This is a genomic window from Rhodococcus sp. B50 (genome assembly GCF_013602415.1).
Lineage (GTDB): Bacteria > Actinomycetota > Actinomycetes > Mycobacteriales > Mycobacteriaceae > Rhodococcus.
On the sequence record NZ_WPAG02000003.1, the window covers coordinates 576,066 to 691,408 of the forward strand.

The window sequence follows — 115,343 nt, forward strand, 5'->3', positions numbered from 1 at the left end:
ACGGTGCGCCGTCACGCTCTATCCAGGCCAGCTCGACCCGCTGCCCGATTCGCTGCAGCGCGGTGGGGGTGTCGGTCAGTGGGGCCGCGATCCGCAGCCCCTGCTGCTCGTCGAGTTCGACGGCGGCCAGCGGCCACGGGGAGGTGTAGTCGACGACCGGCGGCCCCTGGTGCAGCCGCGTGAGCAGGTGCACGGTGCCGGTGCCGCGCACGGCCCGCACCTCGACCTCCGGCGACCAGCATGCCGGGCAGATCGGGCGCAGTGGGGTGTGCCACTGCTCGCACCGGGCGCACCGACCCGCGCGCAGCTCGCCCAGCAGCAGGCCGCGGTAGTACTCGATGTTGACCTGGTCCAGACGGATGCGCGAAAAGCGTGCGAACACGTCCTCGTCGGTGGTGGCTGTCGTCGATGGTTCGTCGACCATTGGTCCTCCCTGCGGCATGTCGGGCTACTTCTTCCTCGATCCTCTGCCCGGGACGGCTCCCTGGGAAGGGTTCCGGCGCCGAACCCGGTTCCCCAGCGGAAACAGGCTCGGCGATCCGGTGACCATCCGATCGGTGACGCCCTGCCGTCGGTTCGACGTGGAGGCGAGAAGCCCGTGGCCGGCCCCGGAAGGACCGGCCACGGGCTGTTTCAGCTGAGCCGCTCCAGGATCAGCGCCATGCCCTGACCGCCGCCGACACACATGGTCTCCAGCCTGAACTGCTTGTCGTGGGTGCGCAGCGAGTTGATCAGGGTGGTGATGCGCGCGCCGGTCATCCCGAAGGGATGGCCCAGCGCGATCGCGCCGCCGTTCACATTGAGGCAGTCCAGCGGAATCCCGAGCTCCTGGTACGAGGGGATCACCTGCGCCGCGAAGACCTCGTTGATTTCGAACAGGTCGATGTCGCCGATCGAGAGCCCGGCATTCGCCAGCGCGTCCCGCGTGGCCGCCACCGGCCCGAGGCCCATGATCTCTGGTGACAGCGCGGACACGCCGGTCGCGGCGACCCGGGCCAGCGAGGTGAGTCCCCGGCCTCGCGCGGCGGTGTCGGACATGACCACCAGGGCCGCGGCGCCGTCGTTGAGCGGGCAGGCATTGCCCGCGGTCACCGTGCCGTCGGGGCGGAAGACCGGGCGCAGCCCGGCCAGTGCCTCGGCCGTGGTGCCGGCGCGTGGGCTCTCGTCGGCGTCCATGACGGTGCCGTCGGGCAGCGTGATCGGGGTGATCTCCCTCGCCCAGGACCTCGCGCTCTCGGCCTGCGCGTACAGCTGCTGCGAGCGCGCGGCGAACTCGTCCTGCTCCTGCCGGGAGACACCGCGGACCTGGGCGACGTTCTCCGTCGTCTGCCCCATGGCGATGTAGACGTCCGGCGGCAGCTCGTCGGCGCGGGGATCCGTCAGACTGGGGCGTCGCCGGTGGCGCGCTTCGCGGTGCGGGTCTGCGCGTCCCGGAACCGCGGGTTGGTCCCACGGGTTGGCCGCCCGTCGCGCGGGTCGGCGCCCTCGGCGACCGGCGGGGTATCGGCGTGGCCGCGGGTGCCGCGGCTGATCGCCTCCACGCCGGCCGAGACGAAGACCTCGCCCTCGCCTGCCTTGATCGCGTGCAGCGCCATCCGCGTGGTCTGCACACTGGAGGCGCAGTAGCGGGTGACGGTGGTGCCGGGCACGGTGTCCATGCCGAGCAGCACCGAGACGACCCGGCCCATGTTGAACCCCTGCTCGCCGCCGGGCGCGCCGCAGCCGAGCAGCAGGTCCTTGACGTTGGCCGGATCGAGGTCGGGCACCTGGTCCAGTGCCGCGCGGATTGCATGTGCCGCGAGGTCGTCCGGGCGCAGATCCTATGTCTTGCCCTTGTAGGCGCGCCCGAACGGGGTGCGCGCCGCGGCGACGATCACCGCTTCCACCATGGAGGTCTCTTTCTTCGGTCGGAAATGAGAACGGCGCCGGCCCCGGTTCCGGGGCCGACGCCGCGAACATGGTCAGGCGCGGACGTTGTCCCCGCCCGGGTAGCCGCCGCCACCGAATCGCTCGTCCAGCGCCTCATAGTCGGTGGCGCCGTCGCGCTTGGGGATCTCGGTGACGAACTCCACCGTGCGTGGCTTCTTGTAGGAGGCGATCCGCTCCCGGCAGTGCTCGATCAGTTCCTCCGCAGTGACCTCGGCGCCGTCGACGAGCGCGACGACCGCCTTCACCGACTGGGTGAACTGGGGGTCCGGCACCCCGATCAGTGCGGCCTCGCGCACCGCGGGATGCTGCGTCAGGCAGGCCTCCACCTCGGCCGGATAGATGTTCTCGGCGGCCGACTTGATCATGCGGGTCATGGTGCCGACGAAGTGCAGGCTGCCGTCGGGCTCACGCCGGCCGATGTCGGTGGTGTGCCACCAGCCGTCGCGCATCCGGGCCTCGTTGATCTCCGGACGGTTCCAGTAGCCGGCGTGCACGACGTCGCCGGCCACCACGATCTCGCCCGGCTCGCCGACCGGCTGCTCGTTGCCCTCGGCGTCCACGATCCGGACCCGGACCCGGGGCGAGGGCCGACCGGAGTTGCCCTGCCCGCGCCCGCCGTGACCGTTCACCACCGCGAGGCCGCTTACCTCGGTCTGCCCGAAACCGCCCGGCAGCGAACCCCAGAGCGTGGTGTCCTCGGCCAGCAGGCCGTTCCAGAGCGGCGTGAAGGGCCCGCCGCGGAGCCGGGAGAGGTCGTGCTTGTCCGCGTCGTAGAGCTGGACCATCTGCATGATCGTCGGCGGCATGAGGAACGCGGAGGTGACGCCCTCGCGGGTGATGATCTCCAGCACCGACTCGGCTTCGACGCGGCGGACGAAGACATTGGTGCCGCCCTGCAGGTAGACCGCGAGCGCGTCCCACTGGAAGTTGCCGATGTGGAACAGCGGCCCGGAATTGAGGAAGACCGAGTCATGCGCCGACCTGGTCAGGTAGGAGGACTCGTGCGCCATGGTCAGCAGGTTGCGTTGCGTGAGCATCGAGCCGTTCGGCTTGCCGCCGATGGCCGCGGTGTAGATCACCAGCACCGGCAGGTCGATGTCGACCGGACCCCAGGGATCGTCGCTGCTCTGCGCGGCGAGCGCGTCCTCGTAGCTCTCCTCCCCGGTGGTGTCGTGCTGCCACCACACCGGATCGCGCTGGGTGAGCTTGCGGGCGGCGCGCACCGCGTCGCCGATCTCCTCGTCCTGCCAGACGACGACCTTGGGGTCGAAGTCGTCGACCACGAAGGCGAACTCCTCGCCGGACTGCCTCCAGTTGGCCGGACACACCATCGCACCGAGCTTGGCGCAGGCGCCCAGCAGCTCGAACACCCGGAAGGAGGTCTGACCGAGCCAGAGCACCCGGTCGCCCGCGCCGACGCCCGCGGCCTGCAGGGCGTGCGCGGCGCGGTTGACCCGGTCGTCGAACTCGGGCCAGGTCAGGCGGGTCTGCTCGTCCACGACAGCGGTGGTGCCGGGGTAGCTGCGTCGGTGTTCACGTGAGATGTCACCCAGTGTCGTGGGGGTCACGGTGTCTCCTTGTCTGCGTTCGTTTCTGACAATGTCGGGTGGTCATCTGTGGTCGAGCGCACGCAGCACGAAGCCGTGCACGCTTCGGACGAGTTCGTCGCGATCCTCGGGCAGTCCGCCGCCGCTGGTCAGCAGCCCGCGGATGAGCTGCCCGACGAGCATCGCCGCGGTCTCCGGGTCGGCGACTCGGAGATCACCGGTGGCGATGCCACGCCGGACGATCTCCGCCAGATGGCGATCGCCGACATTGAACAGCGCGGTCACCTCGTCCGGCAGGACATCCATCAGGTCCGGGTCGAGGAACAGGCGGGTGCGCTGCGCCCGGCGCTGGTTGTACAGGATGCCGATGTTGTAGTGCAGCCAGGCGCGCAGTTGCTCGGCGACCGGGGCGTCCGGGTCGATGCGTTCGCGCAGCTGCTGCTCGACGAGCTGCACCTCGTCCTCGAGCAGGGCGAGCAGAAGGTGGGCCTTGCTCGGGAACCGTCGGTAGAAGTTGCTCGCCGACGTTCGCGACTCGGCCAGCACCTGCCGCACCTTCAGTGAGCGGAATCGCGACCGCTCCAGGACCCACCAGGCGGCGCTGAGTATGTGCCTTGTCTCGGAGTCCCGATCCGGTACCGGGTGTTGGCATGCGCTGACGGATGGCTGCACTTCGCACCTCTACTCAGTAATTAGATTAATCATCTTACTACATGTGCTGTGGCGAGAGTAGAGGGCGGAGAACCGGTCGTCCCGGCCGGGGACGGCGGGACGACCGGGAGGTGCTCAGCGCGAGGTGCCGCGGTCGATGATCGGCAGCACGATGCGGCTCGGATGGTCGGGGCCGTGGTGAATGCGGTTGATCGCGGGGATCATCTGCTCCTCGGTCTCCCGGGCGATCACGCCGCCGGTGTTGGTGTTGCGGTCGTAGCGAGGGAAGTTGCTGCTGGAGATGTCGAGCCGGATCCGGTGGCCGGGCAGGAAGACGTTCGCCGTCGCTGCCAGGTCGATGGTGATCTCGTAGATCTTCTCCGGCTCGAGCAGTACCTCGTGCTCGAGGCTGTCGCGGTAGCGGGCGCGCAGGATCCCGTCGCACAGGTTGATGGCCTTGCCGTCCGGTAAGACGTCGACGAGCTTGGCGGTGAAGTCGGTGTCGACCGCGGAGGAGGAGACGAACAGCGTCACACTGATCGGACCGATGACCTCGACAGGCTGCTCGAGAACGGGCGTGGCGTAGCACAGCACGTCGTCCCGGCCCGCCACGGACCGCTGGTCGACCGGGCCGGAGACGCCCATGGCGGTCGGCAGGCAGGCGCCGCCGGTCGTCGGCACGGGGCGGCGCGGATCGTAGAGGTAGGTGTCGTGACCGGGGCTCGACTCGGCTTCGGCGCTCAGCGTGCCGTCACCGTCGGCGGTATTGGCGTGGCCGCCGCCGCCCAGGTGGAAGTCGGTCCACCGGGTGTCCGGCAGCGGCCAGGCCTGCTCGTCGCGCCACCGGTCGATGCCCATGACGAAGATCTGCACCGGCGCGATGCCATCCAGCGCGGTGGTGTCCCCGCGCACCCATCGGTCGAAGAACTTGATCTGCAGGTTGGTCAGCCGCACTGCCCTGGCCGTGGCCATCGGGCCGAACGACCGGTCAGGGTAGGTCCCGGCGGTGGAGGTGTGATCCCACGGGCCGATGACGAGACGCTGCTCGGCGCGGGCCTCTTCGGTGCCCGCGTTCCGTCGCGCGGCGGCGAAGTCGCGGAGGGCCGCTCCGATGGCGATGTCGTACCAGCCGCCGATGTGCAGCGCGGGGACGGTGACGTCGGGCAGCGCGGGCCTGAGGTCGAAGGCCTGCCAGAACTCGTCGTGCGCCGGGTGGGCCAGGAAGTCGTTCCACCACTTGCCGTAACCGGCGAGGATCGGCACGTCGCCGATCGGCAGCACCTCGTTCATCGGCTCGGGGTAGAGGACCGCCGCGCCGAGACCCATCAGCTGCTCGACGGTTCCGGTTCCCTGGGCGAGCGACCGCTTGGCGTCGCCGGCGTACATCATGGCGCTCCACCAGTGCACCAGGCCGAGGGAGAGCGCGCCACCGGTCGAGTACCACGGCGTCCTGTACTTGTCGAGCGTCGCGAAGCAGGGCGCGATCGCCTTCAGGGCGGGCGGGTTCGCCCCCGCCGCCTCCCACTGGACCATGCCCATGTAGGACGTTCCGGTCATCCCGACGGTGCCGTCCGACCACGGCTGCTCGGCGATCCAGGCGATGGTGTCCTCGCCGTCGGCGCGTTCGGCGGCGTGCGGGAAGAACTCCCCGTCCGACCGGCCGGTGCCACGGCAGTCCTGGATCACTACCGCGTATCCGGCCTCGAGCAGCGTCGTCAGGTTGGGAATGGTGTCGCCCATGGCGACCTCCATGTCCTTCCCGTAGGGAATGCGGATCAGCAGTGTCGGGGCACGGCCCTCGGTCGGGTGCCACACGTTCGCGGTCAGCGACACGGCGTCGCGCATCGGAATCTTGACGTCGATTTCATACAGGTGGGTCACGAGGTTCCTCGGTGAGCGACGGGACGGTCGAATCGCCGAATCATCGGCTTAATCATTGAACAATATGGCGCGCGAGATCGGGGCCACACGAGGCGGAACAGTGTTCCCTAGGTCACACCGCTGGTGCCGTCCTACCGTGTGGGGCAGATCACAAGTTCGTGCCACATCGACGAAGGAAGTCACGACGTGGAAGCAACCCAGGCCAGGTCCCTCGCAGGAAGCGAGGACGATCCGAGCCGGCGATTCCTGCAACCCGCCATCGAGACCATGGAGCGCGACCGGCTGCGTGCGCTGCAGGAGGAGCGGGTGCTCGCGCTCGTCCCCGAAGCGTTCGAGAAGTCGCCGTTCTACCGCGAACTGTGGACCGCGGCCGGCGTGAACCCGAGCCGGGTGCGCTCGCTCGAGGACTTCGCCGAGCAGATTCCGACCTTCACCAAGGACGACCTGCGGGCCTTCCGGGACCGTACCGGCGACCCGTTCGCCGGCCTGCTGCAGGTGCCCATGGACGGGCTGACGACCGTCATGTCCACATCGGGGACCACCGGCACGCCGGAGCTGCTCCCGGAGATTTGGGACGTGGCGCCGCCGCTGCCCGCATGTTCGGCCCGCGACCTGTGGGAGCTCGGGCTCCGCCCCGGCGACAAGGTGATCGTCCCCGCGGGCACCTTCCGCGGATTCTTCGACACGCTCTACCACGAACTGGGGCTGGTCCCGATCTACGTCGACAGCTGGATGGGCCACGGAGCCGAGGTGTTGGAGGCGATTCGCCGGTACCGGCCCGCCTACATGCAGCTGATGATGCCGACCGTGGTCGAGCTGGAGCGGTACGAGTCGAGCTACGACTTCCGCGAGGTGTTCTCCTCGTTCAAGGGCGCCGCCTTCGCGGGGCAACCGCTCGGCGCCGCGCTGGCCACCAAGGTCCGCGAGCAGTGGGGGCTGGAGCTGTTCACCTATGCCAGTGCCGGGGACACCGGGACCTCGTGGGAGTGCCGCGAGCACAACGGCTACCACCTCTGGGAGGACCTGGTCCTGCCGGAGTTCCTGCGGACCGACACCGACCGCGCAGTTCCCGAGGGCGAGGTGGGTGAACTCGTCGCCACCGACCTGGACAACGCCGCGGCGCCGCTGATCAGGTACCGCAGCGGCGACCTGGTCCGGTTCGACCGCGGACGTTGCGGCTGCGGCCGCAGCCACGTCCGGCAGTGGGTGATCGGCCGGCTCGGGGACGAAACGGTGGTAGGCGGCGTGCCGGTGGTCGTCGGTGAAGTGTGGCGGGCGGTCGAATCCCAGGAGGAGACGCACGACGGCCTGTTCCAGGTCATCCGGGACGCGCGCGTCACCGATCGGCTCCGGCTCCGGATCGGCTTCGTCGGCGAACCGGATCAGGACGACCTGCGCGCGCGACTGCGAGACGCGGTCAACGACCAGGTCGGCGTGGAGCCGGAGATCGAGTTGGTCCCGGTGGACAGTCTGCTCGCGCGCAGTTCGAGCGTCGCGAAATTCCCGAGAGTGGTGAAGCAATGAGCCGGAACTCCATAGCTGTCGCGATGGCCGGACGCCATCCCGAGCTGGCCGGCATCGGTCAGTTCCCCGGCGAGGGCGGACAGGTCGGATTCGAGATCGGCTGGCCGGAGGTCGAGCGGGACACCGTGTGGGTGGGCAGGTTGCTCGAACTCTGGGGTGTCGGCCGTGGACAGAACGCGCTGGTCACCGCGCGCAATGCGGAGGGTCCGTGGTTCGGGCCCGTCGCTGCCGCGCTCCGTGACGCGGGCGTGATCTACAGCGCCGCCGAGCCGTACGGCTGGGACGCCAAGCGCAGCAGGGCCCTGCTGGCCATGCTGCCGATCACCGCGGTGATCGGCATCGAGGGTGAGCACGCCGAAGGGTTGCTCGCCGACGAGCACGGCGCCGAACTGCTCCGTGCCGTCCCGGTGATCTGGGCGCGCACCGACGCTGTGGGGCCGCTGTGCGCCGCCGGGCTGAACCCGGCCGAACTCGTGCGGTTCGGCCCCGCCCTCGCCGTCGAATGCCCGCAGCGAGCCGGGCTGCACCTCGATCCCTCGGAGTGGCGGATCACCCCGAGTCTGCGGCTGTCGGTGGTCGGCGAGCGCAAGTACCAGGTCGAGGACCTGGATGTGGGCGTCACCGGCACGGTCGACGACACCCCCTGCGCCTGCGGCCTGCCCGGCGCCCGAGTCCACCTGGACTGACACCCGCGCGTGGCGGGCGCAGTGCGCGCCCGCCACGATGCGCGAACTCCGAGTTCGCGCCCTTCCGGCGCCGCGGCCGAGAACTCCTCCGCCGTCGACCGCGCCGACGTTCTCATGAGCCGTCGGGAATGCGGGAGCAGAGCTCGAGGTCGTCCCGATTCCGCCGGGAACCCCTGATGTGACGTCACAGATCGCGGCGGCCAAGCGCAACGACCCGGGGCTGTGGACCGTGCTGGACAACACCAACTTCTGCGGCGGCGTGCTCCGAGGCATCAAGACGGCGGACCGCGAGTCGGAGATCGTGGTGAACGACTGCTGTGTCGACCCCTCCATCAGCTCCTCCATCCCCGGCGGGTTCGAGGGCGTGCAGGTGGGCACCACGGCCAATCTGGATCCGGCCACAGAGGACATGAAGCTGTTCCAGGCGGCCATCGACAAATACGAGCCGGGCCTGCGCATCGAGGCGAACGCGGCGGGCGGCTGGCAGCCGGTGCTCGGACTCGCGCTCGCGCTGAACGCGGGCGAGGGTGAGGTCACCAAGGAGTCGGTGGCGGAGGGGCTGCGTTCGGCCCCCGCGCTCCCGTACCCCGCTGACCGACGGTGTGCAGTTCCAGTGCAACGGTCAGGCATTCCCACTCTCACCCAACGTCTGCGCCTCCGAGATCATCGTGGCCACGGCGGACAAGGGCGGAACGCTCGGCGGCTACCGGATCCTGGAGCCGGACACCGGCTTGTTCGTCCCGCCGTCCAACTGAGCCGAGCCGGTCCCGCCCGCGGGCGGGACCGGCTCTCTCGACTCTGCCGACGACCCGGGCGCCGAGCATGAGGAGCATCCAATTGCCCCGACACTCGGCCCGTTCGACACATTCAGGCTCGCGATCGCCTGAAACGGGAACCGTCACAGCACCTTCGCACCAGGCGGTCGGTGACGGACCGTGTCAGGGCTTACCGACCACGAGCCGGGACCGGTGCTCCGCCGCCCACTCGGCGAAGGTCTGCAGCTCGAAGCCCCAGCGTGCGGCGATGGCCGGATCGACCCGGTAGCCCTCGACCGTCAGCCATTCCTGGTTCTGCACGACGCCGGAATGGGTTCCGGCGGACACCGCGTCCGCCGGGGATAGATGCGACGCCCGCACGGTGCGTCCAGTCGTCTCGGACAGCACCGCGGCGACCTCCGCCATGGTGAGCGCTTCTCCGGCCAGCGGGATTTCGCTCCGGTCGAAGCGCGCGGGGTCGGCGAAGACGGCCGCGGCGACCCGACCGATGTCGGAGGCAGCGATCAGGTCCAGTCGGACGTCGGCATCCATCGCCGTGGTGATCTCGCCGTCGCCGAGCCGCGGGAACATCGCGGCGACCTTCGGCGGCGCGAAGTTGTCCATCATGAACGCGGGCTTGAGGATCACCCAGTGGGGGAGCGAGCTGGACCGGACCAGGTCGTTGGCCGCGGCCTTGCCGGTCCAGTACGGCGGCCACCACCGGTTCTCGTCCCAGCCGACGAATGTCTCGTGCTCGTCGGCGCGGGCGACCGAGGTGTGCACCAGGGTTCGCACCCCAGCCTCGACGGCGGCGTTGACCAGGTGCTCGGCGGCCCGCCGCTCCTGATCGGGATCCTTCGGGTGTGGCGGCATCTGCATGGAGAAGACCGCCTCGGCGCCGGCGACCGCGGCACGCAGCGAATCCCGGTCGTCGAACCGTCCTCGGTGCAGCCGGACGCCGCGCTGCGCGAGGGCGAGCGCCGCATCCGACTCGGGATCGCGGACGAGCGCGCGCACCGGCCTGCCCGCCGCGAGCAGCGCGTCGACGACCGCCCCGCCCTGCGCCCCGGTTGCTCCGGTGACGAGTACGGCTCCGGACTCTTCCATCATTCCTCCTGATCGATACGATGAGCGGCCGGGACGAGCCGGGAATTGATCAAAGACTGCGCTTCCCGGACGATTCCGGAGACGACCTCGTCCACCGTGGAGATGTCGTGCACCAGTCCCTGAGCCATCCCGACGGTCCACACTCCGTGGTCCAGGTCGCCGGTTTCGTAGACCTTCCGCCCCCGCATCCCGGCGACGAGTTCGCGGACGTCCTCGAAGGCCGCGCCGCTGCGCAGTAACCCGACCACTTCCCTGCTGATGGCGTTGCTCGCCACCCGGGAGGTGTTGCGGAGCTCGCGGAAGATCAGGTCGGTGTCCCGGATATCGGCATCCTGAATGCGCTTCTTCACGTTGTCGTGGATGCCTGCCTCGACGGTACACATGAACCGTGTGCCCATGTTGATCCCCTCGGCGCCGAGTGCCAGCGCGGCGACGAGACCGCGGCCGTCGGCGAAACCCCCCGAGGCGATGACCGGGATCTCCAGCTCGTCCACGGCCGCCGGAATCAGGACCAACCCCGGGGTGTCGTCCTCACCCGCGTGGCCCGCGCACTCGAAGCCGTCGATGCTGACCGCGTCGACGCCGAGGCGCTGCGCGGACAGGGCGTGCCGGACACTCGTGCACTTGTGCACGACGGTGATGCCCGCGGCCTTGAACGCCTCGACGTGCTCGCCCGGATTCGACCCCGCGGTCTCCACGACGGTGACCCCGGATTCGATGATGGCCCGGCGGTACTCGGCATACGGCGGCGGCGAGATCGACGGCAGGATGGTCAGGTTCACCCCGAACGGTTTCGAGGTCAGTGCCCGGCACCGCTCGATCTCCGCGCGCAGCGCATTCGGATCGGGCTGGGTGAGCGCGGACAGGAAACCCAGCGCGCCTGCGTTCGCGACGGCGGCGACCAGCGGCGCCGTCGCGACCCACTGCATGCCGCCCTGCACGATCGGATGCCGGATGTCGAACATGTCGGTGAGCTGGGTGCGGATCACGGCGCGACCTGCCGGTTCACGAACTCGTGATGCTCGGGGGAGGCCATGCTGTACCGCTCGGTCATCAGCGAGTGCCCGACCGGCCCGGCGAGACTCTGTTCGAGATACATGTTCAGCGCCCGCTTGGTGTCCTGCAACGCCCCCGCGGGCTGCGTGGCCAGCCGCTCCGCCACGGCCATGGCCGCGTCGACCACGTCGTCGCGCGGCACCACCCGGTTGACCAGACCCATCGCCTTCGCCTCGTCCGCGCCGACCCGCCCACCGAGGAGCAGCATCTCCTTGGCTCGCAGCAGCCCGACGTGCAGCGGCCAGGCGACACCGCCGTCCCCGCAGACGAGCCCGACCGCGATGTGCGGGTCGGCGATGAAGGCCGAGTCGGCCATGACCACGAAATCGCTGAACGCCAGAAAGCTCGCTCCCAGACCGACCGCGGGGCCGTTCACCGCCGCGACGATCGGGAGCGGGAAGTGAACGAGCTCGACCAGCAGCCGCCGCGCCTCGTCCACATTGCGCCAGCGCCCGGCGGGTTCCAGCGACAGCCGCATCATCTCGTAGTCGCCGCCGGCGCTGAACGCCTTGCCCGCCCCCGTCACCACGACGCAGCGGGCGTCGGGGTCGGCGGCCAGCTTCGGCCACAGCGAGAGGAAAGCGTGATGCATGCTCACGCTGGTGGCATTGCGGCTCTCCGGCCGGTTGAAGGTGACCAGTCGTACCGGCCCCCTCGCCTCGACCAGGATCTCCGGTTGGGTGTCGTCTGTCATGGTTCAGTTCCCGGTCTCTGCGGTCTGCGGATGGTCCCACCGGACGGGCAGATGCCGACGTCCCCAGAGGTGGTGCTGCGGTACGCGTTCGGAGGGCCCGTCCAGGCGAAGGTGCGGCAGGCGCGTCCGCAGCAGCTCGAGCGCCCGGTGCCCCTCCGTCCGCGCCAACTGTGCGCCGAGGCAGAAATGCGGCCCGAAGCCGAAGGCGAGGTGGCGCCGCAGCTCATTCCGCGGTCGATCCAGGTCGAACTCGTCGGGATCGTCCCACTTGCGCGGATCGCGATTGCCCGACCCGAACAGCAGCATCACCTTGGAACCGGCAGGTATCGGGCACTCGTCCACCGTGGTGTCCCGCGCTGTGGTGCGGAACAGGCCGAGCACCGGCGGATCCAGGCGCAGGCTTTCCTCGATCGCGATCTGCACCAGCTTGCCGTCCTCGACCACCCGCTGCCAGCGCGCCGGATCCTCCAGCAGCCGCAGGACGACATTGGTGAGCATCGAGGTGGTGGTGTCGTTCCCACCGGTGAGGGCCGTGGCCAGCACGTAGCCGATCTCGGCGGACGTGAGGCGCCGGTCGCCGTGGTGCGCGGCGAGCATGTAGCTGAGCAGATCGTCCGGCAGCGTGTCACCGAGATCGGATTCGTCCGGCTCGGTGATGCCCGCCGCGCGCAGCAGCTCCCGCCGGTGCTCCAGGTGCGGCGCGAAATAGGCGTTCAGCCGCCGGACCGCGGGCGCGACCCCCCGCGGGTCGGGAATGTCGAAGGCGCCCAAAAACTCGTCGGTCATCTCCTTGAGCAGCGGCGCGTCCTCGGGCGGAACGCCGATGAGATGGGCGATGACCCGGATCGGCAGCAGGACGGCGAACTCCGTGGCGAAGTCACCGCTGACCCGGCCCCCGGCGGTCATGGAGTCGATGAGTTCGTTGATCGTGGTGTCGATGAGTTCGGCATTGACCGCCCCCGCGCTGGGCGAGAGCCACTTGCGGAACAGCGTGCGGAATTCCCTGCTTTCCGCGCCGTCGACGTTGAAGCCGATCGGGGGGTTGAACTGAGGGCTGCTCCCGGTCCGCGCCGACCACGTCTCGGCTTCGGCGTCATTGAGCGCCGCGGTGATGTCGGCGAATCGGGTCAGGCTGTAGAAGGAGGGGTCGAAACCGGTCGTGTGGTGGACCGGGCAGGATTCCCGCGCGCGGCCGTAGGCGCCGAAGGGGTCGTGGGCGACCTCGGCGGAGAGTGGATTGAAGTCCTCGGTTGTCACGTTGCCGTGTTCCATGCTCGGCCTTTCTTCCGGTGCTCGCGGAGGGCCTCGGCTTCCAGGCGGAACCCGTCCTCCGGAGTCGTGCGCTCGATCGCGTCGCACAGTTGCTTGGTAGTGGCGGAAAGCGGGGGATCCATGGCCGCCATGCGGCGGGCGAGATCGGTTGCGCTGTCGAGAAGTTCGGTGTCCGGGACGATGTCGGTCACGAGGCCGAGGCCCAGCGCTGTCTCAGCGGGCAGCGGATCGCCCGCGAGGATCATCCGCCGGGCCCAGCCCCGCCCGACCGTGAGCGGGAGCCGCACGGTCATCCCACTTCCGCTCATCGCCCCGATCCGCAGGTGGGTGTCCCGGAAAACGGCTGCCGGGGTGGCGATCAATGCGTCGCAGGCGAGCGCGAGTTCCAGCCCGCCGGTGACCGCTGGGCCGTTGACGGCGCCGACGAGCGGCGTGGCGAGCCCGCCCAGCCGGCGGATGGCAGCACCGACCAGGTCGCGCGGTGCGTCCGGCCTGCTGAACTCGTCCAGGTCGAGCCCGGCGCAGAAGGCCTTCCCGGCGCCGGTGAGCACGATGGCCCCGACCGCGTCCGAATCGTCGCAGCGGTCCGCCTCGGCAATCAGCCGGTGGGCCATGTCGCTGGTCAGCGCGTTGCGATTGGCCGGACGGTTCAGCGTCCAGACCTCCACGCGGCCGGGGACGGCCTCGACTGTCAACTCGCTCATCGGTATCCGTCCCACAGCACCGAGTAACCGCCGTCGACGTTGATGGTCTGGCCGTTGACGTAGCCGCCGGCGTCTGAGGCGAGAAGCAGAGCGAGGCCGGCGAACTCGCGCACGTCGCCCACCCGGCCCGCGGGGCAGCGATCGAGGTAGCGGCGCAGGCGGTCCGGGTCGGACATCACCGATTCGGCCTGCCGGGTGTCGAACAGCGCCGGGGCGATCGCATTCGCGCGGATGCCGTACTGCCCGTACTCACAGGCCAGGTTCCTGGCCATCTGCACCAGCGCGGCCTTGGTGATGCCGTACGGCCCGTTGTCCGCGCTGCCGAGGGTCGACCCGATCACCGAGGAGGTCAAGACGATGCGTCCCCAGCCGCGCTCGACCATCCCGGGCAGCACCTCCCGACAGAACCAGTGCGCCGACAGCACACTGCTCTCCAGGAACTTGGTGAGGGTGCGATCCTCCAGCTCGGTCGTCTCGCCGATCCAGATGTTCATCCCGGCGTGCAGCATGAGCACATCGATTCGGCCCAACTCGCGCTTCGCCTGCTCGACCAGCGCCACCACCGCGTCCCGGTGCCCGATGTTGGCTGCGATGGGGTGGGCGCGATCGGCGCCGACCGCGGCGTTCACCGCCGCGGCCGCGGCACTGGTTTCGCCGGGATCGCGCCCGACGATCACCACCTCGGCGCCGTGCCGGGCGAGCTCCTCCGCGGCGGCCAACCCCATCCCGCGCGTCGAGCCGGTCACCAGCGCGACCCGTCCGGTCATGTCGAAGATGTCGCTGTGCCGGGCGGCTTCCGCCTTCGGTTGAGGCGACCCCGTTTGAGTTTCGGTCACGAGCGTTACCGTAATGGGGTAGTCTCGCAAATGCAACGATCGATTCCCGCCGCAGGGCGGGCGGCGGAAGGTTCACTGATGGCGGCTGACGAGCCACTGCTCCTGGTCTCGACACCCGCGCCCGGCGTGGCGCTGGTGACGTTGAACCGACCCGACCGGCTCAATGCACTCACCTGGCCACTGATCGACGAACTGCACAGTGCGCTAAGGGAACTGGACGAGCGCCGCGACCTACGCGCAGTCGTCCTCACCGGCGCCGGCCGCGCGTTCTGCGCGGGGTCCGACGTGGGGGGCGCGCGCGAGCGCAGTTCGGTCGACATCCCGACCCGGTACGAGGCGCAGCAGCGCACGAGCGGCTTGGCCGTCGCGATCCGCGAGCTCAGGCACCCGGTGATCGCCGCGGTCAACGGGCCGGCGGTGGGCGCCGGGTTCGGCCTCGCCCTCGCCGCCGACATCCGGGTCGCCGGCGCCTCGGCCGCCTTCCGCGACGGCGCGATCCGCATGGGGCTGAGCGCCTGCGAGAGCGGGATCAGTTGGCATCTGCCGCGGCTCATCGGTACCTCGAACGCGCTCGAGCTCATGCTCACCAATCGACTGGTTCCGGCCGAGGAGGCCGAGCGGCGCGGTCTGGTCTCGGCGATGTACCCGGACGATCAGCTCCTCGAGCGGGCCGTCGAGTTGGCCGCCGGCATCGCAGAGTTCTCGCCCTTCGGACTGACCACCACCAAGGAGGTCTTCTGGGCGAATCAGTCCGACAGCTTCCGCGAAGCGGTCGACCGCGAGAATCGCAGTCAGATCCTCGCGGTCAACACCGCGGACTCCCGGGAAGCCATGACGGCCTTCCTCGAGCACCGCAAGCCCGAATTCCACGGCCGATGATCAGCCGTTCTTCGAGAGGAATCGACAAGTGGGTCTTCTGACGGGCAAGGTCGCCCTCGTCACCGGCAGTGCGCAGGGCCTCGGCGCCGGCTGCGCGACTGCATTCACCCAGCACGGCGCCCGCGTGGCGTGCGTCGACCTGAACCGGGACGGGCTCGAGCGGGCCGCCGCCGAGCTGGTGGCCGGTGGAGCCGAGGCCATCGCACTGCCGTGCGATGTCGCGAACCGGGAGCAGGTGGACGCCGCCGTCGCCGCCACCGTGCAGAAGTTCGGTCGGCTCGACATCCTGGTCAACGCCGCAATGACGCAGCGGCTCGTCCGGTTCGACCGGTCCACCGAGGCGGATCTACTCGATGCCTACCGGTCGAGCGTGCTCGGCACCTACAACTTCATGATGGCGAGCTTCCCGCATCTGAAGGAGAACGGCGGCAAGGTGATCAATTTCGGCTCGGCATCCGGAACTGGCGGCGAGGCGGGAATGGCGACCTACGCGGCCGCGAAGGAGGCGGTGCGCGGACTCTCCAAGGCGGTAGCGGTCGAGTGGGGCCGCTTCGAGATCGCCGTCAATGTCATCTGTCCCATCGGGACCTCGCCGGCGCACGAGCAGTGGGCGGCGTCGATCGGCCCCGAGGCCGTCGCGGAGGTGCTGAAGCCGTTCCCGATCAAGCGGATGGGCGATCCGGTGCACGACATCGGCGGCGTCGCGGTCTTCCTGGCCAGCAGCCTCTCCGACTACATGACCGGCCGCACCCTTTTCGCCGACGGGGGCCGCGGCTCCTTCCGCTGATCCCCAGGCCTGCCGGCCGTTGCTTTCCGGCCCAGGTCAAATTACGGTAATGACTGTGACTGAAACTCCGAAAGGACCCACCACCGTGACCGCAACCCTCGCCGGGCTCCCGCAGACCGGATCGTTCAATCACGGAGCGATCGCCTCCGGCCGCCGCTTCGACCCGGCCGCGGTACTCGCTCAGGACACGACCATCCACGGCCTCGTCCCGGAGGCCGGCTACATCTGGGGCACCCTGCGCGACGAGGACGGCGGCCTGCACTCGGTCATGCGCCGCGTGCCCGCCGTCCGGGACAACGCCAAGGCGACCGGCGACATCCGCTCGCTCGGCGGCAAGCTCATCCTGCTGTCCGGCGCGGGCAGTGACCAGCAGCAGCTGCGCCGGGAACCGCGGCACGCGCCGGAGAGCAACGAGCTGTCCCGTCGGATGACCGACGCCGGCGCGGTGGAGTTCACGGCGCCCGCCAACGAGCACGGGCGCGAGGTGTCGCTGACGCTCTCCGCCGACAGCCTGGCCTACCGGGAGACCGACGTCATCGACGTCACCGGCACCCTGGCTGCGCCGCCACTGCAGTGGTTCCTGCCCGGACCGGACTCCTCGCTGCTCTACCTCACCCAGACCTGGCTGGTCGAGGGCGAGCTCACCGGCAAGCGGGTGCGTGGCTTCCTGTTCTGGGAGGAGGCGTGGATGCGCGAGGGCGCCAGGCTCTACGTCGACAAGGACCCGCTGCACGACGCCGAGTACACGACCTGGTACTCGTGGGCCAACCACTACGAGGACGGCAGCTCCGAGGTCGGGCACTTCCTCTACGGCAACGGTGACTTCCACGTCGGGATCATCGGGCACAGCGACGGCACGATCACCAGCGCACACACGATGGAGGCGGAGGTGAAGCGCGCCGCCGACGGCTACTGGCACGAGGGTATCGACTACACGATCAACGGTGAGGCGTGGCGGGTCGATCCCGATCCCAACGGCCGGATGGAGGGGTTGGGTCGGATTCCCAACCCGCAGCAGGAGGGCCGGATGCATCGGGTGGCGGATACCCGCACGCCCGACGTGTGGATGGCCTGGGGCGAGTCGGTCCCCGGCAACGGCGAACGCCGCACCTGGTGACTGCGGCCGGCCGGTGAACGACGAGATGACCGCCTACTTGGAGTACGCCGCGCTCCCGGCCCTCGCCGCCCAGCGCCGGCCGGACCGGACCGCGCTGCGCTTCGAGGGGCGGGCCTGGACATATCGGGAGCTGGACCGGGCCGTCGCCGGGGTCGCTGCCCGGCTCGCCCGCGCCGGTGTCGGCGCGGGCATCCGCACCCTGCTCCTCGTCGAGAACCGGCCGGAGTACGTCTTCGCGCAGTTCGCGCTGGCCCGGCTCGGTGCCGTTTTCGTGGTGCCGAATCCGTACTGGACCGAGCACGAGATGGCTCGGGTGGTCGCCGCCGCCGGTGCCGAAGCGGCGATCTACGCACCGCAGCACCGGGCATCGGCCGCCGCCCTGCCGATCGCGATCCCGGTCGAGGAGCTCGCCACGGCGGCGACGGAGGGCATGTCCGTGCCGTCGCCCTCCGCGGAGCCGGTACCCGCCACCGCCGAGCTGTGCGTTCCCTTCTCCTCGGGCACCACCGGGCTGCCCAAGGGTGTCGTGCACACAGTCGGAAGTCTGTCCGGCGGGATCGGCCAGCTGGTGGCGCACCTGGGACTGACCGACGCCGACCGCCTGCAGATCTCGCTGCCGCTGTGCCACATCTTCGGCACCTCGATGATGGGCGCCGCGCTCGCGGTCGGCGCCGAGGTGACACTCTTCGAGCGGTTCGACTTCGACCGCTGCCTGCGTCAGATCCGGGAGGACGCGGTCACCGTGTGGCCGCTGGCCGGCGCCGTCGCGCACCGCCTGGCGCACCTTCCCCAGCTGAGCCGCGCCGACTTCCCCGGGCTGCGGTACTTCATGTGGGGCGGCAGCGCGGTCCCCGCCGAGCTGGCCGCGACGATCACCGACCGCACGGGGGTCGGTTTCCTGTGCTCCTACGGCATGACCGAGGCCTTCGCCATCGCCTTCAACCCGGTCGGGCACCCGGAACAGTGGCGGCTGGATTCACCCGGCTTCCTCTCGGACGGCATCGAGATCCGGCTCGGCGCTCACGACGAGATCGAGGTGCGCGGGCCGTGTGTCGCCGCGCGCTACACCGCGGCGCCCCAGGACGACCCGTTCCTTCCCGGCGGTTGGTTCCGGACCGGCGACGTGGGCCGGATCGATGCGGACGGCCGGCTCTGGATCGTGGATCGGCTCAAGGACATGATCAAGGTCTCCGGTTTCCAGGTCGCGCCCGCCGAGATCGAGGCCGAGCTGCGGCGGCACCCGGCGGTGACCGACGCTGCGGTGATCGGGCGCCCCGATCCGCACCGCGGCGAGCGGGTGGTCGCGTTCGTCGTGACTGCTGAGCCGGTGTCGGCAGAGGAGTTGCTGGCCGCCGCCGCCGAACGGTTGGCCACCTACAAGTTGCCGCGCGAGATCGTCGTCGTGGACGAGCTGCCGCGTACCGCCGCGGGGAAGTTGCAGCGTGCGCGGCTGCGCACGCCGGAGCAGGGCTGACGTCCGGCGTGGCCTACAGTCGAGAAATGGCGACAGGGCAGGATTCCGGGTCGACCGGGACGGACCGCAGGCGGACGGGACGGCCCGTCGACAAGACGGTGGAAGCACGGGTGCTGCACGAGGCCAGGGCCGAGCTGGTGGCCGCCGGGGTGGATGCCTTCAGCCTGACCGCGACGCTGCGCCGCGCGAAGGTCGGCAACAGCGGCTTCTACCGACGCTGGTCCAGCGCGCAGGAGCTCATCGTCGACGCCGTTGCCTCGATCGCCACCTGGCCGGAGGTACCCGACCTGGGCGACCTGCGGAAGGAGTTGCGGTTGCTGGTCGAGGCATTCGATCGGCCGGGCGCGTGGAAGAGCCTGCAGGTCATGTTCACCTTCGCCGGTCAGGCGGCCCGCCACCCCGAACTGTACGAGCGGGTGCAGCGGACGGTCATCCTGCCCGGAAACGCGCGGGTCGTCGCGGTCTTCGATCGGGCCTGCTCGCGCGGCGAATTCCCGGCCGGTGCCGATCCGAAGGCGCTCGCCGCCGCCTTCATCGGTGCGCTGAGTGTGGTTGTGCAGTGGTCCGCGGAGGCCGATGACCACTTCGGTGCCGACCCGGACAGTGTGCTGGAAACGTTCATCGCGCTGGCCGCCGTGCAGGCTCACCGGGAGCCGGCGGAGCCCTCCTCGACCCGGGCGCGCAGGCGGTCGACCAGGGTCTCGACGCCGTAGCCGTTCTGCCGCCCGCGGGACGTGAGGGCCGTGTTCCGAGCGCTTATATAGGTAGATTTTTATTCTGATAAGCTATGGCTCGGGTCACGCTACCGGAACGTGTGCCGCAGGACATCCCGGGGGCGACGGAGGAAATTAGTGGCAATCAGTGAGCTGGAACATTCGCGCGCGACGATCGGCGAATTCCTGGAACCGGAGATCGAGACGGCGCCGCGGTCGGCCATCAGGGCAGACCAGGAGGCAGCCGTCCTGGAGTTGGTCCAGTTCGCGTGGGACAACTCGCCGCTGTACCGGGAGTTCTGGAGCACCGCCGGCGTCTCGCCCGACGACATCCGCAGCCTGAACGACTTCACCACCAAGATCCCGACCCTGACCAAGGCCGACATCAAGGCCTATCGGGAACGCACCGGCGACCCCTACGGCGGCCTGCTCTGCGTCGACCCCAAGGATCTCACCTCGGTGACCACGACCTCGGGCACCACCTCGGCCCCCGAGCTGCTCCCCGAGGTCTGGACCGACACCCCGCCGCTGCCCGCGGCCTCGGCCCGCGACCTCTACGCCCACGGGCTGCGGCCGGGGGACCGAGTCGTCGTCCCGGTCGGCACCTTCCGAAACTACTGGGACGACTTCTACCTCGCCCTCGGACTGACCCCGGTGTTCGTGGACAGCTGGCTGGGCCAGGGCGAGGCGCTGCTGCGAGCCATCCGGGAGCACCGGGTGGCCTACATGCAGGTGCACCTGCCCGCGATCATGGAGTTCGAGAAGCTCGAGTCGAAGTACGACCTGCGCGAGGCCTTCGCCTCTGTCAAGTTCTTCGCCTTCGCCGGCCAGCCCATGGGGGCGGCGCTCAAGCGCAAGGTCACCGAGGACTGGGGCGTCCGGGTCGTCACCTACACCAGCGCCGGTGACACCGGAACTGCTTGGGAGGAGCCGGAACTCGACGGGTTCCAGCTGTGGGAGGACATGATGCTCCCGGAGGTGCTCGACACCGTGACCGATGAACCCGTCGGCGACCTGGAGGTCGGCGAGCTGGTCGCCACCGACCTGGACAACCGGGTCGCGCCCTACATCCGTTTCCGCTCCGGCGACCTCGTCCGGGTCACCCGCGAGCCGGCGCCCACCGGGCGCACGCACGCCCGGATGTGGTTCTCCGGCCGGCGCGGCGACGAGACCGTGATCGGGGGCAAGGCGATCGTGGTCGGCGACGTCTGGCGGCTGGTGGAATCGCTGCCCGAGCTCTCCGACGGGACGTTCCAGATCATCCGCACCGACGCGCCGATGACCCGGCTGCGGCTCCGGGTCGGCTACGCCCCCGAGCGGACCGCCGACCTCGTCGAGCTGGAGCAGCGGCTGGTCGGGATCATCGAGGCGGAGCTCGGCGTCGGTGTCGATGTCGCGCTGCTCACCGTCGAGGACATCCTCCAGTTCAGTTCGAGCGTCGCCAAGTTCCCGAGGACGGTCAAGGAATGACTCGCAGGACCAGTATGGAGTCCGCCGCCCGGCTGCCCCGTTCCCCGATCTACGGCATCGGCGTGTGCCGCACCGGCGACAGCGTCGTCGACTACGCGATCGGCTGGGACGATCTGGAGCGCGACACGGACTGGGCGCAGCACCAGCTGCTCGCCGCCGGCGTCACCGACGGGGACCACGTGCTGATGACCGCGCCCAATCACGAGAACCCGTGGCTGAGCCCGGTGGTGCGGGCGCTGCGCCGGATCGGCGCGACCTACACCCCGGCCGAGACCTACCCCTGGGACTTCACCCGATTTCTCTCGGTGCTGGACCGCCTGCCGATCACCGTGGTGATCGGGCTGTGCGGGGACACCCTCGGCGCGGTGCAGGCGCAGCAGCCCGATCTGGCGGCGCAGTTCCGCGACGTCCGCCTGATCTGGGCTCGGCCGGAAGCGCACACCGAGCTGGTCGCGGCGGGCGTGAACTCCGCCCTGCTCGCCTTCCTCGGTCCGGCGCTCGGCCTCGCCCGGCCCGATGATCCCGACGTGCTGCGGGTGAACGGCGCCGAGTGGGCGCTCCGGGAGTCCGGCGGAGAACTGCTGGCCTCGGCCACCGGCGCGCCGGGCGCGGATCACCGATGTCCCGACCGGGTTGTCCGGCCGGGTCGGCACGGACGGAGACACGTTGCTCGTCGAGCCGTGACGGGCGGGCCCGCGCAATTCCCGATCGAGAGGTGACGGTGTGACACGTGGCGACCAGAATTCCGGTGACGGCACCCCGGGGTTGCTCAGGGACGGCCGTTCGGTACTGGTCCGCCGGCTGACCCCCGGCGACCTCGAGCTCGTCGTCGACTTCAGCCACCGGCTCTCCCGCCGCACCATCTCCATGCGGATGCTCGGGCCGGTGGTGCAGCTGAACCGCGCGGGGCTGGCGCGTTTCATGAACTTCGACCCGGCGACCCAGTTGGCGCTGGTCGCGGTGCACGAGGACCGCGCGGTGGGGGTTGCCGACTTCGCGCGGGTCGACGGGCACCCGGAACGCGCCGAGGTCACCTTCACCATCGCCGACGAGTACCAGTCGCTCGGGCTCGGCGGGCTGCTTCTGGAACACATCGCGGTCGCGGCCAGGGACTACGGCATCGAGGTGCTGGAGGCCGACGTGCTCGCCGAGAACCTGGCCATGGTCCGCACCCTCGAGAATTCGGGGTACGCCGTCGAATTCGGCCCTCCCGGCTCGGTCCTGCACGCGGACATCGCCATCGCGCCGCGGGCGCAGATGCTGGCGCGCTCGGACCGGCGCGAGCACCAGTCGGTGCGCTCCTCCATGCGGCGCATCTTCGCGTCCCGCACGGTCGCCGTCGTCGGCGCCGGGACGGGCCCGGACAACCTCGGCCGGGCCGTCGTGCGCAACCTGGTGGACCACGGCTTCCCCGGGCGGGTCTTCGCCGTGAACCCGAACACGCCCGCCGTGATGGGGCTGCCGACGTACCCCACGGTGGCGGCGATCGGCGAGCCCATCGACCTGGTGGTGGTGGCGGTCGCGGCGACGCTGGTCCCGGAGGTGCTGCGCGACTGCGCTGCGGCTTCGGCGGCGGCGGTGGTGGTGGTGTCTGTCGGCTTCGGCGAGCTGGACGAGCACGGCCGGGCGGCCGAGGCGGAACTGGTGCGCTACGCACGCGCCCAGGACATGCGGGTGATCGGGCCCGCCAGCATGGGGATCGTCGCCCAGCAGGACGGGCATCGGCTGGCCGCCACCTTCTCTCCCTCGCTACCCGAACTCGGGGTGGTGGCGATGGCCAGCCAGTCCGGGACGCTCGGGCTCGCGGTGCTCGATCATGCCCGCAGAGTCGGGCTCGGCTTCTCCGGCTTCGCCTCGCTCGGCAGGTCGGCCGACGTGTCGCCGAACGACCTGCTCCAGTGGTGGGAGGAGGACGCGAGCACCTCGGTGATCCTGCTCGACCTGCAGAAGTTCGGGAATCCGCGCAAGTTCGCCCGGCTGACCCGGCGGGTCAGCGCGCGCAAACCGATCGTCATCGTCACCAGCGCGATCCACACCGAACTGGGTGGCCAGGCCGACCCGGTGCCCGCCGACCGCAGGGCGATCACCGACGCGCTCTTCTCCCAGACCGGGATCGTGGCGACCCGGACGCTCGCCGAGATGTTCGACGTCGCACGCCTCTTCGCCCACCAGCCGGTGCCGCGCGGAGATCGGGTGGCGGTGCTCACCAATGCCGCGCAGCCCGGCGTGCTGACCGCCGCGGCCTGCCGGGCGGCTGGGCTGCGGATCGCCGCGGTCGGCGCGGAGACCCGCACCGCGCTGCGCGATCTGGCACCGGGCGGTGACTCGGGCGACGCATTCGACCTGACCCCGCGTGCCGACGCGGACCGATACGAGGCGGCGCTGCGCGCGCTCCTCGCCGACGATTCGGTCGACTCGGTCGTCGCACTGTTCACACCGCCGCTGGTGCAGAGCACGGAGGCCATCTCCGCCGCCCTGGTCCGGGCGGCAGCCACCGCTCCGAACAAGACGGTGGTCGCCAGCTTCGACGGCACCGAGGGCGTGCTCGCGGCAGCCGGGGTGGACGGCCCCGCGGTGCCCAGTTACACCTTTCCGGAGGCCGCGGCCGCCGCGCTCGGCCGCGCCGCGGCCTACGGTGCCTGGCGGCGCCAGCCAGCCGGTGTGGTCCGGCCGCCCAGCGGGGTCGCAGCGGAGCGGATGCGCGTCGTCGCCGAGCGGGCCGGATTCGGCGCGCCCGCGCCCGAGGTGGTCGCCGACCTGCTCGCGACGGCCGGGATCACGGTCTCGTCGGCGGAGGCCGCCGGCGGCCCCGAGGTGTCGGTGTCGGTCGTGGCGGATCCGGTCTTCGGGCCGTTGCTCGCCTTCGGCGTGCTCGGCGATCCGATCACGCTCTACGGCGACATCGCGTTTCACATCACGCCGGTCAGCGATCTCGACGCCGACCGGATGATCCGCTCGGTGCGCGCGTACCCCCTCGTGGCCGAGCGCGATGTGGATGCGCTGATCGAACTCGTCCTGCGGGTGGCCTGGCTGGTGGAGGAGCTCCCGGAGCTGGCCGAGCTGCGCTTGGCGCCGGTCGCCCTCGGAGTGCCGGGTGCCGGGGTCGTCGTGCGCGAGGCGGCGCTGGTGCTCGCCGAGCCCACCCGCGATCGGCGCCATCGCGAGCCGCGGGTCCAGAGCCCCTGACCGGTCGACGGGCGCCGCGACGTCAGCCGCCCACCGACAGCACAGCACAGCACAACAGCGGCGCTCGCGGCGCCGCGGATCGAATCGGGAGACGCATGATCATCGCCCCACAATCGGATTCCTCGATGGGCGCGCCGCGCGAGCGGTGTGCCGCATGATCCGGAGATTCGCGCGGACATCGGACCGGCGCTCCGATCGTCTGATCACCGGCGTGCTGTGTCTGTCCGGCATCGTCGTCGCCCTGCAGCACACTCTGGTGGTCCCGCTGCTGCAGGAGTTCCCCGGGATCCTCGGTGTGGACTCCGCGAGCGTCTCCTGGCTGGTGACGGTGACGCTGCTGACCGCCTCGGTCGCCACCCCGATCCTGTCCCGGCTCGCGGACATGTTCGGCAAGCGGCTGATGATGCTGGTGTCCCTCGGCACCATCGTGCTCGGCTCGGTCGTGGCCGCGGTCGGCGGGACCTTCCTGACGGTGCTGATCGGCCGCGGCCTGCAGGGGCTGGCCTCGGCGCTGGTACCGGTGGCCATCGCCATCATGCGCGACGAACTGCCTGCGAAGAAGGTCGCGGGGGCGACCGCACTCATGAGCGCGACGCTGGGCATCGGCTCGGCGTTGGGGCTGCCGCTGCCGGGTCTCTTCTACGGTCACCTGGGTTGGCAATCCATCTTCTGGATGTCGGCGGTGGCCGGCGCGGTGCTCTTCGCTGCGGTGCTGCTGGTGGTGCCGGAGTCGCCGGTCCGCACCGGGGGACGCTTCGACCTCGGGGGCGCGGTGCTGCTGTCAGCAGCGTTGGTCGCGCTGCTGCTTGTGATCTCCAAGGGCGGCACCTGGGGCTGGACCGACCCGCGCACGCTGATCGCGGCCGCCGTCGCCGTGCTGGCGTTCGCGGTCTGGTTCCCGCTGGAGCTGCGGATCGGCATGCCACTGGTCGACCTGCGCACCTCCGGGCGACGGCCGGTGCTGCTCACCAATGTCGCGGGATTGCTGCTCGGCATCTCCATGTACGCGAACATGCTGACCACCACCCAGCAGCTCACGTTGTCCGCTGACACCGGCCACGGCTTCGGACTGTCGGTCCTGGCGGCCGGGCTGTGGCTGGTGCCCGCCGGGTTGATGATGGTGGTGTTCGCGCCGATCTCGGCGCGTGCGATCGAACGGTTCGGGGCGAATCGCACCCTGGTGGCCGGCGCGGGAATCCTGCTCGCCTCCTACGTGGTCCGGGTGTTCGCGGCCGGGTCCGTTCTGCAGATCGCGCTCGGCGCCGTGTTCGTGATGATCGGCACCGCCGTCACCTACGCCACCATGCCGATGCTGATCCTCGATGCGGTTCCGATCACCGAGACCGCCTCCGCCAACGGTCTGAACGCACTGGCCCGCTCGATCGGCACCGCCATCTCCAGCGCCCTCACCGCTGCGCTGCTCACCACCGTCACCGTCGATGTCGCCGGCCTGGCGGTGCCCGCGCCCGCGGCGTTCCAACTCGTCTACGCGCTGGCGGGTCTCGCGGCACTCGCGACGGTGGTGGTGGCGCTGTTCATCCCGCATCCCGCCCGGCCGGTCGCGGCGACCGACGACCGCTCCGCGCACCCGGTGACAACGGGCGCGCGGTAGTCGCGCGGTTCCGGCGCCGCCCTCGTAAGTGGAGCCCTACGGACGAGCACTGGTCCGCAGGACTCAACCAGTCACCTTCACCGTGGATTCCTCGTCGAGACCCGCACCCGCACCCGCAGCCACAGCCGTGCGCCCTATGGCTCTGTCGATCGAGCGTCGCGACAGAGCGAGGACCACGAGTCCGGCCAGCGACGCGACCATCACCAGATACGCCGGTGCGAAGCTGTTGCCGGAGACGCTCACCACGAAATGTGTGGCGGACGGCGTCAACCCTGCACCGAAGATCACACCGATGTTGAACGCCAGGGCCGCACCCGAGTACCGGATGTGGGGCGGGAACAGGGCTGTGGCCATACCGAGCATGGGCGGATTCTGGGTCCCCGTCGCCAGCTGCCACAACGCCATCATGGGGGCGAGAGCAAGAAGGCTGGTGGTCGTATTGATCAGCATGAAGAGCGGGATCGCAATGGCGAGCGAGCAGACCAGACCGATTGCGAGCACAGGAACCGGCCCGATCCGATCCATGAGCCGGCCGGCCAGGAGCATGCCCAACCCGTTGAAGACGAGCACTGACCCGAGCAGGAGATAGGTGTGCGCCGGCGGCATCTCCAATGTGCCGATCAGGTACACCGTCATGTAGGTGGTGCCCACGCTTCCGACGATGTTCACCACCATCGCGAACAGAGCGACACGGGCGATGTTCTTCGGATACGCGCGTACCGCAGCAAGCGCAGGAGTCTTCACGATTTCGAACTTCTCCACCATTCGCCGGAATTCCGGGGAGTCCTCGAGCCCCATCCGAACCCACAGCGTGACGAGGGTGAGCGGAAGACAGAGCAGGAACGGAATCCGCCAGCCCCAATCACTCATCTCGGATGACGTCACCGACAGGGCGATGATCCCCGCGACAATGCCGGCCAGTCCGACCCCCGCCGTCGACCCGAGAGGAGTCAGTGCGCTGTAGAAGCCCTTCTTGCCCTGGGGAGCAGACTCGGTGACATAGGTTGCCGATCCGATGATCTCACCACCGGCAGAGAATCCTTGGACGAGTCGTGCTGCGACCAGCAGAATCGGAGCGAACAGACCGATCGCAGCGTAGGTGGGCAGGACACCGATCGCCACGGACGCGGTACCCATGATCACGACGGTGGCGACCAAGGCGGTCTTGCGGCCGTGGCGATCGCCCAGCCACCCGAAGAAGATGCCGCCGAGAGGACGCACCAGGTATCCGGAGGCGAATACCAGAAGTCCCGAGAGGATCGAAGTTGCTCGATTGTCGCTGGGGAAGAACTGCGGAGAGATCACCACGGCCAGGTGGCCGTAACTGATGAATTCGAAGTACTCGATCAGGGTTCCGAGAAAACCCGCTAGACCAGCTCTCCTACTCGCGGAGGAACTCAATTCGGCGTTGTGGTTCGACATCGACACCCCTGTTCTTGTGGGTCGTATGGCTGTTCAGGATCGTCGGACCTGCCTGGCAACACGGTGGCCCGCCGATCCGAGAAGGTTGCGTCACGTAGCGGATGGCGTCGCGGAACACTGCCGCAACGGTCTGCAGGACTCCGTTCGCTCAGGTCAATCGCGCCGACAATTCGGCCTTTCGAATCTTTCCTGTGGCGGTTCTCGGAAAATCGTCGACCATGAACCACCTGGTAGGGCGCATTCTGCGAGGAAGTTTCGATTCCGCGAATGCTGCCAGCTCGGATTCGGTGAGAGGGGAACCGACGGATACACGGACCGCCGCGACCGCACATTCGCCGAGTCGCTCGTCCGGTATGCCGAAGACGGCGACTTCCTGCACTCCCTCGCATCCGGCCAGCACCGACTCGATTTCCGCCGGGTACAGATTTTCTCCTCCGCGGACCACGACGTCGCGCAGGCGGGAATGGAACTTGACCACGCCATTGCTCATCGAGCACAGGTCGCCGGTGCGCATCCATCCGTTCTCGTCGTATGCGGGTTCGATCGTGCCGTTGTCGCGCAGGTATCCCGCCATGATCAGTGGACCGCGAACACACAATTCGCCCACGTCACCTTCCGCGACGACCCGATCGCCGTCCACCACGCAGTAGTCGCGTCCCGGCAATGGCCGGCCGAGGGTCCGCGTCCGCTCGTACAAGGGGTCGTCACGGGCGCTGATCGTCATCACGGGCGCTTCGCTCTGACCGTAGGCGACCACGAATCGGATCCCCAGCCTGTCCTCGATCGAGTCGATCATCGCCGGTTCGACACTCGAGGCCCCACCGATCATCGTCTCCACCGACTCGAAGTCCTCGGCGGTGACGCCGTCCAGGGCCAAGATATCGAGAACCATCGTGGGTACGAGGCCGACCATGGACGGCCGAACAAGCCTAATGGTCCGCACGATCGTGGCGGGGTCGAGCTTGTCCACCGCGACGTACGCCCCGCCGATGCACAACGAACATATGACCGCACCGACCGACCCACCGATGTGGTCGAGGGGGAGCGGATTGAACATGGTGGTGCCGTCGTCGGCTCCCGCCGCCGCCATGTAGTGCTGCGCTGCCCCCAGGACCGCCCTGTGGGTGAGCACGGCGATCTTCGGCCGGCCAGTGGTCCCGGACGTGAACTGCAACAGGAACGGGTCGTCGGCGGCGGCTCCTTCCGGATCTCCGGTCATCGATCCGCCCTCGGCCTCGAGTTCCGCGACGTCAACGACTTTCACCGAAGCAGGGACCTTGTCGGCGAACGAGGTGCCTCCTACGGACACAATGAGGTCGAGGTCGGCGTGATCGCAGCGCGCCGCCACACCGTCCGGCGTGTCCCGGACCGGGAGCGGCACGATGGAGCACCCGGCTCGGGCCGCTCCATACATGGCCAAAATCCATTGCACGCGATCGCGGCCGGCGATACCGACCCTGCGATTTCTGGGTTCTCGGTGGCGGATCGCACGGCCCACCGCAGTCGATCGCACGAACAGTTCGTCCCAGCTGACGGCGCGGACCGTGTCGCCTTCGAGCCACCGGATCGCGTCCCATGCCGGCCATCTGCTCGCGGTTTCCCGAAACAGCTGGTCGATGGTGCCGGTGGCGACGGAGGACGAATCGCCGCTTCCCCCGATGGGTAGGTAGGACCAGCCCGACTGGGCATTCTCACTACGGGACGGAAGTCCGTCGAACGGCGCCACATTTCCTCCATTTGTCGCTGCGTAGATCATCTCGATGCGACCGGGCGTTCAGAAGAGCGTGAAGTGCACCGGCCGACGCGCCCTTGGGTCGCGATGCCGTCCTGACTCTGCCCGGGTTACGCCACTTTCCCACCCGCGCAAGGCCTTCCGCTACTCGCGTGGATCGAGCGGCGTCTCGTTAAGTAGTTAAACTGTTGCACTGTTCCGTGTCTTGCATAACCATACAAGCGTGTCGTGCGCCACACAATTGGTCGGTGGTGACCGGATCGGACGGAGGGTTCATGGACACCTCTCTCGCTCGAAACCGCTCCCCGAGAGAGGATTCGCGCATCACAAGACGGAGCGGTCATCGAGCTGGTCCATTGCACCTGAAATCGCGCCCCGCTGTATCGGCCGGGCGGTGAGCGAAATATCAACCTGTCGTCGCACTCTCGACAGTCGAGGGATCCGGACCATCCGGTGGACTTCGAAGAGTCACAGTGACACAACAACTCGGGGCGACGCCATCACCGACCACCCTCAGCGCATCACGAAGCCCTGATCCTGCGATGAAGCCTGCCACATATCGCTCGTTGAGCGTGCAGACCACCTCAGGACTCGATTCGGATACCCGGCGAAATGGGCAGTTGCCGAGCTGGATTCGACTGTTTCCGTTGTGGTGCGCCATGTAGCCGAGATGACTGAGCGTTTCGGAAAGGAACACCAGTGGATCCTCGCGGGTGCACGAGAATTGCGAGGCATGCTGATGGCCGCGAGCGAAGGCGATCTCGCCCGATCGCCGAATCAACCGGTCGTCGTCCGAATCGGCGGTGGCCTCTGCGAGGATGTCGGCCAGAAACTCGTACCTGCGAGGAGGTACGTTGACCTGCAACTCGACATCGTTTGCGGCGTAGTGCTTTGTGGGCCGCCCCGCCCCTGGGCCTCCTCGGCCCGGGGGGCGCGCAAACGACACCGACAGGAGGCCGGCGGCCGCAAGGCGATCGAGATGTGACGCCGCCGTGGATCGATTGATCTTGACCTGAGTCGATACTTCGTCCCGTGTCACGGGGCGCGCAACCGACACCAGGTGTTCGTAGACCGCTCGAACCTGTGGATTGGCAACTACGGCGATGGGATCGATTGAGTGCGGTTGGCCCTCTGGGCTGCTTTCGAACGGCCGGTCTTCATCGGCGATCACGGCGCAGTCTCCACAACTGGAGTCGAATCACTGGGAACGCCTGCATCGATCGAGGGAAAAGTGATCAGGACATCTGCTCGCGGATCGAACCGGGCAACCCGATCTGCATGGTGTGGTGTCATGAAAGCGTCTCCAAGGCCTGCGGATCGACGAAGGCACGGATACCGTCGAGCGATCTCGAAGACATCGATGACATGACTTGTCGTTTCGATACCGGCTGCCACGGTGGTGACTGTCAGGTGTGCTGCCACCTGGTCCCCATTGACGATCGCCAGAGTCGGAGGTGCGATGGTTGCTCCGATTCCACGCTCGACCAGAGCGTCCATGACCGAGCCGAAATGCTCACACCCATGGCGTACCGGGCTGCCCGCCGGCTCCTCGATGAAGGGGATCTCGGTGACGTTTCGGAGCCAGCTCTCCCGATCTGCGTTGTTGAAGTGCAGCCGATGCCGTTCGAGGGCTGCAAGTGCAAGCTCCTTGCTCACCGGCGCCGCATCACCTCGCGGTCGACACGGAGGCGGAGTCTGTGTGCTTCTCTGCGAGCGCATTCCAGACTTGACTCAGAAGCACGTGCGGCTCGACCGGGGGAAGATCCTGCTCCGGTTCGCCGAGCACGGTGGGATGGAAGCCGCGGCGGTCGGCGAAGATGTTCAGCATGAAGCAGCCCTCGGGTCCCGCCTCCTCCGGTCCGTAGACCGAACCCTTCTCCTGGAGGCGGATGTCGCCGGGCCCGTACCACTTCTTACCGACACGTAGGGAACCACGCAGAATGATCGACATGTAGTGGGTCTTGTGGTAGTGGACCGGCGATCGGAAGTTGGGTCCCACCTCCATGGGAAACACCGCCGGATCGGTCTCGCCGTCACCGAGAAAGAACGCGGCGAAGCGGGTGCCATCGTCCATGACGGCGAAATCGGGATCGTCGAGAATGGTCTCGTAACGCCCGCGGGCCGTTCGTTCCATGGTTGGCTCCTTTGTCTTGAGTTCAGGCGCTTTCTGGCGCCAGGAACAGTGCCTGCTGGGGGAGTCGTGACTCTAACGCGGGGTGTGATATAGATCATTTCGGAACTTGACTGTATTGAAGGTCACCGAATCTGTAAAGACACAAACGGTATTTTTACAGATGCGCGTTGTGGCGCAGTGGACTCCGTGAAGAACCCACCGGAGCAAGGCGGTGTCGACGACCTCCGGGTACGTGGAACCGAAGATTCTCACGCACTCAGGGCTGAAGGCTGCTGTCATGCAACAATTCACCGGCGCCGCATGGCGGCGATGCCGGGTGCACCTCATGCGGAACCTGCGCCGCGCCGATGTCGTGGAGATCCTCTCGATCCCGGCGGCGTTCCTGCGCCAGGCGACGGTGGTGATCGAACAGCACGACGAGTGGCAGGTCACCCGGCGCTACGTCTCCGACGTCTCCATGGTCGAACTCAGGGCGGTCATTGCGGCGAAGGAACACGCCGCCGCCGAGCCCGCCCACGCGCGGGCGGGGTACTCGAAATTAGCTAGCATTCAGCACGACTCGTTGATCACGACGCGGTGGCGCCACTTGATCCGAAGTCCACCACCTCGCGGGGTGCTGTCTTCACCGCACTGGCCGGGTCGCAGTCGCGACCCGGCCGGGTTGTCGCGAACGCATAACAGGTAGATAATTAATCTGTATTAGCGACAAGCGCAACCTGAATATCCCGGAGACCTCGTGCCCAGCGTAGCGGTATCGGGGCGAGCGGACCTCACCGACGCGCAGGGGGCGCGTCTGGCTCCGCTGCTGCCTTGCGTGACGAAGATCGGCCGTCCATCGAAGTGGCCGAAACGCAGCTCATCGACGGGATCCGCTGGCGCATTCGCGTCGGCGCCCCGTGGCGGGACCCTGGCACACCGTCTACGGGCTGTTCCGCCGCTGGCAAGGTGACGGCACCTGGGTACACGTGCTGACCCGGTTGCAGACCATCGCCGACGCCGCCGACCAGATCGTCTGGGACGTCAGCGTCGACTCGACGATCATGCGGGCGCATCAGCACGCCGCCGGCGCCCGCCACCACGGCAGCGAGCAGGTCGAACCGCCCGGTGGTGTTGCGACCGAACCGGCCGACCACGCGTTGGGTCGCTTCCGTGGTGGGTGGACGACGAAGCTGCATCTGGCGTGCGAGCAGCATCGACGGCCGCCCGCGCTGCTGCTGACAGCCGGTCGGCACGGGGACAGTCCGCAGTTCACCGCCGTGTTGGACGCGATCCGAGTACCCCGGTTCGGTGCCGGCCGGGCGCGCACGCGACCGGATCGGGTGCTGGCGGACAAGGCCTACAGCTCCCGAGCGAACCGGGCCTACCTGCGCCATCGTGGGATCAAGGCCACCATTGGCGATCCCGTCCGATCAGCTCGCCCACCGCCGCAACCGCGGCTTCGATGGTGGGCGACCACCGGTCTTCGACCGCACCGTCTACCGGCAGCGGCATGCCGTCGAATGCGGCATCAACCAACTCGAGCAGTTCCGGGCGGTGGCCACCCGCTTCGACAAGCTCGCAGTGCGGTATCTGGCCACCGTCCAGATCGCCGCAATCAGTCAGTGGCTATGAGACAGCGACCTTTTGAAACACGCCCTAGTGTTCTGAGTCAGGAATTCTGTTCAAATATGACGCGAGGCGTTCGAGGATCTCGTCCGCGGTCTTGGTCCACACATAGGGTTTCGGGTCGGTGTTCCACTGTGCGATCCAGGACCGAATGTCCTTCTCCAAAGCCTGAATCGACTTGTGTACCCCGCGGCGGATCTGCTTGTTGGTCAACTCGGCGAACCACCGCTCGACGAGATTGAGCCAGGACGAGCCGGTCGGGGTGAAGTGCAGGTGGAACCGTGGATGCGCCAGCAGCCACGCCTTGATTGCCAGCGTCTTGTGGGTGGCGTAGTTGTCGAGCACCAGATGCAGATCCAGACCCGGTGGGGTCTGCTTGTCCAAGGTCATGAGGAACTTCTTGAACTCGTCGGCACGGTGGCGGCGATGCAGTGACCCGATCACCTTTCCCGATGCGACGTCGAGGGCGGCGAACAAGGTGGTGGTGCCGGCACGCACGTAGTCGGAGGTCATCCGCTGCGGCACGCCGGGCATCATCGGCAGCACCGGCTGCGACCGGTCCAGCGCCTGGATCTGCGACTTCTCGTCGACACAGAACACCAGCGCCCGCTCCGGCGGATCGAGATACAGGCCCACCACGTCGTGGACCTTGTCGACGAAGAACGGATCGGTCGAGAGCTTGAAGCCCTCGGTGCGGTGGGGCTGCAACCCGAAGGCCCGCCAGATCCGCGAGACCGTCGACTGCGACAGGCCCATCTCCTGCGCCATCGTCCGCGTCGACCAGTGCGTCGCGTTCTTCGGTGTCGTCTCGAGCGTCCGGGTCACCACCTCGGCGACCTGGGCATCGGTCACCGATCGCGGCCCACCCGATCGGGGCATGTCCCCGAGGCCTGCAATGCGGTGCTCGAGGAAGCGAGATCTCCAGCGTCCCACCGCATGTTGCGTCGAACCGAGGCGAGCGGCCACCTCCTTGTTCGAGATGCCGTCCGCACAGGCGAGGATGATCCGGCATCGCAACGCCCACGCCTGAGGTGTCGACGAGCGCCGCACCCAGCCCTCCACCGCGGAACGTTCGTCGTCGGACAGGACCAGCTCGGCCTTCGGCCGCCCAGTACGCGCTATCCACTGATCCTACTATTATGTATGGAACTCCTGACTCGTAACACTAGGCTAGTTGACATGGCGAGCTGCCCACAGTTTGGTTTCCGAATCCGGTGATGAATCGATGGCCTTCCTGGAAGGCTCCGACCATGCCTCGTCCCTATCCTCCCGAGTTTGGTGCCCGAGCCGTCGCGTTGGTTCGATCCGGCAAACAGGTCAACCAGACCGCCTACGAACTGGGTATCAGCGCCGGATGTCTGCACACATGGCTCAAGCAGGACCGTATCGATCGCGGAGAGATACCGGGCAACTCCACTGCCGAACCTGCAGAGCTGCGCGCTGCCCGCAGGCGAATCCGAGAGCTCGGAACGGAACTGTCGATCATCCTGCAGGCATCAAATTTTCGGCTCTACTGCTCTGAATGTGGATGCCCGGGTATGTGGTATGGACAGGTGGTAAGTGGTGGGCGCACGGGCCGCTCGTAAGGTCGAAAGCTCCTACACTCATCCACCTGCTGGAGCTGACCCGTGCGCGCCACCACACTACTCACCCGACTGCTGTGCCTGCCGAACACCACCGTCCGCGACGTCGAGATCGTCGATGACCGGGTACGGGTCGCGGTGCGTCCGAAACGCCACCGGATGCGGTGCCCACACTGCGACTATTCGACCCGCCACCGCTACGACACCCGCGACGTCGATTCGTCGTGGCGGCACCTGGACCTGGGCGGACGCATCTGTGTGCTCACCCTGCGGCGCCGGCGACTGCACTGCCCGGAGCGCGGGGTGTTGGCGGAGGCCGTCGACTTCGCCCGCCCCGGATCGGGGTTCACCCGCGACTTCGAGGACCTGGCGGTGTGGCTGGCCACCAAGTGTGACAAGTCCACCGTGTCGGTGTTCTGCCGAATCACCTGGCGCACCGTCGGCGCCATGTGCACCCGGGTCGCCGCCGAGAAGCTCGACCCGGACCGGCTGGCGGATCTGGTCGACATCGGCGTCGACGAGATCTCCTGGCGCCGACACCACAAGTACCTGACCCTGGTTTCCGACCACGACACCGGAACGATCGTGTGGGGCACCGAAGGCAAGTCCGCCGCCGCCCTCGACGAGTTCTTCACCGGCGCGCTGCCCGCCGACGCGGCCGAGAAGGTCGAGGCGGCGAAAGATGGACCTCGGTCCGGCCTATCGGAAGTCGGTGCGCGCCCACGCCCCGCAGGCGACGATCTGTTTCGATCCGTTCCATGTCGTCAAATTGGCCACCGCCGCGCTCGACGACGTGCGCCGCCGTCAGTGGCAACTCGCGCGCACCCTGTCGGACAAGCAGATCGCGAAAACCTACAAGGGAGCCCGGTGGGCGTTGTTGAAGAATCCCGACAACCTCACCGCCACACAGCAATCCACCCTCGATTCACTCAAACGCCACGGTGGTGCTCTGATGCGTGCCTACGAGTTGAAGGAGGCCCTGCGGGCGGTGTTTGCCGGTGACCTCGACGCCGAGCAGGTACTCACCATGCTCGGACGATGGTGTTCGTGGGCGCAGCGGTGCCGCATCCCGCAGTTCGTCAAGGTCGGCAGGACGATCCGGGAACACCAGGGCGGCATCCTCGCTGCAGTGACCCGGGGACTGGCCAATGGACGCCATGAGGGACTGAACAACAAGGTCCGGTTGATCATTCGCCGGGCCTACGGATTCCACACCGCGGAGAATGCGCTCGCGATGGTCATGCTCACCTGCGGACCGGTCACGCTGACTCTCCCATACCACACCGACCGTCACCCACATTCATGACAAGAGAGCCAAATTTTCTTGGAGAGGACAAGCCTCACCCACAAGGGTCCACCCGGTGATCGACCGCCTGGCCGCCGCCGAGGTCCCATCGACGTATGTTGCAGAGTGCTCGGAGTATCCTGGGGGCTTTCGGCGACAAGATCCGCGCTGCCGGGCTCATGCCGTCCTTCGGAACTGTCGGCGATGGGCTGGACAACGTGATGATGGAATTGTTCGGGTCGTCAATGCAGACCGAGTTGCTCAACCGGAAGAAGTGGAAGACCCGCCTCGAGCTCGCGAACGCGATCTTCGACTACATCGAGATCTTCTACATCCGGCAACGCCGGCATTCCTCGCTGGACTACCGCGCCCGATCGAACACGAATTACTATCCGAGTAGAATCCCATTCGCGCGAGACTTATCGCCCGACATGGAAACCGAGACGTTGGTCAGGTCAAGGACTGATCGACCACCGCGGTCGTGACGTAGTCACTTGCGACTGTTCTGACGGCGTAAACCAGCGGGAGACTGCCGGCCATCGAGAGTACGACGGCGGTGAAGTCCACGAAGGTATCGATGGTCGGGACGCGGTACGCAGGGATCAGGCGCCGCCCTGAGGTGAACAGCAGAACGATTACCGGGATGTTGATGAGGAGGAGCACGACCCCACACGACGAGTTGTTACTCCCGGCCGTCGAACTCGCCGAGGTCATCTCCGACGAATCCGACATCGAGGCCCCCTCGCACCTCGCTCGTCGCGCCGGAACGCCTGGATGTCGGCCGACGCCTGAATCCCCGCGTCAGCCCGCTGTTCGGCCGCCGTCGATGACGTAGCACTGGCCGATGATGTGTGTGGCTTCGTCGGATGCCAGGAACAGTGCCAAGTTCGCGACCTCGTCCGCGGTACCCAGTCGCCCCTCTGGTGACCGGCTTTCGAGCCTCGCGACGACCTCGTCCGGGGCGCTGTCCAGGATCGGCGTGCGGATCGTGCCGGGTGCGATCGCGTTGACCCGAATACCGCGCGCCGCATACTCATAGCCGGCCTGACGTGTCATCATCACCATTCCGCCTTTGGAGATGATGTAGCCGCTCGACCCCGGAGTCGCGCGGAAGCCCCCGGTGGAGGCGGTGTTCACCACCGATCCACCGCCGCTGGCCAGCATCAGGCGTAGGCCGGCCTGGAGCACGAGGAACGCACCGCGAAGATTCACGCTGTGGACCTTGTCGAAGACCTCGATCGGGTACTCGTGCAGCGGTGTGTCGGATGCCCCGCCGATACCTGCGTTGTTCACCAGGATGTCGAGGCCGCCGAATCTGGACTGTGCCTCCGCCTCCAGTGCGGCGACGTCGCTGTCGCTGCTGACGTCGCATCGGAACGGGAAGATGAGCTCCGATTCGCGTGCTATGGCCTCGACTCCCTCAGTGACGTCCGAGGCCAGGACAGTCGCGCCCTCGGCGGCGAACCGCAGCGCGATTGCTCGTCCGATCCCCGAACCGGCACCGGTAACGATTGCGGTCTTGCCCATGAGACGGTTTGCCATTTTTCAACTCCTGGTCATTGCGAACGACCCTGTGTCGGCCGTTCGCGAAACTTCGTGACACCGACTGTCATATCGTGCAATCATACATATGCTTGCAGAGCGCACAATCCGTCTGGGGTGTCCGGCGTCCCCGGCCGACGACTCGAACCACGAACGCATGGAGAAGGTGATGCGAATGAGCAGCGCAACCGATCAGAGAACCGGCGCGGCCGGCGCCGACGCAGTCGACGAGCACTTCCTCGAACCGGACGTCGAACTCTTGTCACGCGCCGAGATCGAGGCCGAGCAGGAGCGGCGGGTGCTGGACCTCGTCGAATATGCCTGGGCCAACTCCGGCTTCTACCGAGACTTTTGGGGCGCCACAGGCGTCACGCCCGCGGACATTACGTCGATCGCGGACTTCTGCGAGAAGATCCCGCTGATGACCAAAGACGACATCCGGGCGTACCGCGATCGAACGGGCGATTCCTTCGGCGGCCTGTTGTGTGTACCCTCAGGCGAACTGACCTCTGTGGTCACGAGTTCGGGCACATCCGGGGAACCGGAGTTGATGGCCGAGGTGTGGGACGAGATTCCACCAATCCCCGCCGTGTGCCTCCGCGACATGTGGCAGTGGGGTCTGCGTCCCGGTGATCGGGTGATCGCGGCCGCGGGGACGTTCAAGAACTACTGGGACACACTGTATTCCGCCATGGGTGTCGTACCGGTCTACGTCGATTCGTGGATCGGCAACGGCGAACGCCTGCTGCAGACGATTCACAAGTACAAGGTGTCCTACGTCCAGTTAGTGATGCCGCTGGTCCGCGAGTTGGAGTCGCTGGAATCCACCTACGACATGCGCGAGATGCTGTCCAGTCTGAAGTTCGCGGCGTTCGCCGGACAGCCGATGGGTGACGCTCTCCGCCGCAAGGTCACCGAGGACTGGGGTGTGCGCATCGCGATGTACACCAGCGCCGGTGACTGCGGGCTGGCGTGGGAGGGAACCGATCTCGATGGAATGTATCTGTGGGAGGACACAATTCTGCCCGAAGTCATCGATCCGGTGTCCCTGCGCGCGGTCGACGACAACGAGATCGGTGAACTCGTCTGCACCGATTTCGACAACCGGGTGGCACCGTACATCCGCTTCAGGTCCGGCGACCTGGTACGTCGCACCAGGGCGACGTCCGCGCTCGGGCGCAATCACTCGCGCATGTGGGTGATCGGGAGGATGGGAGACCAGCTCGTCGTCGCAGGAAAACCTGTGGTGGTCGCCGAGATATGGCGGATGTTGGAGGTGTTTCCCGAGACGAGCGACGCCCTGTTCCAGATCGTCAAACATTCGACGACGATGGACAGACTCCGCATCCGCGTCGGTTACGCACCGGAGGTGACCGGTGACCCGATCGAGCTCGAAACCAGGATCGTGGAACGGCTGGAGTCGTCGCTCGGCGTCGGTGTGGACCTGTACTTGATGACGACCGACGAGATATTCACGTACTGCTCCAGCGTCGCGAAGTTCCCCAGGGTGGCAAAGAAATGACACGTACATCGATGATCCATGCGACACACTCCAATGAGCGGTCTCCGATCCACGGCATCGTCGTGACCGAGATCGACGGTTTCGAAGTCGAGTACGAGGTCACTTGGGACGACTACGAACGCGATTGCGAATGGGCGCGAACCGTGATCGCCCGCGCCGGCATCGGCTCCGGTGACTTCGTCCTCAGCGTCACCCCGAACCACGAATTGCCATGGACAGGGCCGTTCATCCGCGCCTTCCGGGAGGTCGGCGCGACCTACGTTCCGGTTGAGCAACACGGCTGGGATGCACCGCGATTCACTTCGATGCTGAAGCGGCTACCCATCACGGTGGTCTTCGGCCTACCGTCGGAGACGCTGGATGCGATTTCCACTGATGCCGATACCGTTTCGCTGCTCGCAACGAAGCCCCGACTCATCTGGGCCCGTCCCGGCGCCTATCGGAACCTGCGACGACAAGGAGTGGACTGCCACCCGATGTCACCGATCGGTCCGGCACTGGGCATCGGGCTACCAGGCTCGGGCGACGCCATGCATGTCGATGGCTCGCAGTGGGAGATCGCAACGCGGCCGGGCGGGCTGGTGGTCTCGGGAACGGCGCAACGGTCCGCTCGGCTCGCCGACATCGCGACCGGTCTCGCTGGGGTGGTCGACCGCTCCGGGTCGGACATCCTCGTCACGCTGTGAGTATCGGCGCCGACGTCGGCGGTAGTGTCATCGTATGACCGAGCGCTCCACAGGTACACCGACCAGCAGCGTCACGGCGGGTCTGCGCGAACGCCGTACCGAGGCGGTTCGCGATGCGCTGACCGACACCGCGTTGAAACTGTTCGATGCGTCGTCGTTCGACACCGTGTCGGTCGGGGACATCGCAGCCGCGGCAGGTATGTCGGAACGTACCTTCTTCCGGTACTTCCAGTCCAAGGACGACGTCGTCCTGCAGTACGAACGAGCCCTCGACGCTCGGCTCGTCGACGCGTTGGCCAACCGGCCCGCTGCCGAGCCGCCGCGGGTTGCCCTGATGAACGCGTACATCGAGACCGCCGACACGCCGCTCCGACACCGGGACAAGGTGCGTCGGCGCGGACGCCTGCTGTCGGCGTCACCCGGCCTACGGAGCCGCGCGTGGGGCGAGCGGCAGTCGCGGGTCGATGCGATCTGCAGCGTTCTGCATCAGCGTTCCGGCGACGAGATGGGGTCCGACGAGGAATGGGCCTTGCGCATTCTCGCCGTCGCGATGTCCGCGGTGGCCACCGAGGCATGGACCACATGGGTCGAGGGCTCCGGCGCCGGCAACCCGGCCGACACGCTTCGGCATGCATTCGCCATCGCCGGGGCTCGCTGGGGCGGCCCGACGGAGGACGATTCGTAGTCCGTAGTCCACTCGCCGATAGAGTTGTCGGCCGCTCGGGGCCGCGATCCACAGGGATCGCGGCCCCGAGCCGTTTTCGGCCCCGAACACCCGTTGACAGTCGCTGACATATAGCTATATAAATAAGAAATGGCTGGGCAAGCGATCGACAGGAAACCGACTGTGCTGACCGAAGTGGACGCATCCGCGCTGAACGACTGGATCGGTGACCGTCTCCCCGATTCGGGCCACGAGCTCGTGGTCGAGCGGATGGCGCCGGGCACCGGGGTCGCCAACGAACTGTTCTGGCTGAGGCGTGGCGCCAGCGTGTGGGTGCTGCGCCGCCCACCGGCCGTCACGAACACACCTGGCGCCTCCGACATGACCCGCGAGTGGCAGATCCTGCAGGCGCTCGAGGGCACCGACGTGCCGCATCCGACCCCGTTGCTGTTCGGCGACGTCGAGAACGGCGCGATGTCGGTGCCGTTTCTCGTCATGGGCGCGGTGGACGGCTTCACCCCCGTCGGGAAACTGCCGGTCCCCTACACGTCGCCCGCCGCTCGGCGAGACCTCGGATTCGCGATGGTCGACGCTGCCGCAGACCTGGGCCGCGTCGACTACGTGCGCCAGGGTCTCGGCGAATTCGGCAGACCCGCAGGCTTTCTCGAACGGCAGGTCGCTCGGTGGAGCAAGCAGGTGGACAGTTACCGCACACGCGACATCCCCGGCTTCGACGCTCTCGCAGCGTGGCTGGACGCCAACCGGCCCTCGACCAACGAGGTCGGGCTGATGCACGGCGACTACAGCCCGTTCAACGTCATGGCGTCGCCCCATGACACCACGCGACTTGCCGCGGTGATCGACTGGGACACCGGCACCATCGGTGATCCGCTGCTCGACATTGCCCATCTGCTTGCGCGCTGGACCGAGCCCGGCGAAGAGCCGGCCATCGGAACCTGGGACATCGGTGACGGGGTGGCAGTCGATCGGGAGGGCCTGCCCTCCAGGCGCGAGATGGCAGAGCGGTACGCGGAGCGGTCCGGCCGAGACCTGTCGAATCTCCCGTTCTACCAGGCGCTGGCACTGTTCAAGTTGGCGTCGATCCTGGAGGGTCGGGTCGCACGGGCGACGTCTCCGAGCGATGCGGCCAACTGGTCCCGCATGGTGGATCGGCTCATCGACTTCGGTCGACAGTTCGCGTCGGGTGCACGCCGATGACGCCGCGCGTGCCGGACATGTTCGAGCTCTCCGGTTCGGTGGCGGTCGTCACCGGGGGGAGTCGTGGGATCGGCCTCGCGATAGCGGCCGGCCTGTCCCGTGCGGGTGCGTCGGTCGTCATCGCGAGCCGCAAGTTCGATGCGTGCGAGAGTGCGGCTGCGGCGATCCGCGCCGAGACAGGGAACCCCACCTCGGCGATCGCCTGTCACGTGGGCCGCTGGGACGACTGTCAGAACCTGCTGGACAGCGTGGTATCGGAATACGGACACTGCGACATCCTGGTCAACAATGCGGGGATGTCGCCGCGCTACGACTCACTCGTCACAGTGTCGGAGGAGTACTACGACAAGGTGACCGCCGTGAACCTCAAGGGCCCGTTTCGGTTGAGTGCGCTGTTCGGTGACCTGATGGCGAAGAACGGACGCGGGAGCATCATCAACGTCAGCACCATCGGTTCGCTGCGTCCTGGTGCGGACGAGCTCGTATATGCCTGCGCGAAGGCGGGATTGAATGCCCTGACCGTCGGCCTTGCCGAAGCGTACGGGCCGCATGTGCGTGCGAACGCGATTCTTCCCGGTGGTGTGGCGACGGACATAGCCGCCAACTGGCCGCCGGGGATGCTCGAAGAGGCGATCTCCGGGACGCCGATGAACCGTATCGGTGTACCCGACGACTTCGTCGGTGCCGCCACCTGGCTGGCGAGTGACGCATCGTCGTTCGTCACGGGAACCCTGTTGAGGATCGACGGCGGAAGGTACCGCCAGACCAGTTGAGGTCACCAGACCACACCTACCATCACGGAGCCACACATGATCGACTTTTCCATTCCTGCCGAGACACAGGCTCTTCGGGCTCGGGTTGCGGAATTCATCGACAAGGAAGTCCTGCCCTACGAGGAACAGGTCGGCCAACGACCGTTCGCGGACATCGTCGCCGAACTGCAGAAGGCGGCTCGAGCCGCGGATCTGTGGTGTCCGTTCATCCCGGTCGAATGGGGCGGAATGGGACTGGGACACGTCGCGAATGCCGTCATTCAACTGGAGGTCGGCCGGACGCCCCTCGCGGCCTGGGCGATGAACTGCATGGGACCGCAGGACGCGACGATGCTGACCCTGCTCGAACTGGGCACCGAAGAGCAGAAGGAGAAGTACCTCCGCCCGCTGGTGAACGGTGAACTCCGCGTGTGCTTCGCGATGACCGAGAAGGCAGCGGGTGCGGACGCCACCGGCATGCAGACCCTCGCCACCCGAGACGGATCCGACTGGATCATCAACGGGGAGAAGTGGTTCGCAAGTGGAGCCAGCCGTTCCGACCTGGTGTTGCTGATGGCCAAGACCGATCCCGACGCCCCGCGCCACCGGCAGTTCACGACCTTTCTCGTCGAGCTCCCGTGCGAAGGATTCGAGATCGTCCGGGACGTTCCGACGTTGCACGACGCCATCGAGCCGAGCTGGAACGGCGAGTACGTGACGGGCCATGCCGAGATCACCCTGAAAGATGTTCGCGTCCCTTCCGCGAACATCGTCGGGGAACTCGGTGGTGGATTCGCATCCGGACAACACCGACTCGGATACGGACGGATCCGGCACGGTATGTGGAGCATTGCGCGCGCTCAGCAGGCCATGGATCTCGCCGCGGAACGGGTGCTGTCGCGTAAGACCTTCGGGAAACCGTTGGGGGACCGCCAGGGCGTCCAGTGGATGCTCGCGGACTGCGCGCGTGACCTGTACATCGCGCGACTGATGGTGCTCCACATCGCGTACTGCATGGAACACGGCATCGACATCTCGCAAGAGAACTCGATGGCCAAGAACTTCATCGCGGACATGCTGAGCAAGGTCGTCGACACGGCACTGCAGCTGCACGGGTCGCTGGGGTACACGATGGACACTCCCCTCGCCGCGTGGTACGCGGAGGCGAGGATGCAGCACCTGGTCGACGGTCCCGACGAGGTGCACCGCTGGCGCGTCGGCAAGAAGGTTCTCGCGGCATTCGAGGAGCACGGCACCACCGCGTCGGCTGCCGGCGGCGGACTGTTCTGAGACACCGAGACGAGACCATGCCAACAACTCAGGCCCTGACCGCGAATACAGCCCGAACGAGGTAAAGCGATGTCTACTGGACCCACTCACGCCCACCCGTCACCGGGCGCCGCGTCGAATCTCACTGCGGAGCAGATCTCGGCTCGCCTCGATCGGTTGCCCCTGCGTGGCGTGAGCCGACGCATTCTCCTCGTGATGGGAGCGGCATTCTTCTTCGATCTCGCAGACCAGAGCATTCTGGGGATCGTGGCCCCGACCCTGCGCGCCCAGTTGGGATTCGAGCTCGACGACATAGCGATCCTCGTCTCGTGCACCTACGCGGGCCTGTTCCTGGGCGCGGTGCTCGGAGGCCGAGCCGCGGATCGACTCGGACGAATCCCCGTCATCGTCGCGGCACTGATGACCGCCTCCATCGGTTCCGGATTGCATGCGCTCACGGAGAGCCTGGGAGTCTTCATGGCACTCCGGATCGTCTCTGCCATCGGAATGGGCGCCTTGTTCGTGACCGCCCTGTCCTATGTCGTCGAGATCAGCCCCCTCCGCCGGAGAGGATCGCGGACCGCACTGACCTACTTCGCGGGCATGTGTGGATCGGCCGTCATTGCCACGTTGTCTCGCTTCATCATTCCGAGTGGGCCGGACGGGTGGCGCATCTTCTTCGCGCTCGGGGTGTTCGGTGTGCTGGTCATCCCGTTCCTTCGCGGAATCCCCGAGTCGCCATTGTGGCTTCACAGCCGGGGGCGGTACGACGACGCGGAATCAGCGCTGACCCGGCTGGAGAGCGGTACCGCGAAAACAGAGTCCCTCCCGCCTGTGGAGACAACCGAATCCAACGTGTCCGTGCAGGTCCAGGATGAGAACAGTTCGGGTCAGTGGCGCAACCTGTTCCGAGGCAAACTTCTTCGCACAACCCTCCTCCTGTGCTTCATCTGGATCGTGTACGCGTCGATCACGCAGACCTTCAGCAGCTGGCTGCCCACGATCCTGCAGCTGCGAGGCTTCAGCGGTGAGTCACTGCTGACGATCAACGCCATTGCGATCTACGGCTCTCCACTGGGTTGTCTGCTCGCCTTCCTTGTCGCAGACCGTCTGTCCCGCCGCGTCCTGATGGTCGTTACCGCGGTCGGTGCGGCGATATGTACGGCCATCTACGGAGCCGTGCCAGCGGCGGGCATCATCGCCGGTGCCGCATTCGGTCACTTCGTCATGATCGCCTGGTTCTCGCCGCTCCTGGCCGCGCTCATGGCGGAGAGCTTCCCGAGCAACCTGCGTTCGACCGGCAGCGGTGTGGCCTTCGGCGCCGGCCGGATGAGCAATATCGTGGTGCCTTTCACGCTCTCGGCCGCACTCACCGCTCTCGGTCCGTCATTCGTCGGTTGGTACATGACGCTCGGCTGGCTTGCAGTGGCAGTGGCAGTGGCAGTGCTGATGTCAAAGTCCACTGACTCTATGCAGGCTCCCGGGCGTGAATCCGTCAGTAGCGACTGAACCACCTGTAAGCTTGATTTCTAACCTGGGGCGTTCCGAAGAGTCGCCGTCGGTGCTGTTGTTCGGCGTGTCGTAGAGGGAAAGGGCGGCCACCGCCCAATCATCTTGGGGTTCCTTCCACAGAACATCCGAGATGAAGACAGGCGGTGGGGTGAGTATCAGTGTGCCCGACGCGGTGGCCGTCGGCGAGCAGCCGCGCATCGATGCGCGTGTCGACCTGGCCGCGTTCCGTCGCGCGTTCCACCATTGCCTGACCGCCCGCGGCGATGCATTGTTCGAGCTGACCGATGCACTGCTTTGCGCCGGCGGTGCGGTACGGTCCCTCGTCGAGCTCTCCTTGACTCCCGAACATCGGCGGGGCCACGGCGCCCTGTACGACGGAATAAGCAGTGGTCGAATAGATGTCGATGGGTTGCAGCGTGTGATCGCCGCGTTGCCGATCCCGCGTGTTCACGGTGGCCGGATCGTGTTGACGGTCGATGTCAGCGCGTGGCTGCGTCCGGATGCCTCCACGATGAACCGCCCTGGATCGAGTGGAGACTTCGTTCAGGCCACCTCGAGGATCGAGGCGGCGGTGGGGCGCTGTTCACGGTAGCGCGTCTCGTACTCGATCGGCGACAGATAGCCGATCGACGAATGCAGTCGGTCCGCGTTGAACCAGTGGACCCACTCGGCGGTCTCCCGCTCGACCTCGGCCCGACCGGACCAGGACTGTGCCCGGTCGATCAACTCGGTCTTGTACAGACCGATCGTCGACTCCATCAGCGCGTTGTCGAGGGCGTCGCCGACGCTGCCGATGGAGCCGGCGATGCCCGACTCGACCAGAGCTTCGGTGAACGCCAGTGATGTGTATTGGGCGGATTCAACCGGTCGTCGCAACACCCCTGACCAGGAGGTGTGCATGGGGCGACCGGCCGGGTGGTTGAAGGAGCTGACGGGTCGATCGGCGATGATCTCACCGGGTGCGCCGGCAACTCGGCGCAGCATCGAACGCGAGTTCTGGAGAAAGATCGCGGAGGGACTGTCCTCGGAGGACGCGGCCGAATCGGTGGGTGTGTCGCCGGCGGTGGGTAGCCGTTGGTTCCGTCAAGGTGGCGGGATGTCGACGATCGAACTGACCGAACCCGGTGGGCGGTACCTGTCGTTTTCCGAGCGGGAGGAGATCGCGGTCCTGCGGGCGCAGGACGTCGGTGTGCGGGAGATCGCGCGCAGACTCGGTCGCGCCCCGTCCACGATCTCGCGTGAACTGCGACGCAATGTCGCTACCCGCGGCGGCATGCTCGAGTACCGGGCGTCGGTCGCTCAGTGGAAGGCCGAGCTGATGGCCCGGCGGCCCAAGACCGCGAAGATGGTGGCGAACCCGCTTCTGCGTGACTATGTTCAGGACCGGCTCAGCGGTGTCATCCGAGGTCCCGATGGTGCGATCGTGACCGGTCCGGTGGTGCCGCAGTGGAAGGGCCGACGCAAGCCCCACCGGCAGGACCGGCGGTGGTCGACGGCGTGGAGCCCGGAGCAGATTTCGCATCGACTCCTCGTCGATTTCCCGGAGGATGAGTCCATGCGTATCAGCCACGAGGCGATCTACCAGTCGTTGTACATCGAGGGCAGGGGCGCGCTGAAGCGGGAGCTGGTCGCGTGCCTGCGCACCGGCCGGGCATTGCGGGTGCCCCGAGCTCGGTCGCGGAACAAGCCACAGGGGCATGTCACCGAGGACGTGGTGATCAGCGAGCGTCCCGCCGAAGCCGAAGACCGTGCTGTTCCAGGCCATTGGGAGGGCGATCTCATCATCGGTACCGGCCGGTCCGCGATCGGCACCCTCGTCGAGCGCAGCAGCCGATCGACGATCCTCGTCCACCTACCTCGTCTGGAGGGCTGGGGCGAGAAGCCACCGGTGAAGAGCGGCCCGTCCCTCGGTGGATACGGCGCCGTCGCGATGAACACCGCACTGAAGGCATCGATGACGACACTCCCGGAGCAGCTCCGCAAGACCCTGACCTGGGATCGCGGGAAGGAACTGTCCGGTCATGCCCAGTTCGCTCTCGAGACCGGCACGAGGGTGTTCTTCGCCGACCCGCACTCACCCTGGCAGCGACCGACGAACGAGAACACGAATGGCTTGTTGCGCCAGTACTTCCCGAAGGGAACCGACTTGTCCCGCTGGACGTCCGAGGACCTTGAGGCAGTAGCGCTGGCTGTCAACAACCGACCACGAAAAGTGCTGGATTGGAAGACTCCGGCTGAAGTGTTTACCGAGCAGCTACAGTTGCTCGAACAACGCGGTGTTGCATCGACCGGTTGAATCCGCCTTGACTTCCGGCATCGGAGTGATGAACCAATCCTGTTGATGTGAAACGGAAATCAGTTCGTCTTCTCGTGAACAGGGCCTGCTCGAGAACACCGTGGACCAGCGGGGTGGACTTCGTCGTCATCACCCGCCAGCCCAATATGCGACGCGAGAAGACGTCGACACAGAATGCGGTGTAGACGAACCCGGCCAACGTCCACACATACGTGAAATCGGCTACCCACCATTGATCCGGACGCTGCGGTGCATCCCAGTTTCGTTCGATCAGGTCCGGATGTCGGGGTGCTCGAGCATCATGCTCGGTGGTGACCATGCGGCGTCTGCCGCGCACGACGCCGGTGATGCCGGTGAGCGTCATCAGACGGGCCACCTGATCGCGGCCCATGCTGTGACCGGTGCGTTTCATCGCGTGCCAGAGTTTGCGGACACCGTAGACGCGTCGATTGGCCACGTACACCGCATGCACGGCGTTCGCGGCGTAGGCGTCGGCCAGCTCGGCGGCGGAGACACGTCCGCGCGCCTTGGCCTTGTAGTAGGTGGACGGGGCGATGCTGATGCCGTGCTCGGTGAGCACGGCACAGACATCGCATGTGGCCAATCGGTCAAGGAACGGTCGTCGTCCCGAGCTCTTGGTGGGGGTGCGCGAACGCTGCGGTGGCGTCGTAGAGCTGCCGTGTGTCCAAGCAGTGGTGAAGCATGCCGAGGAAACGATTGGCCAGGTTACGCGACGCTGCGGTATGGGTGTCGCCCTTGTTGCGGCGCCGATCGTAGTGGGCTCGGGCCTCGGTGGAGTGCAGGATCAGCGGCAATGCCCACAGGTAGGCGGCATGATTCAGTCGCTTGTTCCGCACGAGGCGAAACCTCACCGTCGTCTTCGTTCCACTGGCCCGAGTCACCGGCGCGGTGCCGGCATAGGCTTTGAGCCCGCGTGCGGTCGTGAAACGCTCACGGTCGTCACCCATTTCGCCCAGGATTCGGGCACCGAGGATCGTACCGAGCCCGGGAAAGCTCGTCAGAATCGGCGCGTCGGGATGCTCGGTGAACTCAGTTGTCAGCGCCGCTTCGAGCGAATCGACATTGTCGGCTGCTGTCGCGAGCGCCCTGGCGTATGCCTGTGCTTGCCGACCCATCGCGTCCTCCACCGATGACGGTTGGCGCAGATGCGGACTGCGCAGACCGGCGACAATCCTGCGGGCCTCGACATCGACACCACGTTTGCGTCCTCCTCGGCGTAAGGCGGCGGCCACCGTCGACGGACGCAGCATCGCCGCCGCTGCCGGGGTCGGTGCCAAGCGCAGCACCGTCCGAGCGCCCATCGTGGTCAGGTCGTCGAAGGTGTCCAGAAATGCGGGAAAGTACTGCCGCAGCAAAGAACGCGCCTTGCTGGTGATCTGCTGCCGATCCCAGATGGCGTCCTGGTGCGCGCGGGCGAGAACTTTGATGGCCTGGGCTTGGTCGCTGTCCCGCGGTAACCGTCGGTGATTGTCGCAGTCGGTGCGCAAGATGTTGGCAAGCACGAGCGCGTCGGCGGTGTCGCTCTTCGCTCTGCTCGGTGAATAGCGATCCCGGTACCGGGACACCGACAACGGGTTGATCGCGTACACGTCGGCCCCCGCGGATCGCAGCGCCGCCACGAGCAGACCCTGTGTTGTTTCGATGGCGATCGGCAGTCCGTTCAGACCTTCCGACCGATGGTCGAGGATCAGCTCGGTCAGTCGGCCGACCCCGGCGATGTCGTCGCTGATGCGTTCTGTGACCAGCACAGCACCACGATCATCGATCACCGCTATATCGTGATGTCCTTCTGACCAATCGATTCCACACCACACCTCGTTCATTCGGAATCTTCTCCTTCCCTTTCGGAAGGGCGCGTAGCCAGGCCGGCTGCCCGTCCCTTGTCGAACCGGGAAGGTTCGTCGGCGCTCTAATGAGCAGGCCTCTGGGGCCACCATCGCATCGGCCGTCTCGCCAACCTTCCACCGACCGATCGGCCTCACGCGCTGCCCGCCAGGACTGTGATGTCCTGATCGACGAAGTGCTCACCGACCAGCGGTCCGATATCCCACCCTGCACCCCGCATCAGGCGAAGGGTGGGAGCCGCGCCGGATCCGGCTCACGGTCTGCCGCACAAGAGCTGCGGGCTCGGATCGGCTCGAGAAGTCCGGGCCAGGCACGGCTACCGGTTTCATTAGATCGGCTCGACCCCGTAATCGGTCTTGTGGGCGTCGATGTAGTCGACGATCACCGCAGTCGGCGGTCGACCTCCGCCGCCGCGAAAAACGCACTCGCGGTCTTCAAGATCTCGTTGGCCCTGCGCAGCTCGGCGTTCTCTTTGCGGAGCCGCCGCATCTCGTCGGCATCGACGGCTTCACCGGACATCAACACCGCCGGCGTGCCCGCCCTGTCGGCCGCCTCGATCCAGTTCCGCAGTGTCGCCGGCGCGATGTCGAGCAGCTCGCCGACATGGCGCCGGGCGGCAGTCTTCGAGCCTCCGTGTTCGGCGATCCGGTCCCGATACATCCGGACCGCGCGCTCCTGGGTCTCCGCGTCGTACTTCCTCGGTGCAGGCATACCAGCATTCTCCTTGTTAGATCAGGAGCCTCCACCTCGTCCAGGACGGTTCACGAGCCCGCAGCGGGCGTTCTGCCACGTCTACGGGCGCGGGAAGGATGCGGCGCAGCTGGTCCCCGGATGGCACTACTCGTTCGTCGCTGCCCTCGAACCCGGCCGCACGTCGTGGACGGCGGTGCTCGACGCGGTGCGCCTGCACCCCGACGACGACCCGACCGCCGTGACCGCCGCGCAGATCCGGAACGTGGTCGACGGTCTGCGGGCGGCCGGCTATCACCGCGACGACGACCCGGACATCCTGCTGGTCTTCGACGGAAGGCTACGACCTGCCCCGCCTCGCATTCACTCTCATCGACCTGCCGGTGGTCGTGCTGGGCCGGCTGCGCGGCGACCGGGTGCTGTGCTTTCCGGCGCCGCCGCCGGGCCGCACCGGACGCCCACCCCGGCACGGGGCGCAGTTCCACTTCGGCGACCCGACCCCCTGGCCCCCGCCCGCGGTCGCCACCGCCACCGGCCGGTACGGCACGGCACGGCGACAGCCTACTCGTGGAATCTGCTGCACCCCAAGCTCACTCACCGTGGGGTGTGACCGATCATCCGGGATCGCCGCCGATCGTGGAGGGCACGGTGATCCGGCTCGAGGTCGAGCGCCTGCCCGGGGACCGGCACCCGGCGCCGGTGTGGCTGTGGTGCTCGGATCCGGATGTGGTCCTTGCCGAGGACGTCGACCGGTTGTGGCAGCTGTTTCTGCGCCGCTTCGATCTCGAGCACACCTTCCGCCTGTTCAAGCAGACCCTGGGATGGACCGCCCCGAAGATCCGCAGTCCCGAGGCGGCCGACCGGTGGACCTGGATCGTCATCGTGGCGCACACCCAACTGCGGCTCGCCCGGCCCCTCGCCGAGGATCTGCGCCGCCCGTGGGAGCGACCCCGGCCGCCGGGACGGTTGACTCCGGCCCGGGTCCGTCGCGGGTTTCCGCACATCCACCGGACGGTGCCCACTCCGGCCGGGGCGCCGAAACTCTCCCGGCCGGGTCCGGGGCGTCCTCCCGGCTCGAAGAACACCCGGCCCGGACCCCATCACCACGTGGGCAAACGCAGCAGAACCGCCGCGCAGAGCCCAAGTCATATCAGCCAGGCAGGTTAATCGGGACTGCTGCGTGATCGGGTGACAGGTTCGGTCGCGCAGCCTGTGCGGCTGGTGTGGTCATGATTGTCTCGAACTCGACGGCGTCAATCTGCCGAGTCGGAGCTGACGTCGCCGGCGGTGATAGGTCCGCTCGATCCAGGTGACGATCGCGATGCGCAACTGCTCGCGTGTGGCCCACCGCTGCCGATCGAGGGTTCGGACGAATTTGCGGCTGCGAAATTGGGCGAGTTCAACCGGTCGATGTGAGCTTCCCCCGCCTTCCCGGAGACTTCCGAACCAGGTTTGATCGTAGGAACCGAGGAAGGACGTCATCGTGGGAACGAGGAAGTATCCACCGGAGTTGCGTGAGCGTGCGGTCCGGTTGTATCGGGAGTCCGATCCGAAGCCGGTGCTCCGGCGGCTGGCCGAGCAGCTGAACGTGCATCCCGAGGCGCTGCGGACCTGGATCCGGCAGGCCGAGGCCGATCACGGCGAGCGCGACGACCGGCCGACGACGGCGATGCTCGAGGAGAACCGGCGCTTGGCGAAGGAGAACGCGGAGCTGCGTCGGGTCAATGAGGTGCTGCGGGCGGCGAGTGCGTATTTTGCGTCGGAGATCGACCCGACCCGGAGAAGGTCATGAATTTCATTGACGACCATGACTTCTCGGTCGGTCTCGTACTACGGGTCCTGGATATCGCGTCGTCGACCTACTACGACTGGCGGGCACGGGTGACCCTGCCGTCGCGGCGGCGACGGGAGGACGCCGCACTGCTGGAGTTGATCGATGAGATCCGCGCCTCGCACGAGTTCGCCGCCACCTACGGCTCCCCGCGGGTCTGGCTCGAACTGCGCCGCCGCGGGGTGCGGGTCGGCCGTAAACGCGTCGAACGGATCATGCGGGAGAACGATCGCCGCGGCGCCTACCTGCGGAAAGGCTGGAAGGGTGGCTCGACGAAGCAGAATCCGCGGCACACCGCCGCCCCGGACCTGCTGGAGCGCGATTTCACGGCAACGGCACCGAACCGCAAGTGGGTGGCGGATCTGACGCGGATACCGACCGGTGAGGGAGTGCTGTGGCTGGCCAGTGTGCGTGACGCCTTCTCCAACAAGGTCGTCGGCTGGCGATCCGGGCCGAGAGCGGACACCGATCTGGTGCTCTCCGCGCTCGACTATGCCCTGTATTCCCGCGACATCCGGGCCGGGGAGCTGACTTTCCACAGCGACAAGGGCTGTCAGTATACGGCGGTTCGGTTCACGCAGCGGCTCGTCGATGCCGGCATCGCCCCGTCCACCGGCAGCGTCGGGGACAGCTTCGACAACGCGCTCGCCGAAAATCTGTGGTCGACCTTGAAAATTGAATTGATGTACTGGCCTGCAATCACTTTCGCCACTCGATCGGAGGCGGAGTTCGCGTTGTTCCGCTATATCGACGGGTGGTACAACCCACGCAGGATTCAGGCCGGCTTGGGCGGTCTCTCACCGGACGAATACGAACACGCTTACCACGACCGACCAGGTGGACAGGAGGCAGATATTATCCAACCTGAGCTCATCGGAGCCATGTAGAAAAGTTTCCGGAGAAGCGGGGGAACCTCAATGCAACACCGGGCTACTGGAGTGAACGTAGCTGTTCGGCGAATACTTCGGCCGGGGTCCGCCAGTCGAGGATCTTGCGTGGCCTGTTGTTGATCGCTAGTGCCTCGTCAAGCAACCTTGGCCGTGTAATGCGGGTACTCGGTCCACGACCGGATCGGTGAGTCCGGGGCGAACTGGGTCTTCGGCTCGGCACGAGCATTGCGCCACCGCACGTATGCGGCGATCGCAGCGTTCTGCTCGGCATGACTGCGATGATCGGTGCCATTGAGCGCGAAATACCGCAACGCCGCGAACTCGGATTCGATCCAGTTCAACCACGACCCGTAGGTCGGCAAGAACACCAACTCAACATCGTTGTCGGCGGCCCACCGACCCACACTCAGGTGCCGGTGCGGGGAGAAGTTGTCGAGCACCACATACAACTTCTCCCCAGGCCACCGGGCCCGCAACACCTTCAGAAAGTCGAGGAACTCACCGACACGCTTGCGCGGACGAATCCGGTAATACATTCGGCCGCTGGACAAATCGAGTGCGGCGAGCATGTGCATCACCCCGTCGTAACGGTGATACGTCGCCCGCAACCGCAACGGATGCGTCTGCGGTCGCCACGATTTCCCTTTCCGCGGCTGCAGGTTCAACGGACCGAACTCGTCGACGCAGACCACCCGAGCGTCGGCCGGCGGGGTGTCGTACAGGGCGAGGATCGTGTGCATCTTCGACAGGAAATCCGGATCGGTCGATGCCTTCCACGTGGTGGTGGCCTGCCAGGTGACCTTCCCGTCACGCAGGATGCGACGCAGTGTCTCGCGGCTGATCGCCGGCACGATCTTCTGCGCGATCAGATGCTCGGCGAGCTTGGCCAGACTCCAGGTGGAGAACGCGGTGATTTTCCAATCGGCGGGGGACGTCCGGGCGATCAAGCAGATCTTCTCGCGGGTCTGCTCATCGATCGCCTTCGGTCGTCCCCCGTTCCATTTTGGGTGCAACGCCTCGAATCCCTGCTCGTTGAATGCGTGGATGACATCGCGGACGTAGTCGTCGCTGACCTGCATCAACGAGGTGATGTCCTTGACACTCTGGCCTTGCGCGGACATCAGCACCACGATGGCGCGACGGAGTTTGATCGGGTCTTTGGCGGTGCGACTGATCTTCTGCAGCCGTCGCCCTTCCTCCATGGTCAACGATCGGACGAACACGCTCGGTTTGCGTGCCACGACCACCTCCTTGTATCGGCTCGGAGATAGTCTGCCGTGGACGTGTCGGTCAGCCGGGGATTACCCGGTCAACGATCTGTGTCGAGCCACTAGCCTCAATCTTTCGTGAGTCCCGCGTGCCGGCCTGACCAGTTCGGATTCGATGGTGGAGGCGGTGGATCCGGTGTGCATCCACGCTTGGTCGCCCGACACGGTCGGGTGACGTCGGGGTCCACGGCCCCGAACTGAGTGTCCTTTCGACTCGATAAATGAAGATTCGTGCAGGTCACACAGGTGCAGGTAGCGCGGTGAGCCGGTTCAGGCCGGCCACGAGAACATCGACACCGGGAGCCGTCGCGGCCAGCCGCAGCCGAACCTGACGGGCATGGCGGGCGATCTTCCCGGCGATCGACAGCACCCGCAGCCGCAGCCGTTTCGGCTCCCACCGCCGCGCCGGGACCTCGGTGAATGCCAGCATCTGCATCCACGCGGTCAACTCGCATGCCAGTTGCACGAGCGCGAGCCAGATCCGGTTCTGATCGAACCCGTGCAGCGGAAGATTCTGCAGCCCGGTTGCTTTCGCTGTCCGGATCCGGTCCTCGCACCGAGCCCGACGGCGGTGCCGCAACTCCAGATCGGGGAGTTGCCCGCGGCGGGTGTTGGTCACGAACGCCGTCAACCGCAGGCCGTCACGGTCGGTGAACCGCAACTGCGCACCCGGATGCGGTCTCTCCTTCCTGACGATCACGCGCATGCCGGTCGGCCACGTCGACAGGTCGAGCAGCCCGGTGATCTCGGTGACCCAGGCCCCGTCCCGGACCTGCCCGTCCGAGTCGTAAGCCGGAGTCCATGCCTGCTCGGGAACCAGATCGATCGCGGCGGCATAGGCGTCGGTCAACCCGAATCCCACCGAATACGAGAGCCTGCGCTTGGTCAGATACTCGATCAAGGAGTGGGTGCCACCGGCACCATCGATCCGGACCAGCACCTTCTTCCCGACCCGATATCCCGGGTCGAACGGCAACTGCGCCAGGGCGCCCTGCACGACAGTGACGTGATCGGCGGCGGTGTTCGAACCGGCATTGCCCGGGCGCAGCAGCATCGCGACGGGTTCACCGGTGCCGTGCTCACCGTGGTCGACGAACGCACACAGCGGATGAAACCCGAAGCCGCGTTTGAAGTTCGGGGCAGCAGATTCCTTGTCCGAGTGCGCGGTGACGAGGGTGGCATCGATGTCGATGACCAGCGGTGTGTGCTCGTCGATGGCGTGATCGGGTGCCACCGACCCGGCGGCGGTCCAGGCGTGGGCGCGGGCGGTAGCGCGGGCCCGTCCGATCGCGGCGAGAGCGGTGTCGGCATCACCGGCGAGGGTGGTGATCAGGCGGGAGACAGTCGGGTCGGAGGCCACCTGGCCGAACAGTTCGGGGTGGGCGCGTAGTTGGTTGATGTCGGCGAGGCAGTCCCCGCCGATCGCCAGGGAGAGCGCGAGGTCGAGGAGGATCTTGCCAGGATCGTGGCGTGCCAACGGTTTCCGGAACTGAGCGAGTTCGGTCGTCAATGCTGTGGTGAGGCCGGTTTTCTCGGCGGTGCGCAGCAGCAGGACAGCGCCGGCATGGGACACGACGCCGGTTCCGGTACCCGATGCGGACAGGTGTGGGTAGGGGGACGTAGACTTGCTCACCTGAAGGGTGCTCCTGGCTCACGCGATTGTTCAACCTTAGACAAGTCGAATTATCGCAGGTCGGAGCACCTTTCTTTCTGTGTGACACGGGTTGAGGTCGAATTTCCGTGAAAGCCCCGGGCTAGGACGACGGCTTCGAGGTCCTCGGCCGTCCAGCGGGACAGATCGGTTCCCTTCGGGAAGTACTGGCGCAGTAGGACGTTCGTGTTCTCGTTCGTCGGTCGTTGCCAGGGTGAGTGCGGGTCGGCGAAGAACACCCTCGTACCGGTGTCGAGAGCGAACTGGGCATGAGCGGACAGTTCCTTCCCGCGGTCCCAGGTCAGGGTCTTGCGAAGCTGCTCGGGAAGCGCGGCTATCGAGGTCGTCAGCGCGGTGTTCATCGCGGCGGCGCCGTAGCCCCCGAGGGAAGGGCCGTTCTTCACAGGCGGCTTCTCTCCCCAGCCTTCCAATCGAGGCAAGTGCACGAGAATCGTGGAGCGGCTCCGGCGTTCGACCAGCGTGCCGATCGCGGACCGGCCGGTGCCGATGATCAAGTCGCCTTCCCAATGGCCTGGAACAGCACGGTCTTCGGCCTCGGCTGGACGCTCACTGATCACCACGTCCTCGGTGACATGCCCCTGTGGCTTGTTCCGCGACCGAGCTCGGGGCACCCGCAATGCCCGGCCGGTGCGCAGGCACGCGACCAGCTCCCGCTTCAGCGCGCCCCTGCCCTCGATGTACAACGACTGGTAGATCGCCTCGTGGCTGATACGCATGGACTCATCCTCCGGGAAATCGAGCTCGAGTCGATGCGAGATCTGCTCTTCGGCTCCACGCCGTCGCCCACCGCCGGTCCTGCCGGCGCGGTTTGTTCAGTCCTTTCCACGCGGGCGTGTCAGGGCCCGGGGCGACGGTGCCGTCGGGTCGGCGGACCGCACCGCAGAGCCGTTCTTGCACGTACTCCCGCAACCTGTCGTTGTCCACCAGCTTCGCGGTTTTCGGGCGCTTGGCGGCCTGCTGCGCTTTCCACTGCGCCACCCCGGCCCGATAGACCCGCTCACCGCTGCGGGTCGCCGCATTTCGCGGTGCACTGTCGGGCGACCGGGGAGGAGCAGTTCACGCGTGTGCGAGCGACCAACCAGTCGACGACCACGCGAGCGACCCACGTCCTGTTCGGGTTCGGCGGGTCCGGTTGACAATCCGACGTTCCATCATATAGTAAACTCATTTAGCTAATATGCTCTGCTGTTCGCTTATCGACGGAGGGGTAAGGAGCACCATGAGGGACGCAGTCGTTGTGGCACTGGCGCGGACACCATCGGAAAGCATGGGGGAGGGCTCGCTGCCGTTGACGTAGCCGATGCATCTGCCCAGGCGCTGGACGGCCTGGTCGAGCGTTCGGAAGTCGACTCGGCGCTCGTCGACGACGTGCACTGGGACAACGTCCTGAGCGTCGGACAGTAGACGGGGAACATCGACCGTGTAGCCGCGAGCTGGCCCGGGAGTGTGCTCCATTCACCGCATTCTCTCGGGAGGGGCCGATCTCATCCTGAGCGGTCTGTGTGCCTCTCCTGTCGAAACCGACTATGCGGCAGCCGCCGAGGAGCTGAAGGAGACCTGCACGCTGGTTGAGGGTTTGGTAGATGGGCAATGCACGCGACTGAGGACGTCCGGGATCTCGAAGCGCTGAAAGACTGGTCGCACAAGGAGTCTCCGAGTTGGGGCGGTTCGACATCGTGGTGGTAGATGCGGGCATCGTCTCGTGGGGTCGATTTTGGGAGATGATGACGACTCGCTGGAACGACGTGATCGATATTAATCTGACCGATGTCTTCAATACACTGCGTGCCGCGGGTTCCGTCGATAATCGTTGTCGGGCACGGCGGATCGATGATCGCGACCAATTCGGTTTGTGCATCAGCCTCTACCTGCGCAAGCGCATTTCAGTGCCGCCAAGCACGGTGTTGTGGGTCTTGTGAAGTCCGCGGCGATGGGGCAGTATCTGTTCGATCCACCGATCTTGGAACCCCAAGATATCGCCGACGCGGTCCTCATTCTCGCCAGTGACGACTCCCCGACGATCACCGGATCACACCGCACCGTCGATCACGGAGCAACCAAGATCTGAGGCCCTGGCACTGTGCTCGTCATGGTCTCCGGCATGTGCCTGCTGTGAATGAGTCGGCTGTTAATCGATTCCGGCGCAGGCGGGTGCACTGGCCTCCACTACACGGAAAGACGCGATTTTGCGATGATTTCGGTCGACCCGCAGCGTACTCACCCCCGCGACTGGGGAATTCGTACCAAGGCTGCAGTAATTCTGGCGGTACCTCTACTGATGCTGTGCGGATTCGGAGGCGTACAGGTCGCGAATGATGTGCAACATGCATCCGAAACGGCGGCGCTTGCCGAACAGATTTCGGCTCTGCCCGCGATCATGAGGTACATCACCAGCGTCGGGGCAACGGTCGGCGCCGACGAGTTCGGGTTCGCAGTTGACGAGCACGACAGCATACTCGGGGACTACACGGAGCCGGTCAAGGCTTTTTCGCAACGCCGGGATCTCGACCCCGCAATCGCCGAGGGCTTTGTTCGAATGCTGGCAGATGGTCAAGAGTTGACTCGCACTGCCGCATTGTCGAATATTCCTCTACCGACGCGGGTTGAGCAGGTCCAGAACTTCGATCTGTTGGCCCAGCATACGATTCGGTCCCTCATCGGTCAGACCGAGAATGCGATTGCGGTCCGTGAGGCGGGTCGCCTGTTGGACCTGTGGCAAGCCCGTCATATGGCGATCGGCCAGGCTGCGGTCTTCACCCAGTCCGTCGCGGACTCGGACGTGGCCCATACGATGCTCGAGACCGCATTCGCCTCTGAACGGGCTGCGCTCACGGCGTTGAGCGGCACCGCCGACGATCAGCAGCTGCTCGCGGAATGGCGAGCGGCGGCCAACCGACGACATGCTTTGCTGCTGGGGTCGACGGACCCCGCGGCACGGGCGCCGGAACTGTCCGCGGCGGTGCTGGCCGGAGCGAACGCGGCCGAACAGTTGTTTGACGCCACCGTCGACCGCATCGTCACCGAACTCAACGCCCAAAGCAACGCGACGCAGAGTGCCGCCGTCCGCACTGCCGTTATCGTCGTGATTGCTGTCGTTTCCGCCATCGCGATCACAGCCGCGCTGGCAGGACTACTCGTCTCATCCTTGCGTCGGTTACGCGACGACACGACCCGGACGGCTTACCACGACCTACCTGCTGCTGTCGCTGCGATCCGCGCCGACACCGACCCCACCGCCGTTACTCTCGCCCCCATCGATATCGACACCACTGAGGAAATCGGTCAAGTCGCTCGTGCCGTCGACGGTGTCAACACGCAAGCGCTCGTTCTCGCAGCAGAACAGGCCACGTTGCGCCGTCAGATTACGACCATGCTCGAAACCCTCGCTCGTCGAAATCGATCCCTCGTCGACCGGCAGCTCGCCCTGATCGAAGCTCTCGAATTCCACGAGCGCGATCCGCGACGGCTGCAGAATCTGTTCGAATTGGATCACCTGGCCGCGCGCATGCGTAGGACCGGCGAATCCCTGCTGGTGCTGGCCGGCACACGTAATCGACGGTCATCGCGGGCCGACACTCCTCTCGAGGACATCATGCGAGCCTCGGTGTCCCAGGTGGAGAACTACGAGCGAGTGCGGATCGGTGGGGTGCCACCGTTGAAACTGATCGGCGGTGCAGTCGATGACCTGATCCATCTGCTCACCGAACTTCTCGACAACGCCTTGCGTGCCTCGGACCCCAACACCACAGTCGCGTTCGTGGTATCCCCGGCAGTCGATCATGGATGGCTGCTCGAGATCGTCGACCGAGGAATCGGGATTCCTCCGGTGGAACTCGAACGCATGAACCAGCGACTGAGTGAAGGCGCCGAGACCGATGCGCATGCCACCCGACACATGGGATTGTATGTGGTGGGACGGGTAGCCCTGCGTCACGGCTTGCAGATACGTCTGCGTTCGACCGTCAATGTCGGTCCGGTCCGTGGCATCACCGCGAGTGTGTACTTGCCTGCGACGATATTCGCAGGTCCGGGTGTCGAAATGGAATGGAGCACGGTCGACCGTCCGCAACGACTCCCCGACCCACTCTATGCCGATTCGCATGACTAACAGTAGCCGACGGGCTCTCGCCCGGCGCACAGTCCCAACACGGAAGTGCACAACGGATATTCACAATATCGATGATCATCTCGGTGCTTCCTGGCCGCGCCGCGAGCACACCGCGGTATCGCGGAGACCGTGGTCTTCGACAGGTCGATAAGGACCTGGTCTCAGAAGTGCAGTGCGGTGGCGAGTTCTCGCAATGCCGGCCGTGGATCCGAGGCCGGTCCGTCGCTGATGATCTGTACGACGACGTGATCGGCACCGGCATCGCGGTGTGCGGTGATCGAAGTGGCAGCCTGCTCGGCATTTCCCATGCCGACCAGTGCGCGGACCAACCGGTCGGATCCGCCGGGCACCAGGTCGGACTCGTCGAAGCCCTGGCGCATCCATGATTTCCGATAATTCTCGAGTAGTAGGTAGGCGCCGACGTGAGCGTGTGCTCGGCGGAGTTGATCTTCCGCTGTTCCTCCGATTGCCACTGCTTGTTCGGACACCACCCACTTCGCCGGACCGAGGATCGTCCGGGTCGCCGCTGTCTGCTCGGGTGTCGCCAGGTAGGGGTGCGCACTGTTGGCGAGTTCCCTGGAGAGCTCAATCATCTTCGGTCCCAATGCAGCCAACAGACGGGCGGGCCGCGCGCCTTCTTCGATTTCGGCGGGCACCGAGTTCATCCGCTCGAGATAGGTGCGCATCGTTGCCAGAGCACCACGCCGCGATACAGGGGTCGCGCAAGCCTCGGCCGCAACCGGCTGATGTCAGGTTCATCGGGGGACGACAGCCGACCATCGCGGACACGCCGATCCTGCCGGCCGGTCCTGGGCCGGCCACTGCAACGCTTTCAGGAGGGCACCGTAGAGACCGCAGCTGTGGCTTTGCAGGTCCGGCAAGGGGGGTGTGAGAACCTAAGGAGGTGTCCTCCCACCCCACCACTGCTACGCCTGAGGCGCGCCGGCGCTCGAGGCGAATCGAGATCGTGCGCAAGGAGCTGCTCGCCGAGCTCGAGAACATTTTCCTGGCGGAGGGCTTCAGCAATCTGACGACCGACGAGTTGTGTAAGCGGTTGAGTTGCTCGAAGTCGACGTTGTACAACGTCGCGCCGACTCGCGAGAAGATCAATCAGGCGGTGGTGCGGCACTTCTTCGCACATTCGACGACGGAGATCGAGTTGAAGGTGGCCAAGGAGAGCGACATTGCCGGCCGGATCTTGGTGTACCTCTCCGGGGTCGGTACCGCAATGCGCCGCAATTCGCCGGCGTTCTACATGGACATGGTCAGCCATCCGCCGACCGCGGAGATCTACCGGATGAATTCTCAGGCAGCGACCCGCCGGGTGCAGTCGATGATCGAGGACGGTGTCCGCGAGGGAGTGTTCCGGCCCGCGAATGCGGCGCTGGCGGGATTGACGGTGGGGCATCTGATGGACGGCGTGCAGTCGGGCCAGGTTCTGGAAGCGTCCGGATTGAATGCCGGTGATGCCTTCACCGAGCTGGGCGAGTTGTTGGTCCACGGTTTGGCGATCCGCGACGAATGACTGACGGTGCGAGGGCCCGGGGGGCTGTCGCACCGTCAGGTGTTCTTGTCGCTGTGTTCTGGTCAGTCCTTGACGACCGGGAGGATGATCCGGGACGGACGGCTGGCGTCGTGGTAGATCCGGTTGTTGGCCACCCGCATCTGTGTTGCTTCGGTCACGGGTTCGCCGGTGTTGAGGTTGCGGTCCCAGCGGGGAAAGCTGCTGGAGGTGACGTGCACGCGGAGACGATGACCGGCCTTGATGAGGATCGAGGTCGACCACAGGTCCACCTCGACCTCGTCGATGCGCCCGGGCTGGGTGTGCACACGGGTGATGCCGTCGACGATGTTGCGTGAGATCCCCTTCGAATCCACCTCGCACAGCCGCACCACCCAGTCGGTGGACGGGCCGTCGGTGGAGGCGTAGAGGGTCGCGCGGACGCGTCCGGTGATTTCCAGGTCCTCGACGAGTGGTTCGGTGCTGAACACGAGCACGTCATCGCGGGCTTCGACGTCCCGCTGATTAAAGGGCCCGGGTTGGAACTCGGGCGCCATCACGAGATTGCCGCCGCGCGTCATCACGGGATCGGCCGGGTCGTAGGTGAACCCGGATTCCGCTGTCTCGTCGGAGGGGGCATCCCAGTCCAGAGCCCCGCCGGAGCTCAGGTGCAGAGCAGTGTCCTGCGCCCGTGCGAGTGGCCATTCCTCCTCCGCCCGCCACTCGTTGGCACCCATCACGAACAGCAGGACTCCTGACTTGTGAGCCTCGGTCGCCGGCAGGTCCTTCAACCAGTGGTCGTACCACTCTCGATGGAGGTCGACTATCTGCCTGCCGTTGACACCCATCGAACCGAAGCCGAAGTTGACCTCACCGATCATGCCTTCGGCGGGGTTGGTTATCGTGCGGTGACCCCAGGGGCCCACAATCAGCCGGGACGTCTGACCGCGCGAGCGCATACCTACGTGGTTGTCCAAGGTGCCTTGCAGGAACACGTCGTACCAGCCACCGAAGTTGAGAGTGGGAATCGATATGTTATCGAACCGGTTGGACACGCGCGCTTCGTCCATGGTGGCTGGGTCGGCCAGTGCGCGGGTGACTCCGATATCGGGCTGGCCCAGGGCCTCGAGAGCGGGTAGAGCCCCCGAGGGAAGCTGCCAATAGGTGTCGCTGGCCATCGACTCCACTGCGGACACCGCGGCGCCGAAGCGGGCCATCTTCTCGCGCGGGTCGAGCGCCGAGGACATGATCTGACCGAGTCCTTGCCCGAACGCCCAGTAGACGTTCAGGCCGAGCTCGATAGCGCCGCCTCGGAACATCAGGCCGTCTTCCGGATCGCTCCATGTGATCTCGGGAACGATGGTCCGAAGACTCGGGGCCTGCGCGATGGCCGCGCTCCACTGGGTGCTCCCGAAGTAGCTCGTTCCGAACATGCCGACCTTGCCGGTGCTGTAGGGGAGGGAGGCAGCCCACTCCACGGTGTCGTAGCCGTCCTCCCGCTCGTGTTTCCACGGGATCCACTCACCCTCGGAGCCGAATCGGCCGCGGACGTCCTGGTTGATCACCACATAGCCGGCGGGGACCAGCTTCTTGGGGTCGAGGAACGTGGTCACGGACTTGCCGTAGGGCTGCCGCGTGAGCAGGACGGGGTACTTCCCCTCCGCGGCGGGGCGGTAGACGTCTGCGTACTGCACCGTGCCGTCCCGCATCGGTACGGGAACGTCGAGCTCGATTCGGATTTCCTGCATCCGGTGGTCCTTTCTCGGTTGCCTCGATCCTCATGTGGAGGCAGATGCCCACACGCTAACAGTGTGAGTACGATATTGTCTTCAATCGTACTCATTCGATACGAAGAATGATCTACTTGTACTTTCAAGGAGTTGGACCATGCCCATCGTGAACCCCGAGAACGGGCCTGTGACTGAATCCCCCGATCACGTGGTCGAGCGCATCGTCGCCGAGTACCGGGCGGACACCGCCTCGGCGCCGTGGCTCGTATGTGACCGTCACCCGGTGGAGAAGGTGGCGTTCCGTTTCGTGGACGCCGACCTCGGTGTCACCGAGATTACATACGGGGAGTTGGCCATTCGCTCGCGCCGCGCCGCCCGTTTCCTCGCCGAACGGGGCGTCGGGCAGGGGGATCGGGTCGCGAGCCTGATGGGCAAGGGGCCCGACCTGCCCGCGCTGATCCTGGGGATCTGGCGCCTGGGCGCCGTCTACGTGCCCCTGTTCACCGCGTTTGCTGCCGATGCCATCGCCGATCGCATCGCTGACGCCGGGGTAATGTTGGTGGTCACCGACGTGCAGCAGCATCCGAAGGTGCGGCAGGTGCCGGTGCAGGTGGTCCTCGATCGCGACCCCGCCGCGGGGGCCGGCTTCGGCGACGCACTTGAATCGGGGCCCGAGTGGACCGCGCCGACTCCCGTGAGCGGCGGCGAAATCCCGATCGTGCAGATGGCGACCTCGGGCACCACCGGCAAGCCCAAGGTCGTGGTGCACCCGCTGGCCTACGCCGCCGGCTGGCAGGCCTACATCGAACTCGGGCTCGCCGCCGGGCACAGCTACTGGTGCGCAGCCGACCCCGGCTGGGCCTACGGCCTCTACACCGCGATCATCGGGCCCCTAGCCGCCGGGGTGCCTAGCATCATCGCCACCGGCACCTTCAAGCCCGAACAGACGTGGCGGATCCTGGCCGAGCTCGCCGTGACCGACTTCGCCGCCGCTCCGACCGCCCTGCGAGCACTGCGGGCCAGCGATCCGGGTGTCGACCTGCCGGCATTGCAGCGCATCTCCAGCGCCGGCGAGCCCCTGACCCCCGAGGTCGGACAGTGGACACGCGAGCGCTTCGGCCTGGACGTGCACGACCACTTCGGTCAGACCGAACTCGGCATGCCCGCCGGGTTCGCCCACCACCCGGACCTCGAACGCAGCATCGTCCCGCGCGCGATGGGCACCGCCTTTCCCGGCTGGGCCGTGCTGGTCCTGCGAGCCGACTCGGACGAGCCGGCACCGACCGGGCAGGTCGGCCGGCTGGCGATCGATGTGGCTGCGAGCCCACTGTTCACCTTCACCGGATACGGCGCCACGCGGGATCTGCGCGGGACGCGATTTACCGCGTCCGGTAGCTACTACCTGACCGGCGACCTCGCCTCCGTCGACGAGGACGGGGTGATCCACTTCTCCTCACGCGATGACGACGTCATCCTCATGGCCGGATACCGCATCGGCCCCTTCGACATCGAGAGCGTGCTGGTGGCCCATCCGTCGGTCGCCGAGTGCGCCGTGGTCGCGACCCCCGACGAGGTCCGCGGCGAGGTCATCCACGCCTACATCGTCCCGGCCACCACCCCCGAGGACCCCGACGCGCTCGCCGACGACCTGCGCACCTGGGTGCGCACCCGCTACGGCGCGCACGCCTTCCCCCGCCTGGTCACCTTCGTCGACGCGCTCCCCAAGACCCCCAGCGGGAAGATCCAGCGCGTCGCGCTGCGCTCCCCGGCCGGCAACGAGAGAATCCGATGAGCGAACTGTTGATCACCCGGGCCGGCGGTGTGGAGACCTGGACCCTCAACCGTCCGCAGACCCGCAACGCCCTCGACCGCACCCTCGTTGCACAGCTGGGGCAGGCCGTGACGGCCGCCGAGACCGGCGGTGTCGAGGTGGTGGTGCTCCGCGGTGCCGGCCCCAGTTTCTGTGCCGGCGCCGACCTGGCGCTGCTCAGCGGCTACGACGCGATGCAGGGCCACACCCCCCGCGAGCACCTGACCGCGATCTGGGATCTCACGCTGGCCATGGAACGCAGCCCCGTGACCTTTGTCGCGGTACTGCACGGCCACGCCATCGCGGGCGGTCTTGAGCTCGCGCTAGCGTGCGACCTGGTCCTGGCCGCCACTGGCACCCTGATCGGGGACGGCCATGTCCGCCACAGCCTGCTCGCCGGTGGGGGCGCCAGCGTGCGGATGGTGCGCGATCTCGGACGTCCGACCGCCACGCGTCTGGCGCTGACCGGCGAGTTCCTGCCCGCCGAACACCCTGCCTTCGGCACCTGGCTGCACACGGTCGCGCCCCCACCCGAGCTCGACGAGGCGTTGCAGGCACTCGTCGCCACCCTCACCGTGGTGCCGGCCGCCGCCCGGGCGGGCTACAAACACATGCTCACCGGCGCGAACAGACCACTCGGCATCGCGGACCGGGACCGTGAATTGGACGCCTTCGACCGGAACTGGGTGGACAACGACGTCCCCCGGGCGCTGCGTGACTTCCTGGACAAGACCCGAAAGGCAACCCGATGACCGACCGCTACACCGGCCAGACCGTCCTGCTCACCGGAGGTGCGCAGGGACTGGGCCGCGCCATGGTGCACCGCTTCGCCGCAGAGGGTGCGAGCGTGCACTTCGCCGACCTCAACGCCGACGCGGCCGCCGAGACCCTCGCCGGCCTTCCCGGCGACGGACACGCCTTCCATCAGGTCGACGTCACCGACCAGGCTGCCGCCGCGGCCTGGATCGATGGGGTGGCGGCCAGCGCGGGTCGGATCGACGTGCTGGTCAATAACGCCGGCATCATCCGCGACAACCGCATCGAGAACATCACCGCCCAGGACTGGGACGCGGTGATCGCGGTGAGCCTTAACGGCGCGTTCTACTGCACCCAGGCCGCCTTCGCCCACATGCGCGAGCAGCAGTACGGCCGCGTGTTGTCGTTTTCCTCGATGAGCTGGCGCGGCAACTTCGGGCAGGCGAACTACGTCGCCGCCAAGGCTGGCGTCGTCGGCTTCACCCGGGGCTTTGCCCTCGAAGGCGCCCGCCACGGGGTCACCGCCAACGCGATTGCCCCCGGACTGATCGACACGCCGATGCTGGCCTCGATGAACGGCCCGGCCCGGGACAAGCTGATCGGGAAGGTCCCCATGCGCCACACCGGTCACCCCGACGACATCGCGGCGGCCGCCACCTTCCTCTGTTCCCCCGAGGCCCGCTACATCACCGGCGTGGTCCTCGACGTCGACGGCGGCATCGGCATCGGCTCCTCCATCCGCTGACGCATACCTGCGGACTGTCTGAGCGGATCGAGCGCCCGTCGAGAGCGACACCGACCAACACGATTTCTGATGGACAACTGCCGAATCCGACGACCAGGTCTTCGGTAGCAGAGATGGGGACGGTACTGACAACCGGCACGAGATAATGAGGTGCCCCGGTCGCAGGGACAGACGGGGGCACGTAGGACAAAGAAAATCGCGCCTGGCGCCAGGGGACGGGGCGACAGGAAACGTCCTTGCCCAATGACTGGGCCTTACCCCGGATTGTGGACACGGGTGGTGGATTACGCGGCGGATGCCAGCGTAGCGGTGTAGAGGGTCTCGTAGGTGTTCGGGACCGGTGTCCGCACCAGGAATGACGCCGTCGGGTGTTGTAGCGGGTGACCCAGTGGAATACCTGGCGCCGGCATGTGGCCTCGTCGGGCCAGACGTTCGCGTTCTGGAGGACTTCTCGTCTGAGGGCGGCATTGAACGATTTGGCGAGGCTGTTGTCGGCGCTCGTGCCGACCATGCCCATCGACTGGGTGACACCGAAACGGTCGCAGAGGGCGGCGAATTCCTTTGACGTGTATTGGGCGAGTTCAACCGGTCGATGCAATACCGGACTACTGGAGTGAGCGTAGCTGTTCGGCGAATACTTCGGCCGGGGTCCGCCAGTCGAGGATCTTGCGTGGCCTGTTGTTGATCGCAAGGGCGACGGCCTCGAGGTCCTGCGCGGACCACCTGGACAGATCGCTTCCCTTCGGGAAGTACTGGCGCAGCAGGCCGTTCGACGCTCCTATGCCTTGCAGTTCAGGGATGTCGGCAGGAGAGGCGAAGATGGCTGCCTAGCGCATGTCGTGCCGAGGACCTGTTCGCGGGCTGGTGGCAGCTGATCGACCCACTCGGGGCGGTGCCTCGGGTGCTGGTCTGGGACGGCGAAGGCGCGGTTGGACGATGGCGACACCGCAGGTCGGAGCTGATCCAGGACTGTCAGGGTTTCCGCGGCACGCTGGGCGCGAAGGTGCTGATCTGCAAGCCCGCCGATCCCGAGACCAAGAGCATCGTCGTGTCGCGTACCGGGTCTGTTGGAGGGTCTCATCACACGGAAGGATGAGATCCATGGGAGCACCGCGAAAGTACCCGGAGGAGCTGAAGGAACGAGCGACGCGGCTGGCAGTCGAGGCACGCCGCGATCCAGGATCGAAAACAGGAGCGATCAAGCGGATCGCCGAGCAGTTGGGCATCCATCCCGAGGCCCTGCGCACCTGGGTTCGTCAGGGAAGAGATCGACGGTGGTGTCCGTCCGGGCACCACGACGGACGAGGCGAAACGGATCGCTGAACTCGAACGCGAGAACCGAGAGCTGCGCCGTGCCAACGAGATCCTGAAGACGGCGTCGGCGTTTTTCGCGGCAGCGGAGCTCGACCGCAAACTCAAGTGATCGTCGACTACATCGACGCCCACAAGACCGATTACGGGGTCGAGCCGATCTAATGAAACCGGTAGCCGTGCCTGGCCCGGACTTCTCGAGCCGATCCGAGCCCGCAGCTCTTGTGCGGCAGACCGTGAGCCGGATCCGGCGCGGCTCCCACCCTTCGCCTGATGCGGGGTGCAGGGTGGGATATCGGACCGCTGGTCGGTGAGCACTTCGTCGATCAGGACATCACAGTCCTGGCGGGCAGCGCGTGAGGCCGATCGGTCGGTGGAAGGTTGGCGAGACGGCCGATGCGATGGTGGCCCCAGAGGCCTGCTCATTAGAGCGCCGACGAACCTTCCCGGTTCGACAAGGGACGGGCAGCCGGCCTGGCTACGCGCCCTTCCGAAAGGGAAGGAGAAGATTCCGAATGAACGAGGTGTGGTGTGGAATCGATTGGTCAGAAGGACATCACGATATAGCGGTGATCGATGATCGTGGTGCTGTGCTGGTCACAGAACGCATCAGCGACGACATCGCCGGGGTCGGCCGACTGACCGAGCTGATCCTCGACCATCGGTCGGAAGGTCTGAACGGACTGCCGATCGCCATCGAAACAACACAGGGTCTGCTCGTGGCGGCGCTGCGATCCGCGGGGGCCGACGTGTACGCGATCAACCCGTTGTCGGTGTCCCGGTACCGGGATCGCTATTCACCGAGCAGAGCGAAGAGCGACACCGCCGACGCGCTCGTGCTTGCCAACATCTTGCGCACCGACTGCGACAATCACCGACGGTTACCGCGGGACAGCGACCAAGCCCAGGCCATCAAAGTTCTCGCCCGCGCGCACCAGGACGCCATCTGGGATCGGCAGCAGATCACCAGCAAGGCGCGTTCTTTGCTGCGGCAGTACTTTCCCGCATTTCTGGACACCTTCGACGACCTGACCACGATGGGCGCTCGGACGGTGCTGCGCTTGGCACCGACCCCGGCAGCGGCGGCGATGCTGCGTCCGTCGACGGTGGCCGCCGCCTTACGCCGAGGAGGACGCAAACGTGGTGTCGATGTCGAGGCCCGCAGGATTGTCGCCGGTCTGCGCAGTCCGCATCTGCGCCAACCGTCATCGGTGGAGGACGCGATGGGTCGGCAAGCACAGGCATACGCCAGGGCGCTCGCGACAGCAGCCGACAATGTCGATTCGCTCGAAGCGGCGCTGACAACTGAGTTCACCGAGCATCCCGACGCGCCGATTCTGACGAGCTTTCCCGGGCTCGGTACGATCCTCGGTGCCCGAATCCTGGGCGAAATGGGTGACGACCGTGAGCGTTTCACGACCGCACGCGGGCTCAAAGCCTATGCCGGCACCGCGCCGGTGACTCGGGCCAGTGGAACGAAGACGACGGTGAGGTTTCGCCTCGTGCGGAACAAGCGACTGAATCATGCCGCCTACCTGTGGGCATTGCCGCTGATCCTGCACTCCACCGAGGCCCGAGCCCACTACGATCGGCGCCGCAACAAGGGCGACACCCATACCGCAGCGTCGCGTAACCTGGCCAATCGTTTCCTCGGCATGCTTCACCACTGCTTGGACACACGGCAGCTCTACGACGGGCCTTACCCCCGATTCGTGGACACGGTGGTGGATTACGCCGCGGACACCAGCGTAGCGGCGTACCGGGTTTCGTAGGCGTTCGGGGACAGGTACCGGCACCAGGAATGCCGGCGGCGTGTGTTGTATCGGACGAGCCAGGCGAACACCCGACGCCGACAGGTGACCGCGTCGGACCAGGAGCCGGCATCCTGGAGGACCTCCCGCTTGAGGGCGGCATTGAACGACTCGGCGAGACTGTTGTCGGCGCTGGTACCGACCGCACCCATCGACTGGATGACCCCGAGCTCGGCGCACAAGGATGCGAAATCCTTTGCTGTGTATTGCGATCCGTGATCGGAGTGGAAGACGGAACCGGCGAGGCTGCCGCGTGTGAGCTTCGCGTCGGTAAGAGCATCACGGACGAGTTCGGTGCGCATGTGGTCAGCGATCGACCAGCCCACCAGACGCCGCGAATAGCAGTCGATGACCGTGGCCAGATACAGGTTGGTCCCGTCGCCGATGGGCAGATACGTGATGTCGCCGACGTACCTGCGGTTGGGTTCACTCGCACTGAAGTCACGCTTGACCAGGTCGGGGACCTTCTGATCGGCGGGCTCGGGGATCGTGGTGCGCACTGCGCGGCGTCGCCGGTACCCGACGATGCCGTGTTCGCGCATGACGCGGGCAACCCGTTTGTGGTTGACCCGCTCCTCTGCGGGGACGCCGTCGTTGATCTCCGCGGTGATCCTCGGTGCCCCGTAGGTGTTGTCCCCTGTGTGTACGGTTTTGATCCGCTCGGCGAGCCGCGCATCGGCCTCGGCTCGCGCCGCTCTCGACGGCGCAGCCCGCTGCCAGGCGTAATAGGACGATCGCTCGATCTCGACGAGCTCACACAGCCGCTTCACCTCGTAGGTGTCGCAGTGGTCGGCAACGAACTGGAAGCGGCTCACCAGTTCGTCTCCCCTGCGAAATACTTGGCCGCCTGACGCAGGATCTCGCGTTCGGTGGTCAGTTTGGTCGTCTCCGCCCGCAGCGCAGCGTTCTCGGCCTCGAGGCGGGCGATCCGGACGTCCGAGGTCTCCGGCACATCACCGGCATCGCCCGCACGCGGGCGGGTTCGGGGTGCGCCGGTGGTGACGGCCCCGGCAACGGCTCTTTTCCTACCGGTGCCGTACTGGTCGATCCAATGACGCATGGTGCCGCGCTCGACACCCAGATCCGCCGCGACCCCGCGGATCGTCGCTTCAGGAGTCGACTCGTACAGGTCGACCGCCTGCCTCCGAAACTCCTCGGAGTAATTCTTCCGTCCCATGGTTCTCAATCATCTCGCTTTCCCAGCAGATGCTGGAATCAGCGTGTCCAAGAACCGGGGTCAGGTCCCGACGCCACCGCAGCGTTCGCGCACCCCCACCAAGAGCTCGGGACGACGACCGTTCCTTGACCGATTGGCCACATGCGATGTCTGCCGAGTCCTCACTCGGGCCGGTGTGCAGATCGCCCCGTCGACGTACTACGCAGCAAAGACCCGCCCACCATCGGCACGGGCGGTCCGCGATATGGAACTGGTCGAAGAGATCCACCGGGTCCACGCCGAGAACTACGCCGTCTACGGTGCCCGCAAGGTCTACGCGGAGCTGCAGCGGCAAGGTATCCGGGTTGCCCGGTGCACCGTCGAGCGCCTGATGCGCACCGAAGGTCTACGCGGCATCGCCCGGTCGAAGAGCCCGCGGACCACGATCGCCGCAGCGGACACCGACAAGCCTGCTGACCTGGTCAACCGCGGATTCACCGCCTCAGCACCGGACCAGCTGTGGGTTGCCGACATAACTTATGTCCGCACCTTCACCGGATGGACGTACGCCGCGTTCGTCATCGACGTCTTCTCACGCCGCATCGTGGGATGGCAGTTGTCGACGAGTCTGCGCACCGATCTCGCGCTCGATGCATTGGAGATGGGCATCTGGACCCGCGAACATGCAGGCCAGAATCTGTCCCAGTTGATACATCACTCCGACCGCGGAGCTCAATATCGAGCTATTCGCTACACCCAGCGCCTCGCCGAGGCCGGCGCGGTCGCTTCGGTCGGCAGCCGCGGCGATTCGTACGACAACGCCCTCGCCGAGGCGTTCAACTCGCTGTTCAAGGCCGAACTGGTCCGCAACAAGGGACCGTGGCGCTCGATCGATGACCTCGAAATTGCGGTGGCCGAGTACATCGACTGGTTCAACCACCGGAGGCTCCACGGTGAGATCGGGATGATCCCGCCCGTCGAAGCCGAACAGTCCTACTACGATTCACATAGTCCCGCCGGAACAACCGAGCGGGTCGTCGAGAGCCTCTACTGAAGCCGGGGCGCAACATCGAGCGCAACCACGACTATCTGGAAACGTCCTTTCTGCCGGGGCGTTCGTTTACCGGTCCGGACGACTTCAACCGGCAGTTGTCGGCGTGGTTGGCGGTGGCCAATTCCCGCCGCAAACGGGTGTTCGAGTGCGCCCCGGCCGACCGGATCGACGCCGTCCGGCACGCGATGCTCGCCCTGCCGCCGGTGCCCCCGAGTACTGGGTGGCGTTTTTCGACCCGGTTGGCTCGTGATCACTACATCCGGCTCGATGCCAACGATTATTCGGTGCATCCGGCGGTGATCGGCCGACGCATCGAGGTGGCCGCGGACCTGACTCGGGTGCGGGTGCGCTGCGAGGGCACCGTCGTCGCCGGCCATCGCCGGGCATGGGCCAGGCATCAGACCATCTCCGACCCGAAGCACGTCACAGCCGCCGCGGCCCTGCGCCGGGACCGCATGAGCGTGGTGCACCAGCCGGCCGAGACCGAGGTGCAGATCCGGGCGCTGAGCGACTACGGCACCCCAGGTGCTATCCCGGCGGTGGGCGGTCGAGAGGACCTTCGGATGGTTGACGAGGTGTGGACGGTTGGCGCGGGACTACGAACGCAAGAGGGCACATGCCGAGGCCATGATCCAGGTCGCGATGGTTAGGCTCATGACGGCCCGACTGGTCGGTGAGGACATCAACCGCACGGTCCGATCGAAGCCGAAGCGCCACGCCGACTGGCAGGGAACCTCACCGACTGACAGTGCGGGTTCCACAACGCTCTCTCAGAAGGGTTGCGCTAGGCGTCTCGTCATTGCCTCCGCTCGAAGTCCAAACTGGGCATGGCGGCCTCGGATGCTTACGGACGAATGTCCCCGACCAGGGCGAGGGCGAATTGGATGTAGCGGTCGGCGATGTCTTGGGGGGTTTTGGTGCCGCCGGGGCGGTACCAGTCGGCCACGCCCTGGCACAGCACCAACACTGCGCGGGTGGCCTCGTGCGGGTCGGGGGTGTCGAACAGGCCCAGCGCGCGTGCCGAGATCACCTCGGTGAGCATCATTGCTTCGAATTCGTCACGCAACGCGATGTGTTGGCTTCGGTAGGGCTCTTCCAGGCCTCGGATTTCGCGCGCAAGGTGCGCGAGGCGGCGTCTGTTCGTCATGTAGAGCACGGTGTTCTCTACCAATGCGATGAAACGGTTGCGCGGATCATCGCCGGCATCGGCGAGGGCGGCCTGACCGCGCCGGCGCAGCTCGTCGTTGGACATTCGCAGCAGGGTGACCAGCATGTCCTGCTTGTTCTTGAAGTTGTAGTAGAGACCGGGCACGGTCATTCCCGCCCGTGAGGCGATCGCTCGGACGCTGGTCCCGTAGTAGCCGCAGGTGACGAAGAGCTCGAGGGCGGCATCGAGGAGCTCGGGAAGTGTGTAGGCGGGATCGTAGTACCGCCAATCGTCGATCACGACGCCCTCAGCGATGTCCGCCTTGCCGGTGTGTTGACTCACCGTCAGCTCCTCTTCTGCGTCTGCTTTCGGACAACTATGCCAATTGGGGATCAGACTGTGTCCGGCCGTACCGCGACGTCGACATTCGCACGTACATGCGTCCCCCTGTGGTGCCGGCCGTCGACCCGGATCGCCATGCCGGTCGTGGTGTGTTCCGCGTTGCCGCTGAGCGTCAGTACGTCCCCGGGGAACGCAGGCCGGGCCAGGCGCAACGACAAGCGACGGAACTCGGTAGCCGGTCCGGTGACCGAGCTGACATAGCGGGTTATCAGCCCTGCGGTGGTGACGATGCTGGCGATGATGTCGTCCAGGCCCTGGCGGTGTGCCACGTCGTGGTCGTGATGCACGGGCTCGTGGTCATTCGATGCCAGCGCGCCGGTGATGACCAGCGTGCGGGTGAGGGGAATCGTCAGGTCGGGCAGGACGATGCCGGACGGTTGCGGGCTGTCATCGGCGCGGCCGGGGGACGGCCGGGTAGGGTCGGGAGTGAAGTACATGGTGCGTGAGCGCATTTCGCCGACTGATTCATTGTGCTGGTTTCGGAATTCGAAGGCGATGGTGACGAAGTGCCCCGGACCGAGCGCGGTGGTCTTGCGGGGTGAGATCGATTCGATCCACGATCGTTCGGTGAGCATGTCACCTGGTCTGATCGGCCGCAGGTACTGCTGTTCGTAGTCGGTCGCGACGACCGCAGTAAAACCGTTGTCCGCACTCAACTGGCGTACCTGCGTATGGAGCGTGGGCATTGCTTCTCGGGCGGCGGCTCCGATCGGCATCGTCCAGGTTTGCAGCATCGCGGGAGGCGCGATCACACCGCCGTATCCCGTGTCCACTGCCGCGGTGTGGTCACGGTAGATCGGGCTGTCATCGCCCAATGCCGCGCACCAGGTGCGGATCGCATGATCGCTCACTGCGATTTCGGCCGATCGGGTGGCCGGATCATCGACATGGGGTAGTTCGGCGAGTGCAGCAGTGAGATCACCGAGGCGGTGTCGGCTGGTCGTCACGAGGTCTCCTGTGTAGTGCTTGCATGCTGGGTGGTGAAGCCGGCTGCGTTGTCGTCGTCTTCGATCCGCGGCCGCAGTGCGCGGTCGGGGGTGCGTTCCAACCGGATGGGGCTGGCGACGCCGTAGCCGTCGCCGACGGCGCGTAGCAGACCGGTCTCGGCGGCCAGCGGGTCGGCTGTGACACCGGCATAGTCCTTGACCTCGGCGACGAGGATCCCGGCGTCCTCCAGCCGGGACACCCAGGTGCGCACGTCGTGGATGGCGAGGTGCTTTTCGATGATGTCGACGAGTTCGGTGCGGTGTGCGGCGCGCTCGACACCGGAGCCGAATCGCGGGTCGGTCAGCAGTTCCGGCGCGCCGATGGTGTGCGCAAATTTCGTCCAGTGGTGTTCCAGATATGCGGAGACGATGATGTTGCCGTCCCGGCAGCGCAGCAGGTCGGCAGGTGCGGTCAAGGGTGCGCTGTTGCCGGATCGCGGTGACTGTTGACCGGTCATGAGGTACTCGGTCAGCGGTCCGGTCTGTAGGTGCAGTGCGACGTCGTAGAGGCTGACCCGCACAACCTCGCCGCGCCCGGTGCGTTCGCGACGGAACAGTGCCGCCAGGATGCCGTGGCACAGTGCATGGCCACACGCTGCGTCCACGACGGTGAACCCGACCTTGGTGGGTGAGCCGTCGGGGTAGCCGGTGGTCGACATGACCCCGCTCTCGGCCTGCACGATAATGTCGACGCCCCCTTTGCGTTGCCCGATCGGACCGTTGCCGAATCCGGAGACCGACGCATAGACCAAACGCGGATTGCGGGCGAGTAGCGCGTCGGCGCCGAGTCCGAGTCGTTCCATGACGCCGGGGCGGGACGATTCGAGGAAGACGTCGGCTTCGTCGACCAGTTCCAGGACGCGGGCACGTCCGGCGTCGCTGCGAAGGTCGAGGCGCAGTAACCGTTTGTCGCGGTTGTATCCGACGAAGACCGGCGAGTGGGGCAGTTGGGCTGCCGCGAGAGATCGGAGCTGGCGTGCGCCGTCACCTTGCGGTGGTTCGACTTTGATGACTTCCGCCCCGTAGTCGGCCAGCAGCAAGCCTGTCGACGGGCCGGCGACCATCTGCGCGACTTCGAGAACTTTGATGCCGGCCAGCGGCAATTCTTCGGTCATTCCAACCCCCATTCGGGTAAACGTCCGCTGAGGATGAGCGTCATGCTGCCGATTCCCTGATCGACTGTGCCCGCACGGTCGAGTGTCACCGTCACCGGTTGGATGCGGTGCCAGTGCTCGTTCGTGCGGCCGTCGGGGTAGGTGATCACGGAGGGGTGTGAGACATCCCAGGTATCGAATTCGACGATCTCTTCGCCACGCCAGACACCGAGACCGGCGCGGTCGTTATAACCGCCGCTGTAGCCCAATCCCTGCATTGCGATCGCCGATCCGAGTTGACTGCAATGGATACCGACCCGGTCGCCTCCAGACAACGAGGCGCTCAGGGTGCACTCACTGAACCGCCTTGTCCCGTCGTGTAATTCGACGTCCAGCTGGGTTCCGGACACTTCCTGAACGGTGCCGTCGTCACGTCGCCGCAGATCCCCGGTCACATAGCCTTCTTCGCCGCCACGTCGACTGAACAAGACGTGGCCCGCGAGAGTCTCGGTGGAGAAGAACAGAAACGCCATCGCGAAGCCCTGCTGATCGAGTGAGACTTTGGGACCTGTGACGGGCTCCTTGATGCCCATTCTCGGCCGCACACCCCAGGAGTGGTCGCGGCACGCCCACCAGTCGCGGAATTCGATGCGCTCGCCTTCGATCTCGAGCCAGCCCTCTGCGGTGCCGATCTGGTCGAATCGTTGGTAGTCCTCGGTGACTCGTCCCCGCACCCGAGCGAAGTGGGGTTTTTCCTCGGCCGGGGGGAGCGCTCCGCGCCAGAGGATTTCCCCGTGCACGGCGTGATCCCCGGATGCGACCGTGAGGCGAAATTCCTGCAGGGGGATGGTGGGTCGGACCGTGATGGGTCCGCACACGGTGTCGATCTCTCGCCCGAGGGAACGGGAGGCCCGCACGTTGTACTGCTTGCCTCGGTGCACCACGACGAATCCGGCGTCGAGGACGTTCATGTTGCGGTAGGCGCCCATCGTGATCTGCAGCGCGGTGGAACCGTCGGGTGCGTAGCACGCGAACCAGTAGCGGTCGAAGAATCGGGGATCACTGGTGCCGACGTGGTCGAAGGTTGTGGGCAACTGGTGCCACAACGTGTCATCCATACTGGTCAGCATCACGAGTCCTTTCTTAAAGACGACGGGGACAGTTCCGGAACCATCCGCATCGGATACCGGCGGGAACGAAGATCGAGGTGCTCGACAATGTTCCTGTGCACCGTGGCAGCATCGGCGCCTGCGGTGGGATCGAGCGTGGTCACGATCTCGCTGAGTACGCTGCGCAACCGGTCGTTGTGCTCCATGACGGCGGTGACGTCGTGTATGTCGACCGGACCGGTGGGCAGATCATCGATTCGTGCTGCGATATCGTCCGACACCACCGGCTTGGCCGATTCGAGCAGGTCAGCGGTGAGGGAGTTGTCCCAGTTCAGAAAGGGCAGGACCCGCATCCAGGCCGTTTCGAGCATTTGAAGGTTCTTGATCACTTCGCTCAGTACTCGTGTCGCGTGTTCGTCCTGGAGTACCGGCGCAACGAGTTGCTCGAGCAGTCTGCAATTGCCGCGGAGTTGTTCCTCGATAGTCGGGCGCATCGTCAGTTCTCCATCATCTTGAACATTGCACGGAACAGCCACGTCGGGCTCTGGTGCACGCGGTCGAAGGTTCCGTCGACGAACACACGTACGCCGGTCAACACGATCACGGCCAGTTTCCAGCACGAAAACACGTTCCACCACAACAGTTCGTCCGGGTCCACTGTGTAACCGGTGATCTGCGTATATGCCTCGACGATCTGCTCGCGCTCCCACACGCCCGGGATCTGATGCTCGCGATGGCGGACCGGGTTGGTAATCCACCCCAGATCCTCGAGCGGGTCACCAAGATGCGCGGTTTCCCAGTCGAGCAGGGCAGAGATCTTGTCCCCGCCGAGCAGAGCATTACCGGGCTTGAAATCGCCATGTACGAGCACTGTTCGTTGTGAAGGTCGTGCGCGGTCGCGAAGCCAGCGGGAGACGAGGTCGAGTTCGGGGATCGGCTCGAGTTGGACGCGTCGCAACTCGTCCTCCCAGCGGCCGAGTTCGGTAAGGCCGGCGTCCGGTCCGGGGTCGTTCAGCAATTTCCCCAGCCCGAGCGAGCGCCAATCGACCTGCTGGACGGCGATCAACAACTCGAGGAACTGCCGGGCCAGTGCGGCGCGTTCGGTCAGCGGCCGCTCACCGTTGAGAACGAACAGATCGCACACACCCTCGACCCGACCCATCACCAATGACGGACTGCCCAACCAGCTTCCATCGACATCGATCCAATGTGCGGGTGGGGCGGGTATCGGTGTCGACTCCAATGCGCGGAGCAGTTCGAACTCGACGTATCGGTCGGTGTCGAGCAGGCTGCCGGCCGGGTCACGACGCATGATCATGGGGAGGTCGTGATTGCCGTCCCCGTCGCGCCACCGCGCCCGAAACACCCAGTTCTCCCGTGAGAGACCGCCTGACAACCGGCGCACATCATCCAGGTGCAGTTCCTGCGCCTCGGGGATACGACTGCAGACGAAGTGGGTCAGAAGGTCTGCGATCTTCTCCTGCTCGTCCGTCGGATCACTTGTCACAAGGGCCATAGCGTCGTTCCTCCTTCAAGACAATCGACTTTAGCGATCGATCAAGTACTCAGGACTATTGCACGAGCAGGAAGAGAACTCAACCATGATGGGAACTTGAGCGATCGATAATCACCAGAAGCGCCACCGTTCGGTAACCCGCTGGATACCTTGCGTGACATCAAATAATGTGCCACGCTGTGCTCCACATCATACTTGATCGATCGATAAAGTGATGTTCGGATCGACGTCGCACGCACCTCGGCTTCGTGGCTGAACGATTGATCAAGGGAAGCCAATGTCCCGGGCACGGTGTGCCCACCCCGAAACCCCATCTCAGGAGGACTCAGATGAGTAAGTACCTCGACGCCTTCCGCGACTGCCTGCAGGTCATCGCCGACGCCGCAGAAGCGGAGAAGGACCCGCACCGCCGCGCGATCCTGGAGAATTTCCTGCGTCATGCCGGTCTCGAGTTCTCCGGCCAGGACGAGCTGATCCTGCATCCGGACATGACCGTCGACCAGCCGCTCTATCACGTCAAGTGGGGGCCGCAGCTGAGCACCTATGACGGCATCGATGCGGTGCAGGGCTACTACAACGGCGTCAACGAGGTCGTCTCCACTTTCCAGGACCATGTGTGCTGGGTGAACGACTGGGGCATCGCCTCGTACTCGACCTTCGTACGCTTCACCACCGGTGCTGTTCTGACCGCCGAAGGGGAGACCGTTCCGAAGCCGGACGAGACGATGTACGCCCAGCACCTGCCCATGGCCATGTTCTGGAGCTACAACTCGGACGCCAAGCTGACGGGCGAAGACGTCTACATGCTCGCTGCGCCCACGCACCACGAGCTGACCGACGACGAACAGTTCACCGTCGATGAGCTCCACGCGGTCGCAAAGTCATTCCTCAAATACTGACATCTCGCCGGACCGCGCAGCACCGCGTCCCCAAGCGCCCGCACGACCTCGTCTGCCAACGGCCCGACTCCCGGCATCCCTTCCGATCGACATGCGGCGTGCAGGTCCTGCACCCCGAGTAGGAGCGCTGATGATCACGAGCCTCGGTTCCCCTGTCCAGATGAGTTTCGTCGTCCCAGATCTCGATACAGCAATGAGCCACTGGATCGAAACGGCCGATACCGGCCCGTTTCATGCTTTCCGCCGGGTCGACGATCTCGGCGTCACCTACCGAGGCACTCCGACACCGCTGAGCATCAGCATCGGACTGGCACAGCTGGGATCCATGCACATCGAACTCATCGAGCAGCACAGCCTTGAGCCCAGCGTCTACCGGGACGCCTACGCACCGGGGCACGGCGGCTTTCATCACCTCTGCTTCCCGGTCCCGGACATCGATGCCACGGTAGAGCAGTACCGCGACGCGGGATTCGAGGTCGGGATGCACTTGCGATTCGGTGACACCCCCGTCGCATACATCGATACCCGTCCCGCAATCGGGTGCATGACCGAACTCATCCGCAACGACCCAGAGATCCTCGACCTCTATGCAGCAGTGGCTGATTCCGCCATCGGTTGGGACGGATCCGACCCCATCCGCATTCTGAACCGATAACCACTATCCGGGTTCATCCCGCAATCCCGACATTGCCCGGCCCTCGCCGATACTGGCCCTTCCGGAAAAAGGATCAACACACCATGGCTTCGAATACCGACTACACACCCACTGCTCAACGCTTCGTCGACAAGGTCGTCATCGTCACCGGTGGAGGTGCCGGCATCGGATACGAGACCGCACGCCGCTTCGCCGCCGAGGGTGCACGCGTGGCAATCTTCGATCTCGACGAGAAAGCGGCCCACTCCATTGCGGACACGATCCGTGCCGACGGCGGGCAGGCGCTGCCCGTCCGTGTCGATATGACCGACGAAGATGCTGTGGCCACAGCTGTGGCCACAGTCCTCGACACCTGGGGAAACCTGGATGTTCTGGTCAACAACGCCGGCCACGGCGACCCGAAGTTCGTCCGTGACATGTCCGTCGACGAATGGGATCGAATGCTCACGCTCAATCTGCGTTCGGTGTTCCTCGGTTCACGCGCCGTGTGGCCCACCTTCGAAAACCAAGGTCACGGCGTCATCCTCAACGCCTCCTCCATCACCGGCCGGATGGCGATGTTCGGACTCGCCGCTTACGGCGCCTCCAAGTCGGCGATCGCCACCGCGACGCGGGTGATGGCCATCGAAGGTGGACGGGTAGGGATCCGCGTCAACTGCGTGTCTCCAGGTTACATCCTCACCCCCGGTTTCCAGGAGTTCATCGACCTTCAAGACGATCCCACCGCTTTCCATGACGCAATGGCCCACCAATCCGCACTGCGCCGATTCGGTTCGCCCGGCGACGTCGCCGAGGCCTACCTCTACCTCGCCTCCGACGCCGCCGGTTGGGTGACCGGTACGGATCTCGTCGTGGACGGCGGGATCACCGCAGGACAACTACCGAACCAGGATCCACGGGCACAACCCGCGGGATAACTCGAATCGACTGTAGGAGAGTCACATGAAAGATCTGGACTGGGCCAAGACCTATATCGAGTCCTTCGCGAAAGGCTCCGATGCGGTACTCGCCCACTGGGCGGACGGGGACGACATCGTCCACGAAGACCCGGTGCTGGGGCAACGCACCACCAACCGTGCCGGCGTAGCCGCCACATTCGACGTCTACTCCAACGCCGACCGGACCAACGGCATCGGTATCCACACCTTCCGCGCGGACGAGTACTTCCCCGGAGATCGATGCGGAGTAACCCACTGGACGTGGACCGCAGAGGACTGCGCAGAGTTTCTGGGGATGCCCACCAACGGTGCAACACTCGTTACCACCGGCGTCTCTGTCGACTTCTTCGACGAAGAAGGAAAGATTGTTCGAGAACTTGCCTACTGGGACGCTGTCCGCGTATCAGAACAGCTCGGCGGCCCGCTCAAGAAGCCGACCGCCGGCTGAACATCCCGGAACTTGCCCTCGGCAACAACATTCCGGGGGCAAGTTCCGTGGCACTCCAGACGGGAGTGCCTCACTTCGAGGCTCGAAGTACAGCAAGGACATGGTCTCCCGATCAGGGTGGAATCCCTGTCAGCGGCAAAGCCCTGGCTTCGGCATTCCAGTACCCCACGATGATCTCGTCGGACCGTCGCTTCGTTGCAGCGGACACTGTTCGCGCGAGGAAAGCCGAAATCGATCCTCGGAGCCGCAAGGATCTCTGACGGCACCACCACCTCAACTTCGACAGGAGTTCTGCGATGCACGCCATGATCGACAGACTGTTCGTCACCCCCATGTCATGGTTGCTGGCCGTGCCGATCGTACTGCTCGACCGACTCATGTCTCCGGACCTGACCGAAATACCGGACTGGGACACTCGTACAGCGTCGCAGTGAGATGTCCGCCGATGCGAGCTGCGCTGATGGCCACCTCGCCATTGTGTCAACGGTGTCTGAATCATGGTCCTGGTCCGTCAGGGCTGCTGAATGTCCTCGTTCCGAAGTACAAGCTCACCTGCGTCGTACAAACATGTGAAACAGGTCCCCGCTGACTGAGGTGCACACGGAGCGCCTCACGGACATTCCGGTAGTCGAGCTCCGCAACGGGTGCCCTTCTCGCTTCTGAAAGGTACGTAACGGACTGTGTTTACGGATGATGTCGTCTTGTCTACTGACCGCCTATGCTGTTCGGTGAGCGCCGGCATTGCCCACGTCCGGCTCAACCGACCGGACAAACTCAACGCTCTCGATGCCCCGATGTTCGAAGCGCTCGTATCCACCGGTCTGCAGTTGACCGATCGCAGCGACGTGTCGGCGGTGGTGCTCTCCGGGGCAGGTCGGGCGTTCTGCGCCGGCCTCGACCTCACCCAGTTCGAACACATGCAGGACGGCACCTCCGATGTGGTCGTACTCGGTGAACGACTCGGTGCCGCCCGAGCTCTGGCGCAGAAGGCCGTCCATGTCTGGTCGATGGTGCCGGTACCGGTGATCGCCGCAGTGCACGGCGTCGCCTTCGGTGGCGGGCTGCAGATCGCGCTGGGCGTCGATATCCGGATTGTGTCACCGGATGCGCGGTTGTCTGTCATGGAAATCCGGTGGGGCCTAACCCCTGATATGGCCGGGACCCAACTACTTCCCGAACTCGTCGGCCGGGATGTCGCTAAGGAACTGACTTTCACCGGCCGCATCGTCGAAGGAGCCGACGCGGTCTCTTTGGGTCTAGCCACCCGAGAAGCTGCCGAGCCGGTCACCGTAGCGCTGGAGTTGGCTCGAGAGATTGCGGGTCATAGCCGCACCGCGTTGGTCCATGCCAAACACCTACTCGACCTGGCAGGGCGGGTTCCGCTGGCTGAAGGACTCGACGCCGAACAACAGGCGGTGGCGGAGCTGATCGGGTCAGACGAGCAGCGCGCTGCGATCAGACGGTGCAGAGGCTGACGCCGAACCAAGCACCAGGCCTGTCACATCCCCGACAGGACCGTGAGCAGCTCACCGATCGATCCGTCGGCTCGGGCCCGATTCGTCGAAGACCTCGATGAGGTCCTCCAGTTCGTCATGGTCGCGGCGTCATGGTCGCGGCGTCATGGTCGCGGCGTCGGGCTGCGGTGCCGACCTAGATCGCCCGGGCCAAGGTCGATTTCGGACTCGATCGAGTCAGCGGTCTCTTGGGAGACCTCATTGACACTGAAACGAATCACGGTGTCTGTGGACGATGCGGCACGTCGGGAGTCGACCGTAGCGACGGCGCGGATGCCGAGATCCGGTGAGTGACATGCCGGGGAAGAATTCCGATAGTCGGGCGGGGCGAGCCGGTGTGATTCCACGGCGAGGATGATGCAACACATCAAGTAGTACGGCACCAGCAGCATCACGAACAAGCCGGCGACGGCGAGTAAAGTCATCTGCGCCTCCGATGTTTCGCGGCGACGCGGGAGCTTGCTTCCGACGTAGTTGTCGATAGGACGAGAGCATTCCCTGCGGGTAAGCGCTCGGTGACCTTCTGCGCCATGGGCGCTCCTCTGTCAGGAAAGTTGGACAGTAAACATAGATATGTTATAACCTGTTTGGAATGGGCGAGTCAACGGGACAAGCGCCTCTGCATCGTCCGGGAGCGGACAATGTAAAGGACTCGGAGGAAGGATCCCTACCGTGCTGACAGATCGACCTCATCCGAGACAAGCAGGTACCGCATGGGATTCAGTCGATGTCCGGATACTGTCGGACAACTCGCTCGCGGATCGTCATGCCATTGTCACCGGCGCAGGTAGCGGTATAGGGCAAGCAATTGCCGTTCGTCTCGCCGAACTCGGCGCGAACGTAACCGGGATCGGCCGAAACGAAGATTCCCTACGGGACACCGAAGAGCGCGCGGAAGGGAAATCCGGGAGTTTCAGGTGGTTCCAAGCCGACGTTCGCGACTCGGCACTCATCAGATCGGTGATAGCGAAAGCAGCTGGCGACACGGGGATCGACGTCCTCGTCAACAACGCCGGCGGTCAATTCTACGCTGCTACAGACGACATCTCGGACAACGGGTTCAGATCGATCATCGACCTGAACCTCAACGCGGTGTTCACCGTCATCTCTGAGGCCAAGAAGTACCTCGCGCTCCGTGGCGGCAGCATTGTGAACATTTCTCTGTCGGGTGTCGATCGCGGTGGGGTCGGACTCGCACATTCGCTCGCCGCGCGTGCAGGTGTGCTCGCGATGACGAAGTCGATCGCACTCGAGTGGGCACATCTCGGAATCAGAGCGAACTGCGTCGCGCCCGGCGTTGTCATATCCGAGCAACTCCCTGAAGCGATCGCAACGTCCCTCCGTGAAGAGGTCGTTCCGCGCTCGGTTCCGGCCGGGCGTCCGACTCCGGTCGACGACGTGGCAGAGCTTGTCGCATATCTCGCCGCTCCGGCTTCTCGGATGATCACCGGCCAGGTCTTGCAGATCGATGGCGCAGCGCATTTGGGGCGCGGTCTACACATGGTGGAGGACTGGCCCCCGTCGCAGGTTCCGACCTGCTGACGGCTGTTGGAGAACGAGAGGGACCGACCGTAGTAACGGTCGGTCCCATTCGTCACTCCCGAACAGTCGCCAGGAGATCAGGCACCCTGCAACCGTGTGTGACCAAGCCCCAGGCGCCGTCCCGACCTGCGCCGATAGCGGCCTTCGTCAAAAGACGATCCCAGCGGGCCACCGATCCGAACTCCGACCTCCATGCGAGCACAGGGCCGGTCAACCTGTGCAGATCGTGTTCGGACGTAGTGCCGATCGCACCGTGAACCTGATGTGCATTGCGGACCACCGTGGACGCCGCGTGCCCGGCGCAGGACTTCGCGACAGCCACAGCGATGGCCATCCCATCGTCCCATCCGACACGTTCGGCATGGTTGACAGCGGCATCGGCTGCAGCTCGCGCCAACGCGGTCTCGGCAGCGACGTGGGATACCAGACGCTGCACGGCCTGAAACTTCGCCAACGGACGGCCGAACTGTTCGCGACTCGAGACATGCTCGACACACAACTCGACAATTCGTTCCATGGCGCCGCACATTTGCAGGACCCTCGCGAGTGCACCTCTGAGGAAAAACAGTTCGGCGGTTCCTTCGGGCACCGGAGTCCACGTCACGTCATCTGCCTGAATAGTCACCGTGTCCCGCGGCTCGCCGGCGAGATTCTCGGCCTGGTGAATGTCGAGGCGGTCTGTCTCGAGGTGTGCGATCACCCAGTGGTTACCGTCGAATCGTAACGGTACTGCGAACCGGGCGTCGCGGGCCCACGGGACTGCACGAGTCGTACCGGAACGGTCCATCAGAAACGCAGTTCCCAGACCATCTTCCATGGGGAGTGCGCCGGTTTCGAGCAGCCATCCGGCAAGAAGGTCGTGCTCTACCAAGGGTGCGGGCACCGCGGCAGCAGATGCTGCAGCGAGCAACGCCGATGCTGCGTGCCAGTCCGCTCCGCTACCTCCGTGGGATTCCGATCCGGTGAGCCGCGTCAACCCGAGTTCGTCGAGTACCTGCCACAGCTTCTCGTCGAACTCGACAACGGTGCCCGGGGTGACCTCGTCCGCACGGTGGGCGGCGAACACCGAGACCATCATGTCGACGACATCCGGATCGATCAATACTGTCGAATTCATCAACGTAAACCTAACTCTCGTGCCACGACGCCTTCGAGAACCTCGGTTGTGCCGCCCCGCAATGTGAAGCCCGGACGTTGTTGAACAGCACTTTCGACCAACGCGCGGAAGCGCTCCGGTTGCGAAACATCCTCGGAATCGTGACGCAGATCGACGTACTCGGCGATGTCACCTTCCGTTGCCGTTCCGAGGAGTTTCACTGCTGCAGCGGCGCTATCGGCAGCCTCACCGCGCTGCAGCGCCCCTGCCACTGCTGACGACATATGATGCAAACCGGTGATACGGCCAATGAAGCGACCGAGTCCACCATCATCGTAACCGGGATGCTCGGGTAGCCCCGCGTGCTCTATGGTCTCGGCCAGCAACGCGAATGTCGACAGAAATCTCTCCGGGCCGCTGCGTTCGTACCCGAGTTCGGAGGTGACCTGCTGCCATCCGTCTCCGATCTTGCCGAGCACCATGTTGTCCGGGACGAACACCTCGTTCAACACAACCTCGTTGAAGTGATGACTACCCGTCATGGAAATGATCGGACGAATCTCAACTCCGTCGGATCGAAGATCGACGATGAACTGGCTCAATCCTGCGTGCCGGGCGGCGGGGTCCTTCGGCGACGTCCGTGCGAGTGCGAAGAACGCATCGGCGTGATGTGCGCCCGACGTCCAGACCTTCGTACCGGTGATCCTCCAGCCTCCGTCGACCTGAACGGCTTTGGTACGCACGCTTGCGAGATCGGACCCGGAATCGGGTTCACTCATTCCGATGCCGAAGAAGCATGTGCCCTGCGTGATTGCGGGCAGGAACTTCAGCTTTTGCTCCTCCGTCCCGAATTTCATGAGCGATGGTGCGATCTGTCGGTCGGCGATCCAGTGCGCAGCAACGGGCGCACCGCAGGCAAGGAGTTCCTCGGTGACGATGAACCGCTCGATGTGCGATCGGCCGTGACCGCCGTACTCCGTCGGAATCGTCATGCCGATCCACCCACGTGAGGCAAGGCGGCGCGAGAAGTCCGGGTCCCACCCCGTCAGCCATGTATCCACTCCGGGTATGAACAACTCGGATTCGAGACAATCCTGGAGAAACGCTCGGACTTCAGTGCGGAGTACCGTGTATTCCTCGAGATCGTCCAGGCCGAGCGGGAGCAACCGGTTTGCGTTCACCATCATTCTCCTTCGCGATGTGCCGAGGCGGGTTACCGTCGGCGACAGCGACTTTCACACCCGGTCCGACGTCAGGACCTCTCCGATCCGCTGCAGTCCACCCCGGTACATACCGCTGACAGCCTGTTCGAGCTCGTGGCCTTCGGCCTCACTGTCTGCCTGGAACTGCGCGGTCCACAGGATGTCAGAGCCGCCATCGGCTGCGGGCACTACGGAAAATCGTGAGCTGAAGTTCTTCAACACCAGCGGACCATCGATGTAGTCGTACTCGTAGTAGTGGCGCGCATCGACATGCTCGGTGATTCGTTCACGTGCTGTTCCCGCCCCGCCTGCCAGTTCTGCATGGCGGACATCGCCGTCGAGCCATGACTTCTCTACCGCCGGCAGCCACTTGTCGATCTCGCCGGGAGCTCCGCACAATGTCCAGATCTCTTTTGCCGTATGAGGGTAGTGCTCGGCCTCGTTGATGGTGATCTGAATGGGCATGTCGTTCTCCTTGTTGTGGTGCAACAGTTTCCATAAACGATCGGACTGCCGTGTCTTTGGATGCGCCGGTCCCGAAAAGCTGATGTGATGGGGTCTGGCGCTCGACGTCCGGTGCGTTTAATATCGTAAATATAATCATGGTAAACGCGGCGTGGCAAGAGTCACATACGGCCGCAAGGAGTGCTCGTACAAGCATATGGCGCGACTCTCCACGGCGAAAGGACGAAACTCATGGATCTGCGACTGGCAGGGAAGGTTGCGATTGTCACGGGCGCAAGTCGTGGTCTCGGGAGGGCTGCGGCAGAGGCGCTGCTCGACGAGGGGGCCTCGGTGCTCCTTGTGGCACGGTCGAAAGAGCCGCTGGACGAGCTGCACAACCGCTACCCCGACCGAACAGCGGTGCGGCCGTGCGACATGCGTGACATGAATGCGGTTGCGGAGCTCGCAGATGCAGCGGTCGAAGCCTTCGGTCGACTCGACATCGTCGTCAACAATGCCGGGATCGCGCCTGCCGGCCGATTCGACGAACAGCCGCAGGAGCAGTGGGACGAGGTGTTCGACGTGAATGTGCGTGCACCTGCTGTGCTGACTCGAGCTGCAGCGCGACACCTTCTTCCTCAGAAGTCGGGCAAGATCATCAATGTGGCCAGCACGTCGGGTATCAAGGGAAAGCCGACCTTGGTCGCGTATTCGTCGTCCAAGGGCGCGGTGCTGCAGTTCACGAAGGCGCTTGCCGGTGAATGGGCCAAGAAGGGTGTTCAGGTCAACGCCATTGCACCTGGTGCTTTCACGACCGACGCGCAGGCCGCGGTCACCGAATCCCCCGATGTGCTTGCCAAGCGGCTTCGGAAGATTCCCGCCGGTCGCATGGGTAGTCCGGCCGAGTTTGGTCCGCTTGTCGCATACCTCGCGTCGCCTTTGTCCGATTTTGTTACCGGTTCGGTTGCCGTCATCGACGGTGGCGAAGTCAGCCGACTCTGAGAGGATCACCATGATCATCGACGCACATACGCACATGTGGCCCGACGCCGTCGCGAGGAAGGCACTCGCCGGCTCGGTGCCGGATCTCGAGCGCCGCGGCGACGGGACCCAGGACGGTTTGAAGAAGTCCATGAAGGACGCGGGAGTGGACCGCTCCGTATGCCTTGCGGTGGCCAACGACGGCGGCTCGGTCGACAAGGCCAACAAATTCTCGGCTTCCCTCGACCCCGATCATTTCATTGGTTTCGGCTCGGTCCACCCTGATTTGACGCCGGAAGAGAACATCGAGAGCCTGCGCCGACACGGGTTGAAGGGCGCGAAGATTCACCCGTTCTTCCAGCGCTATGCGTTGGACGACCGACGGCTCGCGCCACTGCTGGACGCGATGCAGGGCGAGTTCGCTGTCATCATCCATGTCGGTTCGATCAGCACAGCGAGCTCCGAAGGGGTGTGTAGCCCGACCATGCTTGCGGATCTGGCTCGCAACTTCCCGAAGCTTGACGTCATCGCATGCCATTTCGGCGGATACCGGCAGTTCGAGGCCGCCGCCGAGACGGTGGTGGGTCTTCCCGTTTACCTGGACACCTCGTGGCCCCCGAGCGTGGCCGAGCTCAACCCTGTGGAAGTACGCAAAGTGATCGAGAAGCACGGCCCGGAACGTGTTGTCTTCGCGTCCGACTGGCCGATGGCCGATCAGGCGCGTGAGATCAGGGCGGTTCGTGAACTCGGACTTGCCGATGATGATGTGGAGCAGATCCTCGGACTCAATCTGGCACGACTGCTCGACATTTCGGTCTGACATCAGTTCCAGCTCGTCACCTGGAAGATCGCGTTACCCAGGTGACCTGAGGCCCGGAGGATTGCGATTGCAACCTCCGGGCCTTTCCATGGATCCTTGCGCGTTAAATATAGATATGGTTAAGTGATTTAGCACACGTGTCGTGCATCACAATTCCAGGGAGGCCGCCATGACCACTGCTACTGCCTTCGATCCCCTCAGCCCGGAAGTTCAACAGGATCCGTATCCCTACTACAAGGAACTGCGGCGCAACGCACCGGTCCAGTACATCGAATCGGTCGCAGCCTGGGGGATCTTTCGCTACTCCGACGTCGAGAGCACGTTCAAACGCCCCGAGATTTTCTCGGCCAAGGACTTCACCACCAACGCATTCGGCGAATTCGATCCGGTATCCGAGGTGAAGTCCATCATCGCCACTGATCCACCGGAGCACTCGCGTATCCGACGTTTGGCCAACGCCGGATTCCGGCCAGGTGCGATCAAAGCCATGGAACCGAAGGTCGACGCTGTGATCGAACGACTGCTCGACAACCTCGAAGGTCAGCGCTCCGATTTCGATCTGGTGTCCGATTTCGCTGCTTATGTCCCCGTCAACGTCACCGCCGACCTGCTCGGAGTGGAAGACCCGGACGTGCGAGAAGACTTCAAGCGCTGGACGGCGGATCTGCTGCAAGCGCCCAACCGAGGAGTGCTCCCGCAGGGCGATCTCGACCGCATTCGCGCGAGTGTCGCCGAGCTTCGCGCCTATTTCACCGAGCAGATCGAGTATCGACGCACGCACCCCGGAAGCGACCTGATCTCCGATCTGGTTCGCGCCGAAGAGGAGAGCCAGACGCTCACTGCCACGGAGATTCTGAGCTTGGTGGCGCTGATGCAGTTCGGCGGTTCCGAAACTCCGTCCCACCTCATCAGCTCGACCGTATACAACCTGTTCTCCCATCCCGAGATCCTGGCCGAGGTGCGCCGCGACCCGAGCCGGGCGCTGGCTGCCGTCCAGGAGACACTGCGCCAGAACTCGCCCGTGCAGATGGTGTTCCAGACCGCGGTTGAGGACGTCGATGTCGCGGGCGTGACCATCCCGAGCGGATCCATGGTGTTCTCCTACATCGCCGCAGCCAACCACGACGACACGGTGTTCGACGAACCGGAGAAGTTCGTTCTCGACCGCCCCAACCTCAATAGGCACCTGTCGTTCGCCACGGGCGCACACCACTGCATCGGTGCTCCGCTCGGGCGGATGATGTGCGCCAAGGCAGTCGGAGGCGTGCTGGCTCGCTTCCCTCATCTCCGACCGCTCGAAGAACGTCCCCGATGGATGCCTTCCTACTGGGTCCGTGGTCTTGCGCAGTACCGGTTCACTGCCTGACGCACCGGTTCGAGGCCGAGTGCGCCTCGCATCTCGATCGACTCATCCAGAGTGTGCCCTCCTGGATGACGAGCCTGTTCCGGGGGTTGTTCTCGAAGCCGTCCGATCGGACTGAAAAGACCAGTCCGGGAATAGGAATCGATATGAAACTCGAAGGTAAAGTGGCGTTTGTGACCGGTGCTGCGCACGGGCAGGGCGCCTCACACGCACGCTACCTGGCGAACGAGGGCGCCCGCATCGTTGCGGTCGACATCTGTGAGGACATCAAGCCGATCTACCCACTGGGTACCCGAGAAGAGCTGGACGGCACCGTGGCATCGATCAACGACGCCGGTGGTGAAGCCATTGCAGTCCAGGCTGATGTTCGTTCGTCGCCGGAGATGAAGGCGGCCGTCGACGTTGCGGTCAAGGCCTTCGGTACCGTCGACATCCTGTGCAACAACGCAGGCGTATGTATCGTCGAGGCGGTCGACGAGATTTCCGATGAAAGCCTCGATGCGGTGATCGATGTCAACCTGAAGGGAGTCTTCAATACCGTGCGGCACATTGCGCCGATCATGAAGGCTCAACGGTCGGGAAAGATCATCAACACCGCCTCTGCGGGCGGTCTCAAAGCCCTACCGATGGTCTCGCACTACGCGGCAGCAAAAGGCGGCGTGGTGATGGCGACGAAGAGTTGGGCGAACGAACTGTCGGAGTGGGGAATCAACGTCAACGGCATCGCTCCCGGAACGATCTACACCGGAATGATCACCGGAATCGCCGGGCAACTGGGGCAGGATCCCGGCGAAGCATTCGAGCAGTTCAATGCGAACAACATGTTCAAGGGCGAGCGCGGCCACGTCACTGTCGATGACATCTCCACAATGGTGGTTTACCTAGCGAGTGACGACGCACGGATGATCACAGGTCAGGTCATCCCGGTGGACGCCGGCTGGGTCGCATCATAAGCCCTGCAGGTCGACGCGATCCGTATACGCGGATATGAGCGCCCCAGCGAATGGATCTCGCTGGGGCGCTCGTTGTATGTGGGAGGCTGAGCACGCCTCGGCTCCTTTGTCCTCTTCCGAGCGACTCCGTGCGCCTTCGCGGGCGAACTCGCCACGGTCCGAGGGGATTTCGTCCCGACATTTCGACTGGTTTCGCAGGACCGCGGTCGTCAGCCTGACGACTCGGGTACTCACCGAGGTGGCACAGCAACGGAGTACGTCATCCCGTCAGCAATCACTGCGTCCTTCCTGACGGGAACGTACACGGTCTGGCTTCGGACATAGGCTTCCCTCGGTGCAGGATCCGTGTCGGCTCAGAAGAATATTGTCCCACCAACGCCAACCCTTCGCCGAGCCTGCCACAGTCGGGACGTGGTCGGTAACTTCCGTCGGTCCATAAGCTCTGCAGGTCAATGCGATCCGTGGACTCGGATGTGAGCGCCCCAGCGAATGAATGTCGCTGGGGCGCTCGTTGTATATGGGGCAGGATCAGTCCTCGGATATCTCGATGGCCCCTTCCGGGCAACTCTGCGCGCCTTCACGGGCAGAAGCTTCGTGTCCGGGTAGCACCTCACGGGCGACGTCCCGATGATCGGCGAAGCCTTCGTCATCCGGTTCGTACACGTCGGGCGCGATGGAATAGCAGCGTCCGTGGCCGCTGCACAGCCCACTGTCGATCGTCAGTTTCATCGCGTCATCCCTTCGTGGCGGTACCGAATGTGAGTTCCAGCGAGGTCGTCGTCCTCAACTGGCTGGTTTCCGTCTTTGCCGACGTTCCTTCGGTGAGATGGAAGTCGGGTATACGGCGGAGGAACTCCTCGAGCGTTACCTTGAGCTCGAGGCGTGCAAGGTGTGAGCCGAGGCAACGATGGGGGCCGATGCCGAATGCCGAATGGACGGTTCCCTTGCGGTGGATGTCGAGAACAGCGGGATTTTCCACCAGTTCGGGATCTCGCGATACCGCTGCGTAGTTGAGTGCGATCCAGTCGCCGGCGCGCAACTCGAGATCTCCCAGCGTGGTGTCCTGGGTGACATACCGAGCCGGCGCGACGACAGGCGCAAACAGACGCACGAATTCTTCGACGGCCTGTGGGACAAGATCGGGATTGTCGTGCAACTCCTTCCGCACATCGTCGTGTTGGGCAAGGTAATTCACCGCGGCAGTCATGGCATGAGTGGTCGTCGCCAGGCCCCCGAAGACCAGGTCCAGGACAATGGCTACCTTGTCCTCCCACGGTGCGGGCGTTCCGTCCTCGCGGTCGACACCCGCATTGACGACGTCGACGACATCACCCCGCGGCTCTTCCTTGGTGCGCTGCTCCAGATATGCTGCCAGATAGTCGTTTACCTTCATGAAGTACTGAGGACGTTCCTCGATCGGCCCGAAGGTACCTTTGTCGATGCCCTCGAACAGTTCGGGGAGGTCGGATTCGGGCACCCCCATCAGGCAGCGGAAGAACACCATTCCGGGCAGATGCGCCGAGAAATCGGAAACGAAGTTGCAACGGCCTTTGTCGGCGAACTTGTCGATCAATTCGTTTGCGATCGTGCGAATCTGATCTTCGAACTCGGCGACGGCTGTGGGCGAGAAGAAGGGGTTCAGGGCCTTGCGCCACTTGTCGTGGTACGGCGGGTCGGATTCCTCCGGGAGGATGACGGGGGAGCCGTCGGGGCGATTGACCATGTAACCTTTGGCCGAGCTGAATGTGCGCCAGTCCTGAGCGGCTTTCTTCACATCCTTGTAGGTGTTGATGACCTTGTATCCATGTCCGGTCTTGCTGTGCGCAACCGGGCACTTCGCGGCCATCTCGTTCAGCACGTCCTCGAAACGCTCGTTGAACTCGGGATCTTCGAAGTCGAAGTCGTTGAACATGTCTCGCTTGAACGGTTGCACTGGAGGTGTCTGAGTCACAGTGGATCCTTCGCTCTAACAGTCGGTCGACGGGGCTGGAAGGGAATGTGGTGGCGGCTCACCGCAACCCTTACTGGGTACCTCGGAGCCTGTGATGTGGAACACTTCATAAGATATCTATATTTAACGGGCCCGTCAACCGTCGGATCGGGTGCCGACCGACTTCCTCGCCGCCCTCGGCAGAGAGAACCGGTGAGGGTGATCGGTTGTCAGTTCAGTACGCGATCACGTGTTTCGGGCATTCGGGCGTATACCACGAGGCCCACCAGGGCGGCTCCGGCCACATACATCCAGACCCGGTCCTGCATGCCGTTGGTCGCTAGCCAGGTGGTGACATAAGGTGCGGTCCCCCCGAACACTGCAACCGCGATGGCGTAGGGGAATCCGATCCCGGTGGTGCGGATCTCCGCGGGGAACTGCTCGGCCATGACCGTCGCAATGAGGCCCGCGTATCCGGCCAGCAGGGTGACTCCGATGATCTCCACCATGAACAGGGTCCAGAATCCCCCGGTTTCGAGCAGCCGGAAGGCGGGATACGCGAACAATAGAAATCCTGCTGCGAAGAAGATCATGATCGGCTTGCGGCCGACGCGGTCGGCGAGTATGCCGACGAACGGCAGCAGGCACAGGAAGTACGCCAACGCGATCGTGTTCGCGACCAGCGCGGTCTGCAGTTCCATCGTGCCGAGGGCCGAGCTGACGTATCCCGGCATGTAGTTGATCCAGATGTAGTAGATCAGAACGCCGGCCGCTGCCATCCCGATCACCCGAAGCGCCGCGCCCGGGTGCTTCCGGAGCATCCGAGTCAACGGGTTCCGCTGGATACGACCTTCTTCGCGTGCATTGCGGAAGTCGTCGGTCTCGTCGAGTCCGATGCGCAGCCACAGGCCGACCAGCCCGAGGAGTCCGCCGACGATGAATGCCGCGCGCCAGCCCCACGACGCCATAGCGTCCGGTTCCAATACTGAGGTGAGGCCGAGCGCCAGGAGCGCTGCGATCAACACACCTAGTCCGGCCGATACCTGCTGCCACGATCCGGCGAACGCCCTGCGCATACCTGTTGCGGACTCCACAAGTAGCGCGGACGATGACCCGAACTCGCCACCGGCGGAGAATCCTTGGACCAACCGAGCGAGGAGGAGAACGACGGGTGCTGCGACTCCGATCTGTTCGTAGGTGGGGCACAGTGCAATCAGGAACGCGCACCCCGCCATCATTACGATCGTCAGTGTCAAGCCCTTCTTCCGGCCGTGACGGTCGGTGAAGGCACCGAGCACTGCGCCGCCGACGGGGCGCATCACGAACCCGACCGCGAACACAGCGAGCGTGGCCAGAAGACCGGCCGCGGCGGAGGCCGGGGGAAAGAATTGCGTCGCGAAAACAGGAGCGAGGGCACTGTAGAGGGCCCAGTCGATCCACTCGACCGTGTTGCCTACCGAACCGGCAACAAGAGCCTTTCGTTTTCTGCGGACCTCGTCCGGGGGCGTCTCGAGATGTTCCGGGGTGTTCTGAAGTGTCATTGCCACACCTTCTTTGGACTTGTCGGCCACTATCGGCCGACGAAATACGCCGATCGTTTCTCCGCCATGGCGCGTCGCGCTTCCCGCGAATCGTCCGTGGCCATCACGACGGCGTGGTGCGAGGAAATGAGATCGAGTGCTGTGGCCAGGTCGTGTCTTTCGCCGAACCGTGCACTGCGCTTGATCATCTGCACGGCAACCGGAGGCTGCCGTGCGATTTCACGCGCAAGGTCGAGCACTGCCTGCTCCAGTCGGTCATCCGGATACACCTCGCTGACCAAGCCCAGGGACAGTGCTTCGTGAGCGTCGACAACTCGTCCGGTCCACATCAGCTGGAGGGCGGTTGCGCTTCCGACGATGCGGGGAAGGAGGTAGCAACCCCCGTCACCGGGAACGAGTCCCACCTTGATATAGGCCTGGGAGAATCGCGCGGATTCCGAAGCCATCCGGATATCCGTCAGCAGCGCCATATCCATTCCGGCCCCGAACGCGTCGCCCGAGACTCCGGCCAGGTACGGCTTGCTCAGGGCCTGTGCTGCGTGGGCAACCCGGTGCACATGCTTCGTGAGGAGGTTCTTCGCACCGAGCGGTGTCGGTTCGATTTCGTCGAGGACGGAAAGATCGACACCCGAACAGAACGACCCTCCGGTCCCGGTCAGGACGACGACGCGGATGTCGGGGCGCCGTTCCGCGTCGATCAGAGCGTCAGCCCAGGTGTCGATCATTTCGAGGGTGAAGGCGTTCTTACGGTGCGGTCGGTTGAGGCGAATGGTGGCGATATGATCTGCCACGGTGTATTCGATGTCTGCCACTGGACTCCCTTCGAGGTGCGCGCGGTCAGTCCGCGGCGCCGAGAACGAGAACGTTGTAGTACTGCGCCCCTGAACCTGCCCCCGCGACAAGGCCCGTTCGGGCGCCGGCCACCTGCCGGTCGCCGCTCACGCCGCGAATCTGTCGAACGGCTTCGATGATCTTCAAGGTCGGCGCGCCCCAACCGATATGGCTGAACGACATGACCCCGCCGTCGGTGCAGGTCGGAAGACCCCCGTCGATTCCGATACCGGTGTCGAGCGCAAACGCTCCGCCGTCGCCCTGTTTGCAGAACCCGAGGGCCTCGTACTGTCTGAGTACCTCGGCGGAGTTGACGTCGTAGAGCTGGACGAAGTCCAGATCGTGGGGTTCGAGGCCGGCGGTCGCGTAGGCACGCGCGGAGGCATCGGCACCGATCATCCACGCGTCGTCGTATCGTGGGGGATCGACGTACTGTTGACGCATCCACTCGGAGCCACCGCCGAGGATCCGCACCGGCGTGGAGGGAAGGTCGCGGGCACGCTCCATGGACGTGACGACCAGGGCGGCAGCACCTTCGTTGGCCAGGCACACCTCCAGCCTGGTGAACGGATCGACGACCTTCGGGGCGGCGAGGATATCTTCTGCCGTGTACGGTCCACGGCCGGCCATGACGGCATCCGGATTTCGGGATCCTGTATTGCGGATAGTCGCGGCCGCGTGCGCCATCGCCTCGCGTGCGTGCGGGTATGCGTGTAGGTAGCGTTGCGCGACGAGAGCGAACTGAGCTGTGGTGAACGATCCGAAGGGTTCGACGAATTCGTTCGCAGGGCGGGTGTAGGACGCAACGCGTCCGGCTTCGGCGTTCATCACGCCGGCCTGACCGCCAGTGATCAGGACGGTGTGGCACTGTCCGGTGGCGATCGCCGCGGCAGCGTCGAGAACCGCGGGCACACCCTGTGGGTAGGTGTCGCCGATCCAGCGGACAGGGATGCCCAGTAGCCCCGCCCAGTCCGCCGACCCGGGCTGGAAGACGGTGCCTCCGGGTCCCGGCCAGCGGGCGCAGATGCCGTCGACCTCGGTCTTGTCGATGCCGGCATCGGCGAGGGCAGCCTTCGCGGCGCGCACACTCGCGGTCAACGAGTTCATCTCGAGGCTGCGCGCCTGTTCGGTCATACCGACACCCACGACTGCGATGTCGTGGAACGGGTGCGACGCGGTCATGACACACCTGCCCGGGTGTCGAACTTCTCTCGTACCTGTGCCTTCGTGATCTTGCCGACCGCGTTGCGGGGGAGATCGTCCCACACCTCGATCCGTTCCGGAATCTTGATGCTCGGCAGTCCGTGGTCTCGGCACCATTGGGTGAGCTCCTCGGCCGACGGCGCCGGAGAACTGTTCGCCACCACCGCCGCAACGATGGATTCGCCCCATTCGGGATCCGCGATCCCGACGACCGCTGCCTCGCGAACCTGCTCGTGCAGCGTCAGGACGTTTTCGATCTCCGTCGGCGCAATGTTGAAGCCGCCCCGGATGATCAGATCCTTTTTCCGGCCGACGATCTTCAGGTATCCGTCGGATGTCCACTGTCCGATATCCCCGGAATGCATCCATCCGTCGATGAGCACTTCGTCGGTTTTCTCCGGTTCACGGTAGTAGCCGGTCATGGTGTAGGGCGTACCGAAGACGATCTCTCCCGATTCGCCGGGTGATACGTCGGCGCCGGTGTCGTCCACCAGCCGCACCATGACCGCCAGGGATTCCTTGCCGCATGTGGAGAATAGGTCCGGTCGTCCGTCGGCGGCGAGAGCATGATCGCTCTTGCGGAGCATGGTGCCGATCGAGGCAACCTCTGCCATGCCGTACAACTGCACGAAGATCGGTCCGAATCGTTCGACCAGGGCTTCTACTCGGTCGGGGGCGATCGGTGCAGAACCGTATCCGATGGTCCGGAGAGTCGGGATCGCCTCGGGCCCGACATCCGACTCGAGCAGTCTGATCAGCATGGTGGGCACGAGGAATGTGTGTGTGACGGCGTTCGAGCGTACCTCCTCGGCGAACCGATCGGGTTTGAAACCGCGCGAGTCCGCGAAGCCGATTGCTCCGCCGAGGAGGGTCAACGGTGCGATGGTGATCTGCATGCTCGAGTTGTGCGGGATCGCGATCATCCATCGTGTCCGGTCGGACAACTCGTACTCGGACACCGCTACCGCTGAATGCTGCAGTGTCGCACCGACACTGAACAGGATTCCCTTGGGACGGCCGGTGGTGCCGCTCGAGTACACGATGCAGAAGTCGTCCTCCGGCTGCACCTGGGTCTCCGTAGCGGGAGTCGCGGTAGAGGATTCGCTCAGCTGTCGCTCGTACTCACTCGGTTCGTCGATATCGATCACGACGACATCCGATCCCTCGACCAGTCGTCGTGCCATCGGCGCCAGCTCACCATCGGCAAGAACGACCATGGGGGAGCAGTTGTCGAAGATGTCCGCGTATTCGGGTTCGCCCAGGCGAAAGTTCAGCCCCACGTACACGGCGCCCGCCTTGGCGCACCCGCCGACGAGCTCCACCACTTCGATTCTGTTCGACACGAGCACCGCCACACGATCACCGCGGGCCACCCCGTAACGATCGACGAGCAGGTTGGCCAATCGGCATGCCCTCTCGTTCACCTGTGCCCAGGTGAGAGCTCGTGAACCGGCGAAACATGCTGTGCTGTGCGGAGTTCGGCGGGCGTTTCTACTGAACGCGAGTCCGATATTCATCTCAGTCCTTTGTATCGATAGCTCGAAATGCGGGGAACGTCCACTTGTCGTCGATCTCGACCCACGTCACTTCGACACGAGTTCCGATCGGAGTCGGCCGGTCTCCTTCGTGAAGGATGTTCGTCAGCAGTTGCCAGCCCTCGTCCATGTCGACGATCGCGATTTCGTAGGGGGCCGGCAGTGCCGGCGAGGGCGAACGATGAACCACGGTGCTGCTGTACACCGTTCCGCGACCCGAGCTGGCCTGGTAGCTCCACTGCTCTGCGAGGCAATGCGGGCAGATCAACTGCGGGGTGAAAAAGCTTCGCGTGCAGTTGTCACAGACGGGACGAACCAGTCGGTGCTCGCGGGCGGCAGCCCAGTAGGGTGCTGTCAGTTCACTGGGGGACGGCAGAGGGCGCTCGAGGTGCATGTCCATCATTTGCCGCCGAGGAGCAGAAGGTGCGCGGCTTCGGAGACCGGCATGCCGACGACGACACCGCGATCCTTCGCGGGGCCGTTGCAGGCGCTGATCAGGCCTTCGCTGTAGCCGCGGAAAGCATCACCGATCGGAGCGGTCCGCCCATCGATGCACGCACCGGCGAGTCCTGCCTCCTCGGCGGTGCGCAATCCGACGATCCCGGATTCATTCTTCGACATCCCGCCGTCGTGGCAGATGAACGCCCACGGATCGGCCTCGAGCAAGAATTTCGCGCCGCTGCGGCCGGTGTGCCCGGCAGTGACCATGACGCTTCGGCCGGCATCTTCCGGCAATGCCCACACGATGGAATCCGTGACGACGATCCGACGGCCGTCCGGTAGTTCTTCGACGGTCTCCCGCCGAATCTTGTTCCCCACCGAGGTGTCGGTCGATTCGTTGTCCCGCAGCAACTCGGCGGCCTGTCGAACCGGCATACCGACGGTAACGCCGAGACGCTCAGCGTGGTAGTTCACATGGGAGATCACGCCGCTTTCGTAAAGATCGCGCCCGTTGCCCATTTCGACGGTCATACCGTCCGCGGTGGCGGCGGGCACGCCCAGCGCTTCCAGGTACCAGAGCCCGGCAATTCCGGCGCCGTCCTTACCGACACACGCGTCGTGTCCGATCACGCCGCGCGGACGATGTACGGCACACATGCGTGCAGGAAGTACACCAATATACGACGCGGGAAGGACGACGTCGCGACCGGTGTTCCGTTCGTCGACCCAGCGCGCGGAGTCCATGATGACGATCCGTCGGCCATCGCGTTCGGCAACAACTTCCTGGGGATGATCTTTCTCCCGCTCGAGCAGAGTCTCGCCCACGTCATTTCTCCTCATCTACTTGTCGCTCCATGAGACTGTGGCGTAGATAACAGTGATATCTTAATTATATTAACTCGCCTCGACCAGTGGGAAGGGTGAGTGATGTTCGCGTCCCGCGCTCTGAGGCGCCCCTTCGTGAGAGCCTGCGAAGTCACTCTCGACAATCACGAAAACATGATTATATTATCTGCCTTAAGGCGTGAGGGGAAGAGCCCGCGCAAACGAATTCGAAGGAGTAGCCAGTGAATCTCGACGGAACATCTGCGCTGGTGACCGGCGGCGCATCCGGCCTCGGACTGGCCAGTGCACGCGCCCTCGCCAAGCGAGGAGCACACGTCACCGTCTTGGACCTGCCCACATCGGCCGGTGAGGACGTCGCCGCCTCATTCGGAGGTACCGCCACCTTCGCGCCCGCCGATGTGACCGACGAAGAATCGGTATCGGCCGCACTCGATCTCGCGCAATCTCACGGACACTTGCGCGCGGTGGTCCACTGCGCCGGCCGAGCTCACACCATGCGCATCCTGGACAAGGAAGGCAACCCGAACCCGCTGGAAGACTACGCAGGCGTGATTCGGACGAATCTCATCGGTTCCTACAATGTCCTGCGACTCAGCGCGGCGCGCATGGTCGACAACGACCTGCTCGACGGTGATCGAGGTGCCATCGTGATGACGGCATCGGTAGCCGCCTGGGAAGGGCAAGTCGGGCAGATTCCCTACGCCTCGTCCAAGGCCGGTGTCGTCGGCATGACGATCGTCGCGGCACGCGATCTCGCCAAATACCAGATCAGAGTCGCGACCATTGCGCCGGGCATTTTCGACACCCCGCTGCTCGGACGACTTCCGGAAAATGTGCGCGAGTCGCTCGGCCGCTCGGTGCCGCACCCGAGCCGCCTCGGTGATCCCGCAGAATTCGGCGACCTCGCCGCCTACATCATGGAGAACCCAATGATCAACGGAGAGACGATCCGACTCGACGGCGCAATCCGGATGGCAGCACGATGAGCACCACCGAAACCGTCGAATCACTGCTGGTCGAGGAACACGAGAAAGGAGTCGTCGTTCTCACCATCAACCGGCCGTCCGCACGCAACGCCGTCGACCTCATCACCGCACAAGCGATCTCCCGCACCCTGGATGCGCTCGACGACGATCCGGACTGCCGAGTAATCGTGCTCACCGGCGCGCAAGGTTTCTTCTCGGCGGGAATGGACCTGAAGGCATTCCGGGCAACGGGAGAACGACCGATCGACGCCAAACGCGGACCGTTCGGCCTGGTACACATGCCACCGGAAACCCCGATCATCGCTGCCGTCGAGGGCGCTGCGGTAGGCGGCGGATTCGAGATTGCGTTGTCGTGCGATCTTGTCGTCGCAGCCGAAGACGCCGTGTTCGGCCTTCCCGAAGTCAAACGCGGCCTGACCGCCGCGGGCGGCGGATTGCTGCGATTGCCCTCGCGCATCCCGTACCACCTGGCGATGGAGGCCGCCCTGACCGGCCGCGCACTCTCCGCCCTGTGGTGCTCGGAAGCAGGCCTGATCAACCGAGTCGTAGAGTCCGGCCAGGCACTCGGCGCGGCACTTGCACTTGCTCAGGAAATCGGCGCGAACGGCCCTCTTGCAGTGAAGGCCTCGAAGAAGGTGATCGTCGAGTCCGCGAACTGGACGGCGGCAGAGGTGTTCGATCGGCAGGAGACGATTGTCGATCCGGTTCGCCGGTCGTCGGACGCTCAGGAAGGCGCTGCCGCCTTCGCAGAGAAACGGGCACCCAACTGGACCGGCCGCTGATCGGACGATCCGCTCCGTCCAGCCCCTCAGGGGCACCGGGGGTCCACAGGAGCACCGACAGGACATGCAGCAAGGAGTATCGGATGACGGTCGGCAATGAGAACACGACCGATCTGAAGGACATGACACCGCAGTTCTACGAACCGCGTATGCCACCGAAAAGATCGGAGCTGCTTGCCCAACGGATCGTGAGAGAAATCCGAACAGGGGGACTGCGTCCCGGCGATCCGCTTGCGACCGAACCCGAGATGTGCGTAGCTCACGGTGTCGGCCGGAGTACGCTCCGCGAAGCGCTGCGCATTCTCGAACTCCTCGGTGTGGTGACGATCCGTCCGGGTCGCGGCGGTGGCCCCGTAGTCGCCGCTCCGAACTCACGACACCTGGCCAGCATGATGGCGTTGCTGATGCAGTGCTCCGACACCACGTTCCGTTCGGTTGTCCAACTGCGGGGATACATCGAACCTATCGCCGCGTCACTGTGTGCCGTCCACCGGGACGACGCGACCGTGTGTGCCCTGAACGAGTCGGTCACCGCCATGGCCGCCGATATCGACGACGAAGCGGTCTTCCTTGAAGAAAATCACCGATTCCACACTCTCGTGGCGGGCGGCGCCGGCAACCCGTTGATCACCTACATATCCAACTCTCTCGATTGGATTCTCGACGGTGCACCCCTGGGTGTGCAGTTCACGAGAAGCGCACGCCGTTCGGTTCTTTCCGTACACCATGCGATCTACCGGGCGATCGAAGCCGGCCTGCCCGAGGATGCGGAGAAGCAGATGAAGCACCACATGATGGAAACGGCAGGGTACTTCGAGAAGAAGTTCCCCGCCGTCATGGAGCAGATCGTGACGTGGGAGCTCTACGGCCTCTGATCGGCAGGCATCGGCAGCACCCGCCCGGTGAATCCGGGCGGGTGCTGTTCTGTCGGTTCCACCTCACACATGCAACAGGTGGGGACGAGTCGGTCCGCTCGTCCCCACCTGCGCCTCGTACGGAATCAGCCCGAGTACGCCCCGCTCAGCAGAATCTGCTTGATCTCGGTGAACTCGAGGATTCCCTCGGCGCCGCATTCTCGACCCCACCCGGATTGCTTGACACCACCGAAGGGTTCGGTAAGCGAGCACCCCGCGAGGTTGAGTGCGACACCACCCGAGCGGATTCGTCGCGCGATCTCGAGTGCCTTGTCACGGTCCTTCGCATACACCGATGCGGCGAGGCCGTACTTGGTGTCGTTGGCGATTCGAACCGCATCGTCGATGTCGTCATAGGCGATGACGACGACAATCGGCCCGAAGACCTCCTCTTGCGCGATCTCCATGTCGGTAGTGACGTCGCGCAGCAGCGTCGGAGCGAAGTAGTAGCCACGGTCCAGCCCGTCCGGTCGCTTACCGCCGGCTGCGATCACCGCGCCCTCCTCGAGGGCCTTGGCGAGCATCCGCTCGGTCCGCTCGAGGGCGCGCTTGTTCGCCAGCGGGCCGAGATCCGAACTCGGATCGAACGGGTGCCCGACCTTGATCGCATCGAATGCGGCCGCCAGCTTTGCGACGACCTCGTCGTACCTACTGCGAGAGACAAGAATTCGCGTCAGAGCCACGCATACTTGTCCGCAGCCTCCGGTAGCGCCGGGTACCAGCGTGGCCAGGACCTCGTCGATGTCGACGTCGTCGGCAATGATCGCGGGCGACTTCCCGCCCAGTTCGAGGCCGGTTCGTGCGAGGCGGTCCGAAGTCTGCTGGACGACCTCCTTCGCCACCGCGGTGCCGCCGGTCATATGGACCATATCGATGCCCGGGTGCCGGACGAGGTACTTGCTGGTGTCGAGTTCTGCGGCGAGACCGCTGATGACACCGTCCGGGAATCCGGCCGCCTGCGCGGCGTCCATGATGAGCCGGGACGTCAACTGTGACTCGGGGGCGAACTTCACCACCACGGGGCACCCGGCGAGCAGTGCCGGAATCACCTTCATACCCATCAACGGAACTGGTCCGTTGTAGGTCAGAATCGCCAGCACCGTTCCGATCGGCTGATGCTGAATCAGCACTTCACTGGAGTCGTTCTTGCGGATTTCCTCCCACTTCAAACTGGGGGCGATCTCGATCGCATGCCCCCAGATTGCGCTTCCTGCACCGGAGTTGATCATCTCTCCGTGTGCTCGGGTGTATCCGGATTCGAACCCCCAGGCTCGGTTCAGCGCATCCAGTCGCTGTTCCAGTTCGTCGGCGAACACGCGGCAGATTCGTGCCCGTTCGTCCGGGGACATACGCGGCCAGGGGCCCTCGTCGAATGCGGCACGAGCGGCGGCGACCGCAGCATCGGCGTCGGCTGTGCTGGGCGATGGCACGGTGGCCACGATTTCCTCGGTGGACGGCATGACCACGTCGATGGTTTCGGCCGTAGTGGACTCGACCCATTTTCCGGCGATGAACACCTTGTCGAGTGCGGGGATGTCTACGTCGAGCGTGCCGGCGGGGGCGACTGTACTTGTCATCTGGACCTCTCAGGTTCGCTTATCGAGGCGGTATTGTGATGCACATTACACGCTATTAGATCTAACATATTCATGTTTAGTGCGTCAATGTCGAAGGTGGCGCCGACTCGGCACCCGCCGCATCAGCGCACCGTGGGGCTGTGACGCAGGTCTCGACAGTCCCAGATAAGCGCTGTAAGGTAGATAACATAATGCTATTTAAAGCATCGCCGTCCGAGACAAGGAATGTCTATGACCACCACACATGCTGCCCCCGCCGTCGACGAGAAGGAGTTGTCGCTGTCGATCATCGATTCCGACGTTCATCCCTACATGGAAAACGGGCTGGCAACGTTGGTGCCGTACATGAGTACGGCATGGCAGAAACGCATCGGCGCCGGATTGGGCGGCGGTCACTCGGTAGCGTCCTCGTTCCACCTGCCGTTGGACTACCTCTACATCAACTCCTCCGGCGGTATGCGCGCCGACACCGCCCGCCCCGGCATGTCACCGGCTACGGACCCGGCTTTCACCGCCGAACAGCTTCTGGACGGACGCGGTATCGACCGCGCGATCCTGCTGTCCGGACACCTGCTGGGCATCGGCGCGATGCCGGACCCGCAGGTCGCCGCCACCATTGCTTCGGCCTACAACGACTGGATGTGTGAGCACTGGCTCCAGTTCGACAAGCGCTACCGCGGTGCGCTGGTCATTGCCCCTCAGGACCCGGAGCTTGCCGTCAAGGAAATCGACCGGATGGCGAACAAGCCCGGGATCGTCGAGATCCTCATGCCCCTGCACGACATCCTCATGGGCGAAAAGCATTACTATCCGATCTACGAAGCAGCGCAACGCCACAGCCTTCCGATCTGCGTCCATCCCAGTGGCACCGAGAACGTCTATGCGCGTGCACCGCGTATGGCCGGGACCCCCACCTTCTATATCGAATGGCACGCATTGCTCGGTCAGATCCACCAGGCAAACACCGCAAGTCTTCTGTGCCACGGCGTATTCGAACGATTCCCGGAGCTCAAGATCGTCGTCGCCGAGGGTGGGATCGCATGGATCGCAGAGCTCACCTGGAAACTGGACGCCGACTGGTACGGCCTGCGTGACGAAATCCCCTGGGTCAAGCGCCATCCGAGTGAGTATCTGAACGAGAACATGCGCTTCACCACACAACCGTTCGTCGAGCCGCCCAAGAAGCAGCATCTGACCGCTCTGATGGACATGGTCAACGCAGAGAAGATCCTGATGTTCAGTTCCGACTACCCGCACTGGAACTACAACGACCCCACCAACGTCTTCACCGGTCTGCCGGAGGATCTCCAGCACCGGATCATGGTCGACAATCCGAGGGAGTTCTACGGTGACCGCATCAACTGAGCTCGATTCCGCTGCCATGAATGAACTGCTGACGACAAGCGACGCTGAAGTCGATCTCGACCTTACGGTCAGCGACCGCCGGATGCTGACGGCCGACATCGTGGCGTTGGATCTGGTGTCCAGTACGGGGGCATTGCTCCCCGTCTGGGCACCGGGGGCCCACCTCGAGATGAATCTCGACAACGGCTTGTCCCGTCAATACTCTCTGTGCGGCGACCCGACGGACCGCCGGACCTGGACCATTGCGGTGTTACGTGAGCCGGACAGCCGCGGAGGCTCCGACTACATCCACGACCACCTGTCGGTCGGGTCGAAGGTGAAAGGGCGCGGACCGCGCAACAATTTCCCGCTCGAGCAAGCACGGACATACAAGTTCGTCGCCGGCGGGATCGGTGTCACGCCCATCCTTCCCATGATTCGCGTCGCCGAGACCTCCGGCATCCCGTGGACTCTGCTGTACGGAGGACGTTCGCTGGAGTCGATGGCGTTTCAGGACGAACTCGGCCGATACGGCGACAAGGTCACTCTCTGGCCGCAGGACACCCACGGCCTTCTCGACCTGGCATCCGAGCTCGGCACACCCGAGCCGGGTGATGCGGTCTACTGCTGTGGACCCGAACCCCTGCTGGAGGCGGTCGAACGACAGTGCGATTCGGTATGGCCCGCGGGAGCCCTGCACGTCGAACGCTTCCGCGCCGACCTTCCGGACCTGACGCACGCGCGCCCGATCGAAGTCGAACTCGCGCAGTCGGGTATGACCCTCAATGTTCCTGCCGACAAGAGCATTCTCGAGGTCCTGACGGCTGCCGGCATCGAAGTCGATGCCTCGTGTGAGGAGGGTACGTGCGGTACGTGCGAGGTGGTCGTTCTCGAAGGTACGCCGGAACACCACGACGTCGTGCTGACAGAACGCGAACGCGAGCGCGGTGATTGCATGATGATCTGCGTTTCCCGCGCCAAAGGTTCTTGTCTCAAATTGGATCTGTGACCGGACTTCCCACATTCATCATTTGTTATTGAAATAATCTCTACCGCAACAGGATCGGTCTGCTTGCGCTGGACAGACAAGGAAATCGATGGCTTTCGAATTGGACTCTGCATACCGTGCCATCCGTGACGAGGCACTCGAAGTGGCAGCTGCGGCCGAACCCTTCGCCGTCGAGGCCGACGCGATGAGCACCGTTCACGACGGCGTGCGCAAGCTGCTCGCCGACAGTGGCCTGTGGCAACTGACCGTCCCCGGTAGATGGGGAGGTCGATTCGACGCGGTCGACCCGCTGGCGGTCTGCGTCGTGCGCGAAGTTCTGATGGGAACCTCCGCACACCTCGACTCCCTTTTCGCCTTGCAAGGAATCGGCAGTTTCGGACTGGCGCGCGCAGGTAACGACGAGCTCCGCGACCGGTGGATACCCAAGGTGGCATCCGGTGAGATTCTCGCAGGCCTCGGACTCACCGAACAGGACACCGGTTCCGACCTGAAGAACATCGTCACCCGGGTAGAGCGCGACGGTAACCGTCTCGTACTCAACGGCAACAAGTCGTTCATCTCCAACGGAGGTGCCGCAGGCTTCTACAGCATTCTTGCGCGCGAAGACGCAGGACTGAGCCTGTTCCTCGTCCCGGGCGACGCCCCAGGACTCACGGTGACTTCCACCCCGGAGATCATTGCTCCGCACGTCCTGGCAGAACTCGAGTTCGACAACGTCGAGGTCTCCGAGACCGACCGCATCGGTGATCCCGGAACCGCGATGGACCACGTGCTCGCCACGCTCGCCGTATTCCGGGTATCGGTGGCAGGCGCGTCCATCGGCCTTGCACAGGCAGCCCTCGAGGAGGCTGCCCGGCACGCAGGCACGCGGGTTCAGTTCGGACGACCACTTGCAAAGCTCGGCGCCGTCGCCGATATGCTCGGTGCTTCCTGGGCGGAACTCGAGGCGGCCCGGTTGTTGACCTACAAGGCAGCCGACTCCGCGCGCGTGGATCCGGCGGCATCGATTCATCTGAGTTCCATGGCCAAGTTGGTGGCAAGTGAGGTCGCCGGCAACATCACCGACCGCGCGGTACAGATTTCCGGCCGGTTCGGACTGGTCCGCGATTCCAAGCTCGAGCGACTGTACCGGCAGGCCCGCCCGATGCGGATCTACGAAGGATCGTCGGAGGTTCTGCGGCTCGGTATTTCGAAGACTCTTGTCGCCAATGTTCTGGCGGACGCGTCCGGGGCAACCGAAGGACGGAAACGATGAGCCGCGATGTGGCGCATGACGCCGTCATCGTCGATGCGGTTCGATCACCGGTAGGTCGGGGTCATGCCGAGAAAGGCGTGTTCCGCGATGTCCACCCTGCCGATCTTCTCGGTCAATGCTTCGAGGGCGTGATCCAGAAAGCCGGCATCGATCCGATGGTCGTCGACAACGTCATCACCGGTTGTGCCAATCAGATTGCATTTCAATCGTCGGGCATCGCCCGCACGGCATGGCTACAGAAGGGGTTGCCACCGTCCACCGGCGCAACAACGGTGGACATCCGATGCGGATCCGGTCAGCAGGCAGCGCACTTCGCGGCATCGTCGATCAATTCCGGCATCGACCGGGTAGTTGTGGCAGCGGGAATCGAACACATGGGCCGCAACGGTTTCCGCGTGCATCAGGGCACACAGGAACAGTGGGGACAAGCCTTCACCGACGAACTCCGATCGCGGTACCCGCTGGTGTCCCAGGGTATCGCTGCGGAAAGGTTGGCGGATCGGTACGGGATCGACCGTGTCGAGATGGACGAGTTCTCTGCGCTGTCACACCAGCGTGCCGCTGCAGCGGCACGTGATGGCCACCATGCGCGGGAAATTCATCCCATTGATGTCGACGGTACGAAAATCGAGGCCGATCAGGGAATCCGACCTGACTCGACGGTCCGATCGCTCGGCGCGTTGAGGCCCGTCTTCTCGGAGAACGGCAAGGTCACTGCCGGCAATTCCTCCCAGATCTCCGATGGCAGCGCCGCAGTGCTCCTGGCCGGTGCCCAGCGCGCGCAGGAACTCGGACTCCGGGCTCGCGCTCGGGTCGTGGATCAAGTCGTTCTGGGAGTCGATCCCGTCGACATGCTGACCGGACCGATTCCGGCCACCGCCCGGATCCTGGAACGCAACAATCTGACGATCGGCGACCTCGACGTGATTGAGATCAACGAGGCGTTCGCATCGGTGGTGCTGGCGTGGCAACGCGAGTTCCGGCCGGACATGGATCGGGTGAATTCGTGGGGTGGCGCCATTGCGATCGGTCATCCACTCGGCGCGACCGGTGCCCGACTCCTGACGACAATCGTGAATCGGCTCGAGAGCACCGATTCGAGGTTCGGCCTGGTGACCATGTGCTGCGGGGGTGGCCTAGGTACGGCCACGCTCATCGAGCGGTTGTGACAGACCTTCTTCTTTCGGTCCCTCGCGCGGGATCGGCCCTATCCGAATAGGAGTACGAAATGACACGTCATGTGATCGGCAAACTGGACGAGTTCCCGGATGACACCCGCAAGGTCGTCGAGATCGAGGGCACCGAAATCGCGGTCTTCAACGTGAACGGCACCCTGCATGCGATCCGCAACTCGTGCCCTCACAAGGGTGCGCCCTTGTGCACGCTTCCCCCCACCGGGATGATGCTCGAAAGCGCCCCGGACACCTACGAGTGGGGTCGGGAGGGCGAGATCGTGCGTTGCCCCTGGCACGGGTACGAGTTCAACCTCGCGGACGGCAAGTCTGTCATTGCGCCCAAGCTGAAGATGCGAGCACGTGTGTACAAGGTCGATATCGACGACGAAGAGGTTGCGGTGTACACTTGAGGCTACTACCGCTCGCCCCCGTTGGTCGGCGCGTACCCTTGACACAGAACCCCCGGAGGGAAAGAGTCCTTCCGGAGGGAACGATCCCTCATCATAACGGTCGTCTCGTCATCCGCTGACGAGGAGGTCAGAGGAGTCACTGTTGGGAAGGCGCTGTACCACCGGGGCGCGACCCCCGACCGTCACCTCTGTGGTCGCTCGCAAGAGCGTCAGGTGAGTTCGATGGTTTCTCCGGATGCCGACCGGACACAACGCGGCGAATCACCTTCCATCGACGCCGAGCTGGATGTACTCGGCCTGATCGATGCACACGAAATCGGACGCGGCGGATTCGGGGTGGTCTACCGGTGTCTCCAACCGGACCTGGACCGCACCGTCGCCGTCAAGGTGCTGACACAGGATCTGGACGAGGCGAACCGGTCCCGATTCCTGCGTGAACAGCGCGCCATGGGAAGACTGACCGAACACCCCAACATCGTTACCGTGCTGGAAGTCGGGGTCACTGCAAGCGGTCATCCGTTCATCGTGATGCCCTACTACCCGCTGGGCTCGCTCGATGCGATGATCCGCCGTTCCGGCCCGTACACGGTCGACCAGGCTTTGCGTCTGGGAGTGAAGATGGCCGGTGCCCTCGCCTCCGCTCATCGGCTGGGGATCCTCCATCGTGACGTCAAGCCCGGCAACATCCTGCTGTCCAACTACCGCGAACCCGCGTTGACCGACTTCGGGATCGCACATATCTCCGGCGGTTTCGAAACCACCAAGGATGCGATCCTGGCATCGCCGTCGTTCGCGTCCCCTGAAGTCCTCGAGGGTGCCCCGCCCACCGAGGTATCGGACGTCTACAGTCTGGGCGCAACCCTGTTCTGCGCAATGACGGGTCACGCCGCGTTCGAACGCCGTAGCGGTGAGCAACTCGTCGCCCAGTTCATTCGTATCACCAGCAGGCCGATTCCCGACCTGCGAGAACAGGGCATCCCCGGGGAGCTCGCGGCGATCATCGAGCAGGCCATGGCCCGTGATCCCTCCGACCGACCGAGTGGCGCAGAAGTGTTCGGCGAGGAGCTACGCGAGATTCAGCGGCGCACCGGACTCGCCGTCGACGACATGGCCCTGCCCGACGACCACGGAGAACCGCCGGCGGTCCGGCCATCCTCCGGTTCCAGCCTCTCCGAGCTCAGACCGGCACATACCCCCGCCCTGGTCGCCGGATCCGTGGGAAACCTACCCCTGGACGCAACCAACTTTGTTGGTCGTCGGGACGAACTCGACGCTGCAAGGACAATGTTCGACACCACGCGGCTTCTCACCCTGACCGGCATCGGCGGAGTCGGAAAGACTCGGCTGGCATTGCACATTGCGGGGGAGATGCGTGACCGGTTCCCCCATGGGCTCTGGCTGGTCGAACTCGGCGAAGTACTCGATCCGTCATTGGTGCCGAATGTCATCGCCGAGTCCCTCCGCCTGCGCGTCCGCACTGCGAATCCGACACAGGAAATAGTCGAGTTCCTCGCGCCCAGACAGCTCATGCTCGTTCTGGACAACTGTGAGCACCTGATCGATGCAGTCGCAGAATTCGCTCGATCCGTGATCCGAACATGTCCGGATCTCACGATCCTGGCAACGAGCCGAGAACCTCTGAACATCGCCGGGGAATCGGTGAGGCGAGTTCCTTCCATGGCTGTACCCGACCCTGAACATGAACCGGAAATGATCGGGACTCCCGCCTACGACGCGATCTCACTGTTCGAAGATCGAGCAGCCGCCGCTGTGCCGGGGTTCGCGCTTTCCGACGAGAACCTCGACAGTGTTGTTCAGATCTGCCGCCACCTCGACGGGCTACCCTTGGCCATCGAACTCGCAGCGGCCCGATTGCGTGCGATGTCGGTCGACCAAGTGCTTCAGCGGCTGAGCGACAGATACAAGCTGCTCACCCGGGGAATCAGAGGAGCACCGACCCGCCAGCAGACTCTCAGGTCGTGCATCGAGTGGAGTTACACACTCTGCACTCCCGTCGAGCAACAGATCTGGGCCCAGATGTCCGTCTTCTCCGGAAGTTTCGATCTTGACGCCGCGTTGCATATTTGCCTCGAAGACCTGTCGTTCGACGATCTGCTCGATGTCATCTCCTCCCTGGTGGACAAATCGATCTTGATCCGTGATGAGGACGGCGGGCAGGTCCGATTCAGGATGCTCGAGACCATTCGCCAATTCGGACGAGAGAAGACGATCGAATCCGGTGAGTACTCGACACTTCGTCGCCGCCACTACGATCTGTATCGCCAGTTGGCAATGGACGCGGAAGCCGACTGGATCGGTAGCCGCCAGATGGACTGGCTCACCCGCCTGGATCGAGAACAGTCCAACCTGCGGGAAGCTATGGAGTTCGCGCACCTGGACTCCAGCGGAGTTCATCCCGACGCCGCACTCGAGCTTGCGCTGGCACTCTTTCCGTTCTGGTTCGCGCGGAATCTCTTCAGCGAAGGGCGGTACTGGCTGGATCGCGCGCTGGGTTCCAGTCGTGAGCGATCCTCACTGGAGCGGGTCATGGCAATCTGCTGCAACAGCGTGCTGGCGGAGTTGCAAGGCGACCTCGAGGCCGGCGCCGGTCTGATCGCGTCTGCACAAACACTGAACGCCGACCTGGACGACCCGATCGCCGACGCATACCTCGCGCACGGAGAAGGCCTGTTGTCTCTGTACAGCGGCGACGCCCCTGAGGCATCTCTGCATCTGGAGAAGGCAGTCCGGTTGTTCGAGTCGAGTAATAGAACCAGAGTTCTGGTGTGGTCCCAGTTCATGCTCGGCGTCTCGTACGAGCTGAGAGGTCTTACCATCCAGGCAATGTCATGCTACGAACAGGTCCTCGCAATCACCCAGTCTCGCGGCGAAACGGTATACCGCTCGTACTGTCTATGGGGGCTCGGTGTGGCACAGTACCGACAGAACGAGACGAGCCGTGCAGCGAACTCGATCAACGAGTGCCTCCGCCTCTGCAAGCTTGTGGGTGAACCGCTCGTTGCCGCCGTAGCCCTCGAGGTGCTGGCTTGGATCGCGAATGACGACAGGAATCCGGAGCGAGCAGCGATCCTGCTCGGTGCTGCGGAATCACTCGGCTCCCAGGTTGGGAGTTCTCCGCTCTTGTTCCATGACCTCCGCACCTATCACGTCGAATGCGAACGCTCGACGCATGAACAATTGGGAGCCAACGTATTTCGTGCGCGCCGCAGGAAGGGGGCGCGCATGGGTCTCGGGCCGGCCATCGAATACGCGCTTGCCGAAAGTCGTCAGGAGACAGACCACCCGGACGCGGCTGCGCATCATCTCACCGAAGACGAGAGACGGATCGCGGAGTTGGTGACGAAAGGCGTGTCGACCCGCGCCATCGCAACGAACCTCTCACTCTCGCAGCAAACCGTGCAGAGTCAGGTCGAAGCAATCTTTGCCAAACTGGGCGTGCGGTCCCGGAGACAAATCGCGGCGTGGGTTCGGGCGCACCGTAACCAGACAAGGCCACCGGCAACGCCAGGATGATCAGGTTCCGAACATTTCCCAGGTCAGGACTTGATCCAGCACCTTGGGATACTTCCGTTCGAGATACTCGCGGGTCTCGCCCATGTGTCGGATCATGAGTTCTCGGGCAAGCTCCTCGTCGCCATCGTCGATCGCGTCACAGATTTCATCGTGGACCGCCGCGACGTGCTTACGTGACGCTTTGCTGTAAGTCACGCCGAGGCGAGCTCCGTCGATGATCCAGTCGAGAGAGTTCAGGAAGTAGGTGATCAGAGGATTTCGGGAGCCTTCCGCAACCAGTTCATGGAACCGATGATTCTCGTAGAGGAACTTTTCTTCGTCGGCGAGGTTGGTTTGCATCGAATCGACCGACTGGCGCAGCCCGTCAAGGACGCGCTCATCTCGGTTCTGCGCGCACAATGCAGCAGCAATCGGCTCGATCTGCTCGCGGGTCTGCAGTACCGACCGGAACGGAGTCTCAGAGAACTGCATCATCAATGCAAGGGTGCTGGCGAGGTGTCGTGAGTCCGGGGACGCAACCGCCGGTCCTCCTCTACGGCCCGGACGGATTGTGATCACGCCCTGCTGTTCCAATATCCGCAGAGCTTCGCGTAGTGTAGAGCGACCCACCCCGAGTTCCTCGTACATCTCGGACTCGATCGGGAGTGGATCGCCGGGCTTCAATCCGTCTTCACGAATCTTCCGCACGATGCGTTGAGCAGTCATCTCTGCTCGTTTCGGCGGCATCTCCGGAAGGCGGGTTCGGGGCGTGACATCCCGAAACAACGGTAGGATTTCGGTTGCCCCCTCGACTGCCTCAGTCGCTCGACGGCTTGCCAATGTCCTGGTCCGAGAGAACCCAGCGGTCCGCGAGGGCTTGGACAGAGGCTTATCAGGCATATGTTCATCCTACAATGACGCCCTATCGTTGTAGCTACCTCCAGGTGCTCATCGATGCCGCCGGTCGCTGGTGGCGGTCACGAGGCGAGGGAGCGGGCGATCTGCGCGATCGCCGCGTCGAAGCACTTGCGGCCGCCGGCGCCGGGGAATTCGAACCGCCATCTGAGCAGTGCGGGATCCTGCCGGGCGGAATGCCCAGCTCACCGGTGATACCGGCTCGGGTTCAACTCTTGCGGGCGGCCATGCCCAGCAGCAACGCGACCTGCAAGATGGGCACTGTGTACACGCGATGGGGGCGTTCCCCCAGAGAGTGGACATCAGTTTCTATGCGGCGGTGGCCAGCGTAGCCGATTAATGTTCGAAGTCGATCGGACAGATTTGACCGAGGGTGGAGTGCCTTCGTTTCGTGTTGTAGCGCGTGACCCAGCGGAACACGGCAGTACCTGCTTACGGCACCGTTCCAGCGTTTGCGGCCCTGCAGCGTCTCCCGTTTCAACGTCGCGTTGAACGACTCCGCTGCAGCGTTGTCCGCCGACGTCCTGACCGCACCCCGCGACCGGATCACTCCCAACTCACGGCACACGGCGGCGAACTCCGTCGACGCGTATTGGGCCCCGTTCTCGCTGTGAAAGATTGCGCCGTCCAACCCACCGGCACCGCGCACCTCGCTTGCCGGGCGGCGGCACGGATGCCCCGTCCGCGGGCGCGCAGTTCATGAATCGCCGTCGTTTGGCGGGGCAGTGGGCGCCTACCAACACATCGAACCGATGACAAGACGACCGTCAGAATTCCAGATGCGTGTTGCAACGATCAGTGGAGACCACCATGCTCGACAGGCCCATCCCGAACGATTCCGGGCATCGGGTCGAGGACCGAAGATTCTGAACCTGCCCACCGAAGCCTGGATCAACAAACCGGCCACCTCGACATCGAAGAACTCGTCGAAGCGATCACCGACGTGCTCAAACCGCGGGGCAGCGCCTTCGGCCTGTTCATCGACGAAATGCAGGACCTCGACACCGACCTGCTCTCGGCGCTGTTGACCGTCCAGCACCGGGCCAGTCAACGCGAATGGCCGTTTTTCCTCATCGGTGCCGGTCTTCCCAACCTGCCTGCCGTCCTGGCCGAGAACCGCTCCTACGCCGAACGTCAGTTTCTATACAGCACAGTCGGTCCCCTCGACAAAGACGCCGCCGCCGATGCGCTGCGGATCCCCGTTCGTCACCACGGAGGTGACTTCACCGACGACGCGCTCGACGTGCTCGTCACCGCCAGCGGCGGCTACCCGTACTTCCTGCAGGAGTACGGCAAGGCCATCTGGAATCTTGCACCGGAGGCACCCTTCCAAGTAGAAGATGCAGAACTTGCCGTCGAGGTCGGGCGGCGCCACCTCGATGAAGGCTTCTTTCCTTCCCGGTGGACTCGGGCAACGGACAGGGAACGCCGCTACCTGAGGGCCCTCGCGGCCACCGGTGAAGATGCACCTCGGTCGGGCAAGGTGGCCGAGCTGATGGGGACGACAGCCAGCGGTGTCAGCGATGTGCGTGAAACCGCCATCAAGAAGGGCCTGATCTGGGCGCCCGAGCACGGTCGGATCGCGTTCACCGTGCCCGGCATTGCGGTTAACGCCGACAGCGACTTGGGTACGAGTGGCCAGCCATCGTCGGCGATCTCATCCCGGTCGAGACTGACCCGTCGGTATGCCGACTGGACGTCGCTGCTCATCTCAAGGGGGCTTGTAAGTTGCCCAACGTCGGTGTCGGATTCGACATTTAGTTGTTCACGGCGGCCGTCGATCGCGACGTGTACCTAGTGGTCGGGGGCGTTGCCGCAGTAGCAGACGTGTTGACGCATGCAGATCTGTCGGAATTCGTTGCAGCCGATCGCCGTTCTAGACCGCGTTCTCGTTCGGTCGTCCCTCCCCACACCCCGTACGGCTCGCGATGGGTAAGAGCATGGGAACGACACGGCTGTTGAACAGGGCATGCGCTACAGATCGCTTTGGCGAAGTCTTCCCGGCACTTCCGGGTAGCTGTATCTTCGTGTTCAGCGGCGAAGAATAGTTCTGCACTCATCACCTGGCAGTGGGCAAATCGTTGCCAGTCTCGACGTTCCACGGGCGGTCTGACGCCATTAGGTGTTGATCTAGGACGCATGAATCAGTGAACTCCATGAGCGGGTACACAGGGCGAATGTTTCCGCGTGGTGGTACATGGGAGAGCGTGTCACGCTGGAGTTGAGCATGAGAGCAATCAGCCGCCCCTCCAGAGTCGCTGAGAAGGGGCGGCCGATCAGTGTCGGCCGCCAGGAGTTTCCGGCCGACGTGCCAATCATCTTCAAAATATCCGGCCAAAGATGATCAGCAAGTCTTGGAAGTCTGGGTTCTAACCAAGCCCCGGAACGAGCAGTACCTTGCAGGCATCGCCGGTGAGAAGTTCGACCGCTTCGTCGATCTGACTGAGTTTCATCCGGTGGGTGATCAGCCAGTCGAGGTCGAGCCGTCCGGAATCGAGTAGCAGCAGGCTCTGTTCCCAGGTCTCCCACAGCCGCCGCCCGAAGATCCCGCGCAGGGTAATGCCCTTCTTATTGATGTAGGCGGCGATGTCGATGTCGATAGGGCGGCTCGGGTGGCCGACCGTGACGACAGTCGCCTCGCGGCGAACTGCCTCCAACAACGTGTTCAGGGCCGACGGGGCGCCCGAGCATTCGAAGGCGACGTCGAATCCACCGCGCTTTCCGGT

The 115,343-nt window shown here is 65.0% G+C and carries 101 protein-coding genes, 19 pseudogenes and 2 other annotated features (2 of these 122 cut by a window edge); of the genes and pseudogenes, 65 read left to right on the forward strand and 55 right to left on the reverse strand.

What is annotated here, in order from left to right:
- From GON09_RS27040 to GON09_RS27060, 5 genes and pseudogenes are all read right to left on the reverse strand, one after another.
- Positions 1-424, reverse strand: the 5' portion of a protein-coding gene (locus tag GON09_RS27040; protein ID WP_213935032.1) for a Zn-ribbon domain-containing OB-fold protein. 44 nt of this gene lie to the left of the window's left edge; the window shows 424 of its 468 coding nt (coding positions 1-424); its start codon is at positions 422-424; the stop codon falls past the left edge of the window.
- Positions 425-633: 209 nt separating this feature from the next.
- Positions 634-1,889: pseudogene (locus GON09_RS27045) on the reverse strand (acetyl-CoA C-acetyltransferase).
- Positions 1,890-1,961: 72 nt separating this feature from the next.
- Positions 1,962-3,497 carry an AMP-binding protein gene (locus GON09_RS27050; protein WP_213935033.1) on the reverse strand — a complete coding sequence of 512 codons (1,536 nt, stop codon included), beginning with the start codon at positions 3,495-3,497 and terminating at the stop codon, positions 1,962-1,964.
- A 42-nt stretch (positions 3,498-3,539) separates the two neighbouring features.
- Complete coding sequence (locus GON09_RS27055) at positions 3,540-4,148, reverse strand: TetR/AcrR family transcriptional regulator (RefSeq protein WP_213935034.1); 609 nt, start codon at positions 4,146-4,148, stop codon at positions 3,540-3,542.
- Between the two features lie 114 nt (positions 4,149-4,262).
- Positions 4,263-6,008, reverse strand: coding sequence for a CocE/NonD family hydrolase (locus tag GON09_RS27060; RefSeq protein ID WP_213935035.1), 1,746 nt, complete (start codon positions 6,006-6,008; stop codon positions 4,263-4,265).
- A gap of 186 nt (positions 6,009-6,194) precedes the next feature.
- Here GON09_RS27060 and GON09_RS27065 point away from each other — a divergent pair, with 186 nt between their 5' ends.
- The 3 genes and pseudogenes from GON09_RS27065 to GON09_RS27075 all read left to right on the forward strand — a co-directional run.
- Positions 6,195-7,532, forward strand: a complete 1,338-nt coding sequence (locus tag GON09_RS27065; RefSeq protein ID WP_307854574.1) for a phenylacetate--CoA ligase family protein — start codon at positions 6,195-6,197, stop codon at positions 7,530-7,532.
- Positions 7,529-8,218: a hypothetical protein gene (locus GON09_RS27070; RefSeq protein ID WP_213935036.1), complete on the forward strand. Its 690-nt coding sequence runs from the start codon at positions 7,529-7,531 to the stop codon at positions 8,216-8,218. Before GON09_RS27065 ends, GON09_RS27070 begins: the two co-directional genes overlap by 4 nt.
- 142 nt (positions 8,219-8,360) lie before the next feature.
- A pseudogene (locus GON09_RS27075) lies at positions 8,361-9,044 on the forward strand (ABC transporter substrate-binding protein); the annotation flags it as partial.
- Between the two features lie 112 nt (positions 9,045-9,156).
- On the opposite strand, the gene GON09_RS27080 reads toward GON09_RS27075, so the two are convergent.
- From GON09_RS27080 to GON09_RS27105, 6 genes are read right to left on the reverse strand one after another with little or no spacing between them, the layout of a single operon-like run.
- Complete coding sequence (locus GON09_RS27080) at positions 9,157-10,080, reverse strand: NmrA/HSCARG family protein (RefSeq protein WP_213935038.1); 924 nt, start codon at positions 10,078-10,080, stop codon at positions 9,157-9,159.
- Positions 10,080-11,066 (reverse strand): NAD(P)H-dependent flavin oxidoreductase, encoded by a 987-nt coding sequence (locus GON09_RS27085; protein WP_307854601.1) that lies wholly within the window; start codon positions 11,064-11,066, stop codon positions 10,080-10,082. The genes GON09_RS27080 and GON09_RS27085 overlap by 1 nt, the downstream gene beginning before the upstream one ends.
- On the reverse strand, positions 11,066-11,830 hold the full coding sequence (locus tag GON09_RS27090) for an enoyl-CoA hydratase/isomerase family protein (protein WP_213935039.1): 765 nt from the start codon (positions 11,828-11,830) through the stop codon (positions 11,066-11,068). Before GON09_RS27090 ends, GON09_RS27085 begins: the two co-directional genes overlap by 1 nt.
- A gap of 3 nt (positions 11,831-11,833) precedes the next feature.
- The gene (locus GON09_RS27095; protein WP_213935040.1) at positions 11,834-13,102 is read right to left on the reverse strand and encodes a cytochrome P450; all 1,269 of its coding nucleotides are present in this window, start codon (positions 13,100-13,102) and stop codon (positions 11,834-11,836) included.
- Positions 13,084-13,806 (reverse strand): enoyl-CoA hydratase-related protein, encoded by a 723-nt coding sequence (locus GON09_RS27100; protein ID WP_213935041.1) that lies wholly within the window; start codon positions 13,804-13,806, stop codon positions 13,084-13,086. Before GON09_RS27100 ends, GON09_RS27095 begins: the two co-directional genes overlap by 19 nt.
- Positions 13,803-14,642, reverse strand: a complete 840-nt coding sequence (locus GON09_RS27105; RefSeq protein ID WP_213935042.1) for an SDR family NAD(P)-dependent oxidoreductase — start codon at positions 14,640-14,642, stop codon at positions 13,803-13,805. The genes GON09_RS27100 and GON09_RS27105 overlap by 4 nt, the downstream gene beginning before the upstream one ends.
- Positions 14,643-14,720: 78 nt before the next feature.
- On the opposite strand from GON09_RS27105, the gene GON09_RS27110 reads away from it, so the two are divergent.
- The 9 genes from GON09_RS27110 (at position 14,721) to GON09_RS27150 (ending at position 25,880) form a co-directional block, all read left to right on the forward strand.
- Positions 14,721-15,521, forward strand: coding sequence for an enoyl-CoA hydratase/isomerase family protein (locus GON09_RS27110; protein ID WP_213935043.1), 801 nt, complete (start codon positions 14,721-14,723; stop codon positions 15,519-15,521).
- Between the two features lie 28 nt (positions 15,522-15,549).
- The gene (locus GON09_RS27115; RefSeq protein WP_213935044.1) at positions 15,550-16,308 is read left to right on the forward strand and encodes an SDR family NAD(P)-dependent oxidoreductase; all 759 of its coding nucleotides are present in this window, start codon (positions 15,550-15,552) and stop codon (positions 16,306-16,308) included.
- 85 nt (positions 16,309-16,393) lie between these two features.
- Positions 16,394-17,425 (forward strand): hypothetical protein, encoded by a 1,032-nt coding sequence (locus GON09_RS27120; RefSeq protein ID WP_213935045.1) that lies wholly within the window; start codon positions 16,394-16,396, stop codon positions 17,423-17,425.
- Positions 17,426-17,450: 25 nt separating this feature from the next.
- Positions 17,451-18,899 carry a class I adenylate-forming enzyme family protein gene (locus GON09_RS27125; protein ID WP_213935046.1) on the forward strand — a complete coding sequence of 483 codons (1,449 nt, stop codon included), beginning with the start codon at positions 17,451-17,453 and terminating at the stop codon, positions 18,897-18,899.
- Positions 18,900-19,009: 110 nt separating this feature from the next.
- Positions 19,010-19,612: a TetR-like C-terminal domain-containing protein gene (locus tag GON09_RS27130; protein WP_213935047.1), complete on the forward strand. Its 603-nt coding sequence runs from the start codon at positions 19,010-19,012 to the stop codon at positions 19,610-19,612.
- 138 nt (positions 19,613-19,750) lie between these two features.
- Complete coding sequence (locus GON09_RS27135) at positions 19,751-21,082, forward strand: phenylacetate--CoA ligase family protein (RefSeq protein WP_307854575.1); 1,332 nt, start codon at positions 19,751-19,753, stop codon at positions 21,080-21,082.
- The gene (locus GON09_RS27140) at positions 21,079-21,801 is read left to right on the forward strand and encodes a hypothetical protein (RefSeq protein ID WP_213935048.1); all 723 of its coding nucleotides are present in this window, start codon (positions 21,079-21,081) and stop codon (positions 21,799-21,801) included. Before GON09_RS27135 ends, GON09_RS27140 begins: the two co-directional genes overlap by 4 nt.
- A gap of 4 nt (positions 21,802-21,805) precedes the next feature.
- On the forward strand, positions 21,806-24,268 hold the full coding sequence (locus tag GON09_RS27145) for a GNAT family N-acetyltransferase (RefSeq protein ID WP_213935049.1): 2,463 nt from the start codon (positions 21,806-21,808) through the stop codon (positions 24,266-24,268).
- A gap of 154 nt (positions 24,269-24,422) precedes the next feature.
- Complete coding sequence (locus tag GON09_RS27150) at positions 24,423-25,880, forward strand: MFS transporter (protein WP_213935050.1); 1,458 nt, start codon at positions 24,423-24,425, stop codon at positions 25,878-25,880.
- 63 nt (positions 25,881-25,943) lie between these two features.
- Here the strand turns inward: GON09_RS27150 and GON09_RS27155 are convergent, their stop codons facing one another.
- The 5 genes from GON09_RS27155 to GON09_RS27175 all read right to left on the reverse strand — a co-directional run bounded on the left by GON09_RS27155 (position 25,944) and on the right by GON09_RS27175 (position 31,168).
- Complete coding sequence (locus tag GON09_RS27155; protein ID WP_213935051.1) at positions 25,944-27,302, reverse strand: MFS transporter; 1,359 nt, start codon at positions 27,300-27,302, stop codon at positions 25,944-25,946.
- A gap of 148 nt (positions 27,303-27,450) precedes the next feature.
- On the reverse strand, positions 27,451-29,028 hold the full coding sequence (locus tag GON09_RS27160) for a class I adenylate-forming enzyme family protein (protein ID WP_213935052.1): 1,578 nt from the start codon (positions 29,026-29,028) through the stop codon (positions 27,451-27,453).
- A gap of 412 nt (positions 29,029-29,440) precedes the next feature.
- Positions 29,441-30,205, reverse strand: a complete 765-nt coding sequence (locus tag GON09_RS27165) for an ArsR family transcriptional regulator (RefSeq protein WP_213935053.1) — start codon at positions 30,203-30,205, stop codon at positions 29,441-29,443.
- The gene (locus GON09_RS27170) at positions 30,202-30,690 is read right to left on the reverse strand and encodes a hypothetical protein (protein WP_213935054.1); all 489 of its coding nucleotides are present in this window, start codon (positions 30,688-30,690) and stop codon (positions 30,202-30,204) included. Before GON09_RS27170 ends, GON09_RS27165 begins: the two co-directional genes overlap by 4 nt.
- A 10-nt stretch (positions 30,691-30,700) precedes the next feature.
- A complete protein-coding gene (locus GON09_RS27175) occupies positions 30,701-31,168 on the reverse strand; it encodes a cupin domain-containing protein (RefSeq protein WP_213935055.1) in 468 nt (155 codons plus the stop codon).
- A 253-nt stretch (positions 31,169-31,421) separates the two neighbouring features.
- Here GON09_RS27175 and GON09_RS27180 point away from each other — a divergent pair.
- Positions 31,422-31,718: pseudogene (locus tag GON09_RS27180) on the forward strand (transposase); the annotation flags it as partial.
- A 186-nt stretch (positions 31,719-31,904) separates the two neighbouring features.
- A pseudogene (locus tag GON09_RS27185) lies at positions 31,905-32,779 on the forward strand (IS5 family transposase).
- Between the two features lie 24 nt (positions 32,780-32,803).
- On the opposite strand, the gene GON09_RS27190 reads toward GON09_RS27185, so the two are convergent.
- The gene (locus tag GON09_RS27190) at positions 32,804-33,895 is read right to left on the reverse strand and encodes an IS630 family transposase (protein ID WP_213935252.1); all 1,092 of its coding nucleotides are present in this window, start codon (positions 33,893-33,895) and stop codon (positions 32,804-32,806) included.
- A 128-nt stretch (positions 33,896-34,023) separates the two neighbouring features.
- Between GON09_RS27190 and GON09_RS27195 the strand changes: the two are divergent.
- The 4 genes and pseudogenes from GON09_RS27195 to GON09_RS27205 all read left to right on the forward strand — a co-directional run.
- Positions 34,024-34,278: pseudogene (locus tag GON09_RS27195) on the forward strand (transposase); the annotation flags it as partial.
- 237 nt (positions 34,279-34,515) lie between these two features.
- Positions 34,516-34,971 (forward strand): annotated as a pseudogene (locus GON09_RS29080) (helix-turn-helix domain-containing protein); the annotation flags it as partial.
- Positions 34,972-35,038: 67 nt separating this feature from the next.
- Entirely contained in the window at positions 35,039-35,662 is a 624-nt protein-coding gene (locus GON09_RS28615) for a transposase (RefSeq protein WP_280521710.1), read from the forward strand.
- Positions 35,663-35,790: 128 nt separating this feature from the next.
- Positions 35,791-36,006: pseudogene (locus GON09_RS27205) on the forward strand (IS3 family transposase); the annotation flags it as partial.
- Between the two features lie 85 nt (positions 36,007-36,091).
- On the opposite strand, the gene GON09_RS27210 reads toward GON09_RS27205, so the two are convergent.
- Together GON09_RS27210 and GON09_RS27215 are read right to left on the reverse strand one after the other, a co-directional pair.
- On the reverse strand, positions 36,092-36,304 hold the full coding sequence (locus tag GON09_RS27210) for a hypothetical protein (protein ID WP_244867169.1): 213 nt from the start codon (positions 36,302-36,304) through the stop codon (positions 36,092-36,094).
- Between the two features lie 138 nt (positions 36,305-36,442).
- Positions 36,443-37,183, reverse strand: a complete 741-nt coding sequence (locus tag GON09_RS27215) for an SDR family NAD(P)-dependent oxidoreductase (protein ID WP_244867059.1) — start codon at positions 37,181-37,183, stop codon at positions 36,443-36,445.
- Between the two features lie 175 nt (positions 37,184-37,358).
- On the opposite strand from GON09_RS27215, the gene GON09_RS27220 reads away from it, so the two are divergent.
- The 8 genes from GON09_RS27220 (at position 37,359) to GON09_RS27255 (ending at position 45,398) form a co-directional block, all read left to right on the forward strand.
- Entirely contained in the window at positions 37,359-38,705 is a 1,347-nt protein-coding gene (locus tag GON09_RS27220) for a phenylacetate--CoA ligase family protein (RefSeq protein WP_213935058.1), read from the forward strand.
- Positions 38,702-39,391, forward strand: a complete 690-nt coding sequence (locus GON09_RS27225) for a hypothetical protein (RefSeq protein WP_213935059.1) — start codon at positions 38,702-38,704, stop codon at positions 39,389-39,391. The genes GON09_RS27220 and GON09_RS27225 overlap by 4 nt, the downstream gene beginning before the upstream one ends.
- Before the next feature lie 34 nt (positions 39,392-39,425).
- On the forward strand, positions 39,426-40,076 hold the full coding sequence (locus GON09_RS27230; RefSeq protein WP_213935060.1) for a TetR family transcriptional regulator: 651 nt from the start codon (positions 39,426-39,428) through the stop codon (positions 40,074-40,076).
- Positions 40,077-40,238: 162 nt separating this feature from the next.
- Positions 40,239-41,273, forward strand: a complete 1,035-nt coding sequence (locus GON09_RS27235) for a phosphotransferase family protein (RefSeq protein WP_213935061.1) — start codon at positions 40,239-40,241, stop codon at positions 41,271-41,273.
- On the forward strand, positions 41,270-42,046 hold the full coding sequence (locus GON09_RS27240; protein ID WP_213935062.1) for an SDR family NAD(P)-dependent oxidoreductase: 777 nt from the start codon (positions 41,270-41,272) through the stop codon (positions 42,044-42,046). Before GON09_RS27235 ends, GON09_RS27240 begins: the two co-directional genes overlap by 4 nt.
- A gap of 36 nt (positions 42,047-42,082) precedes the next feature.
- Complete coding sequence (locus GON09_RS27245) at positions 42,083-43,315, forward strand: acyl-CoA dehydrogenase family protein (RefSeq protein WP_213935063.1); 1,233 nt, start codon at positions 42,083-42,085, stop codon at positions 43,313-43,315.
- 69 nt (positions 43,316-43,384) lie between these two features.
- Positions 43,385-44,803 (forward strand): MFS transporter, encoded by a 1,419-nt coding sequence (locus tag GON09_RS27250; RefSeq protein WP_213935064.1) that lies wholly within the window; start codon positions 43,385-43,387, stop codon positions 44,801-44,803.
- Between the two features lie 133 nt (positions 44,804-44,936).
- Positions 44,937-45,398 (forward strand): transposase, encoded by a 462-nt coding sequence (locus tag GON09_RS27255; protein WP_244867060.1) that lies wholly within the window; start codon positions 44,937-44,939, stop codon positions 45,396-45,398.
- On the opposite strand, the pseudogene GON09_RS27260 reads toward GON09_RS27255, so the two are convergent.
- Positions 45,350-45,661 (reverse strand): annotated as a pseudogene (locus tag GON09_RS27260) (transposase); the annotation flags it as partial. The gene GON09_RS27255 and the pseudogene GON09_RS27260 sit on opposite strands and share 49 nt — an antisense overlap.
- Positions 45,662-45,704: 43 nt before the next feature.
- On the opposite strand from GON09_RS27260, the gene GON09_RS27265 reads away from it, so the two are divergent.
- A complete protein-coding gene (locus GON09_RS27265) occupies positions 45,705-47,102 on the forward strand; it encodes an IS30 family transposase (RefSeq protein ID WP_374195412.1) in 1,398 nt (465 codons plus the stop codon).
- A gap of 7 nt (positions 47,103-47,109) precedes the next feature.
- Here GON09_RS27265 and GON09_RS27270 read toward each other — a convergent pair.
- From GON09_RS27270 to GON09_RS27280, 3 genes and pseudogenes are all read right to left on the reverse strand, one after another.
- A pseudogene (locus GON09_RS27270) lies at positions 47,110-47,691 on the reverse strand (DDE-type integrase/transposase/recombinase); the annotation flags it as partial.
- A 19-nt stretch (positions 47,692-47,710) separates the two neighbouring features.
- Complete coding sequence (locus tag GON09_RS27275) at positions 47,711-48,946, reverse strand: IS110 family transposase (RefSeq protein ID WP_213935066.1); 1,236 nt, start codon at positions 48,944-48,946, stop codon at positions 47,711-47,713.
- 324 nt (positions 48,947-49,270) lie between these two features.
- Positions 49,271-49,392, reverse strand: a sequence feature (AL1L pseudoknot).
- Positions 49,300-49,679 (reverse strand): annotated as a pseudogene (locus GON09_RS27280) (transposase); the annotation flags it as partial. Its footprint overlaps the feature before it by 93 nt.
- 368 nt (positions 49,680-50,047) lie before the next feature.
- Between GON09_RS27280 and GON09_RS28920 the strand changes: the two are divergent.
- Together GON09_RS28920 and GON09_RS27285 are read left to right on the forward strand one after the other, a co-directional pair.
- Positions 50,048-50,158, forward strand: a pseudogene (locus GON09_RS28920) (hypothetical protein); the annotation flags it as partial.
- Positions 50,159-50,264: 106 nt separating this feature from the next.
- A complete protein-coding gene (locus GON09_RS27285) occupies positions 50,265-50,825 on the forward strand; it encodes a hypothetical protein (RefSeq protein WP_307854576.1) in 561 nt (186 codons plus the stop codon).
- Here GON09_RS27285 and GON09_RS27290 read toward each other — a convergent pair.
- A pseudogene (locus GON09_RS27290) lies at positions 50,809-51,020 on the reverse strand (hypothetical protein); the annotation flags it as partial. The gene GON09_RS27285 and the pseudogene GON09_RS27290 overlap by 17 nt on opposite strands.
- Before the next feature lie 121 nt (positions 51,021-51,141).
- On the opposite strand from GON09_RS27290, the gene GON09_RS27295 reads away from it, so the two are divergent.
- Both GON09_RS27295 and GON09_RS27300 read left to right on the forward strand, forming a co-directional pair.
- Positions 51,142-51,450, forward strand: a complete 309-nt coding sequence (locus GON09_RS27295; RefSeq protein WP_213935068.1) for a transposase — start codon at positions 51,142-51,144, stop codon at positions 51,448-51,450.
- The gene (locus GON09_RS27300; RefSeq protein WP_213935069.1) at positions 51,447-52,376 is read left to right on the forward strand and encodes an IS3 family transposase; all 930 of its coding nucleotides are present in this window, start codon (positions 51,447-51,449) and stop codon (positions 52,374-52,376) included. Before GON09_RS27295 ends, GON09_RS27300 begins: the two co-directional genes overlap by 4 nt.
- A 137-nt stretch (positions 52,377-52,513) precedes the next feature.
- Here the strand turns inward: GON09_RS27300 and GON09_RS27305 are convergent, their stop codons facing one another.
- The 3 genes and pseudogenes from GON09_RS27305 to GON09_RS27315 form a co-directional block, all read right to left on the reverse strand.
- Complete coding sequence (locus tag GON09_RS27305) at positions 52,514-53,620, reverse strand: IS630 family transposase (protein ID WP_307854577.1); 1,107 nt, start codon at positions 53,618-53,620, stop codon at positions 52,514-52,516.
- 265 nt (positions 53,621-53,885) lie between these two features.
- Positions 53,886-55,280 (reverse strand): IS1380 family transposase, encoded by a 1,395-nt coding sequence (locus tag GON09_RS27310; RefSeq protein ID WP_213934638.1) that lies wholly within the window; start codon positions 55,278-55,280, stop codon positions 53,886-53,888.
- Positions 55,281-55,330: 50 nt separating this feature from the next.
- Positions 55,331-56,342: pseudogene (locus tag GON09_RS27315) on the reverse strand (IS30 family transposase); the annotation flags it as partial.
- 635 nt (positions 56,343-56,977) lie between these two features.
- Between GON09_RS27315 and GON09_RS27320 the strand changes: the two are divergent.
- The 3 genes from GON09_RS27320 to GON09_RS27330 all read left to right on the forward strand — a co-directional run bounded on the left by GON09_RS27320 (position 56,978) and on the right by GON09_RS27330 (position 59,427).
- Positions 56,978-57,238, forward strand: coding sequence for a hypothetical protein (locus tag GON09_RS27320; protein WP_213935070.1), 261 nt, complete (start codon positions 56,978-56,980; stop codon positions 57,236-57,238).
- 41 nt (positions 57,239-57,279) lie between these two features.
- On the forward strand, positions 57,280-57,387 hold the full coding sequence (locus GON09_RS27325) for an SDR family oxidoreductase (protein ID WP_213935071.1): 108 nt from the start codon (positions 57,280-57,282) through the stop codon (positions 57,385-57,387).
- A 123-nt stretch (positions 57,388-57,510) separates the two neighbouring features.
- Positions 57,511-59,427 (forward strand): sensor histidine kinase, encoded by a 1,917-nt coding sequence (locus tag GON09_RS27330; protein WP_213935072.1) that lies wholly within the window; start codon positions 57,511-57,513, stop codon positions 59,425-59,427.
- 161 nt (positions 59,428-59,588) lie between these two features.
- Here GON09_RS27330 and GON09_RS27335 read toward each other — a convergent pair whose 3' ends face one another.
- Positions 59,589-60,113 carry a F420-dependent oxidoreductase gene (locus GON09_RS27335; protein ID WP_213935073.1) on the reverse strand — a complete coding sequence of 175 codons (525 nt, stop codon included), beginning with the start codon at positions 60,111-60,113 and terminating at the stop codon, positions 59,589-59,591.
- Between the two features lie 281 nt (positions 60,114-60,394).
- On the opposite strand from GON09_RS27335, the gene GON09_RS27340 reads away from it, so the two are divergent.
- On the forward strand, positions 60,395-60,952 hold the full coding sequence (locus GON09_RS27340) for a TetR/AcrR family transcriptional regulator (protein ID WP_213935074.1): 558 nt from the start codon (positions 60,395-60,397) through the stop codon (positions 60,950-60,952).
- A 62-nt stretch (positions 60,953-61,014) separates the two neighbouring features.
- Here GON09_RS27340 and GON09_RS27345 read toward each other — a convergent pair whose 3' ends face one another.
- Complete coding sequence (locus tag GON09_RS27345; protein ID WP_213935075.1) at positions 61,015-62,676, reverse strand: CocE/NonD family hydrolase; 1,662 nt, start codon at positions 62,674-62,676, stop codon at positions 61,015-61,017.
- A 139-nt stretch (positions 62,677-62,815) separates the two neighbouring features.
- On the opposite strand from GON09_RS27345, the gene GON09_RS27350 reads away from it, so the two are divergent.
- The 3 genes from GON09_RS27350 to GON09_RS27360 are packed head-to-tail and all read left to right on the forward strand — an operon-like array spanning position 62,816 to position 65,969.
- Positions 62,816-64,450, forward strand: a complete 1,635-nt coding sequence (locus tag GON09_RS27350) for an AMP-binding protein (RefSeq protein ID WP_213935076.1) — start codon at positions 62,816-62,818, stop codon at positions 64,448-64,450.
- Positions 64,447-65,220, forward strand: coding sequence for an enoyl-CoA hydratase/isomerase family protein (locus tag GON09_RS27355; RefSeq protein ID WP_213935077.1), 774 nt, complete (start codon positions 64,447-64,449; stop codon positions 65,218-65,220). Before GON09_RS27350 ends, GON09_RS27355 begins: the two co-directional genes overlap by 4 nt.
- Positions 65,217-65,969, forward strand: a complete 753-nt coding sequence (locus GON09_RS27360; RefSeq protein ID WP_213935078.1) for an SDR family NAD(P)-dependent oxidoreductase — start codon at positions 65,217-65,219, stop codon at positions 65,967-65,969. The genes GON09_RS27355 and GON09_RS27360 overlap by 4 nt, the downstream gene beginning before the upstream one ends.
- A 284-nt stretch (positions 65,970-66,253) precedes the next feature.
- Here the strand turns inward: GON09_RS27360 and GON09_RS28620 are convergent.
- Both GON09_RS28620 and GON09_RS27370 read right to left on the reverse strand, forming a co-directional pair.
- Positions 66,254-66,540, reverse strand: a pseudogene (locus GON09_RS28620) (integrase core domain-containing protein); the annotation flags it as partial.
- 34 nt (positions 66,541-66,574) lie between these two features.
- Positions 66,575-66,742, reverse strand: a pseudogene (locus tag GON09_RS27370) (transposase); the annotation flags it as partial.
- Between the two features lie 47 nt (positions 66,743-66,789).
- On the opposite strand from GON09_RS27370, the pseudogene GON09_RS27375 reads away from it, so the two are divergent.
- The 3 genes and pseudogenes from GON09_RS27375 to GON09_RS27385 form a co-directional block, all read left to right on the forward strand.
- Positions 66,790-67,017: pseudogene (locus GON09_RS27375) on the forward strand (IS21 family transposase); the annotation flags it as partial.
- Positions 67,018-67,070: 53 nt separating this feature from the next.
- Positions 67,071-67,292: a transposase gene (locus GON09_RS27380; RefSeq protein ID WP_213935080.1), complete on the forward strand. Its 222-nt coding sequence runs from the start codon at positions 67,071-67,073 to the stop codon at positions 67,290-67,292.
- A gap of 57 nt (positions 67,293-67,349) precedes the next feature.
- Positions 67,350-67,471, forward strand: a sequence feature (AL1L pseudoknot).
- A gap of 324 nt (positions 67,472-67,795) precedes the next feature.
- A complete protein-coding gene (locus GON09_RS27385; RefSeq protein ID WP_244867149.1) occupies positions 67,796-69,052 on the forward strand; it encodes an IS110 family transposase in 1,257 nt (418 codons plus the stop codon).
- Here GON09_RS27385 and GON09_RS27390 read toward each other — a convergent pair.
- Positions 69,010-70,268 (reverse strand): IS3 family transposase gene (locus GON09_RS27390; protein ID WP_374195413.1). Its coding sequence is split into 2 segments (ribosomal slippage): positions 69,010-69,917 and positions 69,917-70,268, totalling 1,260 coding nucleotides; the frame shifts between segments, so codons are not numbered across the junction. The genes GON09_RS27385 and GON09_RS27390 overlap by 43 nt on opposite strands.
- Here GON09_RS27390 and GON09_RS27395 point away from each other — a divergent pair.
- The 3 genes and pseudogenes from GON09_RS27395 to GON09_RS29085 form a co-directional block, all read left to right on the forward strand.
- Complete coding sequence (locus GON09_RS27395; RefSeq protein WP_244867061.1) at positions 70,267-71,301, forward strand: IS3 family transposase; 1,035 nt, start codon at positions 70,267-70,269, stop codon at positions 71,299-71,301. The two genes, GON09_RS27390 and GON09_RS27395, sit on opposite strands and share 2 nt — an antisense overlap.
- Positions 71,280-71,822 (forward strand): annotated as a pseudogene (locus GON09_RS28625) (Mu transposase domain-containing protein); the annotation flags it as partial. The gene GON09_RS27395 and the pseudogene GON09_RS28625, both read left to right, overlap by 22 nt.
- Before the next feature lie 4 nt (positions 71,823-71,826).
- A pseudogene (locus GON09_RS29085) lies at positions 71,827-71,898 on the forward strand (transposase); the annotation flags it as partial.
- Between the two features lie 247 nt (positions 71,899-72,145).
- On the opposite strand, the gene GON09_RS27405 reads toward GON09_RS29085, so the two are convergent.
- The 6 genes from GON09_RS27405 to GON09_RS27430 are packed head-to-tail and all read right to left on the reverse strand — an operon-like array spanning position 72,146 to position 77,555.
- Positions 72,146-72,790 (reverse strand): TetR/AcrR family transcriptional regulator, encoded by a 645-nt coding sequence (locus GON09_RS27405; RefSeq protein WP_213935083.1) that lies wholly within the window; start codon positions 72,788-72,790, stop codon positions 72,146-72,148.
- Between the two features lie 50 nt (positions 72,791-72,840).
- The gene (locus GON09_RS28925; protein ID WP_213935084.1) at positions 72,841-73,797 is read right to left on the reverse strand and encodes an FAS1-like dehydratase domain-containing protein; all 957 of its coding nucleotides are present in this window, start codon (positions 73,795-73,797) and stop codon (positions 72,841-72,843) included.
- Positions 73,794-74,951, reverse strand: coding sequence for a CaiB/BaiF CoA transferase family protein (locus GON09_RS27415; RefSeq protein ID WP_213935085.1), 1,158 nt, complete (start codon positions 74,949-74,951; stop codon positions 73,794-73,796). Before GON09_RS27415 ends, GON09_RS28925 begins: the two co-directional genes overlap by 4 nt.
- Positions 74,948-76,048: a hypothetical protein gene (locus tag GON09_RS27420; RefSeq protein WP_213935086.1), complete on the reverse strand. Its 1,101-nt coding sequence runs from the start codon at positions 76,046-76,048 to the stop codon at positions 74,948-74,950. The genes GON09_RS27415 and GON09_RS27420 overlap by 4 nt, the downstream gene beginning before the upstream one ends.
- Positions 76,049-76,059: 11 nt before the next feature.
- Positions 76,060-76,533 carry a hypothetical protein gene (locus GON09_RS27425; protein WP_213935087.1) on the reverse strand — a complete coding sequence of 158 codons (474 nt, stop codon included), beginning with the start codon at positions 76,531-76,533 and terminating at the stop codon, positions 76,060-76,062.
- Positions 76,534-76,535: 2 nt separating this feature from the next.
- Positions 76,536-77,555 (reverse strand): phosphotransferase family protein, encoded by a 1,020-nt coding sequence (locus tag GON09_RS27430; protein WP_213935088.1) that lies wholly within the window; start codon positions 77,553-77,555, stop codon positions 76,536-76,538.
- 329 nt (positions 77,556-77,884) lie between these two features.
- On the opposite strand from GON09_RS27430, the gene GON09_RS27435 reads away from it, so the two are divergent.
- From GON09_RS27435 to GON09_RS27455, 6 genes are all read left to right on the forward strand, one after another.
- Positions 77,885-78,454 (forward strand): hypothetical protein, encoded by a 570-nt coding sequence (locus GON09_RS27435; protein ID WP_213935089.1) that lies wholly within the window; start codon positions 77,885-77,887, stop codon positions 78,452-78,454.
- A gap of 130 nt (positions 78,455-78,584) precedes the next feature.
- Positions 78,585-79,109 carry a VOC family protein gene (locus tag GON09_RS27440; RefSeq protein ID WP_213935090.1) on the forward strand — a complete coding sequence of 175 codons (525 nt, stop codon included), beginning with the start codon at positions 78,585-78,587 and terminating at the stop codon, positions 79,107-79,109.
- An 83-nt stretch (positions 79,110-79,192) separates the two neighbouring features.
- A complete protein-coding gene (locus GON09_RS27445; protein ID WP_213935091.1) occupies positions 79,193-80,026 on the forward strand; it encodes an SDR family NAD(P)-dependent oxidoreductase in 834 nt (277 codons plus the stop codon).
- 25 nt (positions 80,027-80,051) lie between these two features.
- A complete protein-coding gene (locus tag GON09_RS27450) occupies positions 80,052-80,495 on the forward strand; it encodes an ester cyclase (RefSeq protein WP_213935092.1) in 444 nt (147 codons plus the stop codon).
- A 305-nt stretch (positions 80,496-80,800) separates the two neighbouring features.
- Complete coding sequence (locus GON09_RS28830; RefSeq protein ID WP_280521711.1) at positions 80,801-80,929, forward strand: hypothetical protein; 129 nt, start codon at positions 80,801-80,803, stop codon at positions 80,927-80,929.
- 246 nt (positions 80,930-81,175) lie between these two features.
- Positions 81,176-81,970 carry a crotonase/enoyl-CoA hydratase family protein gene (locus GON09_RS27455; RefSeq protein ID WP_307854578.1) on the forward strand — a complete coding sequence of 265 codons (795 nt, stop codon included), beginning with the start codon at positions 81,176-81,178 and terminating at the stop codon, positions 81,968-81,970.
- Between the two features lie 143 nt (positions 81,971-82,113).
- On the opposite strand, the gene GON09_RS27460 is transcribed toward GON09_RS27455, so the two are convergent.
- Positions 82,114-82,434: a hypothetical protein gene (locus GON09_RS27460; protein WP_213935094.1), complete on the reverse strand. Its 321-nt coding sequence runs from the start codon at positions 82,432-82,434 to the stop codon at positions 82,114-82,116.
- 247 nt (positions 82,435-82,681) lie between these two features.
- Between GON09_RS27460 and GON09_RS27465 the strand changes: the two genes are divergently transcribed.
- Positions 82,682-83,551: an SDR family NAD(P)-dependent oxidoreductase gene (locus GON09_RS27465; protein ID WP_213935095.1), complete on the forward strand. Its 870-nt coding sequence runs from the start codon at positions 82,682-82,684 to the stop codon at positions 83,549-83,551.
- Between the two features lie 52 nt (positions 83,552-83,603).
- Here GON09_RS27465 and GON09_RS27470 read toward each other — a convergent pair whose 3' ends face one another.
- From GON09_RS27470 to GON09_RS27480, 3 genes are read right to left on the reverse strand one after another with little or no spacing between them, the layout of a single operon-like run.
- A complete protein-coding gene (locus GON09_RS27470) occupies positions 83,604-84,668 on the reverse strand; it encodes an acyl-CoA dehydrogenase family protein (protein WP_213935096.1) in 1,065 nt (354 codons plus the stop codon).
- On the reverse strand, positions 84,668-85,831 hold the full coding sequence (locus GON09_RS27475; protein ID WP_213935256.1) for an acyl-CoA dehydrogenase family protein: 1,164 nt from the start codon (positions 85,829-85,831) through the stop codon (positions 84,668-84,670). Before GON09_RS27475 ends, GON09_RS27470 begins: the two co-directional genes overlap by 1 nt.
- Before the next feature lie 51 nt (positions 85,832-85,882).
- Entirely contained in the window at positions 85,883-86,314 is a 432-nt protein-coding gene (locus GON09_RS27480) for an SRPBCC family protein (RefSeq protein WP_213935097.1), read from the reverse strand.
- Positions 86,315-86,545: 231 nt separating this feature from the next.
- Here GON09_RS27480 and GON09_RS27485 point away from each other — a divergent pair, with 231 nt between their 5' ends.
- From GON09_RS27485 to GON09_RS27500, 4 genes are all read left to right on the forward strand, one after another.
- Complete coding sequence (locus GON09_RS27485) at positions 86,546-87,295, forward strand: SDR family NAD(P)-dependent oxidoreductase (RefSeq protein ID WP_213935098.1); 750 nt, start codon at positions 86,546-86,548, stop codon at positions 87,293-87,295.
- A 10-nt stretch (positions 87,296-87,305) separates the two neighbouring features.
- The gene (locus GON09_RS27490; RefSeq protein WP_213935099.1) at positions 87,306-88,094 is read left to right on the forward strand and encodes an amidohydrolase family protein; all 789 of its coding nucleotides are present in this window, start codon (positions 87,306-87,308) and stop codon (positions 88,092-88,094) included.
- 169 nt (positions 88,095-88,263) lie between these two features.
- A complete protein-coding gene (locus GON09_RS27495; RefSeq protein ID WP_213935100.1) occupies positions 88,264-89,460 on the forward strand; it encodes a cytochrome P450 in 1,197 nt (398 codons plus the stop codon).
- 143 nt (positions 89,461-89,603) lie between these two features.
- Positions 89,604-90,410, forward strand: coding sequence for an SDR family NAD(P)-dependent oxidoreductase (locus tag GON09_RS27500; protein ID WP_213935101.1), 807 nt, complete (start codon positions 89,604-89,606; stop codon positions 90,408-90,410).
- A gap of 528 nt (positions 90,411-90,938) precedes the next feature.
- Here the strand turns inward: GON09_RS27500 and GON09_RS27505 are convergent.
- From GON09_RS27505 to GON09_RS27540, 8 genes are all read right to left on the reverse strand, one after another.
- Positions 90,939-91,139, reverse strand: a complete 201-nt coding sequence (locus tag GON09_RS27505) for a ferredoxin (protein ID WP_213935102.1) — start codon at positions 91,137-91,139, stop codon at positions 90,939-90,941.
- Between the two features lie 4 nt (positions 91,140-91,143).
- Positions 91,144-92,322: a cytochrome P450 gene (locus tag GON09_RS27510; RefSeq protein ID WP_213935103.1), complete on the reverse strand. Its 1,179-nt coding sequence runs from the start codon at positions 92,320-92,322 to the stop codon at positions 91,144-91,146.
- 248 nt (positions 92,323-92,570) lie between these two features.
- On the reverse strand, positions 92,571-93,881 hold the full coding sequence (locus GON09_RS27515) for an MFS transporter (protein ID WP_213935104.1): 1,311 nt from the start codon (positions 93,879-93,881) through the stop codon (positions 92,571-92,573).
- A gap of 29 nt (positions 93,882-93,910) precedes the next feature.
- A complete protein-coding gene (locus GON09_RS27520; protein ID WP_213935105.1) occupies positions 93,911-94,693 on the reverse strand; it encodes an enoyl-CoA hydratase/isomerase family protein in 783 nt (260 codons plus the stop codon).
- Between the two features lie 25 nt (positions 94,694-94,718).
- Positions 94,719-95,894, reverse strand: a complete 1,176-nt coding sequence (locus GON09_RS27525; protein ID WP_213935106.1) for a thiolase family protein — start codon at positions 95,892-95,894, stop codon at positions 94,719-94,721.
- Positions 95,891-97,432, reverse strand: coding sequence for a class I adenylate-forming enzyme family protein (locus GON09_RS27530; RefSeq protein WP_213935107.1), 1,542 nt, complete (start codon positions 97,430-97,432; stop codon positions 95,891-95,893). The genes GON09_RS27525 and GON09_RS27530 overlap by 4 nt, the downstream gene beginning before the upstream one ends.
- Position 97,433: 1 nt before the next feature.
- A complete protein-coding gene (locus GON09_RS27535) occupies positions 97,434-97,853 on the reverse strand; it encodes a Zn-ribbon domain-containing OB-fold protein (RefSeq protein WP_307854579.1) in 420 nt (139 codons plus the stop codon).
- On the reverse strand, positions 97,850-98,716 hold the full coding sequence (locus GON09_RS27540) for a hypothetical protein (protein ID WP_213935109.1): 867 nt from the start codon (positions 98,714-98,716) through the stop codon (positions 97,850-97,852). The genes GON09_RS27535 and GON09_RS27540 overlap by 4 nt, the downstream gene beginning before the upstream one ends.
- A gap of 242 nt (positions 98,717-98,958) precedes the next feature.
- Here GON09_RS27540 and GON09_RS27545 point away from each other — a divergent pair, with 242 nt between their 5' ends.
- From GON09_RS27545 to GON09_RS27555, 3 genes are all read left to right on the forward strand, one after another.
- A complete protein-coding gene (locus tag GON09_RS27545; RefSeq protein WP_213935110.1) occupies positions 98,959-99,723 on the forward strand; it encodes an SDR family NAD(P)-dependent oxidoreductase in 765 nt (254 codons plus the stop codon).
- Positions 99,720-100,505 carry a crotonase/enoyl-CoA hydratase family protein gene (locus GON09_RS27550; protein WP_213935111.1) on the forward strand — a complete coding sequence of 262 codons (786 nt, stop codon included), beginning with the start codon at positions 99,720-99,722 and terminating at the stop codon, positions 100,503-100,505. Before GON09_RS27545 ends, GON09_RS27550 begins: the two co-directional genes overlap by 4 nt.
- 83 nt (positions 100,506-100,588) lie before the next feature.
- Positions 100,589-101,380, forward strand: a complete 792-nt coding sequence (locus GON09_RS27555) for a FadR/GntR family transcriptional regulator (protein ID WP_213935112.1) — start codon at positions 100,589-100,591, stop codon at positions 101,378-101,380.
- A gap of 125 nt (positions 101,381-101,505) precedes the next feature.
- On the opposite strand, the gene GON09_RS27560 is transcribed toward GON09_RS27555, so the two are convergent.
- Entirely contained in the window at positions 101,506-102,996 is a 1,491-nt protein-coding gene (locus tag GON09_RS27560; RefSeq protein ID WP_213935113.1) for an aldehyde dehydrogenase family protein, read from the reverse strand.
- A 231-nt stretch (positions 102,997-103,227) separates the two neighbouring features.
- On the opposite strand from GON09_RS27560, the gene GON09_RS27565 reads away from it, so the two are divergent.
- The 6 genes from GON09_RS27565 to GON09_RS27595 all read left to right on the forward strand — a co-directional run bounded on the left by GON09_RS27565 (position 103,228) and on the right by GON09_RS27595 (position 111,723).
- Positions 103,228-104,361, forward strand: a complete 1,134-nt coding sequence (locus GON09_RS27565; RefSeq protein ID WP_213935114.1) for an amidohydrolase family protein — start codon at positions 103,228-103,230, stop codon at positions 104,359-104,361.
- A gap of 16 nt (positions 104,362-104,377) precedes the next feature.
- Positions 104,378-105,349: a PDR/VanB family oxidoreductase gene (locus GON09_RS27570; protein ID WP_213935257.1), complete on the forward strand. Its 972-nt coding sequence runs from the start codon at positions 104,378-104,380 to the stop codon at positions 105,347-105,349.
- Between the two features lie 88 nt (positions 105,350-105,437).
- Positions 105,438-106,604, forward strand: coding sequence for an acyl-CoA dehydrogenase family protein (locus GON09_RS27575; protein ID WP_213935115.1), 1,167 nt, complete (start codon positions 105,438-105,440; stop codon positions 106,602-106,604).
- Positions 106,601-107,773, forward strand: coding sequence for a thiolase family protein (locus tag GON09_RS27580; protein WP_213935116.1), 1,173 nt, complete (start codon positions 106,601-106,603; stop codon positions 107,771-107,773). Before GON09_RS27575 ends, GON09_RS27580 begins: the two co-directional genes overlap by 4 nt.
- 59 nt (positions 107,774-107,832) lie before the next feature.
- On the forward strand, positions 107,833-108,189 hold the full coding sequence (locus tag GON09_RS27585) for a Rieske (2Fe-2S) protein (RefSeq protein WP_213935117.1): 357 nt from the start codon (positions 107,833-107,835) through the stop codon (positions 108,187-108,189).
- Between the two features lie 222 nt (positions 108,190-108,411).
- Complete coding sequence (locus GON09_RS27595) at positions 108,412-111,723, forward strand: protein kinase domain-containing protein (protein ID WP_244867062.1); 3,312 nt, start codon at positions 108,412-108,414, stop codon at positions 111,721-111,723.
- Here the strand turns inward: GON09_RS27595 and GON09_RS27600 are convergent, their stop codons facing one another.
- Positions 111,724-112,428 carry a FadR/GntR family transcriptional regulator gene (locus GON09_RS27600; RefSeq protein WP_213935119.1) on the reverse strand — a complete coding sequence of 235 codons (705 nt, stop codon included), beginning with the start codon at positions 112,426-112,428 and terminating at the stop codon, positions 111,724-111,726. It lies immediately after the preceding gene.
- 525 nt (positions 112,429-112,953) lie between these two features.
- Positions 112,954-113,281: pseudogene (locus tag GON09_RS27605) on the reverse strand (transposase); the annotation flags it as partial.
- A 279-nt stretch (positions 113,282-113,560) separates the two neighbouring features.
- Between GON09_RS27605 and GON09_RS27610 the strand changes: the two are divergent.
- Positions 113,561-114,415, forward strand: coding sequence for a hypothetical protein (locus GON09_RS27610; protein WP_244867063.1), 855 nt, complete (start codon positions 113,561-113,563; stop codon positions 114,413-114,415).
- Here the strand turns inward: GON09_RS27610 and GON09_RS27615 are convergent.
- Together GON09_RS27615 and GON09_RS27620 are read right to left on the reverse strand one after the other, a co-directional pair.
- A complete protein-coding gene (locus tag GON09_RS27615; protein ID WP_213935120.1) occupies positions 114,375-114,758 on the reverse strand; it encodes a WhiB family transcriptional regulator in 384 nt (127 codons plus the stop codon). The genes GON09_RS27610 and GON09_RS27615 overlap by 41 nt on opposite strands.
- Positions 114,759-114,986: 228 nt before the next feature.
- On the reverse strand, positions 114,987-115,343 hold the final stretch of the coding sequence (locus tag GON09_RS27620; protein ID WP_280521712.1) for a zinc-dependent alcohol dehydrogenase. Its footprint extends 675 nt past the window's final position; only the last 357 of its 1,032 coding nucleotides appear in the window; its start codon lies beyond the right edge, outside the window — the gene reads right to left on this strand; it ends in the stop codon at positions 114,987-114,989.

Bases quoted from the DNA above. Each gene is read 5' to 3' on its own strand.
- GON09_RS27330 (WP_213935072.1), top strand. From the start codon at position 57,511: ATGATTTCGGTCGACCCGCAGCGTACTCACCCCCGCGACTGGGGAATT.
- GON09_RS27570 (WP_213935257.1), top strand. From the start codon at position 104,378: ATGAATGAACTGCTGACGACAAGCGACGCTGAAGTCGATCTCGACCTT.
- GON09_RS27575 (WP_213935115.1), top strand. From the start codon at position 105,438: ATGGCTTTCGAATTGGACTCTGCATACCGTGCCATCCGTGACGAGGCA.
- GON09_RS27150 (WP_213935050.1), top strand. From the start codon at position 24,423: ATGATCCGGAGATTCGCGCGGACATCGGACCGGCGCTCCGATCGTCTG.
- GON09_RS27300 (WP_213935069.1), top strand. From the start codon at position 51,447: ATGAATTTCATTGACGACCATGACTTCTCGGTCGGTCTCGTACTACGG.
- GON09_RS27250 (WP_213935064.1), top strand. From the start codon at position 43,385: ATGTCTACTGGACCCACTCACGCCCACCCGTCACCGGGCGCCGCGTCG.
- GON09_RS27415 (WP_213935085.1), bottom strand. From the start codon at position 74,951: ATGACCGAAGAATTGCCGCTGGCCGGCATCAAAGTTCTCGAAGTCGCG.
- GON09_RS27240 (WP_213935062.1), top strand. From the start codon at position 41,270: ATGACGCCGCGCGTGCCGGACATGTTCGAGCTCTCCGGTTCGGTGGCG.
- GON09_RS27445 (WP_213935091.1), top strand. From the start codon at position 79,193: ATGGCTTCGAATACCGACTACACACCCACTGCTCAACGCTTCGTCGAC.
- GON09_RS27220 (WP_213935058.1), top strand. From the start codon at position 37,359: ATGAGCAGCGCAACCGATCAGAGAACCGGCGCGGCCGGCGCCGACGCA.
- GON09_RS27490 (WP_213935099.1), top strand. From the start codon at position 87,306: ATGATCATCGACGCACATACGCACATGTGGCCCGACGCCGTCGCGAGG.
- GON09_RS27350 (WP_213935076.1), top strand. From the start codon at position 62,816: ATGCCCATCGTGAACCCCGAGAACGGGCCTGTGACTGAATCCCCCGAT.
- GON09_RS27095 (WP_213935040.1), bottom strand. From the start codon at position 13,102: ATGGAACACGGCAACGTGACAACCGAGGACTTCAATCCACTCTCCGCC.
- GON09_RS27460 (WP_213935094.1), bottom strand. From the start codon at position 82,434: ATGACTTTACTCGCCGTCGCCGGCTTGTTCGTGATGCTGCTGGTGCCG.
- GON09_RS27535 (WP_307854579.1), bottom strand. From the start codon at position 97,853: ATGATGGACATGCACCTCGAGCGCCCTCTGCCGTCCCCCAGTGAACTG.
- GON09_RS27530 (WP_213935107.1), bottom strand. From the start codon at position 97,432: ATGAATATCGGACTCGCGTTCAGTAGAAACGCCCGCCGAACTCCGCAC.
- GON09_RS27225 (WP_213935059.1), top strand. From the start codon at position 38,702: ATGACACGTACATCGATGATCCATGCGACACACTCCAATGAGCGGTCT.
- GON09_RS27510 (WP_213935103.1), bottom strand. From the start codon at position 92,322: ATGTTCAACGACTTCGACTTCGAAGATCCCGAGTTCAACGAGCGTTTC.
- GON09_RS27615 (WP_213935120.1), bottom strand. From the start codon at position 114,758: ATGCGTCCTAGATCAACACCTAATGGCGTCAGACCGCCCGTGGAACGT.
- GON09_RS27245 (WP_213935063.1), top strand. From the start codon at position 42,083: ATGATCGACTTTTCCATTCCTGCCGAGACACAGGCTCTTCGGGCTCGG.
- GON09_RS27420 (WP_213935086.1), bottom strand. From the start codon at position 76,048: ATGGATGACACGTTGTGGCACCAGTTGCCCACAACCTTCGACCACGTC.
- GON09_RS27110 (WP_213935043.1), top strand. From the start codon at position 14,721: ATGGCGGCTGACGAGCCACTGCTCCTGGTCTCGACACCCGCGCCCGGC.
- GON09_RS27555 (WP_213935112.1), top strand. From the start codon at position 100,589: ATGACGGTCGGCAATGAGAACACGACCGATCTGAAGGACATGACACCG.
- GON09_RS27450 (WP_213935092.1), top strand. From the start codon at position 80,052: ATGAAAGATCTGGACTGGGCCAAGACCTATATCGAGTCCTTCGCGAAA.
- GON09_RS27155 (WP_213935051.1), bottom strand. From the start codon at position 27,302: ATGTCGAACCACAACGCCGAATTGAGTTCCTCCGCGAGTAGGAGAGCT.
- GON09_RS27495 (WP_213935100.1), top strand. From the start codon at position 88,264: ATGACCACTGCTACTGCCTTCGATCCCCTCAGCCCGGAAGTTCAACAG.
- GON09_RS27485 (WP_213935098.1), top strand. From the start codon at position 86,546: ATGGATCTGCGACTGGCAGGGAAGGTTGCGATTGTCACGGGCGCAAGT.
- GON09_RS27335 (WP_213935073.1), bottom strand. From the start codon at position 60,113: ATGCGCACCTATCTCGAGCGGATGAACTCGGTGCCCGCCGAAATCGAA.
- GON09_RS27525 (WP_213935106.1), bottom strand. From the start codon at position 95,894: ATGACCGCGTCGCACCCGTTCCACGACATCGCAGTCGTGGGTGTCGGT.
- GON09_RS27565 (WP_213935114.1), top strand. From the start codon at position 103,228: ATGACCACCACACATGCTGCCCCCGCCGTCGACGAGAAGGAGTTGTCG.
- GON09_RS27275 (WP_213935066.1), bottom strand. From the start codon at position 48,946: ATGAACGAGGTGTGGTGTGGAATCGATTGGTCAGAAGGACATCACGAT.
- GON09_RS27090 (WP_213935039.1), bottom strand. From the start codon at position 11,830: ATGACAGACGACACCCAACCGGAGATCCTGGTCGAGGCGAGGGGGCCG.
- GON09_RS27595 (WP_244867062.1), top strand. From the start codon at position 108,412: ATGGTTTCTCCGGATGCCGACCGGACACAACGCGGCGAATCACCTTCC.
- GON09_RS27550 (WP_213935111.1), top strand. From the start codon at position 99,720: ATGAGCACCACCGAAACCGTCGAATCACTGCTGGTCGAGGAACACGAG.
- GON09_RS27230 (WP_213935060.1), top strand. From the start codon at position 39,426: ATGACCGAGCGCTCCACAGGTACACCGACCAGCAGCGTCACGGCGGGT.
- GON09_RS27505 (WP_213935102.1), bottom strand. From the start codon at position 91,139: ATGAAACTGACGATCGACAGTGGGCTGTGCAGCGGCCACGGACGCTGC.
- GON09_RS27380 (WP_213935080.1), top strand. From the start codon at position 67,071: ATGGGAGCACCGCGAAAGTACCCGGAGGAGCTGAAGGAACGAGCGACG.
- GON09_RS27425 (WP_213935087.1), bottom strand. From the start codon at position 76,533: ATGCGCCCGACTATCGAGGAACAACTCCGCGGCAATTGCAGACTGCTC.
- GON09_RS27430 (WP_213935088.1), bottom strand. From the start codon at position 77,555: ATGGCCCTTGTGACAAGTGATCCGACGGACGAGCAGGAGAAGATCGCA.
- GON09_RS27100 (WP_213935041.1), bottom strand. From the start codon at position 13,806: ATGAGCGAGTTGACAGTCGAGGCCGTCCCCGGCCGCGTGGAGGTCTGG.
- GON09_RS27175 (WP_213935055.1), bottom strand. From the start codon at position 31,168: ATGGAACGAACGGCCCGCGGGCGTTACGAGACCATTCTCGACGATCCC.
- GON09_RS27585 (WP_213935117.1), top strand. From the start codon at position 107,833: ATGACACGTCATGTGATCGGCAAACTGGACGAGTTCCCGGATGACACC.
- GON09_RS27600 (WP_213935119.1), bottom strand. From the start codon at position 112,428: ATGACTGCTCAACGCATCGTGCGGAAGATTCGTGAAGACGGATTGAAG.
- GON09_RS27470 (WP_213935096.1), bottom strand. From the start codon at position 84,668: ATGAATTCGACAGTATTGATCGATCCGGATGTCGTCGACATGATGGTC.
- GON09_RS27395 (WP_244867061.1), top strand. From the start codon at position 70,267: ATGGTTCTCAATCATCTCGCTTTCCCAGCAGATGCTGGAATCAGCGTG.
- GON09_RS27125 (WP_213935046.1), top strand. From the start codon at position 17,451: ATGACCGCCTACTTGGAGTACGCCGCGCTCCCGGCCCTCGCCGCCCAG.
- GON09_RS27440 (WP_213935090.1), top strand. From the start codon at position 78,585: ATGATCACGAGCCTCGGTTCCCCTGTCCAGATGAGTTTCGTCGTCCCA.
- GON09_RS27215 (WP_244867059.1), bottom strand. From the start codon at position 37,183: ATGGCAAACCGTCTCATGGGCAAGACCGCAATCGTTACCGGTGCCGGT.
- GON09_RS27475 (WP_213935256.1), bottom strand. From the start codon at position 85,831: ATGGTGAACGCAAACCGGTTGCTCCCGCTCGGCCTGGACGATCTCGAG.
- GON09_RS28615 (WP_280521710.1), top strand. From the start codon at position 35,039: ATGGACCTCGGTCCGGCCTATCGGAAGTCGGTGCGCGCCCACGCCCCG.
- GON09_RS27070 (WP_213935036.1), top strand. From the start codon at position 7,529: ATGAGCCGGAACTCCATAGCTGTCGCGATGGCCGGACGCCATCCCGAG.
- GON09_RS27080 (WP_213935038.1), bottom strand. From the start codon at position 10,080: ATGGAAGAGTCCGGAGCCGTACTCGTCACCGGAGCAACCGGGGCGCAG.
- GON09_RS27265 (WP_374195412.1), top strand. From the start codon at position 45,705: ATGGGGCGACCGGCCGGGTGGTTGAAGGAGCTGACGGGTCGATCGGCG.
- GON09_RS27360 (WP_213935078.1), top strand. From the start codon at position 65,217: ATGACCGACCGCTACACCGGCCAGACCGTCCTGCTCACCGGAGGTGCG.
- GON09_RS27385 (WP_244867149.1), top strand. From the start codon at position 67,796: ATGAACGAGGTGTGGTGTGGAATCGATTGGTCAGAAGGACATCACGAT.
- GON09_RS27140 (WP_213935048.1), top strand. From the start codon at position 21,079: ATGACTCGCAGGACCAGTATGGAGTCCGCCGCCCGGCTGCCCCGTTCC.
- GON09_RS27580 (WP_213935116.1), top strand. From the start codon at position 106,601: ATGAGCCGCGATGTGGCGCATGACGCCGTCATCGTCGATGCGGTTCGA.
- GON09_RS28830 (WP_280521711.1), top strand. From the start codon at position 80,801: ATGATCGACAGACTGTTCGTCACCCCCATGTCATGGTTGCTGGCCGTG.
- GON09_RS27500 (WP_213935101.1), top strand. From the start codon at position 89,604: ATGAAACTCGAAGGTAAAGTGGCGTTTGTGACCGGTGCTGCGCACGGG.
- GON09_RS27560 (WP_213935113.1), bottom strand. From the start codon at position 102,996: ATGACAAGTACAGTCGCCCCCGCCGGCACGCTCGACGTAGACATCCCC.
- GON09_RS27515 (WP_213935104.1), bottom strand. From the start codon at position 93,881: ATGACACTTCAGAACACCCCGGAACATCTCGAGACGCCCCCGGACGAG.
- GON09_RS27435 (WP_213935089.1), top strand. From the start codon at position 77,885: ATGAGTAAGTACCTCGACGCCTTCCGCGACTGCCTGCAGGTCATCGCC.
- GON09_RS27480 (WP_213935097.1), bottom strand. From the start codon at position 86,314: ATGCCCATTCAGATCACCATCAACGAGGCCGAGCACTACCCTCATACG.
- GON09_RS27345 (WP_213935075.1), bottom strand. From the start codon at position 62,676: ATGCAGGAAATCCGAATCGAGCTCGACGTTCCCGTACCGATGCGGGAC.
- GON09_RS27255 (WP_244867060.1), top strand. From the start codon at position 44,937: ATGAAGACAGGCGGTGGGGTGAGTATCAGTGTGCCCGACGCGGTGGCC.
- GON09_RS27355 (WP_213935077.1), top strand. From the start codon at position 64,447: ATGAGCGAACTGTTGATCACCCGGGCCGGCGGTGTGGAGACCTGGACC.